Here is a 112,973-nt window from a genome sequence, read left to right as displayed (position 1 = left end):
AAATTGTCGCCGGCGACGATGATCTGGGCATGGCGATAGGCCGGCTGGTTCAGGACGAAATCGGCGATCTCGTTGCCATCCTGGTCGAAGCGCATCTCGTCGAACAGGTTCTTGCCAAGGCCCGAGCGCTTGATGGTCTTCAGGAACTGCTTGGGAATGATCATGTCCGTGTCGATATTGACGAGCGGCATGGGCGCGGCGATTCCGGTAAGGGTGGTGAACTTTTCCATGGCTGGCTTTCTGGATTAGGTTAGGACTGGTGCTGCGGCAGGGGTGCCGCGGCGCGGGAATGTGGGTTGCAGACGGTGAGGGTGACGTGGGTGTGATGATCGGCTGCCTTGGCGGGGACTGGACGCCGGCTTTCGGCGACCGGGGTGTGCTGGCCTGGATCACGGTGCTGGCCTACCTGGCCTGTGCCGCGCTGTCCGTGGCGGTTTGGCGCGGCGTGGATCAGCGGGCCTTGCGCCGGTTCTGGGGCGCCATGGCGATCGTGATGCTGTTTCTGGCCGTGAACAAACAACTGGACCTGCAAACCGCCCTGAACGAGACCGGCCGTTGCATCTCGATGGCGCAGGGCTGGCATGACTATCGCCGCTATGCGCAGATGCTGTTCATCATCCTTGTCGTCGTAGCGGTGGCGCTGGTCTTCAAACGTGGCAGTCAGATGATGCGCGGCCATATGCAGTCCCATTGGCTGGCGCTGGCCGGGGCTGCACTGGTCTGTGGATATGTACTGATCCGTGCCAGCAGCCTGCATTCGGTCGACGCGATCGGCAATCTCAGCGTCCTGGGCCTCAGCGTGAACTTCCTGCTCGAGAATGCCGGGCTGGTGCTGATCGCGCTGAATGCCACCCGTTTGCTCAGGCTGCGCTCCGCCCGGCGCGCGGCAGAGCGGGCTGCCGAGGACGAACGCCGCCAAGCCGAAGAGACCATGAGCCAGACCACTGGCATGACTTCGCCTCGCCGAACAGTCGGCCCGACGGCGGGCGCGAGCAAGGGCGAGGCTGCCGAAGCGCCGCGCCCGTTCAGGCCGCTGAAGCCGCGCGGGCACTGAACCTTCCCGGTCCTTCGGATTGCCGAAACCGGCTGCGATTGCCATGACCTGACCCCGTCAGGCCGGCTGCGTCTCGCCGGTCAGCGTGCGCACATCGGTCAGATGCCCGGTCACGCCCGCCGCCGCCGCCATGGCGGGCGACATCAGGTGGGTGCGGCCCTTGTAGCCCTGACGGCCCTCGAAATTGCGGTTCGAGGTGGCGGCGCAGCGTTCGCCCGGGGCCAGTTGGTCGGGATTCATGCCCAGGCACATCGAGCATCCGGCCTGACGCCATTCGAAGCCCGCCTCCTTGAAGATGGCATCCAGCCCCTCTTCCTCGGCCTGCAGCCGCACCAGACCCGAGCCCGGCACCACCATGCCGCGCACGCCTTGCGCCAGCTTGCGGCCCTTGAGGATGTCGGCGGCGGCGCGCAGATCCTCGATCCGGCCATTGGTGCAGGAGCCGATGAAGACCGCGTCGATCTTGATCTCGTCGAGCGGCATCCCGGCGGTCAGGCCCATATAGTCGAGGCTGCGCTTTGCCGCCTCGACCTTGCCGCCGGTGAAGTCTTCGGGCGCCGGCACCTTGCCGGTGATCGGCAGCACATCCTCGGGCGAGGTGCCCCAAGTGACGACCGGGGCGATATCCTCGCCGCGGATGGTGACGACCTTGTCGTAATGCGCGCCCTCGTCGGATGTCAGCGTCTTCCACCAGGTCAGCGCGGCCTCCCATGCGGCACCCTTGGGCGCATGGGGGCGGCCCTTCACATAGGCGAAGGTGGTCTCGTCCGGGGCGATCAGGCCAGCGCGGGCGCCGCCCTCGATCGCCATGTTGCAGACGGTCATGCGGCCTTCCATCGACAGGCCGCGGATCGCCTCGCCGGTATATTCGATCACATATCCGGTGCCGCCGGCGGTGCCGGTCTTGCCGATGATCGACAGGGTGATGTCCTTGGCGGTCACGCCGGGCATCAGCTTGCCGGTGATCTCGACCTTCATGTTCTTCGATTTCGACTGGATCAGCGTCTGCGTCGCCAGCACATGCTCGACCTCCGAGGTGCCGATGCCGTGGGCCAGCGCGCCGAAGGCGCCATGGGTCGAGGTGTGGCTGTCGCCGCAGACCACGGTCATGCCGGGCAGGGTCCAGCCCTGTTCCGGGCCGATGATATGAACGATGCCCTGACGGATGTCGTCGACCGGGTAGTAGGTCACGCCGAATTCGCGGGCGTTCTTGTCCAGCGCCTCGACCTGGATGCGGGATTCCTCGTTGTCGATATGGGTGAAGCGGTCATCGGTCGTCGGCACGTTGTGATCGGGTACGGCGATGGTCCGCTCGGGCGCGTGAACCTTGCGGCCCGACATGCGTAGCCCCTCGAAGGCCTGCGGGCTGGTCACCTCATGGACCAGGTGGCGGTCGATATAGATCAGGCTGCTGCCGTCGGCGGACTGGTCGACCAGATGGGCGTCCCAGATCTTGTCATAGAGGGTGCGGGGTTTGCCGGCGGCGGCGGTGGAGGCAGAATCGGTCATGGCTTTCTCTCGAATGGTTTTCGAATGGGCTGTGAATCGGGGAATGATGGGCAAAAGCCCTCAGACCCGCGCGGTTACGCCCAGGATCTCGCCATAGAAACGGCCCGGCAGGCGGGCGCGGTCATGGATGTCGAAATAGATAAAGCCGCTCATGCAGGGCAATCTAGGGTGGTTCTGCCGCTGGGGCAAGCATTCCGTCGGACAGATCGCACAGGCTTGCCGCAGGCCCTCGCCCCGGTATTTACTGGCGGAAGGGAGGGAGACAGATGACTGAGAGGACATGGAGCAACTGACCCCGGACATGGTCGATGCCGCCGAGGGCCTATGGGCCCATGTGCGGCTGTTCATGCAGACCATGCTGCTGCCCTGGCGCCTCTATCAGATCGCCGGGATCGTCGGGCTGGCCGCCGTCGCCTGGCTGGCCGCGCGGATCGTCTCGCCCTATTTCACCGCCTGGCTGCGCTCGCGCGAGGGCTGGCCCAAGGGGCGGCTGCGGCTAGGGCTGGTGATCGACCGGCGGCTGTGGCTGCTGTTCTTCGCGCTTTTCGCCTGGATTACGGTGCTGGTCATGCGCGAGGTGACCTGGCCCTCCCGCAGCCAACTGATCGCGCTGGCGGCGGTGGTGACGACGGCCTGGTTCTTCATCGGGCTTCTGGTCCGCGTCATCTCGAACCGCTTCCTGCGCCGCATCGTGACCTGGGGCGCCTGGATCTGGGTGACGCTCTATTTCATCGGCTTCACCCAGCCCGTCGCCCAGTTTCTGGACAGCATCGCGCTGACCTTTGGCGATATCCGCATCTCGCTGTTGACGGTGGTCAAGGCAGCGGCGGTCAGCGGGCTGCTGATCGCCGGCGCGCGGCTGCTGTCGCGCTTCGTCACCGGGCGGCTGGCGACGAACGAGGATATCTCGCCCTCGATGCGGGTGCTGACGGCGAAGCTGCTGCAGGTGGTGCTGTTCACCGTGGCCATCGTCGTCGGGCTGAAGGCGGTGGGGCTGGACCTGACCGGGCTCGCGGTGTTCTCCGGCGCGGTCGGCATCGGCCTTGGCTTCGGCCTGCAGAAGGTGGTCTCGAACCTCGTCTCGGGGGTCATCATCCTTCTGGACAAGTCGATCAAGCCCGGCGACGTCATCTCGATCGGCGACACCTTCGGCTGGATCGAGGAACTGGGCGCGCGCTATGTCAGCGTGGTCACGCGCGACGGCAAGGAATACCTGATCCCGAACGAGGACCTGGTGACCGGGCAGGTGGTCAACTGGTCCCATACCAACAATTTCGTCCGGCTCGACCTGAAATTCGGCACCTCCTATGACGACGATCCCCACGAGGTCAGCAAGATCGCCATCAATGCCGCCATGACGGTCAAGCGGGTGATGGCGCAGCGCACCCCGGTCTGCTGGATCACCGGCTTCGGCGACAGCTCGGTCGATTATGTGCTGCGCTTCTGGATCACCGATGCCGAGGGCGGGCTGACCAATGTACGCGGGCAGGTGTTTCTGGCGCTCTGGGATGCGTTCAAGAAGAACGGGATTTCCATTCCCTTCCCGCAGCGCGAGGTGCGGCTGCTGAACGAGCAGATTGCCGTCAGCGAAGGCAAATCCGCACCACCCCGTCCCGAATTCGTGAGCGGCGATTGAGATGGGGGGAAAAGATGCTATCTTTAAGGCATCCCCTGCGCCGGGGGCGATCGGCGCGTTGACCGGAGGATTAAACCCTGTCCCAACACGTCACGCCGGCAGATCAGCCGGCCGCGACCGCCGCGGTTCCAGACCTGACGAGCGATGAGGTTCTGGCCCGCGTCCTGTCCTCGCTTGATGATGACAAGGCCGAGGATGTCGTTCAGATCGACCTGCGTGGCCGCTCGGCCATGGCCGATTACATGGTGATCGCCTCGGGCCGCAACGCCCGGCAAGTCACGACCATCGCCGAAAAGCTCGCCGAACGTTACAAGCAGGCCACTGGCCGTTCTGCCCGGATCGAGGGCAAGGATGCCGGCGACTGGGTGCTGGTCGATACGGATGATGTCGTCATCCATGTCTTCCGTCCCGAGGTGCGCGAGTTCTACCAACTGGAAAAGATGTGGATGCCCGCAGATGCGCTGACGCGCCTGCGCCATGAACCGCAGCTTGCCGGACATTAAGCCCGCCCGCCAGCACAGGACGGGCTGATGAAGATCACGATTGCCGCCGTCGGGCGGCTGCGGAAGGGGCCGGAATCGGCGCTGATCGCCGATTATCTGGACCGCTTCGCCAAGACCGGCCGAGGCCTCGGGCTGCCGCCGGCACAGGTCGTTGAGATCGAGGACAAGCGCGGCGGTGGCATGGCCGCCGAGGCCGAGCTGTTGTCGCGCGTCCTGCCCGACGGCGCCGCCATTGTGGCGCTGGACGAGCGCGGCGAACAGCCTACCTCGCCGGATTTCGCGGCGCGGCTTGCCGGCTGGCGCGATCAGGCGCGGGATGTCTGCTTCGTCATCGGCGGGGCCGATGGCATCGATCCGGCCCTGCGCGCCCGCGCCGACTGGCAGATCAGCTTCAGCCGCATGGTCTGGCCGCATATGCTGGCCCGGGTGATGCTGACCGAACAGCTTTACCGCGCCGCCACCATTCTGGCCGGCGGCCCTTACCATCGCGAGTGACTGGCGGGGCGGTTGCCCATGGGCGCGGCGCGGCGTATTGAGGCGAAAACCCGCGAGGCAGCGATGACGAAACCTGTGGTCCTGTGCATTCTGGATGGCTGGGGCATTTCCGACCGGCCCGAGCAAAGCGCCCCCGACCAGGCGCGGACGCCGAATTTCGACCGGCTGATGAGTGACTGCCCCCATGCGACGCTGACCACCTTCGGCCCCGATGTAGGCCTGCCCACCGGCCAGATGGGCAATTCCGAGGTCGGCCACACCAATATCGGTGCCGGCCGGGTGGTGGCGATGGACCTGGGCCAGATCGATCTGGCGATCGAGGATCGCAGCTTCTTCGGCAATGAAACCCTTGGCAGCTTCATCGCGGCGCTCAAGGCCAGCGGTGGCACCGCCCATCTGATGGGCGTCGTCTCGGATGGCGGGGTGCATGGCCATATCGCCCATGTGCAGGCGGCGGCGCAGGCCGTGGCCGAGGCCGGCGTGCCGGTGGTCATCCATGCCATCACCGATGGCCGCGACGTGCCGCCAAAATCGGCGCTTGGCTTTGTCACCGAATTGCAGGGCAACCTGCCCGAGGGCGCGCGCATCGGCACGGTCATCGGCCGCTATTACGCCATGGACCGCGACAACCGGTGGGATCGGGTCAGCCGCGCCTATGCCGCCATCGTGCAGGGCAAGGGCGAGGATGCGCCCGCTGCCGACGAGGCGGTTAGCATCGCCTACCAGCGCGGCGAGACCGACGAGTTCATCCAGCCCTTCGTCATCGACGGCTATAACGGCGCGATGGACGGCGACGGCTTCTTCTGCCTCAACTTCCGCGCCGACCGCGCGCGCGAGATCCTGATGGCCATCGGTGGCACCGGTTTCGACGCCTTCGATACCGGCGAGCGGCCGCATTGGGCGGCGCTGCTGGGCATGGTCGATTATTCCGAGGCGCATAACGCCTTCATGACCGCCGCCTATCCCAAGCGGCAGGTGGTGAACACGCTTGGCGCCTGGGTGGCGGGCAAGGGTCTCAGGCAGTTCCGGCTGGCCGAGACCGAGAAATACCCCCATGTCACTTTCTTCCTGAACGGCGGCAAGGAAGCGCCCGAACCGGGCGAGGACCGCTTCATGCCCTCCAGCCCCAAGGTCGCGACCTATGATCTCGCGCCGGAAATGGCCTCGGTCGAGGTGGCCGACAAGCTGGTCGAGGTGATCGGCGCGGGTTACGACCTGATCGTGGTGAACTTCGCCAATCCCGACATGGTCGGCCACACCGGCAGCCTGCCCGCCGCGATCCGCGCCTGCGAGGCGGTAGACCAGGGCTTGGGCCGGATGCTGGCGGCGCTCGAGGCCGTTGGCGGTTCCGCCGTCATCTGCGCCGATCATGGCAATTGCGAGACCATGATCGACCCGGTCAGCGGCGGGCCTCATACCGCCCATACCATCAACCCGGTGCCGGTGATCGTGGTCAACGGCCCCGCAGGTGCCACGCTGCACAAGGGCCGGCTGGCCGATCTGGCGCCGACCGTGCTGGAGCTGATGGGGCTGGACAAGCCGGCCGAGATGACCGGCGAAAGCCTGATCGGTCGCGCATGATCCGCCTGATTCCTTCGGCAATTCTGGCGCTGGCGCTGGCCATGCCCGGCGCCGGCATCGCCGCCGCCCAGACCGCCAGCGAGGCCCGCGCCATGGCCGAGGCCGCCGCCGCGCAGTTGCGCGCCTCGATGGACAAGCTCAGCTCTGCCCTGACCGCCGACGATCAGGTGACGGCGCTGAGCGAGGTGATCCGGGGCTACGAACAGGGGCAGGCGGCCTTGCGCGAGGGGCTGCGGCAGGCGGCCCTGCGCGAGACGGAATTGCGCGACCGCTTCGAATCGCAGCGCGAAAGCCTGTCGGATGTGTTGGGCGTGATGATGTCGATGGAGCGCGCGCCCGAGGCGACGCTGCTGCTGCACCCCTCGGGCGCCACGGCGACCGCGAGGGCGGGAATGATCCTGTCGGCGGTGACGCCGGGACTTCGGGCCGAGGCCGACCGGCTGCAGACCGATCTGGACGAGATCGCCGCCGTGCGCGAGTTGCAGGAAAACGCCGCCGGGATGCTGAGCGACGGGCTCGCCTCGGTGCAGGAGGCGCGGCGGCTGCTGACCAGCGCCGTCACCGACCGCTCGACCATGCCGGTGCGCTTTGCCGAGAACCCGGAGGAATTGCAGCAATTGCAGGTCTCTGCGGCCAGTCTCGACGAATTCGCCAAGGGCATTGCCGAACTCGAGGATGATGTCGGCCCGCCGATGGAGGATTTCGAGGGCGCACAGGGCAGTCTGCCCCTGCCGGTGACCGGCGAGGTGGTGCGCTATTACAACGAGGCCGATGCGGCGGGCGTCAAGCGGCCGGGCATCGTGGTCGCCACCGCCCCGGCGGCGCTGGTCTCGACCCCCTGGCCTGCGACCATCCGCTATCGCGGTCCGCTCTTGGATTACGGCAATGTGATGATCGTGGAACCCGCGCGCGGGTATCTTCTGATCCTGGCCGGTCTCGATCAGGTCTTCGGCGAGGTTGGCGACGTGCTGTCGACGGGCGAGCCGGTTGGCCTGATGGGCGGCTCCGAGGCGCGTGCGGCGGAATTCGGGACGCAATTTGTGGCCGACGCCGCGCGCGGCGGGGGTGCAGGGCGCACGGAAACCCTGTATGTCGAGCTGAGACAGGGTGGAGAGACCGTTGATCCGACGGAATGGTTCGTGATGAATCCGGTCGTTGAGCCGCAGGAATAGAGGCGAGTAGGCAAATGAAACACTATCTGATGGCAGGGATCGGCGGCGTGCTGGCGGGCGCCCTGGTGACGACGCAGATCGCCGGTCCGCTGATCGCGCAAGAGGCCGAAAGCAATGCCTCGATCTACGAGCAGCTTGAACTCTTCGGCAACGTGTTCGAGCGGGTGCGTGCCGATTATGTCGAGGCACCCGACGAGAAGAAGCTGATCGAGGCCGCGATCAATGGCATGTTGACCTCGCTTGACCCGCATTCCAGCTTCCTCTCGGCCAATGACTACGAGGACATGCAGACCCAGACGCGGGGCAGCTTTGGCGGCCTCGGCATCGAGGTCAGCCAGGAGGACGGCATCGTCAAGGTCGTCTCGCCGATCGATGACACCCCGGCCAGCGAGGCGGGCGTGCAGCCGGGCGATTTCATCACCCATGTCGATGGCGAATCGTTGATGGGGCTGACGCTGGACGAGGCGGTCGACAAGATGCGCGGGCCGGTCGGCTCCGAGATCACTGTGACCATCCTGCGCGAAGGCACGCCCGAGCCCTTCGACCTGACCATGACCCGCGACACCATCAAGCTGACCGTGGTCAAGACCCGGATCGAGGGCCATTCGGTGGTGCTGCGCGTCTCGACCTTCAATGACGAGACCTATGACACGCTGGAAACCGAGCTGACCAAGGCGGTCGAGGAAGCCGGCGGCATCGACAAGGTCACCGGCTTCGTGCTGGACCTGCGCAACAACCCGGGCGGCTTGCTGAACCAGGCGATCAGCGTCTCGGATGCCTTCCTCGATGCCGGCGAGATCGTCAGCACCCGGGGCCGCAAGCCCGAGGAAAGCGAGCGCTGGAATGCCGAGATGGGCGATCTGGCACAGGGCAAACCGATGGTCGTACTGATCAATGGCGGCTCGGCCAGCGCCTCGGAAATCGTCACCGGCGCGCTGCAGGATCACCGCCGTGCCATCGTCGTGGGCGAGAAATCCTTTGGCAAGGGGTCTGTCCAGACCGTCATGCCGGTCACCTCGGACAGCGCCATCCGGCTGACCACGGCGCGCTACTACACGCCGTCGGGCCGCTCGATCCAGGCTTTGGGGATCAATCCCGACATCATCGTGGCCCAGCCCGCACCGAAGCCGGTTGACGAGGAAAACTCCGACGAGCCGCTGAGCCAGTCGAGCTTCTCGCGCTCCGAGGCGGAACTGCGCGGCGCGCTGAACAACGATTCGATCAGCGACGAGGAACGCAAGCAGATCGAGGACGAGGCCGCCGAGGTCGAGGCCACCGCCAAGCTGCGCGACGAGGATTACCAGCTGGCCTATGCGGTCGACATCCTCAAGGGTCTGTCGGCGGTGAACTTCACCGCCAGCGACGTGATCTCGGCCGATACCCCCGCCGTCACCGGCGAGGGTTCGGGCACGACCGAGGGCGAAGGCGCCGCGACCGAATGAGCAAGGCCGAGGGTCAGCCGGGGCCGGGCGGTCTGCCCTATCGCGCGGGTGCCGGGGTGGTGCTGGTCAATGCCGAGGGGCTGGTCTTTGCCGGCCGCCGCATCGACAGCCCCACCGACCGGCCCGCCGCATGGCAGATGCCGCAGGGCGGGATCGACAAGGGCGAGACCCCGCGCGAGGCCGCGCTGCGCGAACTGGTCGAGGAGACCGGGGTCGCCGCCGATCTGGTGACGGTTGAGGCCGAAACCGCGGATTGGGTGACCTATGACCTGCCGCCCGAACTTCTGGGCAAGGTCTGGAAGGGCAAGTATTGCGGGCAGAAGCAGAAATGGTTCCTGCTGCGCTTTCACGGCACCGATGCCGATGTACAGATCGAGACTGAGCATCCGGAATTTGCCGAATGGCGCTGGATGCCGGCGGGGGATCTGGCCGCAGGGATCGTGCCCTTCAAGCGGGCGATCTACGATCAGGTTCTGGGCGAGTTTGCGGCGCGGCTGACCGCCGGCTGACGCTGACCCGCCGCGCGAAGGGAGAGACCGGGATGCAGGCGGAGTTTTCGATCGGGATCATCGGCGGCTCGGGTATGCTGGGCCGGGCCATCGCGCTGGCCCTGCTGCGAAGCGGCTGGCCGGAAACGCGCCTTTGGATCGCCAATCGCAGCGGCAGCCGCGCGGGCTTCGAGGATCATACTGAAGTTACCCTGACCGCCGACACCCAGGCGCTGGCAGATGCCTGCGATCTGGTGCTGCTGTCGGTGCCGCCGGCGCTGGTGGGGGATCTGGGCATCCACGCGCCCGACCGGCTGATCGTCTCGGTCATGGCCGGCGTCCCGGCCGCGCGCCTTTCCGAACTGACTGGGGCAAGACGGGTGGTTCGGGCGATGAGCAGCCCGGCGGCGGAACTGGGCCTTGCCTATTCGCCATGGTTCACCACGCCCGAGGTGACGGACGCGGATCGGGCCCGGGTCACCGCGCTTTTCACCGCCTGCGGTCTGACCGACCGGGTCGAGACCGAGGCGCAGGTCGAGATCTTCACCGCGATGACCGGGCCGGTGCCGGGCTTCGTCGCCTATTTCGCCGAATGCATGGCCGATTACGCGATGGGGCAGGGCGTGGCACCGGACGTGGCCGACCGCGCCACGAGACAGCTTTTCCTTGCCGCCGGGCAGATGATGGCCACGGGCGCAGATCGTCCGGGCGATCATGTTCAGGCCATGGTTGATTATGACGGCACGACAGCGGCGGGTCTGCGGGTGATGCGCAACTCGGGCATCGCCGCCGGGGTTGTCGCCGGACTGGACGCCGCCATCGCCAAGACCCGCAGCATCGGCAGCTGAAACGACCGAGGGCGGCCCTTTCGGACCGCCCCCGTCATCGTGTCAGGTCGCCCTGTCTCAGCTTGCGAAGCGGCGGGCGGCGGGCAGGTATTGCATCAGCAGGTAGTAGCTGAGACCGGCCGGGATCAGGCTCGCATACCAGCTGATGCCCGAGAAGGTCAGCGCCGAGATCACGCCGATCACCGTGGCGATCACGGCAGCCGGGTTGATGCCGGCATAAGGCCCGGTTTCGTCGTAAAGCTTGTCCAGGTCCAGCTTCTGGCGGCGGATGGCGTAGAAATCGACGACCAGGATGGCGAAGATCGGACCGAGGAAGGCGCTGTAGGTCTGGATGAACAGGTTCAGGCCAGCGGCGCTTTCGTCGCGGACCAGCATCCAGGGGAAGGTTGCGAAGGCCAGAAGGCCGACCAGCACCGCCGAGGTTTTGAACTTCAGCTTGAAGATATCCATCAGCGCATAGGCAGGCGGGACGACGTTGTTCAGGATGTTGGTCGTGACCTGCGCGAAGACGATGAACAGCAGCGTGATGATCAGCAGGAACTTGTTGTCGACGGCGCTGGAGAAGACCTTGATCGGATCAACCTCGCCGGTGGCACCGGAGACCATCAGACCGATCAGCCCCATGAACAGCGTCGCCGGCAGGATCGAGTTGGCATAGATCGCCACCTGCCGCAGCGGGCCGACGCGCTTCTGCAACTCGCGGGAATAGTCCGACACGTTCAGCATCATGGTCGAATAGACACCGAGGAACAGCATGGTGGCTCCCCAGAAGGGCGCGCCCCAGGTGCCTTCGACATTGATCAGGTTGGCGCTGATCTCAGCGCCATACTTGTTGATCACGCTGATGAACATGTAGACCAGCGCGCCGATGATGAAGACCGAGCCGATGTTCTCGAGCCACTTGATGCCGTGGAAGCCGAGGACAGACAGGCCGATCTGCAGGAACTGGAAGCCGATGAAGAACAGCCAGATGTTGGAGTAGCCGAACAGTGTCTCGGCCACCAGGTTCAGCGCCCCCGCGCCGATCCAGCTTTGAAACCCGTACCAGACGATCGCCGGGACCGAACGCACCAGTGCCGGCAGGCGGGTTCCGGCAAAGCCGAACGAGGACCGCGCCTGTACCATGAACGGGATGCCATAGATGTGCCCGGCGCGGCCGTTGATCATCAGGGCCAGTCCGATGACGGTGCAGCCGATGGCGATGGCGACGAAGGTTTGCAGCAGGTTCAGCGTGCCGACGAGGCCCGAGCCGACGGTGAAGGTGCCGATGGACACGCAGCCGCCGAGCCAGGCGAAGAGATAGGACCAGGGGTCCATGATCCGGGTCTGCTGCGGGGCCAGCGATTCCTCGCCGATGGCCTTGTCATGGCTGGTTGCGGTTGTGGCAGTTACGCCGTTGGGCGGGGCGGTGGTTGTGGCGGTTTGGGTCATGATCTCTCCTCCCAAAGTGATCCGTGAGTGGCGGAATTACTTGCTGTTCGGCTTGGCGTAGGCACCGATCTTGCTGGTCTTCAGTCCGGCGCCGACCAGCGCCTCGGCGAACTTGGTGGCCACGGTCACGCCGTCGATCACCGGGATGCCGGTCTCCACGCTCAGCCATTCGGTCAGGTCAGACATGCCGGCGCAGCCCAGCACCACCGCCTCGCAATTGTCCTCTTCGATGGCGCGCAGGATCTCGTCGCGCACCAGTTGCCGGGCGTTCGAGCCGGGCTCCTCCAGCGCCAGCACCGGGATGGCGGCCGAACGGACCTTGCGGCATTGGTGGTCGAGGCCATAGCGGCGGACCAGTTCCTCGATCACCGGGACAGAGCGGGGCAGCGTGGTCACGATGCTGAAGGACGTGGCGATCATGCTGGCGGCCTTGATGCCAGCCTCGCAGATGCCGATGACCGGGCCGGTGGCGATCTCGCGGCAGGCACCGATGGCCGGATCGTCGAAACAGGCGACAACGATGGCATCGGCGGCCTCGGCCTCGGCCTGCTGAACCTCGCGCAGCAGGTGGGCGGCGGCCATTACCTCGTCATAGTGGCCCTCGATGCTGGCCGGCGCGCCATGGGCGGTGCGGCCCTCGACGACAACACCGTCAGCGGCGGCGGCGCGGGCGGATTCCAGGATCTTGTCGGTCATGGATTGGGTGGAATTCGGGTTGATCACGACGAGCTTCATCAGGTCCTCCAGCTGAGTCGCATTTTTTGTAACATAAATTGTTAACAATTTTAAGAACTATTTTTGCCGAGGCAATTGTGCGAAAGATTGTTGCTGAGACGGGGGCCAGATGCCATTTATCGGCATATGGACAAGCCGATCGACCTCGTCATTGTGGACAGCGTGCTGGACGCGATCGCGGATCAGCGATTGCGGGCCGGCACCAAGCTGGGCGAGCAGGCGCTGAGCGATCTGTTCGGCGCCAATCGCGCGCTGGTGCGCCGGGCGCTGGCGCAACTGACCGCCTACCAGGTGGTCGATCACCTGCCGAACCGGGGCGCCTTCGTCGCCACGCCTACGCCCGATGACGCCCGCAACGTTTTCCAGGCACGCCGCGCCATCGAGGCGACGATCTGCCGGAATGCCGTGCGGCAGGCGGATGAGGCGGATCTGGCCGACCTGCGCGCCCATCTGGCGGCCGAGGCGGCAGCGCATGGCGACAACCGCCCGTCGGCCGTGCGCCTGTCGCGGCAGTTCCACCTGCTGCTGGCACGGGTGGGGCGCAACCCGGTGCTGAGCCGCTATCTGGAAGAGCTGGTGATGCGCAGTTCGCTGATCATCGGCCTCTACGCCGCGCGGCAGGGGGTGCTGTGCGCCGAGGACGACCACAGCCGCATCGTTGACGCCATCGCCGCGCGTGACGAGGCACTGGCCTTACGTCTGCTGGACCAGCACCTGCGCCAGATCGAGGCCGGCGTGCGCTTTGGCGATGTGCCGCCCGTCACCGGGGCGCTGTCGGCAATGCTGCAGCGGCCGGGAGAGTGAGCCCTAGGACGGCTTGAAGGTGAGACGGGCAGCGGTCACCGATGGGCGCCCGCTGCCGTTCTAACGGTCTTACCCGCGCAACTGCCCCAGCAGCCGCGCATCGGCATAGCCGTCGGGCGTCGCGCCGATGGATTGCTGGAAGGCGCGGATCGCCTCGGTCGACTTGGCGCCCAGCTTGCCGTCCACCTCGTCACGATAGAAGCCGCGCTGGGTCAGCAGGCGCTGGATCTCGGCCTTTTCGCTGTTCGACAGCGGCCGGTCGCCGCGCGGCCAGCTGCCCTGCACGCCCGCGCGCCCCGCGATGCGGTCGCCCAGGATGCTGACACCAAGCGCATAGCTGTCCGAGGTGTTGTAATCGAGGATGGCGCGGAAATTGTCCGAGATCAGGAAGGCCGGGCCACGCGCGCCTGCGGGAACAAGGATCGAGCCCGCCCAACGCGGCATGGCCGTGCCATTGGCGGTGCGTACGCCCATGCCCGACCAGCTGGCCCCCGACTGGCGGTTGTTCTTGCCCGACAGCGCATAGTTGAAATTCGCCGGCAGCACGACCTCGACACCCCAGGGCGTCCCCGGCTGCCAGCCCGCCTGACGCAGGTAGGCGGCGGTCGAGGCCAGCGAGTCGGTCGGGTCGTTCGACCAGATGTCACGGCGGCTGTCGCCGGTGAAATCGACCGCGTGGGCGAGGTAGGAGGACGGCATGAACTGCGTATGGCCCATCGCGCCGGCCCAGCTGCCGACCAGTCCCTCGGGCGTGGTGTCGCCCGACTGGACGATGCGCATGGCCGCGATCAACTCGTTGCCGAAGAACTGCCCGCGCCGCCCGTCATAGGCCAAGGTCGCCAGCGCCGGTATGATCCGGGTCGAGCCGCGATTGGCGCCGAAATTCGATTCCATCCCCCAGACCGCCAGCACGATCTCGCGCGGGACGCCATAACGGCTTTCGATGGCGCCAAGCGTGCCCGACAGCTGCGCTGCCTTCTCGCGGCCGATCGAGACCCGGCTGCCCGAGGCGGCATCGTCCAGGTAGGCCCAGACCGGGCGCGAGAACTCGCTCTGCCGGCCATCCAGCGCGACGATGCTGCTGTCGTAATGCGCCAGCGCCATCGAACGGTCGAAGGTGGCGGGGGTGATCCCGGCGGACATGGCGGCGGGGCGGAAGGCCTGCACCCATTGCTGCAAGCCGGCCTCGCTGGCAGCCGAACCCGCGGGGCGCTGCGGGATGGTCACCTGCGCGCCGGCGCTGCCGGGGCTGCGGCTCATTGGCACGCCACCGCAGGCCGCGAGGGTGAAGACAAGGGTGGTCGCCAAAAGCGTGCGGATCGTCAAACGTGCCATGGAATGCGCCTGTCGGTTACTGCTGTGATTGTTCGTTGACCGGCAGTCTAGCGAATGTGATTCGGGTTGAATAGGGCGCGAGGACGGGTGGCGCGGCGCGTTCAGTCCTCGCCGTCCTCGGCACCCTTGCAGCCTTCAAAGAAGGGGTCCATCTGCGCGATGATGACCGAGTTTTCCGCCAGCGCGCGATCCATCAGCGCGCGCTCCTCGTCGGGGATCTCGTGCCCTTCGGCCAGCCGGTCCTCGATCGAGCCATAGCCGGTCACCTCCAAGGGTGCCAGATCGGCCTGCTTCAGGATCGCCACCGTCTCGCGCACCGCCTCGGCCTGATCCTTGCCCGAGGCATAGCAGACCAGCGCCGCGCCCGTCGCGCCATCGGGCAGCCCGTCGCCCGTCTTGCGGCCGACCTCGACCAGCAGGGTGTAAACCTTCATCGCATGTCCTTTCCGGCGGCAGATCACCCTTGCCTCACCATGCCGCGACCCGCTTCGCAAGGGGTTTTCGTCCCCGGCGCGGAAGGCTAGCCTCGGCGCTGGACAGAAGGAGAGCGGGGCATGAGCAAGAGCTTGGCACGGGTCAAGGCAGCACTTGAGGCGGCGGGTGCGCCGGTCGAGGTGCTGGAAATGACCGAGAGCACGCGCACCGCCGAAGAGGCGGCGCGGGCGGCGGGATGCACGGTCGACCAGATCGCCAAGTCGATCATCTTCCGCGGCGAGGAGACCGGCCATGTCGTGCTGTTCCTGACCGCCGGCGGCAACCGCGTCGATCCGGCCAAGGCGACAGTGGTCGCCGGCCAGCCGCTTGGCAAGGCCGATGCGGACCTGATTCGTGCCGAGACCGGCTTTGCCATCGGCGGCGTCGCGCCGGTCGGGCACCTGAACCCGGTCAGCGCCTATTTCGACCCGCGCCTTTCCTCCTTCGACCGGGTCTGGGCGGCCGCCGGGACGCCGCGCCATATCTTTGCCATCGACCCCGGGACGCTGCTGTCCATCACCGGCGCAGAGATCGCCGATTTCACCGATTAAGCATCAGTCCTTTGGCAGGTGACAAGCCGTGATGATCCTGTGCTAACCTGAATTCGTTCATTGCGGAGAATCCGATGATTCAACCCAGAATGACCCTGAACGACGGCAACTTCATGCCGCAGCTTGGCTTTGGCGTCTGGCAGGTGCCCGAGGCCGATACCGCCCGCGTGGTCCGCGACGCCCTTGCCATCGGCTATCGGCTGTTCGACGGCGCTGCCGCCTACCAGAACGAGACCGGGCTGGGCGAGGGGCTGCGCCAAGCCGATGTCCTGCGTGATCAGCTGTTCGTCACCTCGAAACTGTGGAACAGCGATCACGGCCATGACGCGGCGCTGCGGGCCTGCGAGGCGAGTCTTGACCGGCTGGGGCTGGATTACCTGGATCTCTACCTGATCCATTGGCCGGTGCCAGCGGCGGATCTTTATGTCGACAGCTGGCGGGCGCTGATCCGGCTGAAGGAAGAAGGCCGTGTCCGCTCGATCGGCGTGGCGAATTTTCACGAGGCGCATCTGCGCCGGCTGATCGATGAAACCGGCGTCACCCCGGCGGTGAACCAGATTGAACTGCACCCGACCCTGACGCAAGCCGCGCTGCGCCAGACCGACCGCTCGCTGGGTATCGTCACGCAAAGCTGGTCGCCCCTGGGGCGCGGCGATCTGGACCTGCCCGAGCTGCGCGCCATCGCCGAGCAACATGGCTGCACCCCGGCGCAGGTGGTGCTGCGCTGGCATCTGCAAAACGATTTGTCGGTGATCCCGAAGTCGGTCAGCGCCGAGCGGCTGGCCGAGAATTTCCACGCGCTGGATGTCGAACTGTCAAACGCGGACATGGCGATTCTAGACGGGCTGGACCGCGGTCATCGCACCGGCCCCGATCCCGACACCTTCGACATGCGCTGAGCCTCAACGCCCCAGCAGCGCGCGAGTCAGCGGGCTGTCCGGATCACTCAGCCCCTCGATCACGTCGAAATGGTGGCGTCCGGGATCGATGACCCAGTCGGTCGCCGCGCCAAGCCCGGCCCAGATATCTGCCAGAAGCCGCGACTGGCGCAGGAACTCGGGGCGCTCGGCCCCGCCGACCCATGCGGTGACCGGAATGCTGGGGCGGGGCGTCAGCAGCGCGGGGCTTTCCGCCATGGCCTCGGCCAGGTCCAGATGCAGCGTCGCGTTCATCGCCGTGCGCATCAGCGGGCGCAGATCGAAGAGGCCCGAGATCGGCACACAGCGCGCCACCCGCGCGGCAACCTCGTCGGGTAGGGTGCCATCGTCACAGATCATCCGCGCCGCCAGATGCCCGCCCGCCGAATGGCCGGTGAGCGCGATGGGGCCCGGAATGCGGGCGGCGGCCTCGGTCAGATCGCGGGCGACATGGGCGGTGATCTCGGCAATGCGGACCGTGGGCGTCAGCGGATAGCCGGGCAGGGCGACGGCCCAGCCCCGGGCCAGCGGACCGGCGGCAAGATGCGACCAGAAGCTGGGGTTGGAATGCAGCCAGTAGCCGCCATGAATGAAGACGGCGAGGCCCTGAGGCTCGCCTTCGGGCAGGAAAATTTGGCCCAGACCCAACGGCTCGATCCGCGCGCTGTCGCGAAAGGCCGCCGCCGCCGCCGCGAAGCGGTCGGGATAGGACTCACCCTGCGGGATATGGATCGTATTGGCATAGGCGTCGTCCCAGTCAGTGACCTGATACAGCATGATTTCTTCCCCTTTCACCCAGCAGACCCGGCTGATAGCGTCGGGTCAAGGGGGACCAGCCATGACCGACTTCAACCGCACCCGAGCGGCCTTTCACCTGCCCGAAGGGGTGACCTACCTGGATGGCAATTCGCTGGGTCCGATGCCCCTGGCCGCGCGGGATCGCGTGGCGCGGATGATGCAGGACGAATGGGCGGAAGAACTGATCCGGGGCTGGAACAGCGCCGGCTGGTATGAACAGCCCCGCCGCGTCGGTGACCGGGTGGCACGGCTGATCGGCGCGGGGCCGGGGCAGGTGGTCATGGGCGACACGCTGTCGATCAAGGTGTTTCAGGCGGTCAGCGCCGCCCGCGCGCTGCGCCCCGAGCGCCGGGTGATCCTGTCCGACAGCGGCAATTTCCCCTCGGATCTTTACGTCGCCGAAGGGCTGGCCCGCGCCGTCGGGGCCGAATTGCGGGTGGTCGAGCCCGAGGCCGTGGCCGATGCCATCGGCCCCGATCTCGCGGTGCTGATGATTACCGAGGTCGATTACCGCACCGGCCGCCGTCACGACATGGCCGGTCTGACCGCCCGCGCGCATGAGGCCGGCGCGCTGACGGTCTGGGATCTGGCGCATTCGGCGGGGGCAGTGGACGTGGACCTTTTGGGTGCAGATGCCGATTTCGCCGTCGGCTGCACCTATAAATACCTGAACGGCGGGCCGGGGGCGCCGGCCTTCATCTGGACCCATCCCCGCCATGCCGAGGCGGCCGAGCCGATCCTGCAGGGCTGGATGGGACATGCCGCGCCCTTTGCCTTTGACCTGGGCTATCGCCCCGCGTCGGGGATCGAGCGGATGCGGGTCGGCACGCCGCCGGTCATCGCCATGACCGCGCTCGACGCGGCGCTGGATGTCTGGGAGGGCGTCGCGCTGGCCGATCTGCGCGCCCGCTCGATCGAGTTGACCGAGGCCTTCATCGCCGGGGTCGAGGCGAATTGTCCGGGTGTCACGCTGAACTCGCCGCGCGATCCGGCGCTGCGCGGCTCGCAGGTGGGCTTCCGCCACCCGCAGGCCTATGCGGTGATGCAGGCGCTGATTGCCGAGGGGGTGATCGGCGATTTCCGCGCGCCCGACGTGCTGCGCTTCGGCTTCGCGCCGCTTTATAACGGGCTGGATGATGTGGCCCGCGCGGTCGATGTTCTGGCGCGGCTTCTGCGTGACGGATCATGGGACAAGCCCGAGTTTCACCGCAAGGCCGCCGTCACCTGAGCCCGTGACCTGACGTCAGTGCACCTTTCTTTTGGCGATTGAATCCGGCAAGCTGTCGGATGGTTGTTTCATGAGGCCGGCAATGACGCGCAAACTCTTGTCGACGCTACTCTTTTCCACAACGATTGCCGCTTCAGCCGGGCTGGCCGAAGAGCCCCTTGCGGTGGAATTCGTGCCGGTGCGCGGCACCGAGTTGACCTTTGACTCCTCGCTGACCGGAACGCTGGAGGCCAAGGACACGGTGGATCTCGGCTTCCGTCAGGGTGGCCGCGTCATTGAAATCATGGTGGACGAGGGCGACCGGGTCAGTGCCGGGCAGGCGCTGGCGCGGACCGATCCGGTGCAGCAGGACCAGGCGCTGTCGGTGGCCGAGGCCAGCCTTTCCGCCGCCGAGGCGACACGTGCGCAGGCCAGTCAGGCCTTTGACCGGGCGCAGGCGATGCTGGATCGCGGCGTCGGCACCCGCGCTGCCCGCGATCAGGCACAGCAGGCGTTGTCGCAGGCCGATGGCGGGGTGACCCGCTCGCAGTCGCAGGCCGATCAGGCCCGCCGCGCGGTCGAGGATACGGTGATCCGCGCACCCGAGGATTCGATCGTGACTAGGCGCAATGCCGATCCCGGCCAGATCGTCGGGGCGGCGCAGGTGGTGCTGTCGCTTGCGGTTCTGGGCGGCTTCGAGGCGGTGTTCCAGACCCCGGACATGCCCAATCTGGACAAGGCCATGGGCGCTCAGGTGGAGCTGGAACCGCTCGACGTGGATGCGCCAGACATGGTTGGCCATGTGACCGAGATCGCACCGCTCGTCGATCCGCAGACCGGCACTGTCACCGTGCGCGCCCGCGTCGATGGCGCGCCGACCGATACGCGGCTGCTCGGTGCGGCGGTGCGCGGCACTGTCAGCTTCCCCGCCGGCGCGGCGATCACCGTGCCCTGGACGGCGCTGACCCGCGACGGCGCCGCACCGGCGGTCTGGCTGATCGGCGAGGACGGGCGCGTTGCCATTCAGCCGGTCGAGATCGAACGTTTCACCAATGGCGATGTCTATCTGAAAAGCGGCATCGAGCAGGGGCAGACCGTGGTCGGCGCCGGCTCGCAGATGCTCTATCCCGGCCGAGCGGTCGTCGATGCGACGGCGGCGGTGGAAGCGGAAGCCGAAGCGGAGGCCGGTGAATGAACCCCGTTGGAACTCTGGGGCTTGCCGCCCTCTGCCTCGCGCTGGCGCCCCCTGTCCATGCGTTTGAACTGCCCTGGCAGAAGGCCGAGGAGCCGGTGGTCGAGGGGCCGCCGCGCCCGGTGGTCAGCGTCATCGTTTCGGACAGCGACATCAAGGCCCGCTCGGTCCCCGGCGTGGTGACGGCGCGCAATCAGGTGACGCTGGCCTTCCAGACGCTGGGGCGGCTGGTGCTGCGCAATGTCGAACTGGGCGATGACGTGGCCGCAGGCGATGTGCTGGCCGAACTGGACCCTGACGATCTGGCCGCCAATGTCAGCGCCGCCGGCGCCGCCGCCGAGGCGGCAGAGGTTCAGCTGTCAACGGCGCAAGCCACGGCCGAGCGGACCCGGGCGCTGGCCGATCGAAACGTTGCCTCGACCGCGCAGCTGGAACAGGCCGAACAGGCGCTGGCTGCGGCCGAGGCGGCGGTGGAACAGACCCGGTCGGAACTGATCCGGGCGCGGGATGCCGAGGGCTTCGCCCAGATGACTGCGCCCTTTGACGGTGTCATCAGCGATGTCTTTGCCAATCCCGGCGCGGTGCTGAACGCCGGCGAGCCGGTGGTGCAGCTGTCGGCCGAGGACAGCCGCGAGGCGGTGATCGACCTGCCCGAAGCGGCTTTGTCGGAACTGGATGACAGCGCCGTCTTTACCGTCTGGCAGGACGATGACCCCGACACCGAGACCCGCGCCACCGTCGACCGGATTGAGCCCTTGGCCGACAGCGCCACCCGCACCCGCCGGGTGCATCTGTCGCTGGACTCGGGTCACCATCTGCGGCTCGGCTCGCTGATCCGGGCGCGGCTGGCCGGCGAGACGGATATCGCCATGACCCTGTCCGAGCGGGCAGTCTTTGATCACGAGGGCAAGCCCCATGTCTGGCGCGTAACCCGCGAGGGCGACAGCGCCACGGTGTCCCTGACCCCGGTTGTCACCGGGGCGGCGCTGCTGGGCGAGGTCTTCATCAACGAGGGGCTGGATCAGGGCGACGAGGTTGTCGTGCGTGGCGTCCATTCGCTGAGCGAGGGTCAGCAGGTCGGCCGGAGGATCGCGCCATGAACCGCTTCAACCTGTCGGACTGGGCGCTGAGCCATCGCAGCTTTGTCTGGTTCCTGCTGATCATCTCGATGATCGCGGGCACGATCAGCTATCTCAATCTCGGCCGCGAGGAAGACCCGAACTTCACCATCAAGACGATGATCATCGGCGCGGCGCTGCCCGGCGCCACCATCGACGAGACGTTGAAGCAGGTGACCACCCGGATCGAGACCAAGCTGGAGGAGCTGGACGAGCTGAAATTCACCCGTTCGGTCACTTCGCCCGGTCAGTCGGTGGTCTATGTCGAGCTGCTGCCGACGATCCGCGGCCCGCAGGTGCCCGAGGTCTGGAAGCGGGTGCGGCAGATGATGGCGGATATCCGGCCCGAATTCCCGCAGGAATTTGCCGGCTTCCAGTTCAACGACAATTTCGGCGATGTCTACGGCAACATCTACGCCTTCACCACGGACGGGTTCAGCCAGCGCGAGCTGCGCGACCGCGTCGAGACCATCCGCAAGCAGGTGGCGGCGCTGCCGGCGGCGGGCAAGACCGAGCTTCTGGGCGTGCAGAAAGAGGAAATCTATCTCGAATTCTCGACCACGCGGCTGGCGGCGCTGGGGCTGAACCAGCAGCAGGTGATGGCGACCTTGGCCAGCCAGAACGCCATCGCGCCCTCGGGCGTGATCCAGGCCGGGCCCGAGCGGGTGCTGGTTCGCGTGGGCGGGCAGTTCGTCGATGCCGACACCATCGCGGCGGTGAACCTGCGGGTGGGCGACCGCTTCTTCAACCTGGCCGATGTCGCCACCGTGCGGCGCGGCTATCAGGACCCGCCGGAATCGCTGTTCCGCTATAACGGTCAGCCGGCCATCGGCCTGCAGATCGGCATGCGCGGCGGCGAGAACATCCAGAAATTCGGCGAGGAACTGGACGCGCTGATGCAGGGCATCGCCGCCGATCTGCCCATCGGCATCGAGATGGCGAAATTCGCCGACCAGCCGCATGTGGTGAAAGACGCGGTGGGCCATTTCATTAAGGCGCTGGCCGAGGCCGTCGGTATCGTCCTGATCGTCAGCTTCATCAGCCTTGGCGTCAGGGCCGGGCTGGTGGTGACGTTGACCATTCCGCTGGTACTGGCGATCACCTTCGTTGTCCTCGATCTTTACGGCATCACCCTGCAGCGCATCTCGCTTGGCGCGCTGATCATCGCGCTTGGACTGCTGGTCGATGACGCGATGATCGCCATCGAGACGATGATCTCGCGGCTGGAACTGGGCGAGAACCGGCGGCAGGCCGCCAGCTATGCCTGGACCTCGATTGCCTTCCCGATGCTTTCGGGCACGCTGGTCACGGTCGCGGGGTTCATTCCCATCGGGCTGAACAGCTCGGCCGCCGGCGAGTTCACCTTCTCGCTGTTCGTGGTCATCGCGGTCTCGCTGCTGGTCTCGTGGATCGTCGCGGTGCTGTTCGCGCCGATCCTCGGCGTCACCTTCCTGCCCAAGACGCTCCATCACGACACCGCCCGCGCGGGCCTGCTCAGGCGCGGCTTCCGCCGGCTGCTGCTTCTGGCGATGCGCTTCAAATGGCTGACCATTGCCCTGACCTTCGCCCTTTTCGCTTTCTCGGTCTGGAGCATGCGTTTTGTCGAGCAGCAGTTCTTCCCGACCTCGGACCGGACCGAGGTGATCGTCGATATCGGCGAGCGGCAGAACGCCTCGATCGCCAAGACCCGCGCCGATATGGACCTCTTGGAATCGCATCTGCAGGGCGACGAGGACGCGCTGTTCTGGACCTCCTATGTCGGGCGCGGCGCGCCGCGTTTCGTGCTGTCGATGGACGTACCGACCGCCGGGCCGCATATGGGCCAGATCGTCATCCAGACCCCGAACCTCGAGGCGCGAGACCGGCTGAAGGCCAAGCTGAACAGGATCGCGTCCAGCGATCTGGTCGGCACCGATGTCTATGTGAAGAATCTCGAGATCGGACCGCCGGTCGGCAAGCCGGTGCAGTATCGCGTCAGCTCGCCCGATATCGACGAGGCGCGCGATGCCGCGCGTGGGCTGGCTGCCGTTCTGGCGACCGAGCCGCGGCTGCAGGGGATCGCGCTCGACTGGAACGAGCCGGCGCGGGTGGTGCGGCTGATCGTCAATCAGGACAAGGCCCGGCAATTGGGCGTGACCAGTCAGGACATTGCCGGCGCGCTGCAGGCGCTGTTCTCGGGCCAGACCGTCACCCAGCTGCGCGACGATATCTTCCTGATCGACATCATCGCGCGGGGCGACGAAGAGGACCGCGGTTCGCTCGATTCGATCCGCAACCTGCAACTGGCGACGGGGGCGGGGGCGCATATCCCGCTGGCGACACTGGCGACGCTCGAATACGAAACCGAACAGCCGCTGATCATGCAGCGCGACGGGATGCCCACGGTCACGGTGAAGGCCGCGATCTCGACCAAGGACCAGCCCGCCACGCTGGTCGACGCACTGGCGGGACGGGTGGCCGAATATCAGGCCGGGCTGCCGGCTCAGGTCAAGGTGGTGGTCGGCGGCACAGTCGAGACCTCGGGTGAAAGCCAGGAACCGATTGCCGCCGTCGTGCCGGTGATGATCCTGATCATGGCGCTGCTGGTCATGGCGCAGATGCAGAGCTTCCGCCTGTCGCTGATCGTCTTTGCCGCTGCACCCTTGGGCCTGATCGGCGTGGTGGCGGTGCTGGTGCCCTTCGGTGTGCCGATGGGCTTCGTGGCGATCCTGGGGATCCTGGCGCTGATCGGCATCCTGATCCGCAACTCGATCATCCTTGTCCACGAGGTTCAGGCGCTCTTGGCCAAGGGGATGACCGCGTGGGAAGCTGTCTACGAGGGGGCCGACAGCCGCGCCCGGCCGATCCTTCTGACGGCGGCGGCGGCCTCGCTGGCGCTCATCCCGATCTCGCGTCAGGTCTTCTGGGGGCCGATGGCCTTCTCGATGATGGGCGGGATCATTGCCGGCACGCTGGTCACGCTGGTCTTCGTCCCGGCGCTTTACTGCGCGGTCTTTGGGGTGAAGCCGCCGAAGGGCGAACCTGCGACCACTGACGTCTGATCCGCAGACCCGGCCCGGGAGCAAGGGCGAAGCCCGCCCGGGCCAGCGCCTGCCCGTCCCGGCGGGCTGGCGCTTTGGTCACGCTGGTCCCGCGTTCAGGCAAAAGAGGGGCTTGGCACCATAAAGCGCCTCGGCGCAGCGTGGCGGCGCCATCCCACGGTCCGGCGCTGGCCCTCCGCCGCGCTTGGCCTCACCCCATCTCGGGGAAGAACTTGTTGCCGGGCGAGAGGGTGAAGATCTCGAACCCCGTCGCGGTCACGCCGATCGAATGCTCGAACTGCGCCGACAGCGACTTGTCGCGGGTGACGGCGGTCCAGTCATCGGCGAGGATCTTGGTGTCGGGGCGGCCCAGGTTGATCATCGGCTCGATGGTGAAGAACATGCCCTCTTCCAGCGTCGGGCCTTTGCCGGCACGTCCGAAATGCAGCACGTTCGGCGGCGCGTGGAACACCCGGCCAAGTCCGTGACCGCAGAAATCGCGCACCACCGACATGCGGTGCTTCTCGGCATGGGCCTGGATCGCGGCGCCGATATCGCCGAAGGTATTGCCGGGCTTCACCGCCTCGATCCCGTACATCAGCGAATCATGCGTGACCTGGATCAGCCGCTGTGCCTTGATCGGCGCGCGGCCGGCCACATACATGCGGCTCGAATCGCCATACCAGCCATCGATGATGACCGTCACGTCGATGTTCAGGATATCGCCATCCGCCAGCACCTTCTCGCCGGGGATGCCGTGGCAGACGACATGGTTCACGCTGATGCAGCTGGCGTGCTGATAGCCGCGATAGCCGATTGTGGCGCTGACCGCGCCTTCCGCTTCCACCCGGTTGCGGATGAAATCGTCCAGCACGCCGGTGGTCACCCCCGGCTCGACCAATGCGCCGACCTCGTCAAGGATCTGCGCCGCCAGCCGGCCTGCCTTGTGCATGCCGGCGAAATCCTCGGCAAGGTGGATGCGGATACCCTCGCGGGTGATGCGTCCTTCGTTCATCGCTCAAACCTTTCGCTTCATGCCTAGATAGCGATGCAAGGCGGGTTGTTCCAGCCCTGCGGCCCGGCGTAAAAGACCCCAGAGCCATGCCAAGGAGCCGAGGATGCAATCCGACAATCCCACAGCCGCAATTCTGGTCATCGGCGACGAGATCCTGTCGGGCCGCACGCGCGAGGGCAATGCCCATCATCTGGCGCAGGTCTTGAACGCCACCGGCTTCGATCTGCGCGAGATCCGGGTGGTCTCGGACAATCAGGACCAGATCGTGGCGGCGGTGCGCGCCTTGGACAGCAGCCTTGGCGGCACCTATGATCTTCTGTTCACATCGGGAGGCATCGGCCCGACCCATGATGACATCACCGCCGATGCGGTGGCCGCCGCCCATGGCACCACGGTCGAGGTCAGCCCGGATGCCCGGGCGCTGTTGCAGGCCCGTTGCGACCGCATGGGGGTAGAGCTGACCCCGAACCGCCTGCGCATGGCCCGCATCCCGGTCGGTGCCACGCTGATCGACAATGCCGTCTCTGCCGCGCCGGGCTTTTCCATCGGGCATACGCATGTCATGGCCGGCGTGCCGGAAGTGTTCCGCGCCATGGTCGACTGGCTGATCCCGCGCCTTGCCGGTGGCCGGCCGGTGCAATCGCTTTCGGTCGAGGTGCGTCGCGGGGAAAGCGACGTGGCCGAAGGGCTGACCGAGATCGCGGCGGCCTTCCCCGATCTCTCGCTCGGCTCCTATCCGTTCCGCGACCATGATGTCTGGGGCACGCATCTGGTGGTGCGCGGCCTCGATGGCGCGCGGGTGGCCGAGGCCATGGGGGCGCTGAAACAGCGGCTGTCGCTGTGATGGACGCCGGTCTGTCCGAGGCTTTCGAGGCCACCTGGCCCGCCGAGGATTATGCCGATGCCGGCGGTTTCCGTATCGGTCGCGCGCCGGGGGCCGGCGGGCGGGTGAACTCGGCCCGTGCGGCGGGCGTGTGGTCCGACGCCGATGTCGACGCCGCCATTGCCGTCATGCGCGGCTGGGGCCAGCCGCTGGTTTTTCGCGTGCTCGATGGCGATGAGCGTCTGCAAGACGCGCTGACGGCGCGCGGTTTCCGGCGCGAGAACCCTACGGCGATCATGGCCGCGCCGATCGCCCGGCTGACCGATCGCGAGCTGCCGCCGGTCACCGCCTTCGCCATCTGGCCGCCCATGGCGATCCAGCGCGACATCTGGGCGGCGGGCAATATCAAGGCCGCGCGTCAGCAGGTAATGCTGCGCGTGCCCGAGCCCCGGACATCGATCCTCGGCCGGATCAAGGACCGGGCGGCGGGGGCGGGCTTCGCGGCGATCCATGGCGATGTGGCGATGGTCCATGCGCTCGAGGTGCTGCCCGACTGGCGGCGGCTGGGGCTCGCCGGCTGGATGATGCGGCAGGCGGCCTTCTGGGCGGCCGAACACGGCGCGGCCCGGATCGGGCTGGCGGTCAGCCGGGCGAATGCGGGCGCCGTGGCGCTATACCGCGCGATGGGTTTCGACGAGATCGCGGGCTATGCCTATTACGAAGCCTGAGCCCGCCCTGTTCGCGCTGGCCCTCGATGGCGGCGGCTCGGGCTGCCGGGCGCTGCTGGTCGATCCGGCGGGGCAGGTCATCGGACGCGGCGAGGGCGGGCCGGCCAATGTGAATTCCGACCGGCAAGGGGCGCTGACGGCGATCCTCGCGGCCTGCGATCAGGCGCTGGCGGGTCGTGCCGAACCGGGTCAGGTCGCCGCCGTGCTGGGTCTGGCGGGCGCGGAAGTTTCGGGCGCGCGCGACTGGCTGACTCCGCATTTGCCCTTCGCCCGGGTCAGGGTGGTGCAGGATGCGGTGACGGCGACCATGGGGGCGCTTGGCGGAGCGGACGGGATCGTCGCGGCCATCGGAACCGGCTCGGTCTTTTCGCGGCAGATCGGCGGCGAGACCACCGTGATTGGCGGGCGCGGGCCGATCCTTGGCGATCAGGCCAGCGGCAACTGGTTGGGGCGGCAACTGCTGGCCCATGCGCTCGAGGCGGCCGACGGGTTGCATCCGGTCACGCCGCTTGTCGCCGATCTGCTTGCACAGATGGGCGGCATCAGTGGCATCATCACCTTCGCCGCCAGTGCCCGCGCCGCCGATTTCGCCACCCATGCGCCGATGCTGATGGAACGCGCCGACGATCCCGCCGCGCTGACGGTTCTGAGCCGGGCCGATGCGGGCATCGCCGCTTTCATCGACCGGTTGCAGCCCGAAGTGCCGCTGCCCGTCGCCTTCAGCGGTGGCCTTGGCGCGGGTTTCGCCAGACGGCTGGCCGGGCGCTGGACGATCCTCGATCCCAAGGGCAGCCCGCTCGATGGCGCGCTCAGAATGGCGCGGGATCTGGCCGGTCACTAGACCCCTGCCTGTCCGGCCTCACAGGTCCGTCCGCAATTCCCAAAGATCGGGGAACAGCACCACATCCAGCATCCGCCGCAGATAGCTGACCCCCGAGGTGCCGCCCGAGCCGCGCTTGAAGCCGATGATGCGCTCGACCGTGGTGACATGGTTGAAGCGCCAGCGGCGGAAGTAATCCTCGAAATCCACCAGCTTCTCGGCCAGCTCGTAAAGCTCCCAATATGTGCCGGGATTGCGATAGACCTCGGCCCAAGCTGCGCGGGCCCTGGGGTCGGGCTGGTGCGGCTGGTCCAGCCTCTCGCGCGGCGGCACGTCGAAGCCCGCCGCCGCCAGCCGCGCCAGAACGGTGTCGTAGAGGGATGGCCGCGCCACTTCCGCCAGCAACGGCGCGACCAGCTCGGGCCGATGCTCGTGCGGGCGGACCATCGCCATGTTGCGGTTGCCGGCGACGAATTCGATCATCCGGTATTGCTGCGACTGGAAGCCGCTGCTTTCGCCAAGGGATTGCCGGAACTCGGTATATTCGCTGGGGGTCATGGTGCGCAGCACATCCCATGCGGAATTCAGCTGCTCCATGATCCGGGCCACGCGGGTCAGCATCTTGAAGGCCGGTTGCAGGTCGCCCGCCGCGATCCGGCTGCGCGCCGCGCCCATCTCGTGCAGCGCCAGCTTCATCCAGAGCTCGCTGGTCTGGTGCTGGACGATGAACAGCATCTCGTCATGGGCCTGCGACAGCGGGTGCTGCGCAGTCAGGATGGCATCAAGCCCCAGGTAATCGCCATAGGACATGCGGTCCCTGAAGGACATGCGGGCGCCTTCGCCCTCGGGGTCATAGCTCATGATTTCAACCTGAATCGCTGGATCTTGCCGGTCTGGGTCTTGGGCAGGGCGTCGGTAAAGAGCAGGCTGCGCGGATATTTGTAGGGCGCGATCACGGCCTTGCAATGCGCCTGCAGCCGCTGCCGCGTGGCCTCGTCGGGCGCGACCCCTTGCGCCAGCACCACATGCGCCTGAACGATCTGGCCGCGATCCTCGTCCGCCACGCCGATGACCGCGCATTCCAGCACGTCGTCATGCGCCAGAAGCGCGGCCTCGACATCCGGCCCGGCGATGTTGTAGCCGCCCGACAGGATGATGTCGTCCGAGCGCGCGGCGAAATGGAAACGCCCGTCCTCGTCCTGCCAGAAGGTGTCGCCGGTGATGTTCCAGCCGTTCTGAACATACTCGCCCTGCCGCGCGTCGTTCAGATAGCGGCAGCCGGTCGGCCCTATCACCGCCAGCCGCCCCGGCTCGCCCTGCGGCAGGTCGCGGCCCGCCTCGTCGACGATCTTGGCGCGATAGCCGCCGACCGGGCGGCCGGTGCAGCCGGGATAGCTGTCATCGAAGCGGTTGGTGATGAAGATATGCAGCAGTTCGGTCGAGCCGATCCCGTCCAGCATCGGCTTGCCGGTCTTCTGCCGCCACTCCTCCCAGACCGGGGCCGGCAGGGTCTCGCCGGCGCTGACTGCGGCGCGCAGGCTGCTGAGGTCCGCGCCTTCCTCCATCGCCCTGAGCATCACCCGGTAAGCGGTCGGCGCGGTGAAGCAGATGGTTGCCCGGTGGTTCTGGATGATCTCGATCATGTTCGGCGGCGAGGCGTTTTCCAACAGCACCGCCGAGGCCCCGAAGCGCAGCGGAAACACCGCCATGCCGCCCAGCCCGAAGGTGAAGGCCAGGGGCGGGCTGCCCACAAAGACATCATCGGGCCGGACCGCCAGCACCTCCTTGGCATAGCCATCGGCGATGATCAGCAGGTCACGGTGGAAATGCATCGTGGCCTTGGGCTCACCCGTGGTGCCGCTGGTGAACCCCAGCAGCGCCACATCGTCGCGCCCGGTCCTGACCGCGTCAAAGCGCACCGACTTGGTCAGTGCCGCCCGGTCCAGTTCAGCATCGTGATTGGCGGTGCCATCGAAGCCCACCACGGTCTTGAGGAAGGCTGAATCCTTGGCCGCCGCCACCAGCTCGTCCATCAGCCGCGTGTCGCACAACGCATGGGTCACCTCGGCCTTGTCGATGATCTTGCCCAGCTCGCCCGCGCGCAGCATCGGCATGGTATTGACCACCACCGCCCCCGCCTTGGTCGCCGCCAGCCAGCAGGCCACCATCGCCGGGTTGTTGGCGGAACGGATCAGCACCCGGTTGCCGGGTTTCACCCCGTAATCCTCGACAAGCGCATGAGCCAGCCGGTTGGTCCAGTCGGTCAGTTCCTTGTAGGTGCGCGCCCGGCCATTGCCGATCAGCGCGTTGCGGTCGCCAAAGCCGTGATCGACCATGCGATCGGTCAGTTCGGCGCCGATGTTCAGCCAGTCGGGATAGTCAAAGCCCGACAAATCGATTTGCGGCCAGTCGGCGGCGGGCGGCAGGTTGTCGCGCGCGAAGCTGTCCTGATGCCCGCTTGGTCCCAGATGTTGCATCTCTTGCTCCTCCCAAAGCGGTCAGTCGGGGATGACGGCGGTGGCCTCGATCTCGACCTTGGCGCGGTCCTCGACCAATGCTGCCACCTGAACCAGCGCCATGGCCGGATAATGCCGCCCGATTACCTCGCGATAGGCCGCGCCCACCTCGCGCAGCGCACCGAGATAGTCGCGCTTGTCCGTGACATACCAGGTCAGCCGCACCAGATGCTGCGGCCCGGCCCCGCCCTCGGCCAGCACGGCCACGATGTTCTCCAGCACCTGCCGCACCTGCAGGGCGAAATCATCGGTCAGGAATTGCTGGTCGGCATCCCATCCGACCAGCCCGCCGGTAAAGATCATCCGCCCACGGGCCGAAATGCCATTGGCATAGCCCACGGCGCGCTTCCAGTTGGCGGGGTGCAGGGCATCATGCATGATAGGCCTCCAGTTTCGCCCGGAACGCCTCGGGCCAGGGCGAGGGGGTGAAGTCGCGTTCCATCCACACGACTGTGCTGCGCGCCTCGATCCGGTCTTCGGCCCGGACCAGAAAGCGCGCGCTGCTGCGACCCAGATGCTCGACCGCCAGCGTCCAGTTGAGCCGGTCGCCAAGCCGCGAGGGCTTGCGGAAATCGACCTCCAGCCGGGCGGTGGGCATCCCCTGACCTGCCGCCATCATCTCGGCAAAGGAATAGCCGAGCACATCGATGAAATAATTTTCTACCATGTGATTCACCATCTCGGCATAGCGCGGATAGAAGACGATCCCCGCCGGGTCGCAATGGCAGAATTCGATTGGGATGGTGCGGGTATAGATCATCAGTCTCCCCCTAATACGGAACGGGCGATGACCAGCCTCTGCACGTCACTGGCCCCTTCATAGATGCGCAAGGCCCGGATCTCGCGGTAGAGGCTTTCAACTGCCATGCCGACCCGGACGCCATCGCCACCGAACAGCTGCAGCGCCTGATCGATCACCTCTTGTGCGGCTTCGGTGGCATAAAGCTTGGCCATCGCCGCCTCGCGGGTGATGCGCGGCGCGCCCTGATCCTTGGCCCATGCGGCGCGATAGACCAAGAGCGCCGCGGCATCGACCTTCAGCGCCATCTCGGCGATATGGCCCTGAACCATCTGCAGCTCGGCCATCGGCGCGCCGAAAAGCTGTCTCTCGCGTACCCGCGCCAGCGCCTCGTCGAGCGCGCGACGGGCAAAGCCCAGGGCGGCGGCGCCGACGGTCGGGCGGAAATGATCCAGAACCGTCATGGCGACGCGGAAGCCGCCCCCTGCCGTGCCGATCAGCGCGGTTTCGGGAAGGCGCAGATTGGTCAGCCGCAGATGCGCCAAGGGATGCGGTGCCATGACCTCGATGCGGCCCACCACTTCCAGCCCCGGCGTGTCGGCGGGCAGCAGGAAGGCCGACAGGCCCTTGGCCCCCGGCGCCTCGCCGGTGCGGGCGAAGATCACGTAGAGATCGGCGATGCCGCCGTTGGAGATATAGGTCTTTTCGCCGTTCAACACCCAGTCGCCACCGTCGCGGACAGCCGTGGTTGCAGTCCGCGCCACGTCCGAGCCCGATCCCGGCTCGGTCAGCGCGAAGGCCGAGATCGCCTCGCCCGCCCGGGTCCGGTCGAGCCATTGCCGTTGCCCGGGCGTGCCGAACAACGTCACTGCCCCCATGCCCAGCCCCTGCATGGCAAAGGCGAAATCCGCCAGCCCGTCATGGCGCGCCAGCGTCTCGCGGATCAGGCAGAGGCTGCGGATGTCCAGCGCCTCACCGCCCGAGTGCTTCAGCCAGCCGCCCGCGCCAAGCGCCTGCACCAGCCCGCGGCAGGCCGCATCGACATCGCCATGGTCGACCGGCAGATTGGCCGAGGCCCACGCCTCCAGCCCCGCCGCCAATTCGCGATGGCGGTCCTCGAAAAATGGCCAGTCCAGAAAGCTTCTATCCATTCACCTGGTCCAAATATCCTCTGGGGGTGCGGGGGGCGAAGCGCCCCCGCTCTGTCAGTTACCCTCGAAAACCGGCGTCTCCTTGGCGACGAAGGCGCGATAGGCGCGTTCGAAATCGCGGGTCTGCATGCAGATGGCCTGCGCCTGCGCCTCGGATTCGATCGCCTGGTCCAGCCCCATGTTCCATTCCTGGTTCAGCTGGGTCTTGGTGATGCCATGCGCCCAGACAGGCCCCGCCGCTATGGCCCGCGCCAGATCCATCGCCGCTGCCTCGACATCCTCGTGCAGGCTGTTCCAGAAGCCCCAGCGCTCGCCCTCTTCGGCGCGTAGCACCCGGCCGGTATAGAGCAGCTCTGCCGCCCGCCCCTGACCGACGATGCGCGGCAGCATGGCGCAGGCGCCCATGTCGCAGCCTGCCAGCCCGACCTTGGTGAACAGGAACGCCGCCTTGGCCGAGGGCGCGGCCAGCCGCAGGTCGCTGGCCATGGCCATGATCGCCCCGGCGCCGACGCAGATGCCCTCGACCGCTGCGATCACCGGCTTCCCGCAATGGATCATCGCCTTGACCAGTTCCCCTGTCATGCGGGTGAAGGCCAGCAGTTCCGGCATCTCCATCCCGACCAGCGGGCCGATGATCTCGTGCACATCACCGCCCGAGCTGAAATTGCCGCCATTGCTGGCCAGCACCACCACATCGACATCGCTGGCATGGGCCAGATCGCGGAAGGTGCGGCCGAGTTCGGCATAGCTGTCGAAGGTCAGCGGGTTCTTGCGCTCGGGCCGGTTCAGCCGGATCACGGCGATGCGGTCGCTGACGCTCCACAGGAAATGCTGGGGGCAGAGGCCCGCCATCTGGATCGGTTTCATGTTGCCTTTCCTGCGCGGGTCAGAATCTCGCGCATCGTGTCTAGATCGTTGTCGCTCAGCCGGTCGAAGATCGCATCCACCTCGGCCTCGTGGCCGGTGGCCATCGCCTCGAAGCTGGTCAGCCCTGCCGGGGTCAGGCGCACGCGGATGCGGCGGCGGTCGCCATCCTCGGCCTCGCGCCGGGCGAGGCCATCGGCTTCCAGCCGGTCGACGACGGCGGTGGCATTGCCGTTCGACACCAGCAACATCCGCGACAGTTCCGACATGGTCACGCCGTCGCGCCGCCTCCACAAAGCCGCCATGACATCGAACCGGGGCAGGGTGGTGGCATGTTCGCGGCGAAGGTAGTCGCGCAGGTGGTTTTCCGCCCCGCGGGTCACGCCCAAGAGGCGGATCCACAGCTTCAGCCGGCGCTTCGACAGATCGCTCATGCGCTTTCGCCCCCATCGAGGGTGATCGCCTGACCGTTGACGCAGGCCGCCGCGGGCGAGGCCAGCCACAGGGCCGCCGCCGTCACCTCTGCGGGCGGGATCAGCCGGCCCTGCGGGTTCTTCCCGGCCAGCGCGGCAATGGCCTCGTCGCGCGAGCGCCCCGTCTTCTCCATGATATTGGCGATGCTGCGGCCGGTCATCTCGGTATCGAGATAGCCCGGGCAGATGGCATTGACTGTGATGCCCTTCTTCGCCACCTCCAGCGCCAGCGAGCGCACGAGCCCCATCACGCCGTGCTTGCTGGCGGCATAGGGCGCGGCATAGGCGGCTCCGCGCAGTCCCGTGATCGAGCAGATGGCGATCAGCCGCCCGCCTTCACCCATCTGCGCCAGTCCTTGTTGGAAGGTCAGGAAAACCCCGGTCAGGTTCGTGGCGATCATCCGTTGCCAATGCTCCAGCGTCACCTTGCCGAAGGGCGCGGCCTCGGCCACGCCGGCATTGGCGATGACGATCGGACAGGGCCCGGCCTCGCGGAACATCGCGGCCACGCTGTCCGCGTCGGTGACATCGCCCTGAACCGCGCGGATCGGCCCCTCTGCCACGTCGGTCAGCCGGTCGAGGCGGCGCCCGGTGATCACCACCTCATGCCCGGCTTCGGCAAAGGCGCGGGCCATGTCGGCGCCGGTGCCCGATCCGCCTCCGGTGATGAGGACGCGGCTCATGCCCGGATCGCCTCGGCTTCACGCTCGGCCAGCCGCCGCGCCTGATCGCGCCCGGCGAGGTAGGGCAGGGGCCAGCTCGTCGCCTTGTCCCCGAGCGCGGTGGCGGCGTGCAGCGTCCAGTAGGGGTCGTTCAGATGCGGCCGGGCGAGGCAGACCAGATCAGCGCGGCCCGCCATGAGGATGCCGTTCACATGGTCGGGCTCGTAGATATTGCCGACCGCCATGGTGGCGATGCCGGCCTCGTTCCTGATGCGGTCGGAAAACGGCGTCTGGAACATCCGGCCATAGACCGGCCGCCCCTCCACGCTGGTCTGACCAGCGGAAACATCGATGATATCGGCCCCGGCCTCGCGGAACATCCGGGCGATGCTGACCGCCTCTTCCGGGGTGACGCCATGATCGCCGACCCAGTCGCAGGCACTGATCCGGACCGAGATGGGTTTCTCAGCGGGCCAGGCCGCGCGCATGGCCGCAAACACCTCGAGCGGGTAGCGCATCCGGTTTTCCAGCGAGCCGCCAAACTCGTCCGTCCGCTGGTTCGAGAGGGGCGAGATGAAGCTGGAGATCAGGTAGCCATGGGCCGCGTGCAGCTCCACCATGTCGAAGCCCGCCCGCGCCGCCATCCGGGTCGCCGCGACAAACTGATCGCGGACCTCCTCCATCTGCGCGCGCGTCATCGCCTCGGGGACGGCATTGCGATCCGACCACGGGATCGCCGAGGCCGAGAGAAGCGGCCAGTTATCGTCCGCAAGCGGCTGGTCCATCCCCTCCCACCCGATCCGGGTCGAGCCCTTGCGGCCCGAGTGACCGATCTGGCAGCAGATCTTGGCGTCGGTTTCCTGATGCACGAAATCGACGATCTCGCGCCACGCCGCCTCGTGCTCGGGCGCATAGAGGCCGGGGCAGCCCGGCGTGATCCGGCCCTCGGGCGAGACGCAGGTCATCTCGGTATAGACTAGACCCGCGCCGCCCTTGGCGCGCTCGCCGTAATGCACCAGATGCCAGTTGGTCGGCTTGCCGTCGATGGCCTTGTATTGCGCCATGGGCGAGACAACGATGCGGTTCTTCAGCCGCATCCCGCCCAGCTGATAGGGCGCGAACATCGGCGCGCGGCCGGGCTGGCCGCCGACCTGTTGCTGAAACCAGTCCTCGGCGCGGCGCACCCAGTCGGGATCGCGCAGGCGCAGGTTCTCATGGCTGATCCGCTGGCTGCGGGTCAGCAGCGAATAGGTGAACTGGACCGGGTCGAGATCGAAATAGCGTTCGACCTGCTCGAACCATTCAAGGCTGTTGCGCGCCGCCGATTGCAGGCGCAGCACCTCGAGCCGGCGTTCCTCTTGGTAACGTTCGAAGGCGGCTTCCATTGTCGGTTCCGAATGCAGGTACTCAGCCAGCGCGATGGCGCTGTCAAAGGCCAGCCGCGTGCCAGAGCCGATCGAGAAATGCCCGGTCGCCGCCGCATCGCCCATCAGCACGACATTGCCTTCATACCAACGCTCGCAGATCACCCGTGGAAAATTCATCCACACCGCCGAGCCGCGCAGATGGGCGGCGTTGGACATCAGGGGATGACCGCCCAAATGACCCGCGAAGACCTCGCGACAGGTCTCGACGATCTCCTCCTTGCTCATGCCCTCGAAGCCGAAATTCTCCCATGTCTGCTGGCTGCATTCGACGATGAAGGTCGCGGTCTCGTCGTCGAACTGATAGACATGCGCCCAGACCCAGCCATGCCGGGTCTTCTCGAAGATGAAGGTGAAGGCGTCGTTGAATTTCTGGTTGGTGCCCAGCCAGACGAACTTCGCCAGCCGCATGTCGATATCCGGCTTGAACACCTCCGCATATTCGCGCCGCACGGTGCTGTTCAGCCCGTCCGAGGCGACCACCAGATCATAGTCGCGGCGATAGTCCTCGGCAGCCTTGAACTCGGTCTCGAAGCGCATCTCGACGCCCAGCTCGGTCGCGCGGGCCTGCAGGATGGTCAGCATCTTCTTGCGGCCGATGCCGGCGAACCCATGCCCGCCCGAAACGGCGCGATGGCCGTCGCGGATCACCGCGATATCGTCCCAGTAGATGAAGTTCTCGCGGATCGCATCGGTGGATTGCGGGTCGTTCCGCTGCATCCGATCCAGCGCGTCATCCGACAGCACGACGCCCCAGCCGAAGGTGTCATTGGCGCGGTTGCGCTCGATCACCGTCACCTGATGCGACGGGTCGCGCAGCTTCATCGAGATGGCGAAATAAAGACCCGCAGGCCCGCCGCCGAGGCAGAGAATCTTCATGCCGGTGCTCCCCCTTGCCGGGCCAAGCTGGCATGGAGGAAAATTTATTTCAAGTTTAAAATTTCTGCCCGGATCGCGGCGGCGATGAGGCTGGGAACCTCGGGTGCCAGCCCGATCGGATCGAGGCGCGGGCCGGTGAAGCCTGCACCGTCCAGCGCCGCCGGAAGGTCATCGGTCACATGCTCGGCCCGCAGCGCGAACAGCGGCAGGTGAACCGCGCGATCGAGCCCCCGCGCGGCATCCGCGATGAAGGGCTCCTGCTCGACAAAGCCAGTGACGACGCGGGCAAATTGCGGGGCGATCTGACCGGCGATGGCCGTCGTGATGGTGAAACTGGCTTGGCTCACCTGCGAGCCATGGGCAGAAAGCAGCAGGGTGGTCTCGGCGGGCGCCCAGCCTTCGGTTGCCGCAGCCGCATGGGCCTTGGTCACGATCAGTCCGGGTAGCGCCGGATCGGTGCCGAAGGGCAGCAGGATGCGGGCCTCGGTCGCGCCGGCCTCGGCCAGCTTCTTCGGCAATTGTTTCCGCGTGAACCAGCCCTCGGCCATGAACATCGGATAGATCAGGCTGTCCGCGTCAACCACCGCCGCCAGCGCGCCGGGCATGGCGAGCGTGGCACCCGTGACCGTGCAACCGGGATCATGCTTCGCAACCTGCGCCGCCAGATCGCGGATGGCCTGTTCCTGCGGCCCGGGATCGCCGGGCTGGCCATGGGCAACGATGACGGCTTTCATCGCCGGATCACTCGGCGCGGAAGAACTGCGCGAACTCATCAGGCATGGGGAATTCCGCCAGCACCCGGGCGCGTCCATCGGCGGACATCTTGCGGGCGGTCAACTCGATGATGCGGGGCATCTTCTCGTCGGGCTGATCGGCCATGAAATCGCCCAGATACCAGCGGATGAAGGTAAAGCAGATCACGTCTTCCAGCGCCTGCACCTCGGGATCGCGCTTGATCCCCTGCTTGGTCAGCATCTTGCGGGCGCGGTCGATCTCGTCACCGTGATAGCCGGCTTCCTCCATGATGCCGCCGACGCGGTTGGCATGGCGGCGGCCCTGCTCGGTCCGCCATTGCAGATAGCCGGCGCGGTCCATCGGGTAATCCTGGCGCGGCAGCTTCCAGCGCTCGATATGCTGGCCACGGCAAGCGATGCACAAGACGTCCGAGGCTTCGGGGAACAGCCGCACCTGCTCGGCCGTCATCCGCTCGCCATAAAGCAGCGCGGCGGGGTGGCCGTGCTCCAGCGTCGGATCGGCGGCATTGGCCTTGTCGATGGCGGCAAAGACGGTTTCGAGCGGGGTCATGGCGGCTGTCCTTTTCCCGCAAGTGTCGCGCGGGTAGGGGCGTGGCGCAAGCGTGATGTGGCCGTTACGCGGCGGGCAGGCGGAAGCCGTCGGGGATGCTATCGCGGCCCTCAAGGATCAGGTCAGCCATCAAGCGGGCAATCTTCGGGGCCATGCCGAAGCCGATCTTGAAGCCGCCATTGGCGATGAAATGCCCGGGCCGACCGGGGAAGGGCCCGAGGATCGGCGCGCGGCTTTGCGCGCGGGGACGGATGCCGGCCCAGGTCTCGATCAGCGCCGCGCCCTCCAGCCCCGGGCAAAGGTCGCGGGCGCGGGTCAGCAGCGCGTCGATCTGGTTGTCGGGGCGGTCATGGTCGAACCTGTTCTCGCTGGTCGAACCGATGGCGGTGGTGCCATCCGCATGGGGCACGATGTAAAGCCCGTCGGCAAAGACCTGCGGGCTGTCTGGCAAAGCGAGATCCAGCAGCGCCGACTGACCCTTGACCCCCTGACCGATCTTGCGCCCGGTGGCGGCGTTCAGCGCCAGAAGCCCCTCGGTGCCAGTGGCCCAGATCACCGGGCCGGGCAGGTCGTTGGGCGCGGCCTTTCCCTCGATCACCTCGCCGCCCTTGGCGCGGATGGCACCGGCGAGCGCCTGTAACGCGGCGCGCGGGTTCAGCCGGGCGGTCAGGTCGTCCTCGAGCCAGAGGCCGGCTGTGGCCAGCGGGCTGGCCGGGTTCTCGACAATCCGCATCCCGATCCCCTCGGGCCAATGCCGCGCCGCGCCGTCGAGCCGGGGTTGCAGGGCGGCGGGATCAGTGACCGGCTGCAACCGGCCCATGCGGGCATATCCGCTGGACAGCCCCGATACGGCCTCGACCTCGGCCCAGAAGTCCGGGGCCATCAGCAGGCTGTCCAGCTGAAACGCCTTCTTGTCGTTCCATGTGTCGGGGGTATGCGGGGCCAGCGCGCCGACATGACCGCCCGAGGAGCCGGCGCAGATCTGTCGGGCCTCGTGGACGCGCACCCGCGCCCCGCGCCGTGCCATTTCCCAGGCACAAGCGAGGCCGAAGATGCCGCCGCCGATCACGCTCACGCTTGCCAAACCCTGCGCCTTTCCCCTAGCTGCCGGCATGAGCGAGTTACCCGAGAACGGCAGCGGCAACCAGCCGCATCTGGAATGGCGCGAGGGCGGCATCCCGGTCTCGACCCGCTTTGACGACCCCTATTTCAGCCTCGCGGGCGGGCTGGCCGAGACGGCCCATGTGTTCCTTGCCGGCAATGACCTGCCGGAACGACTGCGGCCGGGGTTCCATGTCGCGGAACTGGGCTTCGGCACCGGGCTGAACCTGCTGGCATTGGCGCGGCTGGCGACGGTGCCGCTGCGGTTTACCAGCTTCGAGGGCTTCCCGATGAGCGTCGAACAGATGGAACAGGCCCATGCGGCCTTCCCCGATCTGGCGGACCTCTCGGCGCAGCTGCGCGCCGGCTGGCCTGCCCGGCGGATGCAAGTGGGATTGGTCGAAGCCGAGGTGATAACCGGTGACGTGCGCGCCACGCTGCCCGATTGGCAGGGGCGGGCGGATGCCTGGTTTCTCGACGGCTTCTCGCCGGCCAAGAACCCCGAGATGTGGGGCGAGGGGTTGATGGGTGAGGTGGGCCGTCACACCGCGCCGGGCGGCAGTTTCGCCACCTATACTGCCGCCGGCCACGTGCGGCGCGCGCTGGCGGCGGCGGGCTTTGTGGTCGAGCGCCGCCCCGGTTTCGCCGGCAAGCGACACATGTCGGCGGGGCGGTATCCCTAGCGTCGCACCGTGGGGATGCGGCTCTGCGGATAGTCGATCGCCGGATGCGGCGGATGGCCGTGGGTGCGCTGCCAGAAACCCGGCCCGCCACGCCGCAGGAACAGCGGCAAGGCCAGCACGATCCCCGCGACGAAACCGCCGGCATGGGCCCAATAGGCCACGCCCTCCTCGGCGCCAAGGGTCGAGAAGCCGCCAAAGACCTGCAGTGCGAACCAGAAGGCCAGCATTACCCAGGCCGGGATGGTAAAGATCTTGATGATAATGATGATGATGACCAGCACGTCCACCTTGGCGCGCGGGAACAGCAGCAGATAGGCGCCCATCACCCCGGCAATCGCCCCCGAGGCCCCGACCATCGGCACGCCGGAATTCGGGTCGGGGATGATCTGCGCGAAGGCCGCCGCCAGCCCGCAGGCGAGGTAGAACAGGAGGAACCCCAGATGCCCCATCTGGTCCTCGAGATTGTCGCCGAAAATCCACAGGAACAAGAGATTGCCGCCGATATGCAGGAAACCCGCATGCAGGAACATGTGGCTGACCAGCCCCCACAGCATCTCTCCATGCGTCACGGCGACGGGATAAAGCGCAAGCTGTGCCCAAAGCGCGTTGAACTGGTCGCTCCAGCCCTGAGTCAGCACGAACATCAGAAGGTTCAGCGCGATCAGCGCCATGGTGACATAGGGCCGCCGCGTCGACGGGTTGTGGTCGCGGATCGGGAACATCGGGGGGCCTTTCGTGGTCGTCTGCTACAACCTGCCCCTTCGCGCGCCATCTGGCAAGCGGGGCGCGGCCAGAGTAGAAATGGCGCCAGACCATGGGTGAGGAGCCTTGCCATGAGCACGATGACCGACCGCAAGAATGCCGCCATTTCCCGCGGTGTCGGCATGACGACGCAGATCTATGCCGACCGCGCCGAGAATGCCGAGATCTGGGACAAGGCGGGCAACCGCTATATCGACTTCGCCGCCGGGATCGCCGTGGTGAATACCGGCCACCGGCACCCCAAGGTGATGGCCGCGGTCAGGGACCAGCTCGACCGCTTCACCCATACCTGCCACCAGGTCGTTCCCTACGAGAATTACGTCGAACTGGCCGAGCGGCTGAACAACCTCGTGCCCGGCGATTTCCCGAAAAAGACCATCTTCGCCACCACCGGCGCCGAGGCGGTCGAGAACGCGGTGAAGATCGCGCGCCATTACACTGGCCGCCCGGGCATCGTCGCCTTTGCCGGTGGCTTCCATGGCCGCACCTTCATGGGCATGGCGCTGACCGGCAAGGTCCAGCCCTACAAGGCCGGGTTCGGACCGATGATGAACGATGTCTGGCACCTGCCTTTCCCAAATCCGCTGCATGGCGTCAGCGAGGCGGACGCGCTGGCGGCGCTGGACCGGCTGTTCAAGGCCGATCTGGAACCGGGCCGGGTCGCGGCCTTCATCATCGAGCCGGTTCAGGGCGAGGGCGGTTTCTACGAGGTGCCGACGAGCTTCGTGCAGAAGCTGCGCGAGATCGCCGACGCTTACGGCATCCTCCTGATCGCCGACGAGGTGCAGACCGGCTTTGCCCGGACCGGCAAGCTTTTCGCGATGGAGCATCACGGCGTTGCCGCCGATCTGACCACCATGGCCAAGGGGCTGGGCGGCGGTCTGCCGATCAGCGCCGTCACCGGCCGGGCCGAGGTGATGGACAGCCCCAATCCGGGCGGTCTGGGCGGCACCTATGCCGGCAACCCCCTGGGCGTGGCGGCGGCCCATGCGGTCTTGGACGTGATCGAGGAAGAGGGGCTGAACGACCGCGCCACCCGTCTGGGCCAGCGGCTGAAGCAGCGTCTGGCTGCCCTGCGCGACGAGGTGCCCGAGATCATCGACATCCGTGGCCCCGGCTTCATGAACGCGGTCGAGTTCAACGTCGCGGGCAGCGACAAGCCTAACCCCGACCTTGCCAACCGGGTCAGGGAAGAGGCGCTGAAGCGCAACCTGATCCTTCTGACCTGCGGCGTTTATGGTAACGTCATCCGCTTCCTCGCGCCGCTGACCATCCCCGATGCGGTCTTCGACGAGGCGCTGGATATTCTGGAAGACAGCATCAAGGCCGCGCGGGGCTGAGACCTGCCCGCCGGGCTTGTGCGAATTTGAACAGGCGCGGTGAGTGGACAAGCCATTCACCGCGTTCTAGCTTGCGCGTCTTGCAAACCGAGGAGCCGCGGCATGGGCGCGATCATCGAGGTCGATCATCTTTCGAAACAATATGCCAGCGGCACCAAGGCGCTGGACGATGTCAGCCTGACCATCGAGGAGGGCGAGATTCTGGCGCTGCTGGGGCCGAACGGCGCCGGCAAGACCACGCTGATCTCGATCATCTGCGGGCTGGTGGTGCCGACCGGCGGCACCGTCCGCGTCGGCGGCCATGACATCCGCACCGACTGGCGCGCCGCGCGCGAGCTGATCGGGCTGGTGCCGCAGGAAATCTCGCTCGACCTCTTCGAGACGGTCGAGAACAGCGTGAAATTCTCGCGCGGGCTTTACGGCAAACCGGCCGATCCGGCCTATGTCGAGCAGGTGCTGCGCAGCCTGACGCTGTGGGACAAGCGCAAGGCGCAGGTGCGGGAACTGTCGGGCGGGATGAAGCGCCGGGTCCTGATCGCCAAGGCGCTGGCGCACAAGCCGCGCGTCCTGTTCCTCGACGAGCCGACCGCCGGGGTCGATGTCACCCTGCGCCGCGAGATGTGGCAGGTGGTGCGGCAGCTCAGGGCCGATGGCGTGACCATCATCCTGACCACGCATTATCTGGAAGAGGCCGAGGAGATGGCCGACCGGATCGGCGTCATCGACAAGGGCCAGCTGCAACTGGTCCGGCCCAAGGCCGAACTGATGGGCGAGTTCGGCTGCAAGACCCTGACGATCGAGCTGGACCAGCCGCTGACGGCGCTGCCCGAGACCCTGCAGGGTCGCAGCCTGACGCTGTCAGATGACCGCCAGTCGATCAGCTATGACTATGAATCGCGCGCCGGCCGCTCGGGCATCGGCCGCCTGCTGGCTGACCTGTCGGCGGCGGGGGTCAGCGTCCGCGACGTCTCGACCCGGCAATCCAGCCTTGAGGATGTGTTCCTCAACCTGTTGGAGGACAAGGCATGAACTGGCAATCCGTCCGCGCCATCTACCGCAAGGAGATGATGCGCTTCTTCCGCACGCTGACCCAGTCCATCGCCTCGCCGGTGATCTCGACCACGCTTTACTTCGTGGTCTTCGGTGCCGCACTCGGCAATCGCATCCAGTCGGTCGAGGGCATCGATTACGGCGCCTTCATCGTGCCGGGGCTGATGATGCTGACGGTGCTGCAGCAGTCGGTCGCCAATGCCAGCTTCGGCATCTATTTCCCGAAATTCTCGGGCACGATCTATGAATTGCTGGTAGCCCCCACGGGTTGGGCCGAGGTGGTGCTGGGCTTTGTCGGCGCGGCGGCGACCAAGGCGATCTTCGTCGCGCTGCTGATCCTTGCGACCAGTTTCTTCTTCGTCGACATGCACGTCGCCCATCCGATCTGGATGATGGCCTTTCTGATCCTCTCGGCCATCGGCTTCTCGCTCTTGGGCTTCATCATCGGTCTCTGGGCGAAGAATTTCGAACAGCTACAGATCATCCCGATGATGGTCATCACGCCACTCGTCTTCCTTGGCGGCGCCTTCTACTCGGCCAGCATGTTGCCGCCCTTCTGGGAGGGCGTGGCCAAGCTGAACCCGGTGCTCTACCTGATCTCGGGCTTCCGTTGGGCCTTTTTCGGGCTGGCCGATGTGCCGGTTGGCGTGTCGCTGGTGGCGGTGGCCATCATGATCGGCCTCTGCATGGCGCTGATCCGCTGGATCTTCTACACCGGCTGGCGGCTGCGCGAGTAATCGTCGCACCCTGCAACCTGCCGTGGACAAGCCCGGGAGCCTGTGAGAGATTTTTCCAGCGAAACCAATGTTGGAGAGACTATTATGGGTTCTCGAGTTCTCTGGATCGTTGTCGGCGCAATCTCGGTTCTGGCCGGGATCTTCGCCCTCGCCAATCCGCTGGCGGCTACGCTGGCCGCCGAGACACTGGCCGGCTGGGGCTTCCTGATCGTCGGCATTTTGCAGGTCGTCTTCGCCTTCCGCGATATCGGCTGGGGCGCGCGCATCTGGGCGATCCTGATCGGCCTCGCCTTCGTGCTGACCGGCATCTCGCTTCTGGGCAATCCGCTGGCGGGGATCATCTCGCTGACGGTGCTGGTGGCGGTGATGTTCCTTGTCGCCGGGCTGGGCAAGGTCATCATCTCCTTCTCGCTGCCGCGTGGACCGGGCTTCTGGCTGATGCTGCTCAGCGGCGCGCTGTCGGTGGTGCTGGCGGTGATGATCTTCTCGAACTTCCCGCAATCCGCCGCGGTGATCCTTGGCGTTCTGCTGGCGATCGAACTGATCTCGAACGGGGTGGCGATGATCACCCTCGGCTCGATGCGGCGCGAGGCCTAGCTGCCCTGCCGGGCCCCCAGGTTGCAGATCTTGATCTGGGGGTCCAGCCGACGGTACTCGGCGGCGGACATCACGTGCATGTCCAGTGAATACTGCCAGCTTGCGTACCAGCGACGACGAATCTCGCCGCGATAGAACTGGCCCATGATGTCGCCCACCATCGGCGGGATGATCTTGGTGCCGGGAATGCGCGGCGCGTGGAACCCGACCCGCGCCTTGGGGCCAAGGCAGGCATTCGGCAGGGTCAGGTAGATGGTGCAGGCCGAACGGCAATAGCCGCGGATGCGCACCAGCCGGCCCGAGCGCTGCAGCTCGTTCCGCCGCTGGATCGTTTCCAGCACGTTCCCGCCGGAATCGTTCGAGATGTCGATGGGACGCTGTGTCTGCGCCGCGACCGGCGTCGCGGTGGGCAGGCTCAGCAGGAGGGACAGGGCGATCAGGACAGGTTTCAACATTCGGTCACTTTGCGTCAGTCGCGCGCCGGGGGAAAGCCACATTGCCGCGAGCGAGAGGCCCGCCGGCGTGAGCCTGCCCTTGCCCGGTGACGGGCGGGGCCGTATATGCCGGCAATGACCCAGAACCCGCCCAACCTGCGCCCGGATCTTGCCCGCGCCCATATCCCCGAGCTGCGCCGCCCCGGCCAGCCGACCATCGGCATGGTCAGCCTCGGCTGTCCCAAGGCGCTGGTCGACAGCGAGCGCATCCTGACCCGCCTCAGGGCCGAGGGCTATGCCATCAGCGCCGATTACAACGGCGCGGATGCGGTGATCGTCAACACCTGCGGCTTTCTGGACAGCGCCAAGGCCGAAAGCCTCGAGGCCATCGGCGAGGCGTTGCAGGAAAACGGACGGGTGATCGTCACCGGCTGCCTCGGGGCGGAGCCCGAATACATCACCGGCGCGCATCCCAAGGTTCTGGCCGTCACCGGTCCGCATCAATATGAATCGGTGCTGGATGCCGTGCATGGCGCGGTGCCGCCCGCGCCCGATCCCTTCGTCGATCTGCTGCCGGCCTCCAGCGTCAGCCTGACGCCGCGCCATTACAGCTATCTGAAGATCTCCGAGGGCTGCAATCACAAGTGCAAGTTCTGCATCATCCCCGACATGCGCGGCCGTCTGGTCAGCCGCCCGGCCCATGCCATCGTCCGCGAGGCCGAGAAGCTGGTCGCTGCCGGGGTCAAGGAACTGCTGGTGATCTCGCAGGATACCAGCGCCTATGGGCTTGACCGCAAGCACGAGACCGAACGCGGCCACCGCGCCCATATCGTGGACCTCGCCCGCGACCTTGGCTCGCTTGGGGCCTGGGTGCGGCTGCATTACGTCTATCCCTATCCCTTCGTGCGCGACCTGATCCCGCTGATGGCGGCCCATTCGGAATCTGGCGGGCTGGTGTTGCCCTATCTGGATATCCCGTTCCAGCACGCCCATCCCGATACGCTGAGGCGCATGGCCCGGCCCGCTGCCGCCGCGAAGACGCTGGACGAGATCGCGGCCTGGCGCGCGGTCTGCCCCGAGATCACCCTTCGCTCGACCTTCATCGTGGGCTATCCCGGCGAGACCGAGGCCGAGTTCCAGACGCTTCTGGACTGGCTGGACGAGGCGCAGCTGGATCGCGTCGGGGCGTTTCAATACGAGAACGTCAAGGGCGCGCGGGCCAATGATCTGCCCGACCATGTCGCGCCCGAGGTGAAGCAGGATCGTTTCGACCGCTTCATGGAAAAAGCGCAGGCCATCAGCGAGGCCAAGCTGGCCGCCAAGGTCGGCCAGCGCCTTCATGTCATCGTGGACGAGGTCGATGACGAGGGTGCCACCTGCCGCACCAAGGCCGACGCACCCGAGATCGACGGCAACCTGTTCATCGACGAGGGGTTCGAGGGCCTGCATCCCGGCGATATCGTCGAGGTGACGGTGGACGAGGCCGGCGAATACGACCTCTGGGGGCACCGTTAGGGCAAAGGGTCCGGCCCTTCACCGGGGCCGGCCCAGCCTTACATGCAGCTTTGCACCAGCCGCTCGATCTCGGCGGCATCGCGACGATAACGGGTCATGGTGCGTTCCATCACCGCCTTGAAATTCGAGCGGCTGGCGTTCAGCCCGCCCGAGATCTCCAGCCGGCGGTTGAAAGCTCCTTCCAGCTCGCGGTTATAGGTGACCATGGCCCGCGCGATCTGCGCCATGGCGCTGACCTGCTTGGCGGTGCGGGTCTTGTTGCTGGGGTCGGCATCGGCGACATCGGCGACCCGCTGGACCAGACCCGCCAGCCCGTCCACCCCGCCTTCGATGGTGCGCGTGCCCCGGCTGGCGGCATCCGCCTTGGCGATCTCGCCGAGGTTTTCAGCCCCCGACAGCGCCAGATCGGCCGATCCCTTGGCAAAGACACCGCCCGCCGAGGTTGGCTTGATGCGGCCCATGGCCCGGCCAAGAACCGTGCGGCCGAACTCGTTCCAGCTGGCCTGACCCGAGACAAGATCGGTCAGCGCGCCGTTCAGATCCGAAATCTCGCGCGTCTGGTCCGACAGCTCCCGGACCGCCTCGCCGCCCTTCAGCCCGCCCACTTCCATCAGACTCGCGCCAAGGTCCAGCGTCGCCAGCGAGGTCTTGTGGATCAGGTCGACGATCAGCCAGACCCGGCCCTCGCGATCCAGCCGGTCCAACTCGGCCATCATGCTGCGGTATTCCTGGTCGGTCGCCGCGATCAGCCGCTTCAGGTTGGCCAGCTTGGCGCGGTTGTCGACGCATTGGCTCGAGGCAAGGATGCGATGGCGGCGCATGGCATCGCTGACGCTGTGATGGGACTTGATCGGCCGCATCGGACGCGCGGCAAGGGGCAACTGGCTGGACATGACGAAACCGGATCGCTGATGACGGACACTATGCCGCAGAGGCTAGGGCGCGTGCGGCCTGCTGTCCAGCGCAACGGCGCGATGGCCGGGCTTGGGCTTGCCCGCGTCTTGTGGCAAGAGGGGCGCGGTGTCACCAGCAGACAGGACGGCATGACCACCGAACGCGAAATCGACTGGAACGCACCCGGCAAGCCCCGCAAGCCCACCATCATCGGCATCGGCGCGCAGAAGGCCGGGACCACCTGGCTGTCGCAGATGCTGGCCCAGCACCCCAAGATCTGGACCCCGCCTTTCAAAGAGGTGCAGTTCTTCAGCCATCGCTTTGTCGAGGAGCACCGGCAATGGCTGCCCTGGCATTTCCGCCGCTCGCGCCAGACCATCGAACGTCGCTGGGGCCTGCGCGGCGATCCGATGCCGCAGGGGCTGATCGACTATCTCGACGGCATCACCGCCGACCCGATGTTCACCAATGACTGGTATCGCCGCGTCTTCGCCCCGGCGCCGCCGGGCAGCCAGACCATGGATGTCAGCCCGGAATACTCGACCGTGCCCGAGGAAGGTGTCGCCTTCATCCGCGATTTCCTCCCGCGCGCGCGGTTCATCTATATCCTGCGCGACCCGGTCGACCGGGTGGTCTCGCAGATGAAGATGCACATGACGCGGAAGAAGAAGAACCCGCGCGAGGCCGGGCCGTGGCTGGAGCTGCTGGAGAGCGAGCCGGCCCTGTTCAACCGGGGCGACTACGCCGCCTACGTGCCGCGCTGGCAGGCGGCCTTTGGCCCCGAGAAGCTGATGATCCTGCCCTTCGGCCGCATCAGTGCCGATCCTGCCGGGCTGCTGTCCGAGATCGAGGATTTCCTCGGCCTGCCGCATCACGCCTATGAGAATGCCGAGCGCAAGGTCTTCGCTGCCCCGGATGACCTTCTCGCCCCGCCGGAACTGCGCGCGATCCTGGCCGACCGTCTGCAGGACCAGACGGATTTCCTGCAAAGTGCCTTCCCGCCGGAATTCACCGCGCAACTGCGCTGACCTTTCCTAAAGCCGCGCGATCCCCTAAATAGCCTGCAACATTTGCAGGAGATTCCCATGGCGTCCTATCAGTATGTCTATCACATGGACGGCGTGTCCAAGACCTATCCCGGTGGCAAGAAGGTCTTTGAGAACATCCGGCTGAACTTCCTGCCGGGGGTCAAGATCGGCGTCGTTGGCGTGAACGGCGCCGGTAAGTCGACGCTGCTCAAGGTGATGGCCGGGCTCGACAAGGATTTCTCGGGCGAGGCCTGGGCCGCCAAGGGCGCGACCGTCGGCTATCTGCCGCAGGAACCGCATCTGGATCCGAACCTCGACGTGCGCGGCAATGTCATGCTGGGCGTGGCGGCGAAGAAGGCCAAGCTCGACCGCTATAACGAGCTGGCGATGAACTACTCGGACGAGACCGCCGAGGAAATGGCTACGCTGCAGGACGAGATCGACGCCGAGAACCTCTGGGACCTGGACAGCCAGATCGACGTGGCGATGGAGGCCCTGCGCTGCCCGCCCGACGATGCCAATGTCGAAACCCTGTCGGGCGGTGAACGCCGCCGGGTGGCTTTGTGCAAGCTGCTTCTGGAAGCGCCCGACATGCTGCTGCTGGACGAACCGACCAACCACCTCGACGCGGAAACCATCGCCTGGCTGCAGAAGCACCTGATCGAATATCCGGGCACGATCCTGATCGTGACCCATGACCGCTATTTCCTCGACGACATCACCGGCTGGATCCTCGAACTGGATCGCGGCCGCGGCATTCCCTACGAGGGCAACTATTCCGCCTGGCTCGACCAGAAGGCCAAGCGGCTGGCGCAGGAGGCGCGCGAGGACAAGGCCAAGCAGAAGACGCTGGAGCGCGAGTTGGAATGGATCCGCGCCGGTGCCAAGGCCCGCCAGGCCAAGCAGAAGGCCCGGATCAACGCCTATAACGAGTTGGCCGGCCAGTCCGAGCGCGACAAGCTGACCCGCGCCCAGATCATCGTCCCGAATGGCGAGCGTCTTGGCGGCAAGGTGATCGAGGTCGCCGGGCTTAAGAAGGCCATGGGCGACAAGCTTCTGATCGAGAATCTGGATTTCACAATTCCGCCCGGCGCCATCGTCGGCGTGATCGGCCCGAACGGCGCCGGTAAATCCACGCTGTTCCGCATGCTGACCGGCCAGGACCAGCCCGACGAGGGCCAGATCACGCTCGGCGATACAGTGCAGCTCTCCTATGTCGACCAGTCGCGCGACGCGCTCGACGGCAACAAGACGGTCTGGGAGGAAATCTCGGGCGGGGCCGAGCAGATCGAGCTGGGCGATGCGACGATGAACAGCCGCGCCTATGCCAGCGCCTTCAACTTCAAGGGCGGAGACCAGCAGAAGAAGGTGGGCCAACTGTCCGGCGGTGAACGCAACCGCGTCCACATGGCGAAACTGCTGAAATCCGGTGGCAACGTGCTGCTGCTGGACGAACCGACCAACGACCTCGACGTGGAAACCCTGCAGGCGCTGGAAGCCGCGCTGGAAGATTTCGCCGGGTGCGCGGTGATCATCTCGCACGACCGTTTCTTCCTCGACCGCCTTTGCACGCATATTCTTGCGTTCGAGGGTGATGCCCATGTGGAATGGTTCGAGGGCAACTTTGAGGCCTATGAAGAGGACAAGGTGCGGCGGCTGGGGCCGGACAGCATCGAGCCGAAGCGGGTGAAGTACAAGAAGTTCACGAGGTAGAAAAAGGGCGCCGAGAGGCGCCCTTTACGGTTGCTCGATCAAGTGTTTCATCCGTGCCCGCGGACTGACGCTGCACTGCCGTTGCACAGCAAGCGTAGGGTGGGGTTAGACCCCACCATCGCGGTGGATCGTGGTGGGTTGGAAAAACCACCCTACACCGAGTCCAGATCAGCCGCGCCGATGGCCCGGGCGGCCGCTGCAACCCCGCGCATACCGTGTACGCCCTGTGCACCCCTAGGTGCACGCTCTTTGCAGCAATCGTAGGGTGGGGTTCCACCCCACCGATTGCCCGTTTCCCTGTTCGCATGGTGGGGTGAAACCCCACCCTACGCCCAGACCCGTCGTGAACGGCCGCACGCACCATTCCGCTCAACCCCGTGCACGCCCGGTGCACCACCTGTGTATCCCCGGTGCACGCCCTGCGCAGCCAAAACCCCAGCATTTGCTGACGAAACCCGTTCCCCGGCCCCGCTGTTGCGCCACCCACCGCACGCAGCCGTTGCACCCCCGCAAACGAAAAGAGCGACCCCGAGGGGTCGCCCTTCCGTCTCACGCGGATCAGCTTCGATCAGAAGCGGAACGAGGCGCGGACCTGCACCATGTCGCTGTCCAGGTCCAGACCATCGACGTTCTGCACGTCGCTGAAGTCCTGCTTGGTGTACTCGGCGCCGACGGTGAAGCGGTCGGTGACCATGTATTCACCACCGATGCCATAGGTCACGTCGGTTTCCGACAGGTCGTTGTCGCCCGAGATATGGGCGGCGCCCAGGGTGACGTAGGGCAGGAATTTGCCCATGTCATAGCCGGCGCGGCCACGCAGGCGCCACAGGTCGGCATCGCCATCGGCGTCGTCGAGGTCGACCTTGTTATAGTCGAGTTCGCCGCCCAGGACGTAGTTGCCGAAGTCGTGGTTATAGCCGCCATGGACACCGTAGGCGTCGAAATCGGACTCGACGTTGTCGCCGCCAAGCGAGGCCTCGGCGTTGCCCTGGCCGTACTGCAGACCGGCGTAGAAGCCCGTCCAGTCGGTGCCGGCATCAACGGCAACCGGGGCGACCGGGGCGATGACCGGGGTCTCGACGACCGGCGAGGTATAGCCGCCAGCGAAGGCCGAACCGGCGGTGAGGGTGGCTGCAACAGCCGCAATTGCGAGTTTCATCTGAAACATCCTTCTTCTGTGTTTCGCCAGCCGATCTAGGTCTGGCTCTGACAGGGTTGAAGGGCCGATGACGGGCATCTGCGGGCTGCGTGTCGCTGCCGCAACCAACGAAACGTGATCGAAAGTGACAGGAAGTCCAGCATTTGCTGGTGTTCTCGTCTCGCAGACGGTTACCTCTGTGCGGCGTGGCACAGGGTCTGCGCATCCGCGCATAGGTCAATCCGGGCGGAGCGGCCCGGTGTTACGAGGTCACGGCCTTGCTCATCCCGCAGCGCGAGCCGCTGGCGGGTTTGATCGTCTCGGGCGTGGTTTGCAGATTGGCGTCGGTTTCCTGCGGTGCCGGCAGGATGACCACGGGCTTTGTCGTCTCGGTGCCGGTCGTGGCCTGCTGCGCAAGGGCCGGCGCGGCCAGAAAGGCGGCGGCAAGCGCCAGGGTCAGGGCATGGCGGGGCATGGGTGATCCTTTCGATTGCGGGTTAAGAACCTTCATCCTGCGCCCGAATCGCCAGATCACAAAATCACGCTTTCCCGATGCCGCGAAAGCGAGCAGGCTTGGCCCACCCGATCGTGACTGTCTCGCCGCCCGTTTCACGTCTAGGGTTCCGTCGCGACCGCCCTTGACCGAAAGGACCGCCACATGCCGAGCCGCCGCCACCTTCTCATCGGTGCCACCGCCCTTGGCGCCAGCGCCGCTCTGCCGGCTTTCGCCCAGGGCGCCGACCGCCCGAACCCGATGCCCGAGGATCTGCGCAAGGCGATCGAGCGTGACCCGAATGCGCCGGTCCTCGGCAATCCCGAGGGCAACCTGACGCTGACCGAGTTCTTCGACTATAACTGCCCGTTCTGCCGCCAGATGGTCGGGGTCGTGCAGCAGCTGATCTCGTCGGACCCGCAGTTGCGCGTGGTCTACCGCGAATGGCCGGTCTTCGGCGAGGGCTCGGAATTCGCGGCGCGGGCCTCGCTGGCCTCCCTGCGACAGGGCAAATACTGGCAGTTCCACGCCGCGCTGATGGCGATGAAGGACCGCGCGGCCGAGGCGAGCGTCATGCGCATCGCCCGGCAGATCGGGCTGGACGTGACCAAGCTGCGCGCCGACATGGAGCGGCCCGAGATCGACGAGCATATCACCACCTCGTTCCAGCTGGCCGATCACATGGGGCTGATGGGCACACCGACCTTCATCGCGGGCGACGAGGCCGTCTTTGGTCGCATGTCGCTGAAAGAGGCGCAGGACCTGGTGGCGCGGGGGCGCAAGACGCTGGGGGTCTAGCGCACCTTGCCCTTCCAGCCGGGTGGCCTTCGCGCCACCCAGGCGAAGAAGCGGGCAAGGTCGGGATGCCCACGCAGCGCCTCGACGCTGTTGAACTGCCGGGCAAGCTCGGTCTCGCTCAGGGTCTTGTGGATGGTCGAATGGCAGACCTGGTGCAGCAGCACTGTCTCGCCGCCCTTGCCGCCGCGCAGTTTCGGGATCAGGTGATGGCGGCTCTGCGGCGCACCGGGCGGGATCGGCCGCCCGCAAAGCGGGCAGACCGGATGTTCGGGGTCAGGATCGGTCAGACCCATTCCCAGGGGCGGGTGAATTCCCCCAGCTTGGCCTTGATCGCGGCCTCGTCCACCTCGCCGTCGCGGGCCAGACGCGCGACCAGACCGCGCTTCTTGTCCTCGACCACCTCGGCCACATGGGCGCCGGTGCCGTTCAGCGCGGCGTCGTAGACGCGGGTGATGGCCATGCGGCGCAGGTCGGGCTTGAAGATCTTGCCCACCGCCGTCTTCGGCAGCTCGGCCATGATCTCGATATGCTTGGGCAGGGCGGCGCGCTCGTGGATATGGGTCTTGGCGTGTTCCATCAACTCTTCGACGGTGACGGTCGCGCCCTCGGTCAGTTCGACATAGGCCGTGGGCAGTTCACCGGCAAAGGCATCGGGCTGGCCGATGGCGCCGGCAAAGGCGACCTGCGGGTGGCTCAGCAACCCGTCCTCGATCTCGGCCGGGTCGATGTTATGGCCGCCGCGAATGATCAGGTCCTTGGCGCGGCCGGTGATCCACAGGTAGCCATCGGCATCGATGCGTCCCAGATCGCCGGTGCGCAGATAGATGCCTTCGGCAAACAGGTCCTTGTTCTTGTCGGCCTCGGTATAGGTCGAGCCGGCATAGACGCCCGGATTGGCCACGCAGATCTCGCCCACCTCGTCGGCACCGCATTCCTGCACGCCGCCGGGGATGTGCTTGAGGATGCGCACATGGGTATGGGGCAGGGGAATGCCGACCGAGCCCACTTTCTTGGCACCGTCAACCGGGTTGCAGCTGACCAGACAGGTCGCCTCGGTCAGGCCATAGCCCTCGGCGATCTCGACGCCGGTGGCGGCCTTGAAGCGGTTGTAAAGTTCCAGCGGCAGCGGCGCCGAGCCCGAGATGGCGGTTTTCAGCGACGAGACATCGGCATTCACCGGGCGCTGCATCAGCGCCGAGATGGCCGTGGGCACGGTGATCAGGAAGGTGACCTGCCAGCGCTCGATCAGCTTCCAGAAATTGTCGAAGACGCCGTCGCCGCGATAGCCGGCGGGGGTCGGCATGACCACATGCGCGCCCGAGGCGATGCAGGACATCAGAATCGGGTAGGCGGCAAAGACGTGGAACATCGGCAAGGGGCAGATCAGCACGTCGGTTTCATCAAACAGCAGCCGCCCGCCCAGCCAGCCATTGTAGATCATGCCCGAGTAAAGATGCTGCGCCACCTTGGGCGTGCCGGTGGTGCCGCCGGTGTGGAAATAGGCGGCGACGCGGTCTTCCTGCGGATCGTTGAAATCCAGCCTTGTATGCTTGCTGCCGCTGGTCGCGGCCTCGAAATCCAGCACCTTGGCGTGATGCTTGACCGGAACCTTGGGGCGCACCAGCGGCACGATGAATTTCTTCAGCCCGGTCAGGTGGCGGTTCAGGTCGATCTCGACCACATGGGTCACGTTCGGAGCTTTGCTGACCGCCTCGGCGGCTTTCTGCGCCACGTCCGTCTTGGGAAAGGCCTTCAGCGTGACCAGCACCTTGGCCTTGGTCTCGCGCAGGATGCCGGCGATCTGCTCGGCGTCCAGAAGCGGATTGATCGGGTTCACGATGCCGGCGGTGGCCCCGGCCAAGAGCACGATCGGTGTCTCGATGCTGTTCGGCAGCAGGTAGGCGACGGTATCCTTGGGCCCGACGCCGAGGCTGCGGAACAGGTTCGCGGTCTCGGTCACCCGGGCGTGGAATTCACGCCATGTCAGGGTGGTGGCATGGTCGCGCTCGCCCGAGAGCAGCTGGAACGAGAGGGCAGGGCGGTCCGGAAAACGCTCGGCCGTGGCGGACAGAAAGCCGTAGATTGTCTTCGGTAGCTGCCGGCTTCCATAGTCCATCTCGGACTCGATCCGGTTGCGATCTTCCATGCTGCCAAAGCGGCTCATCAACGCCTCCCCCCGATTACGCGTCTTGTCCAGCCGGCCTCCTGCCATGCCGGGTGGCGCAAAGAATGAGGCAAAATTACCAATGAGGGCAAGGGTCTTGCCCCTGCCCTCGGGCGCTGCAACGCAGCGTCAGAATGGGTCACGCAGGGTCAATTTGCCTGCGGAATGCGCAATGTCTGGCCCGGATAGATCTTGTCGGGGTCGCTGAGCATCGGGCGGTTGGCCTCGAAGATGGCGTTATACTTGTTGGCATTGCCCAAGTACTTCTTGGCGATGGCCGACAGGGTTTCGCCCTTGGCAACGGTGTGGAACACCGGTGCGGCCGCGGCGGGCTGGGGCGCGGCTTTCGGCGCGGCGGGTTTTTCGGCGGCGGGTTTTGCTGCACCTGCCTCGGCCTTAGGCGCCTCGGCCTTCGCAGCCGGTGCGGCGGGCGCGCCGGGCAGATCGGCCTCGACATGGGCGATGCCCTTGATGTTGCCGACGGCCAGGATCAGCTTCTCCATGGTCTCACGGTCGGCACCCTTGGATTCCACTATCACCGTGTCTCCGCGCAAGCGCAGGTGCACATCGCCGCTGTCCAGCCCCAGACGCTTCACTTCGGCTTCCAGCGCGGCGACCTTGGCCTTGGTTGCCTCGTCCAGCGCTGGACCGCTTGGCTTCGCCTCGGCGGCTTCGGCTTCCGACCCGAAGATCGATTTGCCGGCGTCCTTCACGAAATCCCACAATGCCATGGACTGTCCTTTCAGGTTCATGTCTCGATCGTCAAAACGCCAGCCGGATGACGAAGTTCCGCAGCACGGTCGGCATTGCCAAACTGCACCGAAATGTTCGATTCGTTGAAGCCTTGAAAAATGCGGGCTATACAACCTTAGCGAGAGCGGGAGGGATGCGGCGAATGAGCAGGTACTTTCTTGCGTCACTGATGGCGCTGATGCTCGCCGGATGCGCGGGGGACAGGGGTGGGCTGCACGCCTCGGCCAGCAGCAAATACCCCGATGTCCAGGCAAGCCCGCCGGGTGCGGCGCAATGCCATGCGACCAGCGCGGCCGAGAACGCGACAGCGGCGGCGGCAACCAATGCGGCGCGCCGGGCCGCAGGTCTGCCGGATGTACAGCCGAACGCGGTGCTGGCGCGCGCCGCCGCCGCCCATGCCTGCGACATGGCCGAGCGCGGGATGATGGCGCATCGCGGGCGGTCCAGCAGCGGCCCGGCGGCACGGGTCAAGTCGCTTGGCTATGCCCCGCGCCTGACCGCCGAGAACATCGCTGCCGGTCCCTATTCGCTGAACCGGGTGCTGGCCGAGTGGAACGCCTCGGGCGGGCATCTGGAGAATATCCGCATCCCGCAGGTGCGCGAGGTGGGCATCGGCCGCGCCGTCGGTTCGGATGGGCGGACGGTGTTCTGGTCGGCGGTCTATGGCGCGCCGAAATAGCGTCAGGCGGTCGCCTGAACCTCGTCCCCGGCCATGTCATCCTGAAGCTGCCCGGCGGTGAACTGCAGCCGCGCCAGCCGGGCGTAAAGCCCGCCCTGCGCCACCAGCTCGTCATGGCGACCCTCGGCCACGATCCGGCCATGATCGAAGACCACCGTGCGGTCTGCCGTCTTTACCGTCGCCAGCCGGTGGGCGATGACGATGGTGGTGCGGCCCTTGGACAGACGGTTGATCGCCTCCTGCACCGAGGCCTCGGATTGCGCGTCCAGCGCGCTGGTCGCCTCGTCCAGCAACAGGATCGGCGCATCGCGCAGGATGGCGCGGGCGATGGCGATGCGCTGGCGCTGGCCACCCGACAGCATCACCCCGCGCTCGCCCAGCTGGCTGTCAAAGCCCTGCGGCAGGGCCGTGATGAAGTCATAGGCATTGGCGGCGCGGGCGGCAGCCTCGACCTCGGCATTGCTGGCCTCGGGGCGGCCGAAGCGGATATTGTCGCGCGCGGTAGCAGCGAAAATCACCGGGTCCTGCGGCACCAGCGCCATCGCCTTGCGGAAATCGGCCCGGGCCATGTCCTTGAGATCGATCCCGTCCAGCGTGACCTGGCCCAGATCGGGGTCCCAGAAGCGCTGGATCAGCTGGATCACCGTGGTCTTGCCGGCGCCCGAAGGCCCGACCAGCGCCACGGTCTCGCCGGGGCGGATGGTCAGGCTGACATCTTCCAGCGCGGACATGTCGGGACGCGAGGGATAGTGGAAGGTGACGCCCTCCAGCGCGATGGCACCCCGGACGGGGCGGGGCAGGGCGACGGGATGGAGGGGGTCGTGGATGTTGTCCTCGGCGGTCAGCAGCTCGGTCAGTCGCTCGGTCGCGCCGGCGGCGCGCTGCAACTCGCCCCAGATCTCGGACAGCGCCCCGGTCGAGCTGGCGACGAGGATGGCATAGATGACGAATTGTACCAACTCGCCCGCCGTCATGGTGCCAAGCCGCACGTCGCGCGCGCCAATCCACAACACGCCGATCACCCCGGCGAAGATCAGGAAGATGACGATACTGGTCATCACCGCGCGGGTGCGCACGCGCGACAGCGCGGTGTCGAAGGATTTCTCGGTCACCCGGTCAAAGGCCGCGCTGCTGGCGGCCTCGTGGGTATAGGACTGCACCGTCTGCGCGGCCAGCAGGCTTTCCGAGGCCGAACCCGAGGAGGCCGCGATCCAGTCCTGGTTCTCGCGCGAGAGCTTGCGCAGGCGCCGGCCCAGCACCACGATCGGCACGATGATCGCCGGCACGATCAGCAGGACAAGGCCGGTCAGCTTGGCCGAAGTTACGGCCAGCATCACCAGCCCCCCGACGAGGATCAGCATGTTCCTGAGCGCGATCGAGACCGAGGAGCCGACGACGGACTGGATCAGCGTGGTGTCGGTGGTGATGCGCGACAGCACCTCGCCGGTCATCAGCCGTTCATAGAAGCGCGGGCTCAGCGTGATGACCCGGCCGAAAACCGCCTTGCGGATATCGGCCACCACCCGCTCCCCGAGGCGCGTGACGAGGAAATAGCGCAGGCCGGTGCCCACGGCCAGCAGCGCCACGATCATCAGCGCGGCGCCGAAATACTCGTCCAGCAACTGCGCGCCCTGACCGAAGCCATCGACGACCCGGCGCACCGCCAGAGGCAGGACCAGGCTGATCCCGGCAGTCACCGACAGCGCGATCAGCGCCAGCACCACCTGAATGCGATAGGGCCAGATGAACGGGCTGAGCGCCCCCAGCGCCCCGACGCGGCGGGTGGTGGGGCGGTCTTCGATCACGGACGGGCTGCGTGCCATCTGGTTTCCTTCGCACGTGGCTCAGGACCGTTTAGGGGGCCGGGGCGGCAGGGGCAAGCGGGCCTAAAGGCGCAGCTCGTCCCTCGACAGCGCCCCGGCCAGCAGATCGACGGCCTGCGCCAGCTTTTCGTCGATGATGTGCAGATACTGGGTCCAGTCGGTCAGGGTTTGCAGCTCTTCCTTGCCATCCGAAATGCCCCTGAGCCCGATCAGCGGAATGTCAAAGCGCATGGCGGCGCGCAGATGGGCGAAGGTTTCCATGTCCACCATGTCCTCGGCAATGCCGTCATAGCCCGCGCCGCTGACGATATTCGCGCCGGTCGAGAGGCTGGCCTCGGGGATGCCGGGGATGCGATGGGGCAGCGCCACCTGTCGCGGCAGATCCAACAGCGGTGTGCGACCCTTGTCGAAGCCGAGGGGCGAGGCATCCATGTCACGATAGGCCAGATGGGTGGCCTGATAGACATCGGCCTGCGCCAGATGGCGCGAGCCGGCCGAGCCGAGCGAGACGATCAGCGCCGGTTTCTCGGCCATCGCCGTCAGGGTCGAGGCCAGCACCACCGCCGCCTCGACCGGGCCGATGCCGGTCATCAGGGGGGTGATCCGCTGGCGCAAGTGCGGGCCGTATTCGGGTTCCGCCGCCATGACGAACAGTACCCGCTGTCCAGCGATGCTGTCACAACTGGTCAAGTCCATTTCTGCCATCCGTCCTCGAACTCCACCCGCTCGCATTGCGCGAAGCCGGCCAGTCGCTGCAATTGCGCCTCGATCTTCGCCAGCCGCCCCTTGGCCGGGCGGATACCCGGTTCCAGCCAGAGGCCCGCGACCGTCAGCGCGCCCTCGGCCCGCCGCGCGCGGGCATCGACGCGGCCGATCAGGCGGTCATCCTCCATGATTGGAAAGACGTAATAGCCGAACTGGCGCTTGGCCTCGGGGACGAAGACTTCAATGCGATAGCAATAACCGAACAAGCGTTCGGTCCGCTTGCGGTCGCGCAGCGCCGGGTCGAAGGGCGAGAGGATGCGCAACCCGCGCACCTCGGGGGCGGCGTCGGTATCCAGATCGGCACGGGCCAGCGCGCGGCGATGGCTGCCATCGGCGGATTCAATGCGCACCGGCACCACCTCGCCCCGGTGCAGCGCGGCATCGGCCCATCGCGCGGCCTCCTCGGGTCGGATGCGGCCCCAGAAGGCCGCCAGTTCCCCGGTGGTCGCAAAGCCGAGCCGGTCCAGCGCGGCTTGCATCGCCCAGTCTATCGCGTCGTCATCGCTCATCTCGGGGCCGGGCGGATGCACCCGCTCGGCCAGGTCATAGAGTTTCGCGAAGCCCTCGCGCCGGGTGACGGCGATACGCCCGCTTTGCCACAGGAATTCCAGCGCCGCCTTGGAGGGATGCCATTCCCACCAGCCGCCCTTGCTGCGGGCCTCGTCCTGCCCGACATCGCCGGTGCCAGCGGGGCCGTTCTCGCGGATATGGGCGATCACCTCGTCCAGCCGGTCGACAAAGCCATCCCCTTGCCACTTGCGATAGCGCGCGAGAATGCCCGGCGCGTCGCGCCGCATCCGCCAGCGCCAATGCGGCAGGAAGGCCGAGGGGATGACGGCGGCGTCATGGGTCCAATGCTCGAACAGGGTCCGGTCGCGGTCCACCATGCGCCGCAGCAGCTCGGGCCGATAGGCGCGGCGGCGCGACCACAGGATCATGTCATGGGCGCGGGCGACGGTGTTGATGCTGTCGACCTGCACGAAGCCCAAACGCTCGATCAGCGCCAAGAGATCGGCGCGCGTCGCCGTGCCGGTCGCCGGCTCGCAAAGGGCATGGCGATCCAGAAAGATGCGCCGCGCGGTCGGGTTGTCGATCAGCCGCATCAACCTGTCCGTTCATGGTGCGGGCCGCGGGACTCGAACCCGCACGGGCTTGCGCCCCAGGGATTTTAAGTCCCATGCGTCTACCATTCCGCCACGCCCGCGGATGGCTTTGGCTATCCGCTGGCGGGGGTGGTGGCAAGGGGCGAGCGGGCGCCCTTGCCGGTCAGTAGCTGCGGGTCGGGCGGTCGAAGACCTTGCGGCCCATCAGGCTGCCGACCAGATCGACCATCAGCTTGGCGGTGCGACCGCGATCGTCGAGGAACGGGTTCAGCTCGACCAGATCCAGCGAGGTGACAAGGCCGGATTCGTGCAGAAGCTCCATCACCAGATGCGCCTCGCGGAAGGTGGTGCCACCGGGAACGGTGGTGCCGACGGCGGGCGCGATCGAGGGATCGAGGAAATCCACGTCGAGGCTGACATGTAGCAGTCCGTTCGCCTCGCGTACCCGGTTCAGGAAGGCGCGCAGCGGCGCGACGATGCCCTGCTCGTCCAGCACCCGCATGTCATTCACCGCGATCTCGGTTTCCTGCATCGCGGCATGCTCGGCTGGATCGACGCTGCGGATGCCGAACATGCAGATATTCTCGCCGGGGATCGGGGCGGGGAAGGGCGGGAAGGGATCGAAGCCCGGACGACCGGCGGCATAGGCCATCGGCGTGCCGTGCAGGTTGCCCGAAGTCGTGGTCTCGACGGTGTGGAAATCGCTATGCGCGTCCAGCCAGATGACGAATTGCGGGCGACCGAGCTTAGCGGCGTGCTGGGCCACGCCAGCCACCGTGCCGAGCGCCAGCGAGTGATCGCCGCCCATGATGATCGGCATGCCGTCGGGCAGCGCATTGGCCATGGCGCTGCGCAGCGCCTCGGTCCAGGCCAGCATTTCGGGCAGGTGATGGACGGCGGGGTTGGCGCAGGTCTCGTTGCCGGGCGCGCGCGGGGTCACGTCGCCGCGATCCTCGACCGTGTGGCCAAGGTCGCCAAGCGTGCGCGACAGGCCCGCCACGCGATAGGCGGCGGGGCCCATCAGGCAGCCGAGGCGGCGCTGACCTTCGTCGACGGGGGCGCCGATCAGGATGCAATGGGTCATGGTAGGCCTCCTACTTGCGCACGCCCTTGAAGCGGTCTTCCCACTCGGCGCGCTGGTCGTCGGTGATCTTGGCGAAAAGATTGTCGGGCGTGGTGAAAACATGGCCGGGCTGAAGCGCCATCATGGCCTGTTCCACATCATCGGGCCAGCCCGCATCCGCAGTCCCCATTGCCTCGGCCATGGCCTTGGCGGTGAAGGGGATGAAGGGGGCAGAGAGCACGGCATAGAGACGGATCAGGTTCAGACCCAGACGCACCTGCATGGCGGCCTTTTCCGGGGCGGTCTTGAAGCTGGACCAGGGCGCGGCGCTTTGCAGGTATTCATTGCCCAGAACCCAGATGGCGCGCAATTCGGCGGCGGATTTGCGCACTTCCATGTCCGCCATGAAGCCTTCATAGGCACGTATGCGGGTGGTCAGCGCCTCGATCAGCGCGCGTTCCTCGGCACCGTATGCGCCGCCCTCGGGGACGGTCTCGCCGAACTTGCTGCGGCAGAACTTGGTGATGCGGCTGACGAAATTCCCCAGCACATCGGCGAGGTCCTTGTTCACCGATTGCTGGAAATTCTCCCAGGTGAACTCGCTGTCGCCGGATTCCGGCGCATGGCTCAACAGCCACCAGCGCCAGTAATCGGCGGGCAGGATCTCCAGCGCGTGATCCATGAAAACGCCACGGCCTTGGCTGGTCGAGAATTGCCCGCCGGCATAGGTCAGGTAGTTGAAGGACTTGATGTAATCGACCATGCGCCACGGCTCGTCCGAGCCGATCAGCGTGGCCGGGAAGCTGAGCGTGTGGAAGGGCACGTTATCCTTGCCCATGAACTGGGTATAGGTGACATCCTCGGCGCCTTCATCCTTGCGCCACCAGCGGCGCCAGTCGGCGTCGGTCTTGCCATTGGCATCGGCCCATTCGGCGGTCGCGGCGATATATTCGATGGGCGCGTCGAACCAGACATAGAAGACCTTGCCCTCCATCCCCGGCCAGTCCCTGTCGCCGCGCTTGACCGGCACGCCCCATTGCACGTCGCGGGTGATGCCGCGATCCTGCAAGCCGTCGCCGTCGTTCAGCCATTTGCGGGCGATCGAGGTGGTCAGGATCGGCCAGTCGGTCTTGCTATCGATCCAGGCTGCGATCTCGTCTTTCAGTGCTGACTGGCGCAGGTAAAGATGCTTGGTCTCGCGCACCTCCAGATTGGTGCTGCCCGAGATGGCGCTGCGCGGGTCGATCAGGTCGGTCGGGTCCAGAAGCTTGGTGCAATTCTCGCACTGGTCGCCGCGCGCCTTGTCATAGCCGCAATTCGGGCAGGTGCCCTCGATATAGCGGTCGGGCAGGAAGCGGGCGTCGTCGATGGAATAGACCTGCTTTTCCGAGACCTCGCTGATATACCCGTTATCCGCCAGCTTGCCGGCGAAATGCTGGGTCAGGGCGCGATTGCGGTCGCTGGACGAGCGGCCGTAATGATCGAAGCTGAGGCCAAAGCCGCGCGCCAGCGCCGCCTGTTCGCCATGCATCCGGGCGCAATAATCGGCCACTGCCTCGCCGGTCTTGGCCGCCGCCAGTTCGGCGGGCGTGCCATGTTCGTCGGTGGCGCATATGAACATCACCTCATGGCCGCGACCCCTGAGATAGCGCGCATAGAGGTCGGCGGGCAGCTGGCTGCCGACGAGATTGCCCAGATGCTTGATGCCATTGATATAGGGCAGGGCAGAGGTGATGAGGTGGCGGGCCATGCGCGTGCGTCCTTGGGTCGATCGGCGCCGTATGTAGCCGCGATGGACCGCGAATGAAAGAGAGCGGGCGGGGCGACAGCGGCGAGCGCCGGGCTAGCACTGTTTGGTGCGATCGAGAGGGGCGACAGCAGTTCTCTGGCGGCGGCGCTGCGGCTGCTGCGACAGATCGCCACGCCGGCCCGTTTCAATGCTGCAAGATCGGCATTGTTCTCCGGTTTGTTAATGAGCCGCTGGTGCCAGCCACCGCATGGCCCGATCGACAAGGGCGGCGACGAGAACAGGAATGAACCCGCAAATTCATTCGCTTTTTGCCCGGCGATCATCGCTGCGGCCGAGGTCAATTCACCGCTTTAAACAGGAAATCTGCAAGCGAATTAACCGTTTAACCAGTTAACCCGGCGGCCGCTGGCTTGGTCGCGGGGGTTGGTGTTCAGGATGGCACATTCAATCGAGGATCCAATCTCTGGGAGAGACCTTTCGTGCCGACCTATACCGTCAACCAGTTCTATCTTGGCCAATTCGCGGACATGGACACTGTCGAGTCGACCAGCCTGTTGAACATCAACACGACGATCGAGAACCTTGCCGTCGCCAATCAAGGTGCCGGCACCAATTGGGCCGTCGGCTCGGTCTTCGGCGGTGACGAGCTGCAGTTGACAACGATCACCCAGAACGACGTTGTTCGGGATCGCGAGGCGGGCCGTCTTGAAGAAGATGACCGTGCCAACCTCAAGAGCCCGATCTTCCAGCGCGATGCTGACAGCTACAGCTATGACATCGGCAACGGGCCGGTGACCTCGGCCATCGATTCGGTCTCGACCTGGGAGGTCGAGGTCCTGCTGGGCGACGGCACGGCGGTGACCAGGACGCTGGAGATCGTCCAGCTGCAGAACGGCGCGATCTTCACCAATGCCGACACCGCATTCGACGGTCTGCACATGCAGTCGTTCAAGATCGTCAAGTTCATCACGAGCGATTACTACGGAACGACGCACAGCCGGACGATCGATGCCGTCGATATCGTCTGCTTCGCGGCGGGCACGCAGATTCTGACCGAGCGCGGCGAGGTTGCCATCGAGGACATCACCATTGGTGACATGGTGCAGACGCTGGATCACGGGCTCCAGCAGGTGCGCTGGATCGGTTGCAAGCGGCTGGACAGCATCGATCTGGCCGCCAATCCCAAGCTGAAGCCGATCCGCATCGCCGCCGGCTGCCTGGGCGGCGCCCTGCCGTATCGTGACCTGCTGGTCTCGCCGCAGCACCGCATCCTGGTCCGGTCGAAGATCGCGCAGCGCATGTTCGGCACGCAGGAGGTTCTGGGCGCGGCCAAGCAGTTCCTGCGGCTCGAGGGCTTTGACATCGTACAGGATGCTGAGGAAGTGACCTATCATCACATGCTCTTTGACCAGCATGAGATCATCTTCGCCGAGGGCGCGCCGAGCGAAAGCCTGTTCACCGGCCCGGTCGCGCTGGATAGCGTCGCTGCCGAGGCGCGCGACGAGATCCTGGCGATCATGCCCGGGATCGCCGAGGCCGGCCGCGAGATCGAAGGTGCCCGGATGCTGCTCAGCGGACGGCCGGCGCGCAAGCTGGCAAGCCGCCACCTGCAGAACCGGAAACTGCTGCTGGCTGACGCCTGATCGCAGGGACTGAACCGCCCGGCTGGCCGGCCCCGTCTCAGGCGGTGGCTTGCCAGCCGGCACGCGACGGGGCAGGTTGCCGCCATGATCCCCGAATCCGATGTCACCTTCGCTGGCAGCTTCCTCGACCGCGCCGACCGGCTGCGCAGCGATGCCGCTTGGCAGGACCAGCAGCTCGCCGATCCCGCCAGCCGCGTCTCGCCCTTCTGGCGTGGCAAACCGCTGTTCGACCTGACGCCCGAAGGCCCGCGCCTCGCCTGGCTGTCGGCCACCGATCCACTGATCGTGGACGGCCCCGAGCCGGTCGTGTTCATGGGCCTCGACGAGACCGGCACGGCGCATTTCGCCGCCGATGTCTCCTATATCGCCCCGCCCGACGTGGCTCCGGCCGAATTCGTCGATCGCCGCACGCTGGACCTGTCCGAGACGCGCAAGTTCATCGACCTGCGCGCGATCATGGGCGATATCGACCATCGCGATGCCGGCATCGCGGCGGCGGCCAAGGGCATTTTCGAATGGCGGCTGACCCATGGCTTTTGCGCCAATTGTGGCACGCGGAACGTGGTCAGCCATGCCGGCTGGCGCTTTGATTGCCCCGGCTGCGGGCGGCAGCATTTCCCGCGCACCGATCCGGTGGTCATCATGCTGATCCTCGATGGCGACCGGGTGCTCTTGGGCCGGCAATCGAACTGGGACCCGCGCATGTATTCGCTGCTCGCGGGCTTCATGGAGCCGGGCGAGACGGTCGAGGAGGCGGTGCGCCGCGAGGTGATGGAAGAGGCGGGGATCACCGTGGGCGAGGTGCGCTATGTCACCTCGCAGCCCTGGCCCTTCCCGGCCTCGCTGATGATCGGTTGCGCCGGGCGGGCCGAGACCACCCGGATCGCCATGGACCCGAACGAGCTGGAAGATGCGCTCTGGGCCAGCAAGGCCGAGATCGCCCTGGCGCTGGAAGGGCGGCACGAGAAGATCGCCCCGGCACGCAAGGGGGCCGTGGCGCAGGTGATCCTGCGGGCTTGGGTGAACGGGCAAGTGAGGGGCTTCGACTGAGGCTCAGGCGTAGCGCGGCCCGAAGAGGATGATGCCCGCAGCAAAGACGCCGCTCTCAACGAAAAAGGCCGCCCGAAGGCGGCCCTGTCTCGTTTGCCGAACCCTCAGCGCCGGCGGTCGCGGCGCGAGGACATCGGCTGGAAGGCCACGCCGACATGGGCCTCGCAATAGGGTTTGCCGGGCTGGCTGGGCAGACCACAGAACCAGAACTTCTCGGTCGCCGGGTCGCCGATCGGCCATTTGCAGGTGCGCTCGGTCAGTTCCATCAGGCTCAGCTTTCGCGCCTTCTTCTCGACCTCGCGGACCGAGGCCAGCGCCTCGGGGCTGATCTCGTTGGCCGAGGGCTGCGGCGGCAGCGGCTGGCCGGCGGGCACGATCATCCGGCGGTTGGCCGGGTTGAAGGCCGGCTGGGTCGAGGGCTCGGCCTCGTCGTCTTCTTCCGGCGCGGCGGCTTCGGGTTCCTCGAGCTTCTCGGGCTTGGCGTCGACCTTGACCTCGGGCTTCTTGGCAGGCTTCTTCGCCGGCTCGGGCGCAGGGGCCTCGGCCACGGGCGCGGCAGGTTTGCCGGCCTCGGGCTCGTCATTGCGGTTCGACAGGCCAAGGCGATGCACCTTGCCGATCACCGCGTTGCGGGTGACGCCGCCCAGTTCCTTCGCGATGGCGCTGGCCGACTGGCCCTCGCTCCACATGCGCTTCAGCGTCTCGACGCGCTCATCCGTCCAGGACATGATTGCCTTTCCGGCAGGGCGTATCCCCGCCACATCTTGAAACCCGTGATTGACCCCGCCAGAAACGGGATGCCGAGAGATATCCCCGCAAAGCGGGAAATTCAAGGACGGGAAATGGCCGATCACATGACAAACGCCGCGAAAACACTGGGCGTGCGCCGCTTTGGCCGGGTCAACTGGCTGGGGATGCGAACCTTGGCCCGGCGCGAGATCATGCGCTTCATGGCGGTCTGGCAGCAGACGGTCTTTGCGCCGCTGATGACCGCGGGCCTCTTCGTCACGGTCTTTGCCCTCGCCATGGGGCGCGAGGGGCAGGTGGTGATGGGGGTGCCTTATCTCGCCTTCATCGGGCCGGGCATCCTGATGATGACGGTGATCCAGAACGCCTTCGCCAATACCTCCTCGTCGATCATCTCGGCCAAGATGCAGGGAAATATTGTCGACACGCTGATGCCGCCGCTGTCGGCGGGCGAGTTGCTGACGGGCTATCTGGCAGGCGCCGTGGCGCGGGCCGGGCTGGTTGCGGTGGTCATCGCCACCGGCATGGCGCTGGTCATCGGGCAGGGCGTGGCGCATCCGCTCTGGGCGATCACCTTCATCCTTCTGGGCGCGCTGCTGATGGGGGGGCTTGGCATCCTTGCCGCGATCATGGCGCAGAAGTTCGACCAGATGGCGGCGATCAACAATTTTGTCGTGACGCCGCTCAGCTTTCTCTCGGGTACCTTCTACTCGGTCGAGCAACTGCCCGAGCCGTTCCGCACGCTGTCGCACTGGAACCCGATCTTCTACCTGATCGACGGCGCGCGCTATGGCTTTGCCGGGGTCAGCGATGCGCCGCCAATGCTGGGGCTGATGGTCTGCGTGCCGGTCGTGGCCCTGGTTCTCTTCACCGGCTGGCGCTGGCTGAAAACCGGATACCGGATGAAACCGTGATTGCGCGAGCGCGGATTAGCCGCTATGGCGGATGCCATGATCAGCCGGACCGCCAGCTTCGCCCGTCCCCGACGTTGATTTTCAACGTCCGATCCCGTCTGCCATTCACATCCCTGTACTGCTGAAGGAATCTGCCATGATTTCGCATGTCCTGCCGACCTATAACCGTGCACCCGTCGCCTTCGAGCGCGGCGAGGGCAGCTGGGCCATTGCCACGGACGGGACGCGATATCTGGACCTTGGCGCGGGCATCGCGGTCAATGTGCTGGGCCATGCCAATCCCGATCTGGTTGCCACGCTGACCGGGCAGGCTGGGCGGATCTGGCATGTCTCGAACCTCTACCGCATCCCCGAGCAGGAGCGGCTGGCGGATCTGCTGGTCGAGAATACCTTTGCCGATACCGTCTTCTTCACCAATTCCGGCACCGAGGCCGCCGAGCTGGCGATCAAGATGGCGCGGAAATACTGGGACAGCGAGGGCGATCCCGAGCGCGTCGAGATCCTGACCTTCGACGGCGCCTTTCACGGCCGCTCGACCGGCGCAATTGCCGCAGCCGGCTCCGAGAAGATGGTCAAGGGCTTCGGCCCGCTGATGCCGGGCTTCCGGCAATTGCCCTTCGGCGACATGGCAGCGCTGCACGCGGCGATCAGCGACACGACCTGCGCGGTGATGATCGAACCGATCCAGGGCGAGGGCGGCATCCGCACGCTGGCCGATGACGACCTGCGCGAGATCCGTGCGCTTTGCGACAAGACCGGCACGCTGCTGATCCTCGACGAGGTGCAATCGGGCATGGGCCGCACCGGGCGTCTGTTTGCCCATGAATTCGCCGGCGTTGCCCCCGATATCATGATGGTCGCCAAGGGTATCGGCGGAGGCTTCCCCCTCGGTGCGGTGCTGGCAACCGAGAAGGCGGCGGCGGGCATGGTGGCGGGCACGCATGGCTCGACCTATGGCGGCAACCCCTTGGGTTGCGCGGTCGGTTCGAAGGTCATGGAGATCGTGGCCGATCCGGCCTTCCTCGCCGAGGTCGGACGCAAGGCGGGCCTCTTCCGGCAGAAGCTCGAGGGTCTGGTCGCCGCCCATCCGAACCTGTTCGAGGCGGTGCGCGGGCAGGGGCTGATGCTGGGGCTGAAATGCAAGATCGCGCCGGGCGATCTGGTCAAGGCCGGCTATGATCAGCAGATCCTGACCGTCGCCGCCGCCGACAATACGCTGAGGCTCTTGCCGCCGCTGAACATCTCGGATGAAGATATTTCCGAGGCGGTGGTGCGGCTGGACAGGGCCGCCAGTGCCGTCGAACAGGGATAGGGACCATGCACGACCACGCCGATCATCAGCACGGGCACAGCCACGACCATGGCAGCGAGCTGGACGAGATGACGGCGCGGGTGCGCGCGCTGGAGACGATCCTGACCCGGAAGGGCCTGATCGATCCGGCGGCGGTCGACCGGATCATCGACACCTATCAGAACAGGGTCGGCCGCCGGAACGGCGCCGCCGTCGTCGCCCGCGCCTGGACCGATCCGGCATACGCCGAGCGGCTGCGCGCGGATACAACCGCCGCCATTTCCGAGCTGGGCTTCACCGGCCGCCAGGGTGAGCATATGCGGGCGCTGTTCAATGCGCCCGGCACGCATCACATGGTCGTCTGCACGCTCTGCTCCTGCTATCCGTGGTCGGTCCTCGGACTGCCGCCGGTCTGGTACAAATCCCCTGCCTATCGGTCCCGCGCGGTGCGCGAGCCGCGGGCGGTTCTGGCCGAGTTCGGGGTGACCCTGCCGCCCGAGACACAGGTGCAGGTCTGGGATTCCACCGCCGAGCTGCGTTATCTGGTGATCCCCCAGCGCCCCGAGGGCACCGAGGGCTGGGCGGCCGAACGGCTGGCGACGCTGGTCACGCGCGATTCGATGATCGGCACCGGGCTTGCCCTGACACCCGGGGCGGCGTCGTGAACGGCCCGCATGATCTGGGCGGAATGATGGGGCATGGCGCGATCGCGCCGGAAGCCGATGAACCGCTGTTTCATGCAGGCTGGGAGGCCCGCGCCCTCGGCGTGACGCTGGCCTGCGGCGCCTTGGGTCACTGGAACATCGACGAAAGCCGCCATGCCCGCGAAAGCCTGCCCTGGCCGATCTATCTCGACACCTCCTATTACGAGATCTGGACCCGCGCGCTGGAGACCCTGCTGACCCGACACGGTCTGGTCAGCGCGGATGAGCTGGCGACAGGCGAGGCCGAGCCCGCACCCGTCCACCCCCGCCGCCTTGCCGCTTCTGCGGTCGATGCCGTGCTGGCGCGCGGTGGCCCGACCGATCGCCCGGTAACCGCCGCGCCGCGCTTTGCCATTGGCGATCTTGTGCGGACGCGGAACCTGCAACCCAAGGGCCATACCCGCCTGCCGGGCTATGTCCGGGGGCATGTGGGCACGATCATCGCCGCGCATGGTGGCTTCATCCTGCCCGACGCCAACGCCCATGGCCGGGGCGAGGCGCCAGAACATCTCTATACCGTCCGCTTCGAGGGGGCCGATCTCTGGGGCGACGAGGCCGAACCCGGCAGCGAGGTGATGATCGATGCCTGGGAGAGCTATCTTGAGCGCGCCTGACCAGCCCTTTGACGAGCCCTGGCAGGCGCAGGCCTTTGCGCTGACCGTGGCGCTGAACGAGGCCGGCTGGCTCGACTGGCCGGACTGGGCCGTGGCCTTCGGGCAGGCGCGGGCTGGCGAGGGGGATTATTACGCCGACTGGCTCGACACGCTTCAACGCCTGCTGGCCGAGCGCGGTGTCGCCGATGCCGACACCATCGCCGCGCTGGCCGCGTCCTGGCAGCGCGCCGCCCGCGCCACCCCGCATGGCCAGCCCATCGAGTTGGACAATGACCCGCATCGGGACACCCGTCTGCGATGAGGCTTTCAGCTTGGTGAAAATATCCCGGGGAGTCGCGCCGCAGGCGTGACGGGGCAGCGCCCCCTTGACCCCGCAGCCCAAGATCGGCTTGCTGGCCGAAACGACGAAAGCCTATGTGATGAAGAACTTCCTCGATATCCACAAGACCGACGCGACCGAACTCAGAACGATCATCGACAATGCCCGCGCGATGAAACTCGCGCGCAATGGCCGGCCCAAGGGGACGCCCGACGATGACCAGCCGCTGGCCGGGCGCATGGTCGCGCTGATCTTCGAGAAACCCTCGACCCGCACCCGTGTCAGCTTCGACGTGGGCGTGCGGCAGTTGGGCGGGCAGACCATGGTGCTGTCGGGCTCGGAAATGCAGCTGGGTCATGGCGAGACCATTGCCGACACGGCGCGGGTGCTGTCGCGCTATGTCGACCTGATCATGATCCGCACCTTCGAGGAACAGACGCTCCTCGACATGGCCGAACATGCCACGGTGCCGGTCATCAACGGGCTGACCAACCGCACCCATCCCTGCCAGATCATGGCCGATGTGATGACCTTCGAGGAACATCGCGGGCCGATCACCGACAAGAAGGTGGTCTGGTCGGGCGATGGCAACAATGTCTTTGCCAGCTTCGCCCATGCCGCCGGGCAATTCGGTTTTGACCTGACCTTCACCGGCCCCGAGACGCTGGACCCGGAAAAGACATGGCTCGACTATGCCGCCGGCAAGGGCCGCCCGATCACGATCGAGCGCGATCCGGCCAAGGCGGTCGAGGGGGCCGATCTGGTGGTTACCGATACCTGGGTCAGCATGCACGACCCGCAATCGGCGCGCGAGCGGCGGCACAACCAGCTGCGCGGCTACCAGGTGAACGAGGCGCTGATGGCGCTGGCCAAGCCCGATGCGCTGTTCATGCATTGCCTGCCGGCCCATCGCGATGACGAGGCGACCAGCGCGGTGATGGACGGCCCGCATTCGGTGATCTTCGACGAGGCCGAGAACCGTCTGCACGCGCAAAAGGCGATCATGCGCTATTGCCTCGGCCTGTGAGGGGCGGTTTCGCCCCTTACCTCGCCGAGTGGCAGCTGACGCCGGACGGAGAGCCGATCCGCACGCTCAATGCCGAGTTGCTGCCGGTGCAGCGGGACGGCCGGCCCTTTATGTTGAAACTGCTGCATGCCCCCGAGGAGCGGCGGGGCGCGCTGCTGCTTGACTGGTGGGCGGGCGAGGGCGCCGCGTGCGTGATCGAGCACCGCGAGGAGGCACTGCTGATGGAGCGGGCGACCGGCTCGGCCTCGCTGTCCGACATGGCGCGGGAGGGGCGGGACGATGAGGCGACGCATATCCTCTGCGCCACGGCCGCGCGGCTGCACGCGCCGCGATCCCGCCCGCTGCCGGTGATGAAACCGCTGGCCGAACAGTTTCGCGAGCTTTGGCCGATGGCGGTCGAGCGTGGCGGTATCCTTGCCCGTTCGGCCGAAGCCGCCGCCGCCCTGCTGGCCGATCCGCAGCAGGTGGTGCCGCTGCATGGCGATCTGCACCATGACAACGTGCTGGATTTCGGGCCGCGCGGCTGGCTGGCGATCGATCCGCAGGGGCTGATTGGCGAGCGTGGGTTCGACTATGCCAATATCTTCACCAATCCCGACCTTTCGGACCCGAGCCGCCCTGTCGCCACCGTTCCGGGCGTGTTCGAGCGGCGGCTTGATGTCGTGGTCTCCGCGTCAGGTCTGGACCGCACCCGCCTGCTGCACTGGATCCTTGCGTGGTGTGGGCTGTCGGCCAGCTGGTTTCTGGAAGACGAAGACCCGCTGACCGAGATCGATCTGGCCATTGCCGAGAAGGCGGCGGCGCTGATCGGCTGAAAAGCCAGATGTCACAAAGGCTTCACCGGCCTGTCGTCCACCTGTCACCCCGCTGGCCTAACTCCGCTGCAACCGCGCCATCTTCGGCGCGTGACGCACAGGAGCAGCCGATGAACGACGAGTCGTCCCGCCACGTTTTCCGCACCAGCCAGCTTGAGAATGCTGAAGGTCCGGGCCTGAACCCCACCAACAACCGGACCATGGGCGAGATCATCGCCGCGCGCTTCTCGCGCCGTGGTTTCCTGCGCGGCTCGCTGGCGACCGTGGCGATCAGTGCCACGGTCAGCCCGTTGGCGCTGCTGGCCGCCGATGGCGCCCATGCCGCGACCGGCGCCTCGGCCTTCGATTTCCCCGAGGTGACGGCGGGCATCGATCCCGATCATCACGTGGCCGAGGGCTACGACGCCGATGTGCTGCTGCGTTGGGGCGACAAGGTCTTTGCTGACGCGCCGGAGTTCGATCCGACCGCCCAGAGCGAGGCGACGCAGGAACGCCAGTTCGGCTATAACAACGATTTCGTCGGCGTCATCCCGCTGGACGGTGCTGCCGATCACGGGCTTTTGGTGGTGAACCACGAATATACCGACCCGCACCTGATGTTCCCCGGCATCGTCACCATCGTCGATGGCGAGGTGCAGATTGCCGAGGCGACCGAGGAGCGGGTGAATATCGAGATGGCCGCGCATGGCGGCACCGTCATCGAGATCCGCAAGGTCGATGGCAAATGGCAGCCGGTGCTGGACGGCGAGCTGAACCGCCGCATCACCGCCAAGACCGAAATGGCGATCAGCGGCCCCGCCGCCGGTCACCCGCGCTTGCAGACCGTCGCCGATACCAGCGGCCGCAAGGTCTTCGGCACGATCAACAATTGCGCCGGCGGGGTGACGCCCTGGGGCACCTACATCATGGCCGAGGAAAACATCCACGGCTATTTCATCGGCGAGCTGCCCGAGGGTCATCCCGAGGCCGCGAATTACGACCGCATGGGCATCCCCGAGAGCGCCTATGACTGGGGCAAGTATCACGACCGCTTCGATGTCTCGAAAGACCCGAACGAGCCGAACCGCTTTGGCTGGGTGGTCGAGGTCGATGTGATGGACCCGAATTCGGTGCCGAAAAAGCGCACCGCCCTTGGTCGCTTCAAGCATGAGGGGGCGGAAAGCGTGCTGAACAAGGACGGGCGCGTGGTCTTTTATCTCGGCGATGACGAGCGGTTCGATTATGTCTACAAGTTCGTGACCAAAGGGATCTACAACCCCGAGGACCGTGCGGCGAACCTTGATCTGCTGGATGACGGCACGCTCTACGTCGCCCGCTTCCATGACGATGGCCGGGTCGAGTGGCTGCCGCTGGTGCAGGGCGAAGGTCCGCTGACCGAGCCGAACGGCTTTGCCAGTCAGGCCGATGTGCTGATCGAAACCCGCCGCGCCGCCGATCTTCTGGAAGCCACGCCGATGGACCGGCCCGAGGATATCCAGCCGAACCCGGCGACGGGCCGCGCCTATGTCATGCTGACCAACAACACCAAGCGCGAAGAGGCCAATGCCGCCAATCCGCGCGTCGAGAATGCCTTTGGCCATATCATCGAGATCGCCGAGGAGGGCGGGGACTTCGCCGCAACGACCGGCACATGGGAAATCCTGCTGAAATGCGGCGATCCCGCCATTGCCGAGGTCGGCGCCACCTTCTCGACCGAGACCACGGTGAACGGCTGGTTCGGGATGCCCGACAATTGCGCCGTGGATGCCGAGGGGCGGCTCTGGGTTTCGACCGATGGCAACTCGCCCTCGAAGACCGGCCGCACCGATGGGCTCTGGGCGGTGGATACCCAAGGCGCGGCACGCGGCACCTCGCGGCTTTTCTACCGCGTGCCGGTGGGGGCCGAGATGTGCGGTCCTTGCGTGACCGATGACATGGAGACCTTCTTCGTCGCGGTCCAGCATCCGGGCGATGGCGGCGATGACTGGGAGGGCTTCGGTCGCCCGTCCTATTACGAGGACCTGTCGACCCGCTGGCCGGATTTCAACGAGGCGATGCCGGTTCGTCCCGCCGTGGTGGCGATCACCCGGCAGGGCGGCGGCAAGATCGGCATGGCCAAGGATCAGGCCTGAGCCGCAAGATGCGGTGTCCCCGGGGTTCCGGGGGCACTGCGTTCCCTTATGGCTCAGGCGACCAGCAGCTCATCGCGACCAAGGCTGTCCACATCGACCCCGTCCAGCACGATGGTCAGCCGGCCATGGGTGATGATGGTGTCTTCGCCGAACTGGCGGGCCGAGGCCAGCGCCGCCTCGGCCACGCCGTTCAGGAAGTACAGCAGATCGGCATCGCCCGCCGCAGCATTGAAATCCTCGACATGGACGGTGCCGCGGGTCGCCGCGTCAAAGACGAAGACATCATTGCCATGGCCGCCGTTCAACCGGTCGCCATGGCTGTCGGCGACCAGCCGGTCGGCATCGTCGCCACCATAGAGCCGGTCGGCGCCCGCGCCGCCCTTGATGTGGTCCGCGCCCGCGCCGCCATGCAGCAGATCGGTGCTGCCGGTGCCGGTGATCACGTTGGCCCCGCCCTGACCAAAGACCGCGCGCCCGGTCAGCGTATCCACGCCATTCGTGCCCTCCACTCCGGCTTGGAAGGCAAGGTCCTGCCGACCCCAGAGCAGCCACCAATGCGAATCCACCAGACCCTTCTCGGCAATTTCATAGGCGCGGATCGTCTCGAGCCCCAGGGGGCCGCCGGCGAATTCCACATCCTCGATATTGCTGGCTAGCGTCAGCCCGCTGGCCGAGGCAAAGGCGAGGCTGCCATCGGACAGCGCGAAGACGGTGTAATCCGAGGGGGTGCCGGTCAGGCGCAGCGTGTCATGACCCGCGCCGCCATCGACGACGTTCAGCCCCGAGGACACCCGGATCGTGTCGTCGCCGCCCAGACCCTCCAGCCAGTCATTGGCCGCGCTATCGGCCAGCCGGTCGCCAGCCTCGCTGCCGATGACGAAACCCGCAGAGCCGAAATGGTCCGAGGTCGGGGCGGCCTTGTCACGCACCCAGACATGCTCGCGCAGATCGGCACCCAGCCCCGACACGATGACGGTGCTGTCCTGATCCATCAGGTGATAGAAGCGCGAGGCCCCTGCGCGCTCGATCGCATCTCCGCTGGCGCCCTCGATATGCGCCAGCCAGGCAAGCGGGTTCAGCAGCGAATCCACCCCGAGCGTGATCTCCGCTGCGGCATAGGTATCGTCGAACAGCACGAAATTGTCGGTCGAGGTACTGAACTCGCGGTCGGGGTTCGACAGCGCGGGATCGGCCTGCGCAACCGCCTGCCAGAACGAGTGGGAATCGCCGGTGGCGCGATGGACCACGTCATTCTCGAAGCCGACATTCAGGATGCGATCGCTTTCATGGATGACCGGCGAGGCGAAGCCGTAATAGTCGGAGTCCGCAAAGAAGCCGTCGATCAGCGTATCGGCATGGCGCGACATGATATTGGTCATGCCGCCGCCAAGGCTGTAGCCGGTGATGGTCACGTCCTGCCCGTCAAGCCCGTTGGCCAGCGCCAGATCGCGCACGGCTTCCAGCACCGGAGCCATGCTGGGGACCAGCGCATCGGCGTTCATCTGCAGGTAATCCAACACATCCAGCATCGAATTGGTGCCTGAAAAGCAGACCGCGAGGCCGATGATCTGGCCGCTGGCATCGGTCTGGGCCAGAACCTTCAGTTGCGGCCCAGTCTCGGCCCATCCGGTCAGCGGGCTCATGAACTTGATGAATCCCTGCGAATCCACCAACGCCGGGTCAAGCCCCAGCTCGGTCGCGCTGACATTGCGCCAGCCGGCGGGCAGGGCAGTCTCGGAACCGCTGCTGCCTTCCGCGGTCGACGGCACCGAGGCCGAAACCGCCAGATTCTTGGCCAGCGCCAACCGTTCGACGGCCTCGGAATCCGAATAGTTCTTGTAGTCGTAAAGCCCCATGGGCGTCTCTCCTCCCTGATTATCGCTTTGCGCGATTCTTCTTTCGGGGGATCAAAGCAGTTTATTTTCAACCTATTGGGGTGACCTAAGGGCAGGCTGATCCGTGACGTTGCGTCCGAAACGCAAAAGGCCGCCCGAAGGCGGCCTTTCGGATGTCGGGCGGTCAGCCTCAGCCGATGGCGGCGGCGCGCACGTCGTCGTCGATGGCCGGCAGGTACTGGGCAAAGTTGTCGCTGAACATCTGCACCAGTTTCGCCGCCTGCTTGTCATAGGCGGCCCCATCGGCCCAGGTCCGGCGCGGGTCCAGCAGCACGTCCGAGACGCCCGGCACCGAGACCGGAACCTCGAAGCCGAAATTCGGATCGCGGCGGAACTGCACGTCGTTCAGGCTGCCATCCAGCGCTGCGGCCAGAAGCGCGCGGGTCGCCACGATCGGCATCCGCGAGCCGGTGCCATAGGCGCCGCCGGTCCAGCCGGTGTTCACCAGCCAGCAGGTGGCGCCGGTCTCGGCGATCTTTTCCTGCAGCAGCTTGCCATAGACCTCGGGACGGCGCGGCATGAAGGGCGCGCCAAAGCAGGTCGAGAAGGTCGGAACCGGCTCGACCACGCCGACCTCGGTGCCCGGGGTCTTCGAGGTGAAGCCCGAGAGGAAGTGATACATCGCCTGCGCCGGGGTCAGCCGCGCGATCGGCGGCAACACGCCATAGGCGTCGCAGGTCAGCATGATGATGTTCTTGGGCTTGCCGCCAACGCTGGTGGGCGAGGCGTTAGAGATCGCCTCGAGCGGATAGGCCGCACGCATGTTGTCGGTGATCGAGTTATCCTCGAAATCCAGTTCCAGCGTGTCGGGGTCATGGACCATGTTCTCGATCACGGTGCCGAAACGCGAGGTGGTCGCATAGATTTCCGGCTCGGCCTTGGGCGAGAGGTTGATGGTCTTGGCGTAGCAGCCGCCTTCGAAGTTGAAGATACCGCGCTCGGACCAGCCATGCTCGTCATCGCCGATCAGCACGCGCGAGGGTTCGGCCGACAGCGTGGTCTTGCCGGTGCCCGACAGGCCGAAGAAGATCGCCACGTCATCGGCATCGCCCGGCGCGTGATTGGCGCTGCAATGCATCGGCATCACGCCCTTGGCCGGCAGGATGTAGTTCAACAGGGTGAAGACCGATTTCTTGTTCTCGCCGGCATAGGCGGTATTGCCGATCAGGATCAGCTTCTTCTCGAAGTTGAGCGCGATCACGGTCTCGCTGCGGGTGCCGTGGCGGGCCGGATCGGCCTTGAAGCCGGGGCAGTTGATGATGGTGAATTCCGGCACGAAGGTCGCCAGCTCGGCCGCGTCGGGGCGGCGCAGCAGGTGGCGGATGAACAGGTTGTGCCAGGCAAGCTCGGTCACCAGCCGCACGTCAAGGCGCAGCTCGGGATCGGCGCCGCCGAACAGGTCCTGCACGAAATAGTCGCGACCTTTCATATGGGCCAGCATGTCCTGATGCAGCAGGTCGAACTGCTCGGGCGCCATCGGCTTGTTGTTTTCCCACCAGATGCTGTCCTCAACGCCGGGCGTGCGGACCACGAACTTGTCCTTGGGCGAGCGGCCGGTATGGGCGCCGGTATGGACGAGGAAGGTGCCACCCAGACCCAGCTGACCTTCGCCACGGGCGATCGCCTCGTTCATCAGGGCGGGTTCCAGCAGGTTGTAATAGACCCGGCCGAGTCCCTCGATTCCCTGATCCTCCAGTCGGCAATTCGGGTTCACGCGCGTGGTCATCGGTGTTTGGCTCCGTGCAGATGTGATAGGGCGGTCCAAGGGGCCGCTGGGGTCGCTATAACATGGAGTGTATATGAAGAAAGTCTTACCCCGGCATGGGTTAGCGCAAACACCTTATGTTATCGCCATCAATTCATTTTTCGGTCATGATGCGGAGGACAGGGGCGGCAATCGGGGCCTCCAGAGGGGGCGGAATGGCGGGTGATTCGGGTCTGCGACTGCGCGGCAGCAGCGTCGCGCTGGACGGGCGGGGCGTTCTGCTCACCGGAGATTCGGGGGCGGGCAAGTCGTCGCTGGCGCTTGACCTGATGGCGCTTGGCGCCGGGCTGATCAGCGATGACTGGACCCTGATCCAACGCGAGGGCGGGCGGCTTCTTGCGGACGCACCGGCCAGCATTCGCGGGCAGATCGAGGCGCGGGGAGTCGGCATCCTTGCGGCCGATCCGGTCGGGCCACTTCCACTGACGCTGGTGGTCGAACTGGGCAACGACCGGGGCGAGCGTCTGCCGCCGCTGCGACAGGTTGAAATCGCAGGAATTTCGCTGCCCCTTGTCAAAACGGCCTACCAGCCTCATCTTGGTGCTGCGCTGCGGCAATTGTTGATCGGCGGTCGCCTTGCCTGACCGCCCACCCCTGCCGCCGACAGGAGAAACATGGCTGAGGACAGCCCGATGATCAGACCGGCCGTAGGTACCCCTCGGGACGAGGGTGTACAGCGGCTGGTGCTTGTCACCGGACCTTCAGGCGCCGGCCGGTCGACCGCGATCAACGTGCTGGAAGATCTGGGCTTCGAGGCCATCGATAACCTGCCGCTCACGCTGATCCCGCGTCTGCTGGACGGCCCGGCGCGACCCGTGCCGCTGGCCCTCGGACTGGATGTGCGCAACCGCGATTTCTCGGCCTCGAATGTCATCGAACTGATCGATGCGCTGACCCGCAACCCGGCCTATGCGCCCGAGATCCTCTATCTTGACTGCGCGCCCGCCACGCTGGTCCGCCGCTTCAACGAGACCCGACGCCGCCATCCGCTGTCGGTCGATGGCGCGCCGCTGGACGGCGTTGCGGTCGAGATCGACCTGCTGGCGCCGATCCGGGTGCGCGCCGATGTGCTGCTCGACACCAGCGAGATGTCGCCCCACGACCTCAAGGAAGAACTGAACCGCTGGTTCGGCTCGGCCGAGACGGCAGGGCTGACCGTTTCGGTGCAGTCCTTTTCGTACAAGCGGGGCGTGCCGCGCGGGGTCGACGTGATGTTCGACTGCCGTTTCCTGGCGAACCCGCATTGGCAGCCCGAGTTGCGTGCGCAGGACGGCCGCGACTCGGCGGTGCAGGCCTTTGTGATGGCCGATCCGCGCTATACCGAATTCTTCGACCGGATTCGCGCTCTGGTTGAATTTACCCTTCCGGCACACCTGCAAGAGGGGAAAACCCACCTTGCCATCGGATTCGGGTGTACCGGAGGGCAACACCGTTCCGTCACATTGGCTGAAAAAATGGCAGACGCGCTTGCAGATGCCGGGTGGCGGGTGTCAAAAAGGCACAGGGAACTTGAACGCCGTGGTTCGGCGCCGGCACCTGCAAACGATTCGGCCTCGGCCGGGCAGGGCACGGCATGACCCGGATCGATTGCACTGGTAGGTCGGATTGATCGGAATCGTCATCGTGGCTCATGGTGGACTGGCGCGGGAATATCTCGCTGCCGTCGAACATGTGGTGGGGCCGCAAAAGGGTATCGTGGCTGTGGCGATCGAGGACGATCATGACCGCGCCGCCAAACAGGCCGAGATCATGGCGGCTGCTCAATCGGTTGATCAGGGGCAGGGCGTGGTGGTGGTGACCGACATTTTCGGCGGCTCACCCTCGAACCTGTCGATGCCGGCCTGCGCGCTGCGCGACCGTACCATCCTTTACGGCGCCAACCTGCCCATGCTGGTCAAGCTGGCCAAGTCCCGCAATCTGCCCGTGCGCGAGGCGGTCAGCATCGCCAAGGATGCGGGGCGGAAATACATCAATTCCTATACCGTTCCCGAACAGATGTGCGAACGCGGCAACCGGGCGGCCGGATGAGTTCGGCGCCGATTACCCGCGACCTGACGATCATCAACGTCAAGGGGTTGCACGCCCGTGCCAGCGCCAAGTTCGTCGAATGTGTCGAGCGTCATGACGCGCAGGCGCAGGTGACGTTGGACGGCATGACCGTCTCGGGCGATTCGATCATGGGCCTCTTGATGCTGACCGCCGAGCGCGGCAAGACCATCAGCGTCACCACATCGGGGGCCGAGGCCGCCCTGCTTGCCGACGCGCTGCAGGCGCTGATCGCCGACTGTTTCGGCGAAGGCATGTAGGGCCACCGCGTGGCCGACCGTAAATCCTATCACCATGGCAACCTGCGTCAGGCGCTGGTCGATGCCACTGCCGCGCTGGTCGAGGAATCCGGCCCGCAATCTTTCACCCTGACCGAGGCCGCCCGCCGCGCCGGTGTCTCGCCCGCCGCGCCCTATCGCCATTTCAAGGGTCGCGACGACCTGCTGGAAGAGGTCGCCCGACAGGGCTTTCTGGAATTTGCCGACCGGCTCGAGGCGGCCTTCGATGACGGTCGGCCCAACCCGATGACGGCCTTCCTGCGCATGGGACAGGCCTACCTGGATTTCGCCCGCGAGCGGCCCGGCTTCTACATGGCGATGTTCGAATCGGGTATCTCGATCACCGGCAATGCCGAACTGGCGCGCGCCTCGGACCGGGCTTTCGGGATGCTGGTCCGTGCTGCCGAGAACCTGTTTGCCGAGATGCCGCCGGACCGGCGCCCGCCCGCGCGCATGGTCGCCAATCACATCTGGGCGCTGAGCCATGGCGTGGTCGAGTTGTTCTCGCGCGGCAAACCCGGCGGACGCACGCCCATCGCTCCGGCGGACATGCTGGAAAGCGGGGTGCTGATCTATCTGCGGGGTCTGGGCGTCCTGCCGGGCTGACCGCCGGATGCACGAAGGCGCCGCCACGCGAAGCGGGCGACGCCTGTCTTCCCTGATCGTCGTGTTGTCCCTGCACGCCACCCGTCCCCACGGGCGGCGGATCGATCAGGGATAGATCACCACCGGCACGCCGGTTTGCAGCATGGCATAGACTTCCTCGATCTCGGTATCGGTCACCGCGATGCAGCCCGCCGTCCAGTCCTTGCGCTTGGGCGCCAGGGCATTGCCCTCGCGGCCGCGGCCGTGGATGAAGATGTCGCCGCCCGGCTGGCGGCCATACATCAGCGCGCGCGCCACATCCTCGGGATCGGGATAGGAGATCCCGACCGAGAGGTGATAGGAACTGCGCGGGTTGAACCGGTCGATGAAATACATGCCCTCGGGGGTCTTGCCATCGCCCTCGAACATCTTGTGCCCGACCGGCTGGTTGCCAAGACCCACGTCATAGGACCGCACCACCTTCTGCCCGCTCAACAGGAACATCCGACGGTTGTCCTTGTTGATAACGACCTGGGTGACCGGGGGGCCACTATAGGATTTGAACTTGCTGGTTTTGGAGCCGCCGCAGGCTGCCAAACCCGCAACCCCCGCCAGCGCCATCGCTGAACGCCTCGTCAGAATCATCACTGCCCTTTAGTCGCTGTTTTCGCGTTGTTGATTATGTTTGAAATACCATATGGCCGGTCACCGCGCTAGCGTCGGCGGAATTCCGCGACCGTTTCGACATGTGGCGACCAGCGGAATTGATCTATCAGCAACAGTCGGACCAGATCGAAGCCGCTTTCGGTCAGAATCCGGGCGTCCCGGGCGAAATTCACCGGATCGCAGGCGACGAAGGCGACCCGATCCACCCGCGACTCCGCGATCTGGCGTGCCTGTTCCACCGCCCCGGCACGCGGCGGATCGATCACGATCGCGTCAAAGGGTGTGAGTTCCTCGGCCAGAAGCGGGTTCCGGGCGAGGTCGCGAGTCGCCACGGTCAGCCGCTGCAACCCGCTGGTACGCCGCCAGCCGGCCATCAGCGAATCGAGCGGCGCGGCCAAACCCTCGACCGCGTGAACCTCGGCGCGTTCCAGCAGCGGCAAGGTGAAGGTGCCGATCCCGGCATAAAGATCGACGATCTTTCGCGCCCCGGTTGTCATCTCCAGCACCGCCCGACGCAGCGCCGCCTCGCCCTCAACGGTGGCCTGCAGGAAAGCCCCGGCGGGCGGCACCACCAGCGCCCTGCCGAGCGGAAGCGCCGGCGGGCGGCGGGTGATCGCCTCGCCGTCCCAATCGAGCCGGGCCAGATCGCCTTCTTCGGCCAGCGCGGCCAGTGCCTGCAGCAGGTCCGGAATCATCGGCTTGCCGCCGGTAACGGCCACATCCAGCCCGGCAGGCCCGTGGATGACGCTGATCGACAGTTCGGCGCTGCGCGAGGCCCCGGCAATCACGATCCGGCGCAGCAGCGGCAATGCCGCCTGTATTTCGGGGCGGATAACGCGGCAGTCGGTGATGTCGGCGATCACGTCCGAGGCCCGGGCATGAAAGCCCAGCAGCGCGCCCTTCTTGGTCCGCCGGCCCGAAAACACCGCCCGCCGTCGCGAACGGGGTGGCGAGGTCAGCACCGCCTCGACCTCGGCGGTGATCCCCTGCGCGGACAGGGCCGTCTCGACCACCTGCCGCTTCCAGCCGCTGGTGAACTCGTCCGAGGCGTGCATCAGTGAGCACCCCCCGCAGGCGCGGTAATGACCGCAGACCGGTCGCACCCGATCGGGCGAGGGCGTCAGGATGCGCGGGGCGGCGATACGGCCCTCGAGTGCCTCACCCTCGATCTCCTCGCCGGGCAGGGTGAGGGGCGCCAGCGCGCGGCCCACCGGCCCCAAGGCAACGCCATCGCCGCGCCGGCCCAGTCTTTCGACGGTCCAGCGGCTCATCGGGCAGGGCGGGGCTGAAGGCAGGAATTCATGTGCAGGGCCAGTGTTCGGAATGATTGTGTGTAGGTCGGCGAGTTTGCCGCGTGGTTCAAGCCCCCGCCGCCGGGTCTGAGGGCTTGATCACTGATTTTCGGGACCAATCTGCCAACGCTCTTGCCGAACGGAGGCAATCTTGCCACCATCGGCCCGACCGGGAGGTGGTTCACATGCATGATTTCGGCCTGCTGATCGCCCGCTTGCTGCTGGGCGTTCCCTTTGTCATCTGGGGTTTCCTGAAGCTGCGCGGCGGCGAGGCCAAGCTGGTGCCGGTACTGGCCGGGCTGGGCCTGCCGGATGCGACCGCGCTGGCCTATCTCGTGGGCCTCTGCGAACTCGTCGGCGGGATCGGCGTGGTCCTGGGCTACCCGGTGCGGACCTTCGGCGTGCTGCTGGGCCTCTGGTGCCTCGTCACCGGCTATGCCGCGCATCGCAAGGACCTGAACGCGATGCTGTCCCATATCGCCATGGCGGGTGGCTTCTTCGCGCTGGCCGCTGCCGGGGCCGGTGCGCTGGCGCTGTTCGGCGGCGATCCGACCGGGGTGCTGGCCGACGTGCAATAAGGCGCCCGCTATTCCGCCGCCTCCTCTGCCGCCTCGTCGAGACCCAGGAAACCGCCGGATTGCCGGTTCCAGTAGCGCGCGTAAAGCCCGTTCTCGGCCAGCAAGTCCTCATGCGTTCCCGCCTCGACGATCCGGCCCCGGTCCAGCACGATGATCCGGTCCAACTCGGCGATGGTCGACAGCCGGTGGGCAATGGCCAGCACGGTCTTGCCCTGCATGGCGCGGGCCAACGCCTCCTGCACCTGCGCCTCGACCTCGCTGTCGAGCGCGCTGGTGGCCTCGTCCAGCACGAGGATCGGGGCGTCCTTCAGAATGGCGCGGGCTAGGGCGATACGCTGGCGCTGTCCGCCCGACAGCTTCACCCCGCGCTCGCCCAGATGCGCCTCGTAGCCTTTGCGCCCGGCATAATCCTCGAGCCCCAAAATGAACTCATGCGCCTCGGCCGCCTTCGCCGCCGTCTCGATCTCGGCCATGCTGGCATCGGGTCGGCCATAGAGGATATTGTCGCGGGCCGAGCGGTTGAACATTGCCGTTTCCTGCGTGACCATGGCGATCTGCTGGCGCAGGCTTTCCTGCGTCACCTCGCGGATGTCATGCCCGTCAAGGGTGATCTTGCCCTTCTCCACGTCGTAGAGCCGCAACAGAAGCGCCACCAGCGTCGATTTCCCCGCGCCCGAGGCGCCGACAATGCCGATCCGCTGTCCCGGCAGGATGTGCAGCGACAGATCGTCCAGCCCCCCGGTCTCGCGACCATAGGCAAAGCTCACATGGTCATAGTCGATCCGGCCCTTGACGCGATTCAGCGTGATGGCCCCCGGCGCATCGCTCAGCGCATGGGGCGGGGCGAGGGTCTTCATTCCGTCCTCGACCTCGCCGATGCTGCCCCACATGCCCATCAGCGCCATGCTGACCCAGCCGGTCATCTGGCTCAGCCGCATCGAGATCGCCCCGGCGGCGGCCACATCGCCGGGCGTCGCCAGCCCGTCGCGCCACAACATGACAGAACCGCCGATCAGGATCACCGGCAGGACGCCCGCGATGAACATCAGCGACAGGCGGAACCAGCTGGAGACGACACCGAAATCCAGCGCGCGTTCGCGGAAACCGGCCATCGCGCCCAGTGCCGCGCGATCCTCGTGATCGGTATGCGCGAACAGCTTCACCGTCTTGATATTGGTGATGGTGTCCACGACCTGCCCGGTGACCATTGCCCGGGCCGAGGCGCGCGCGCCCGAGCGTTCGCGTACCAGCGGCAGGAAGAAGCGGATCAGCGCGAAATAGCTGGCCAGCCATACCAGCAGCGCCAGCGCCCCCCAGCCATCGACCGCGACCAGGAAGGCTGCCGAGCCCAGTACCGAGGCGAGCGCGAAGGCCACAACGTTGACCATCTCGGTCGCCACATCGGTCACTGCCCGCGCGGTCTGCATCTGCTTCTGCGCCAGTCGCCCGGCGAAATCATTGTCAAAGAAGGTGACCGACTGCCCCATGGTCCAGCGATGCAGCCGCGACAGAACCAGCGGCAAGATGTTCGGGCCGACGATAACGCTGGAACTGGCGGTGGAGAGGCCGAAGATGACCGGCCGGATCAGCAGGAAGAACCCCAGGAACAGCGCGATCAGCGCCGCCTGCTCCGACCACGGATCGGTCGGGTTGCCCGTCGCCACAGCATCGACCGCCATGCCCAAAAGGATCGCCGTCAGCACGTCGCAGACCCCGGCCAGCGCCGAGGCGATCCCGGCCAGCGTCAGCCCGCCCCAGGCCCCCGAGAGGCACCAGCGAAAGAAGGCCAGAAGGGTCCGCGGCGGCGGGCCATCAGCGGGACGAAAGGCGTCGACCATATTGCCCATGCGGCGATGCAGGCTCATGCGCCCTCCTTTGCCGCCAACCGGGCGGTCTCGATCAGGTTTGCGGCGGGGGTGGCAAAACCCTCGGCGATCCAGCGGGCTTCGGCGGCCTTCAGACCTTGGCCGAGGGCTGGCCCCTGCAACTCGGGCATCAGGTCAGCGGCGGCGATGGGCAGCCGGGCGCGCGCAGCGGCGGCAATCTGATCGCGCCACCCCTCAGGCAGCCGCAGGCCGCGTGCCGCCCGGACCAGCGCGATATCGGTCGCCAGCGCCGCACCAAGGCGATAACCGGCCTCATTGAGCGACCAGTTCGCCGCCAGCGCCCCCGCCAGTTGCGCCTGCTCCCCGGCCTCGGCGCGCGACAGGCGAAGGGCGTCCGCTGCGTCGTCTGCGCCCAGCAGCGCCAGTCGGCGCGGCCATGCGGGCGCGGCATCCCCTTCAGCCGCGATCAACGCGGGCATCTGCGCCGGGTCCGCACCGGGTAGAACCCGCGCCAGAATTCCGGTCTCGGTCATCAGCGCCAGCGCATCGGAGGGGTCGGGCGCAGCCAACAGCTTGCGCATCTCGGCCCCGATCCGCTCTTTCGAGATGCCCGCGAGGCCACCCGCCAGCGCCGCGCAGGCAGCCAGCGCCTGCGGCTCGGCTTCGCGGCCATACCAGGCGTGAAAGCGGAAGAAGCGCAGGATGCGCAGGTAATCCTCGTGGATACGCTCCTCGGGATCACCGACAAAGCGCAACCGCCGCGCCGCCAAGTCATCCAGCCCGCCGACCGGATCAATCACCTCGCCCGCGCGGGTCGCGTAAAGCGCGTTCATGGTGAAATCGCGCCGCTCGGCATCCTCCTCGATGCTGTCCGAGAAGGCGACGATCGCGCGGCGCCCGTCGGTCTCGACATCGCGGCGGAAGGTGGTGACTTCGAAGCCGGTCCCGCCCGAGACCACGGTGATCGTGCCATGTTCGATCCCCGTCGGCACCGGCTTCAGTCCCGCCGCCTGCGCCAGCTCCACAACCCGCTCGGGTCGGGCGTCGGTGGACAGGTCCACATCCCCGATTGGCTCGCCCAGAAGCGCATTGCGCACCGCGCCGCCGACTAGAAACACCCGATGCCCGCCCGCCTCGATCGCATCGAGGACGGCCAGCAGTGCCGGATCGGTGAGGAAGGGGCCGGAGATCCGCATCAGGCCGCGAACCTGTTGGCCAGCGACCAGAGGATGCGCGCGGTGGCACCCCAGAGGTAATATGGACCGTAGGGCGCGGCGTGATAGCTGCGCCAGCTGCCGCGCCAGTATCGCCCCTCGACCCGGTAGCAGGCAGGATCTGCGATATGGTCGAAGGGCAGGTCAAAGACCTCGGCCACCTCGCCCGGCTCGGGAATCGGGTCGAAGCGGCCGCGAATGACGGCCAGGACCGGGGTGATGGCAAAGCCGGTGACGGTGCGGTGCGCGGGTAGCGTGCCGATCACCTCGACCTGTTCCGTGGGCAATGCAATCTCCTCGCGCGCCTCGCGCAGGGCGGCGGCAATCACGTCGGCATCACCCGGATCGACCTTGCCGCCGGGCAGGGCGATCTGGCCGGGATGGTGGCGCATCGTGGCGGCGCGCTTGGTCAGCACCAGGCGACCGTCATCCTCGTGAAAGGCGGCGAGCACGCCGGCCGGGCGCAATTGCCCGGCCGGCGGCGCGACCTCGGGGTTCAGATCGAAATCCGAGGTCGGCCCTGCCGGAGCTGCCAGGGCCTGTCTCAGCAGGTCTTCCGACCAGCCGGTTCTCACTCGGCCGCCCGGTCTTGCGGTTCGATCGGATTGCCCTCGGCATCGACGGTCGCCTCGAAGCCGAGGCTTTTCGGGTCGAACTCGTAATGCGCGCCGCAGAACTGGCAATCTGCGGTGACGATGCCCTCGGGCGTGGTCATGTGGCCGATATCCTTCGCCGAGTAGATCGACAGCGTGTCGCGCACGCGGTCCGCGGTGCAGGAACAGCCGAACTCCACCCGCTGCGGGTCAAAGACCCGCGGGGCTTCCTCGTGGAACAGTCGCACCAGAAGGTCGGTCGGCGCGAGCGAGGGGCCGATCAGCTCCAGCGGCTCGACCGTGTCCAGCAGGATATTCGCCCGGTTCCAATCCTCGGATTCCGCGCCCTGGAGGATGTCGGCTGCCTCGATCAGCCCGCCTTCACCACTGCCGCCCTCGGACCCGCTCATCGGCGTCGCCGGCAGGGTCTGCAGCATGACGCCGCCCGCGCGCCAATGCTCGGCCTCGCCGGCCATCTGCGAGCGGCCATGGGTCAGCGCAAAGCGCGTGGGCAGCTGTTCGGATTGCGCGAAATAGGTCTGGGCGCAGGCCGAAAGCGAGCCGCCGGCCAAGGGCGTGATACCCTGATAGGGAGTGGTCCCCTGGCCCTGATCGATCAGGATGGCGAAATAGCCCTCGCCGATCTGCTCGAAGGGCGGGCGACCGTCCAGCCGCGCCTCGTCGAAACTGGCCCAGGCCCGGATGCGCGCCGGTTCGCCCTCGGTTGCGGGGGCGTAGTAGTCGGCGGCGATGGTGCGGATGGCGCCGCTGCCCCGCACCTGCAGGCTCAGCTTCCAGCGCAAGCTGATGGTCGGGCCGATCAGCGCCGCCAGCAGCGCCACCTCGGCCACCAGCGCGCTGACCGGGGCCGGATAGTTGTGGCGCGACAGGATATGCTCCAGCACCCCGTCCAGCCGGGCCACCCGGCCACGGATGTCGGAACGGTCAAGCTGGAAGGGAAGGACCGTATCGTCCCAGGCGATCTGGTTGATCTTGTTCATCATAATTCCTTGCAATCGGGGCAGCGCCGGCACGGGCACGGCAATATGGCTCGACCCCAATATAGGCAATTGCGGCCCGATCCCAAGGGTGGGCTTTCCACTCGCGCAGCGGGCGGCTAATCCATGCCGGATGACCCAGAAGGACGACGGTCGATGATCCCCCGCTATGGCCAGCCGCCCGAGTCCGGCCACCGCTATCGCGCCCGGCCCGGCGCCTATGCCTTGCTCGTTCGGGACGGGCAGGCGCTGCTGACCCTGCAAACCCGGCCCGAGCCCGAGCTGCAACTGCCGGGCGGTGGCATCGATCCGGGCGAGTCCCCCGTTGCGGCCCTGCACCGCGAAGTATTCGAGGAGACCGGCTGGTCCATCGCCGCACCGCGTCGGCTCGGCATTTATCGCCGCTTCGCCTGGCTGCCCGAATACGGCTACCATGCTGAGAAGATCTGTTCGATCTGGCTGGCCCGTCCCCTGCGACGACTCGGCCCGCCAAGCGAGCCGGATCACCTGCCGCTGTGGTTGCCACTGGACGATCTGCCCGATGCGCTGGCCGATCCGGGGTCCAGGGCGCTGGTGACCCGATGGCTTCGGGCGGGCCGGCCCTGGCGCTGATCGCCGCCCCTCCGTCATGGCGGCAAGTTGCCCCTGCGGTCTGGCCCGGACCGCAGCGGGTCAGCGTCGCGATCTCCCCATTCACGATGCTCGATCAGCACCGCCGAGATGTCGTCGCGCCTTTCGCCATGGGTGAATTGCGAGACGCAGAAGGACATGGCGTCGAGGAAGTTGTGACCACTCAGTCCCCTGTGGCCACGGGCAATGTTCATGACCCCCTCGTCGCCGAGAAGATTGCCATCGGGATCGGTCGCCTCGGTGATCCCGTCCGAGGCGATCAGCAGGCGGTCACCGGGGTTCAGCCTCAGGCGAAATTCGTCGAACCGCGGTCGGGCAAGCACCCCGATGGGCATGCCGCCATCCCCCACGGGCTCGATTTCGCCGGTCCGGCGCTGGACCAGCGGATGGGGATGCCCGGCCTGCACGCCGCGCAATTCGCCGCTGTGGAAATCCAGATCGGCATAGACCATGGTGAAATAGGTGTCGGTCTGGGTCTCCTCCAGCAGCATGGTGTTGAAGAACTGCGCCAGCGCCAGCGGTGAGACCGCCTCGGTTCCGGCTTGCGCGGCGCGCAGCGCCACGTTCTGCTCGGTCGAGCCGGACAGATGTGCCGCCAGCCGCGCGGTCAGCAATGCGGCGGTGACGCCATGGCCGGACACGTCGATCGAGAAGATTCCGGCCCGGTCCTGATTGATGGGAAAGAAGCCGACCAGGTCCCCGCCGATATGGCCCGCAGGGCGCAGCAGCAGAGACAGCTCAAAGTGCTGGAACCGGCCCGAGCGTTCGCGCACCAGGCCCTGCTGCAGCTTGCGCGCCTCGCGCAGGTCGCGATCCATCGCCTCCTGCGCCAGGTTCAGCCGGTCCAGCGTCTTCTGCAGCTGGGCATTGCTGGCCCGCAGCTTCTCCTCGAATCGCAGGATCCGGTCGCCGGCGCGCAATCGCGCCCGCAGCTCAGCCCCCGAGATCGGCTTGGTCAGGAAGTCGTCGGCCCCGGCCTCCAGCCCGTAGGCGATGTCCGAGGCCTCGGTCTTCGAAGTCAGCAGGATGAAATAGCCATAGCCTTCGCGGCTGAGCCCGCGGAACTCGCGGCAAAGCTCGGGGCCGGTCATCCCCGGCATGATCCAATCCGAAAGCACGATATCGGGTTCGTATCGCCGGCAGACCTGCAGTGCTTCGGGCCCGGATTCCGCCTCGATCACCTGGTAACCGGCGCGCTGCAGCTGGATCGACAGCATCCGCCGTTGCGCCCGGCTGTCATCCACGAGCAGGACCAGACGGCCCGGAGCGGGCGTCAGCGCCCCCGGCGGCAGCGGGTCGTCAAGGCGAATCGGGTCACTCACCCGCCTTGGATAGGGCAGGGGCGGTAAAGATCAGGTAAACCGGGAAAACCGCCGAACCTGCCCGAGGTTTAAGCATTCCGTAAGTCGCTGCTGCTAGACAGGTCGGGAAGGATTCGCGACCGGATGGGGCGTTGGGCATGATCGACTGGACGAGGGTGTTGGAACTGCGCGAGGAGGTCGGACAGTCCGAATTCGCCCCGGTGCTGGAACTGTTCATGGACGAGGTCGAAGAGATCGTCATGCGCCTGTCCAGGGACGATCCCGCCAAGCTGGCGCGCGACCTGCATTTTCTCAAAGGCAGCGCGTGGAATCTTGGTTTTGCGGAATTCGGTGCCCTGTGCCAGAGCAGCGAGACGCAAACCCTGCGCGGCCAGTTGGCCGAGATCAGCATCAAGCAGATCATCAGCTGTTATTCGCGATCGAAACAGCTGTTCATGCGCGATCTCGCCCGCATGGTCGATGACCGCGAGGGCGGCCAGGCCGGGGTGGCCTGAACCCTTGCCGGCTCAGATCAGGAATTCGGCCAGCACCGCGTCCTTGGTGATGTCGCGATAGGTGAATCCGGCCTGGTCCAGACGCCGCAGCATGGTGGTCAGGTTCTCGGGCCGGCTGCTTTCGATGCCGATCAGGATCGAGCCGAAGTTCCGCGCCGATTTCTTCAGGTATTCAAAGCGGGCGATGTCGTCATCCGGCCCCAGAAGCTGCAGGAAATCGCGCAGCGCGCCGGGCCGCTGCGGCATCCGCAGCACCAGGTATTTCTTCTTGCCGGCAAAGCGCTGCGCCCGTTCCTTCACATCGGGCAGGCGCTCGAAGTCGAAATTCCCGCCCGAACAGACGCAGACCACGGTCTTGCCGGTCAAATCGCCCAGATCGCCCAGCACGTCCACCGCCAGCGCGCCCGCCGGTTCCAGCACCATGCCCTCGGTGTTCAGCATCTCCAGCATGGTGATGCAGATCCGGTCCTCGGGGGCCAGGTGCACGTCGGTCATCGCGTAGCGCTGCAATTCCTCGAAGGGCAGGGCACCGATTCGCGCCACCGCGGCACCATCGACGAAACCGTCCACCGCCGGCAGGGCCACCGGCGCACCGTTCTGCAGCGCCGCCTGCAGGCTGGCACCCCCCAGCGGCTCGGCAAAGGCCAGCCGCGTCCCGGTCGCATTCTCGCGCAGATAGCGCGACACACCCGAGGACAAGCCGCCGCCGCCCACCGGCAGCACCACCAGATCGGGCGCGCGGCCGAGCTGTTCCAGCATCTCCAGCGCCACTGTCGCCTGACCCTCGATCACATCGGCCGAATCGAAGGGTGCCAGGAACACCGCCTCCTGCTCGGCCGAGAACTGCTGCGCGGCGGCCAGCGTCTGGTCGAAATAATCGCCGGTCAGCACGATCTCGACGGAATCGCCGCCGAAGGTCCGGGTCTTGTCGATCTTCTGCTGCGGCGTCGTCACCGGCATGAAGATGGTGCCCTTGGCGCCGAAATGGCGGCAGGCGAAGGCCACGCCCTGCGCGTGGTTGCCGGCGCTGGCGCAGACGAAATGCGCGTTCCCGCCGCGCCCGTCGACCATGATCTTGCGCATGGCGTTGTAGGCCCCGCGCAGCTTGTAGCTGCGCACCGGCGTCAGGTCCTCGCGCTTCAGCCAGATATCGGCGCCGTATTTCGCCGACAGGTGGTCGTTGCGCTGGAGGGGCGTCGGCTCGAACAGATCGCGGATCGCGTCTTCGGCCGCGCGCACGGCTTGGGTAAAGTTTTCCATGGTTTCGCCCATGCCGCGAAAGCGCGGATTTGGCAAGGGGCGCAGGGGGCAAGGCCTTGTGAGACGGCGCGATTCCCCCTATTCCCGGCCGCAACATCGCGAATAAGAGGGCCGATCACCATGACCGACGCGCCGAAGAAAGTCGTCCTTGCCTATTCCGGAGGCTTGGACACCTCGATCATCCTGAAATGGCTGCAGACCGAATATGGCTGCGAGGTCATCACCTTCACCGCCGATCTGGGCCAGGGCGAGGAGCTCGAGCCCGCGCGCCAGAAGGCCGAGCTGCTGGGCATCGCCCCCGAGAACATCCATATCGAGGATCTGCGCGAGGAATTCGTGCGCGATTTCGTCTTCCCGATGTTCCGCGCCAATGCGCTTTACGAGGGGCTTTACCTTCTGGGCACCTCGATCGCCCGGCCGCTGATCTCGAAGCGTCTGGTGGAGCTTGCCCATCAGCACGGCGCCGATGCTGTCGCCCATGGCGCCACCGGCAAAGGCAACGACCAGGTGCGGTTCGAGCTTTCGGCCTATGCGCTCGACCCCTCGATCAAGGTCATCGCGCCCTGGCGGCTCTGGGATCTGACCTCGCGCACCAAGCTGATCGAGTTTGCTGAGAAGAACCAGATCCCCATCGCCAAGGACAAACGCGGCGAGGCGCCGTTCAGCGTCGATGCAAACCTCTTGCACACCTCGAGCGAGGGCAAGGCGCTGGAGAACCCGGCGGAAGAGGCGCCCGATTACGTCTACCAGCGCACGGTCAATCCCGAGGATGCGCCCGATACGCCCGAATATATCGAAGTGACTTTTGAGGCGGGTGATGCGGTGGCGATCAACGGCCAGAAACTGTCGCCCGCGACCATCCTAACCGACCTGAACGAATATGGCCGCAAGCACGGCATCGGCCGGCTGGATTTCGTCGAGAACCGCTTCGTCGGCATGAAGTCCCGCGGCATCTATGAAACGCCGGGCGGCACCATCCTTCTGGAAGCCCATCGCGGCATCGAGCAGATCACGCTGGACAGCGGCGCCGGGCATCTGAAGGACTGCCTGATGCCGCGCTATGCAGAGCTGATCTATAACGGCTTCTGGTTCAGCCCCGAGCGCGAGATGCTGCAGGCCGCCATCGACAAATCGCAGGAACATGTCACCGGCACCGTGCGGCTGAAGCTCTACAAGGGCAATGTCAGCACCGTTGGCCGCTGGTCGGACCATTCGCTTTACAGCGAGGCGCATGTGACCTTCGAAGATGATGCCGGCGCCTATGACCAGAAGGATGCGGCGGGCTTCATCAAGCTGAACGCGCTGCGGCTGAAACTGGTCGCGAACCGCAACGCCAAGTTCAAGTAAGCCCCTCTCCGCCCGCGCCTTCGGGTGCGGGCGGATAAGTGATCCCGGCACCGGGCGTGACCACCGCGCCCGGCGTCATCACCGCCGGCTCCAGCCGATCCGGCGCCATGATGTGAAACACCGGCTGGCCGTCGCCGATCAGGTAATCGGCGACAATCCGGCGATGGCAGCGCCACCAGACGGCTTCCGAGCACATGACGGTCACACGCCGCTCGGCGCCAAGCTGCAGCAGATGCGCCAGCCCGTCGCGAAATTCCGGTGACAGCGCGTAATCGGCGTAATTGTGAAAGCTGCGGTTCCGCCACAGCGCATTCACCGCGAAGGGCACCCCGCGGTCCCGGCCGCGCAAGCCGCCAAGGCTGGCGACATGCTCGTAGCCGATCCCGGCCTCGGCCAGCACCCCGGCCAGCGGCCCGCCGTTGAACTGCGGATTGGCCCGCGACATCGGCATTTTTCGAATATCGGCAACAAAACCGACCCCGGCGCTCGCCAGCAGGTCCAGAAAATCCGGCAGGCTGCGGTCGGAATGGCCGACGGTATAAAAGGGCGCGGTCACGCGGGCCGGTCAGATCAGCGTCAGCGCGCTGCCCCTGTGGGCGGCGATATGGTCGGTCTTGTCGCTTTGGATCTCGTATTGAGGATCGCTGTCCGAGGCGTGATGCGTATAGCCCTTGTAGTCGAAATCGCTGACATGCACGGCGATGATCCGTCCCGAGACACGGCCAGCCTCGGAATTCCAGCTGACATGATCGCCGACCTTGAATCTGGGGGCCATGGAACCTTCCCTCGTTTTCCGTTCGCGATGGGCACAGGGTAGGCCAGGAACGCTCGAAACACCAATCATCGTGGCGCCCTCTTTCCTTCCCGGTGACACCTGACCAGAATGGGTCAGGTTCATAGAAAAGGCCCCGCCATGACCGACCAGCGTCTGACCGCCCGCATTGCCATCGTCACCGTCAGTGACCGCGCTGCCAGCGGTGAATACGAGGACAAGGGCGGGCCGGGCGCCGAGGCCTGGCTGCGCGAGGTCGTCACCTCGCCGATGGAGATCGCCCGCCACATCATCCCCGACGGGCGCGAGGGGGTGGCCGCCAAGCTGCGCGAACTGGCCGAACTGGGCAGCGACCTGATCCTTGTGACCGGCGGCACCGGCCCCTCACCGCGCGACCAGACGCCCGAGGCGGTGATCGACGTGATGGACAAGGAACTGGCCGGTTTCGGCGAGGAAATGCGCCGCGCCTCGCTGCTCGAGGTGCCGACCGCGATCCTGTCGCGCCAGACCGCCGCGATCCGCGATGCCTCGCTGATCATCACCCTGCCGGGCAATCCCTCGGCCATCGCCACCTGCCTCAACGCCGTCTTCGCCGCCGTGCCCTATTGCCTCGACCTGATGGGGGCGGGACGGATCGAAACCGACCCGGCGAAGATCAAGGCGTTCAGGCCGCAGGGGAAATAGGGCGGTTGCAGCCCGGGGTGAGGGCGGGCCGTTCATCCTTCGCCATCAAGGCCGGGTAGATCGCGGCGCAGTGCGTTGGTCAGCTGACGGCGGCCGCAGGCGTGGCGCCCGCATATCCCCGATCAGGACATTTGCTTTCAGCAGCTTCAGCGCAAGCGCATGGGCCAGTACCTTGTAAAGCAGGGCCGAAAGCTCGGGGTCGTCGCGCAGGATCGCGCTTACAGCCTGCTCGTCAAGGCGATGGACCACGCAGGCCGTCGCCGCCATCACTTCGGTGCTGCGCGGCAGGTCGAGGATATGCGCCATCTCGCCGACCACCGCCCCGGGTCCGAGCGACCGGACGCGAAGGCTCGCGCCGGCCGGCGATGTGATCGAAACCGAAAGCCGGCCGTATTCGACGAAAAAGATGTCCGTGGTCGGGTCGCCCTGACGGATGAGCCGATCACCCGGCGCAAGGTCCATGCGCGTCATCCGCTGCAGCAGGTCGCCCCGGCGGGGATGGCTGTCGCTCAACTCGGCCAGCAGGTCATCCAGGGATCTGCCGGCCATGGGTTCCCTGTGATCCAGCAACTCGTTCTCGCATGCCTCGAGCGCTTCATCCAGAGTCGCGGCCGTGCGGATGCCAAGCACCCGATCCGGACTGTCCTGAACCTGCACCGCCCATTGCTCCAATGCGCGGCGATTGGCCTCGCTCAGCCCCGCGAGCAACGGTATGACCCCACGGCGCGCCAGCAATTGGCGCAGCTTGGCCAGTCCGGCGCAGGCAGATGAGTCGATCAGGTCAAGCTCTTCGCAGTCGAGGATGACGAAAGCCGACTGGGGCTCCCTCAGAAGAAGCCGATGGGTGATCGTGATCATGTTCTCGACCGAGCCGAAGAACAGCGCGCCCTGCAGGTGCAGGATCTGGATGCGGTTGCCGTGCTGGCTCAAGCGCCCGTCTTCCTCGAGCGAGCGATCGACCACGCTGCGCCGGGCCCGGCCATCGGTGATGAAATCGACCACCGGCAGCCGCGCGCTGGTGATGGCAAAGCTGAGCACGGCGAGGAACAGCCCGACCAGAACCGCGGGCAGGATGCCCAGAACCAGCGTCACCGCGACAATGCCGCAGATGATCGTCCAGTCTCCCGCCCGCAGTCGGCGGCGGGTCTGGAACAGCCAGCTCTCGATCATGGTGATGCCGATGAAGATCAGAAGGCCGGTCGCCACGAAGATCGGCACGGCCCCGGCCAGCGTGGTGGCAAAGAAGCAGGCCGGCCCAAGGACGAGAAGAAACCCCGCGCTGAGCGCGCCACGCTGCGCACCCATCCGCCCGGCAAAGATATTCGCGCCGCCCTGTGCAAATGCGGCAACGCAGCCGAAAGCGCCGACCAGCAGGTTCGTCGCCCCGACGATCTTCAGTTCATGATCGACCTTGACCTCTGATTCCAGCGCAAGCTCGATCCCGGTTATGTTCAGCAGGACCGCGACCAGATTGATCAGCGCCACGCTGGCAATGATTGGCGTGGCATAGGCGACGGCGTTCCAGTCCACCTCGCCGAGAGACAGCCGGGCGATCCCCAGTGGACCATCGCCGCCGAAGTTGGGGAGAAGATGCAGGTCTCGCGCCTCTGTGGAATCGATCCCCAGCCAGGAAAGACAGGCGTAGAAGCCAAGAAGTGCAAAGGCAAAGGCGGCAAGCATGCCGACGATGCCGTGGAACCATCGGATGGCGAGGAAGAGGGCGGCGACGAAGGCGAGGGCAGGGACCAGGTTGCTCCAGACGACCGGGTCCATCAACGCGGCGGAAATCTGACCGTGCGGGGAACCGGCCAGCAGGATCGACAGGGCGGCCATCACCAGCAGGCAGCCCGAACTGGCTAGGAAACCCGCGGCCACGGGATAGGGGAAGGCCCTGACGATGCGCCCGAGGCGAAACCGACCGACCGCCCAGAAAAGCAGGCCCGAGACCACCGCCGAGAGGCCGAGCACGGCAAAGGTGGTGATGACATTGGCCTCGACCGGGCCGTTGGCCATCAGCCCCGCCGCGATCGCGGCCGGGGCCAGCAGCGAGATACTGGTGTCCTGCGAGATCGCAAGAGACAGCGGCAGCTTTCCGATCATGGTCTGGCTGATGGTCACGATGACGCTGCCGAGAACGAAGGCGGTCGCGCCCAGTCCAAGCCCGCCAACCAGTCCACCGGCGAAGCAGAGTGTGGCCAGTGCAATGCAATGGCCAACGGCGTCGATGCCAAGAACGGCCCCTAATGCCGCGGATCGGAAAACGGTTGCGTGATGGACCACGGCAATCGCGGCGGATGGACCCGCGATCCCCGCCGGATCGTCACTGTCGCTGTCGGAGTTCATCAATCCTACCGTCGCCCTGTCCTCGAACGGTAGCCAGAGATACCCGGCCGCGCAACAATTCCGCGATGGCCTGATTGAAAGCCAGTGCATTTTTCTGACGCCATTGCCGGTGGAGTGGGTGATTTCAACCGGTCGCATTCCAGGCGGAGAAGCAGGAAAAATAACCTATTCCGTCAAATAATTTACCTAGTAAATTCGGTAAATCCGGGGGTCAGTTTTATGACATGGATGGGGATCGGTTATTGGTTCAATATGACCATGTCCGCCGCGCGTATTTGATGTCCAATTCGGCATCCGCCTTGACTCATGGGCAATTTGCTGGCGTGATTGGGTGGGGAGTGCTTGTTGGGTAACAATTCCCTCGACCGCAAGGTCTTTTCGCACCTTGCGACGGCAGTTGACGCCTGCTCGGTCTTCATCATTGCGCACGTCCCACATGCTTCTGAGCCAATGGGAGACTGCGCATGACCATGAGCGATTTGCCCGACCAGTTCCTCTATGCGCGCAAGGGGCCATGGCCACAGCCCTCGCCGTCGCATCCGCTGATCTGCGCCGACGAGGTGCTGAACATCCCGCCGATGGAGGCCTTGCTGTTCAACGAAGCCATTGGCGCGCGCTATCTGCAGGCACGGATCGGCTATCCGGCCTACGCGGCGCAGTATTCCGCGGCGGTGTCATCCTGGAAGGGCGTTACACTGGCACGGTTCAACGAGATCATGACCACGACGCTGTTCACCCGGTTCCGGGTCCGGATGCAGGACGAGGAAATCGCGGCCTGCCGCAAGGCCTTTGCGGATGAACAGGATATCATCGATGACCTGAACAGCGGCCTCTGGACCAAGTATGATTTCACCGCGATGAAGCTGATCGACCCGCTGGAGGGCATGTATGTCGCGCCCACCAAGGTCTTCTTCCGCGAGGATGCGCAGGGCAGGAACTGCTGTCGCATCATCGAGGTCGATGGGCTGTTGATGCGCGATACCGACAGCTCCTTCGGCATCGCCATGGTCTATGGTCTGCAGGGGGCCTCCTATCACGTGCTCTTTGTGGTGCATCCGGCGCTGCATTTCCCGATGAACTCGGTGAACGCCATCACCAAGACCGCATTGCCGATGAACCATCCGATCTTCCAGATGTTCGCCCCGCACAGCGCCTATTCGCTGGCGCTGGACAACGCGGTTCTGGAAAGCGCGGAATCGGTGGTGAACAACAATGCCCAGGGAACGCGCTTCGATCCGCTGACTGGAAATGCCTATAATCTGAAGCTGCTTTTCGGCGCGGGCTATTCGGGTCTGACGGCGGAAAAGGGATATGATCCGGTCGCCTATCCCGAATATGATTACATGAACCCGCAATATTCCAACGCGCAGCATCCGCTGTTCGATACATTCTACGGCAATTGGCTGGCGCGCTATTTCGAGGATGCCTTTCTGCCCTTCTGCACGGTTGTCGCGGATTACATCAAGCAAAATGGCGATATGCTGGCCTATACCCGGCTTTGGGCGCGCTATCTGAATACCCATGTGCGCGGCTTTCCGGGGGCCGAGCAGATTGCCGAGGGTGATACGCTGGCGCGGGTCATGGCCATCTACATGTGGAACGGCTCGGTCTCGCATGGTGGCGATCACTGGAGCTTCTCGAACCAGATCACCGCGGTCGAGAAATGCCTGCGCATTCGCCGCGCACCGCCGGAGACACGGAACGAAGCGCCGGTCGACAACGAGAAGGACCCAATCTTCAGCCCCAATGACATGCAGCGGGCGGCCCTGTGCCAGTACATGTTCTTCCAAGCCTGGGCGATCCAGCCCAACCTGGTCGACACGAAATATGCCCTGCCGATTCCCGGGCTGCTGCAGGCGGCGGCCGAGTTCAACCAGAACCTCAAGAAGGTCAACCAGGCTCTGCTGAAGACGGTGCCGGCCAGCGATGATCCACTGGGCCCCACTGCCGTCACGAATTGCCAGCCGCTGGAGCCGATCGAGTCAACGCCGCGGCAAAGCGTCCCCTATGAACGGACGATCCCGCAGAGCATCCAGTACTAGGCCGGGAGCGAAGGACACCGGCCATGGATACCGCGATACGGGCCGGAGCGGCAGACCAGCACCTCGACCGTCTCGTCACCCGGGATGCGACAGGGGCGGTCTGGCATGGCCGGTTGCAGGATGGGACGGCGGCGTGGTTTCTGGCACCTGATCGAGGACCAGCGGGGGCCGAGCGGCTTCTCGCCGCACGCCTTGGGCTGGCGGCAAAATTGGCGCTTCGGGTCGATCAAGGACTTTGCGCGCGTCCGCTCGTGGCGTGCGGCGCAGAAACTCCGGGCGTTCTGGCTGTCGCTGACGAGGGCCAGACGCTGCTGGCGGAGATGATCCCGGAGCAGGGGATGCGGGTCGCGGTTCTGCTCGGTACAATGCTGGAACTGGCGCGACTGACCGTAGGGCTGCACGCGGCCGGCATCCTGCACCGGGACCTGCGCCCGGCACGGTTGCTGATCCGCGCCGGCGGTGCGGGTGCGCAATGTCTCGGCCTCGATTGCGCCACGACCCATTGGGGCCAGTCGGGCCTCGCCGCCGGCGAAATCGGTGCATCGCCACATTACGCTGCACCGGAACTGAGCGGCAGGATCGAGGTCCCCGTCGACAACCTGGCCGATCTTTATGCCCTCGGGGCGACCTTCGCCGAAATGATCAGCGGCAGGACGCTCTATCCCGACACCGATCCGCTGGAGCAGGGCTATGCCCATGTCGCACGCGAGATTCCGGCCTTTGAGCAGGGGCGCGATGACCTGCCGGTGATGCTGATGCGCATCACCCGCCAGCTGCTGCAGAAAGACCCCGATGACCGCTATGCCAGCGCCTTCGGGCTGCAATGCGACCTGGATCATTGTGCCGAACAGTTCGCCCGGACCGGCGTCATTCGTGAGTTCGACCTCGCGGGGCGCGGGATTTCGACCCGCTTCCGGCTTGCAGACCGGCTTTATGGCCGCGCGGTCGAGCAGGAACGGCTGCGGGCCGCCGTGGAGGACGGGTTGCTGCGGGGCAAGCGGACCGTGGTTTCCGTCTCTGGCCCCAGCGGTATCGGCAAGACCGCCTTCGTCATGCAGATGCGCTGGCATCACATGGGTGATGGCGTCCGGTTGCTTGCCGGAAAGTTCGACCGCTTCAAGCGCGACCAGCCCTATCTGGCCTTTTTGCAAGCAGCGCGCGGTCTGCTGCGCCCGATCCTTGGCGCCGAGGAGGCCGTTCTGGCCGGGTATCGGGTCGAGTTGCAAAACAGGCTGGGCCGTTTCGCCGGGCTTTTGACCGAATTGATCCCGGAACTCGCCATCCTGATCGGCCCGCAGCCGACGCCCGAGGACATCCCGCCAGCCGAGGCGAACCGGCGCTTCATCGGGGTCGTCGGTCGCTTCATCGAGGTCTTCGCAACCCGGAAGACGCCGATGATCCTGTTTCTGGATGATGTCCAATGGGCAGATCATGCCTCGCTGCATCTTTTGCAGGCCATAGCCGCGATGCCGGGCCTCAGCCATTTCATCCTGATCCTCGGCTATCGCTCGAACGAGGTGGATCCCGCGCATCCGGCCTGGCGGGTGATCCAGGACTGCCACGGCGCGGCGGACCGGTCGGAAATGATCGCTCTGGGTCCGCTGACAACGGGCGATGTCGAGCAGCTGCTGGAAGCGAGTCTCGCGCGCCCCCGGAGCGTGCTGCGCGCACTCGCCCGGCATGTGCATGAGGCGTCGCAGGGGAATGCCTTCTTCCTCAGGGAATACCTCACCTCGCTTGCCGCCCAGGGCGCGCTGTCTTTTGACCTTCGGCTGCCGGGTTGGCAGGTTGACATGGCCGCGCTGACCGGTGCCGAGGTGCCCGCCTCGGTCGCGGCGTTGCTGACCGGACGTCTGCAGACGCTACCGCGCGCCACGCTGGACCTGCTCGAAAGCGCGTCCTGCATCGGTGGGACCTTCGATCTCGAAACCTTGGGCTGGGTCACCAGCCTGCCCCTGCCCAAGGTTGCTGCGCTGCTGATCCCCGCCATCGATGCGACCGTCATCCGTGCGCTGGACAAGAATCATGCCTATTTTGCGGCGCAGCTGGCAGATGGCGATGCGAGTCCCCGACAGGGGCCGGCATGGTACAGGTTTCGCCACGACCAGATCCGCCAGGGCGTGCATGACCGGCTAGGCGACGCAGCAAGGGCCGAGCGTCATCTGCGGATCGCCCGGCTGATGCTGCAATCCGTGCGCGATCAGGACCTGCCGCGCCGCGCCGTGGAGATCTTCGGCCATGTCGCGGTTGCCGGCGTCGGCGGGCTGGAGCCGGGAGAGATCGAGCGCTTTGCGAAGCTGGGTCTTGTCGCCGCCGAGCAGGCGCAGCTCGGGCTGGCCTTCGATACTGCCCGGCACTATCTCGGCACGGTCCAGGAGATGATGGGCGGGGGCTGGAACGAGGCCCATGCGGCGCTGTGCCTCGGGCTCTACCGGTCGAAGACAAAATGCGCCTTCGCGCTCAATGATCGTGACGAAATGGAGGCGAGCGCGCTGGTGGCGCTGGCCCGTACAGATGATCCTTATGACATCGCCGATATCCAGGGGATGCGCATCCGCTATCTCTCGACCGGCAATCAGGGTCAGAAGGCCGCCGATCTCTGCATCGATGTCGCCGCCGAACTCGGGGTGCCTCTGCCGCGCCACCCGAGTCATGTAAAGGTGCTGTCCGAGGTTCTTCGCACGGTCTTGCCGCTGCGCGGACCCGATCTGGACCGGTTTGCCAATCTGCCCGAGGCCTGCGACGCCCAGGTACGCGCAGCGGTGCAGCTGATGGCCCAATCCGCCCCCGCCGCCTATTTCGCCGAACCGAACCTCTTCCCGGTCCTTGCCGCCTCGGCCACGCGCCTGTCGCTGAAACACGGTCTCAACCCGCAGGCGCCCTATTGCTTTGCCATGCTGGGGCTGGTGCTTTGCGGCGGGCTTGGGATGATCGATCGCGGCTATGGCTTCGGCGAGCTGGCGATCAGGAGCGCCGCCCGCTATGACGGCACCCCGCAATCCAAGCCGAAATTCGTCTTCGACACCTTCATCCGGCACTGGAAAGAGCCGCTCGACCAAGTGGTCGAACACCTGACGGACAGCTGGGTCAGGAACCGGGAGGCGGGCGATCAGGAAGATGCCACCTATTGCGCCGGCGTGGCGCTTTATGCCGATTTCCTTTCGGGTCGCCATGTCGACACCCCCGGACGCCATCCGGAACTGCTCGACTATCTGCGCCGCACGGAAATGCCGCATGTAAGGGATTGTTTCCTCGCCTGGGGCCAGTTGCTGCACCTGCTGGGCAAGCCCGATCTGCCCCCAGAGCTAAGCGGCGATGATTTCGACTACCCGACGAAGATCGCCGAGTTCCGGCGGCTCGAGAACGGTGTCCAGACCGCCATCAGTTCCATCGCCGCCGGGGTTCTTGATCACCTGGCCGGTCGCTATCAACGGGCGGAAGAGCGCTTTGCCCTCGCGGCGAGGAACGAGGTCCACATCATTGCGCAGGTTCTGGTGCCGGGACTGGCCTTCTTGCGGGCGCTGAACGCCTATTGGCTGGCCGAAGCCGATCCGGCGCAATCAGTGAAGATGCGCCGCATCGCGTGGAAGCAGACGTTGCGGCTGAAATTCTGGAACCGTAGCGGCCCGGCCAACCTGGCCCATCGGCTGGCGTTGCTGAAGGCAGAACGGCTGGCCGCGAAAGGCCGGCAGGCTGCGGCGCTGATGGCCCTGCATCAGTCCTGCACGCTGGCCGGACCACAGGCGCCCTTCTTTGCCTACCTTGCCCATCGCCGCCGCTTCCATATCCTGCGCCGCGCAGGCCACCCGGAGGCCGCGCGCGAGGCTGCCCGCGAGGCTGCCGCTGCTGCCCGGAACTGGGGCGCGCCGGGGCTTGCCAATGCCATTTGTGGCGAAGCGGGCATTCCCGATGGTCAGTTCGATCATGCCAGCAGTTCCGGGATGGCCGCGGCCGACCTGCAGGGCTTCATCGACCTTGTCGGTAGCCTCAGCGAGAATACCACGCCCGAAGACCTGCTGGCGCGGATTGCTACGTTGGCGATGCGGATCGGTCACGCGGATTCCTGCACGCTGGCGCTGGTCGACGAGATGGGTGGGACGAGTCTGTCCAGCTATTCCGCCGATGGTGGTGACGCGGAGCCAGCGAAGGGTCCGCCGGAAATCCCTGCCGCCGTATTGCGGCCTGCAATCGACCTTTGCCTGCGCACGCGGACGACCCAGCATTCGGACGCCCCCGAGACCGAACCCTTTGCGGCAGGCTTGCGGGGTGACCTGCCCAAGGCGATGCTTTGCGTGCCCATCCAGCACGGGGACAGACTGCTGGGTGCGCTCTACCTCTCGAGCCAGCAGAGCCGGCACGTCTTCGCGCCGTCACGCCGCAACCTGATCGAGACCCTCGCCAGGCAAGCGGCCATCGGGCTGCAGAATCTGCGTCTTCTGGGCGATGTGCAGGCGGCGCTCAACTCGCAGAAGCGCCAGACCCTGGCGAACCAACGATTCGTGCCCGATCACCTGATGCAGGTTCTGGGCCAGGCCAGCATCACCGAGGTCGAGCTGAGCCAATTTGCCGAGACCGAGATGACGGTGGTCTTCGTCGACATCCGCGGCTCGACCGGCATCGCCGAGGAAATCGGGGCGCGGCGCACGATCCAGATGATCAACCGCTATCTCGAACATGTGCAGCCGGCGATCGCGGCGCATGGCGGGTTCGTCGGGAATTACATGGGGGACGGGCTTCTGGCACTGTTTCCCGGCGGCCCTGACAGGGCACTGTTCGGGGTGACGGCGATGGCGCGCGGGCTGTCGGGTTACAATGCCAACCGCGGCGATCTGCCCCGCCTTGCCTTCGGCGCGGGTCTGGACCTGGGGCCCCTGACCCTCGGGATGATCGGCGATCCAGACCATATGCAGGTCGGCGTTCTGGGCACGCCTGTCAATGTCGCCGCTCGGTTGGAGGACCTGAACAAGGAACTGGGCAGCCGGGCACTCGTCTCCGGGGCCTGCGTGGCTGGGCTGGAGCATCCCGAACGGCATGCCCTGCGGTTCCTCGGACAGGTCCGTTTGCGCGGGCTCAGCACATCGCTGCCTGTCCACGAAATGCTGGACGTCTATGACGAGGCGCAGCGCCTTGCCCTGATTGCCGCGCGTGACAGGTTCGACCGGGCGGTGGAGGCAATGGAGGCGGGCGAACCCGACCTGGCAGCGCGTTTCTTTGCCGAAGCCGAGGCTGCCGCGGAGCATGACCCGGTCGCGGCGCGGATGGCGAGGCGATGTCGGGAAAGCCTGCCGATGCGCAACTGACGCGAGGAAAAGGCCCGAGCGGACTGGCGCGGGCGAGCCCGAGCCAGCAATGGACCGGCGGCAAAGGCGCCGATTCGGCAGAGCGCCGCAATCAATTGATCCAAAGAGTGTCAGGGGACAGACAATTTGGCCGCTGCGACTTAGCTAACCCACTGATATCAAATATTCTGATTCCATTCTGGCGACATGAATTTGGCCATTCGCGACAGAATTCCTGTCCATCTCGGGGGATGCTGGTCGGTCGGAAGACCTTCCGCCACAAAAAAAGCTTCCTATTGAGGCGCTTATCCAGAGGTGAATTTTTAGGTCGTGATATGGTTTCGATCAGCGCCACCGAGAACGCAAATAAAAGCAGAACAAGCAGTGGAATTTCTATCGGCTGCTCCTTAAGCATGGTCCTGAAATCCAGGCCGACGAACAGTTCATGCTTTGGGCCACGTGATCTATTGTTCGATGAAGCTCACCATCTTCGCGATATGGCTTTGCATATAATAGTTTGCGCTCGAGTCACCAACCGCCGCTATGAAGTCGCGGCCCGCCGCCCGCGCGTCGCCGGGGTCGATCTGGTCCGACCAACTATAAGCTGTGGCTCGTCCATAATCGATTACTGCGGCGTCGACCATTGAATCGCCGATATTGCAGCCGGACATTGCCTCAGCGATCTCCTGCGCACGATCATCCCACGCTAGGCGGTCATTATCGGAAAGTTGATCGTTTAGCGCGGACTGGATTATCCGGTTGTAGAAGTAGAAGGATGCAGCGTAGACTCGCCAGCCTGTCGCTGGGTTCGAACAGTCGGCTTGAGCAGCGTTGAGTGCGTCCTCGAAAGGCCCAAGCAGCGAGTCGAAAGGAAAGCTCTGCACGAAGCGCCGCGCCTGTTTCCGCACGGATGCGTCCGGGTGGCCAGTATACTCGACAATCTGCACGAGTTGATCTTGATTTAGGCGGACCAGCGGTTCGTCTAGCCGACGGCCCGGCTGAGGTCTGAGGTCTGGCGCTTCATTGCGCAGGCCTTCGTTCAGCGCGCTGAGCAGACTGGCTAAAATTTGAGGGTTGCTTGTCGAGGACTGCTGACCAAAGAGATCTGCGAGAATGGCGCCAGCGTAATCCGCGAAGTGCTTGCCGAGAAAGCGGCGCATATCAGCTTTTTCCTGATCTGTTCCGTTAGCTAACACCGCCCGTAAACTAGGATACGCCTGATTAACGTCTTGCGCAAAGGCGGGTGAGACTAATCCGAATCTGTACTGGGATGGCGCAATTGCACCGAAATCCAAGTCGTCCTGCAGTTCTGTCGGCGTCGGCTTATCGCTTACTAAAAGCTTCGGAATGCGCACTTGGCGTTTTGCACCAATTTTTTTTAACTGGGCCTCAATTATACCGGGAATGATCTGCCCGTTCTTCTCGAAACAGTCCGTGATTGTTTGGTTGCTATCATCCGGATCTGGACCGCGAAATCCTACCCGAAACGGCGAGTCCGACGGTATGTCATAGTAGATCCACCTATCCGCACCTTCATTGTTGATTTCCACCCAGAACTGACCCGGGTTTTCCATCGAGAATTGACCCACCTTGAGATTATGTTGGTCGGGTCATGACCGGGTCAAGACATCAGAGGTCTCCTTCTTTTTTCTGGTCGCAGCAGCCGAGCTTGCCTTGAAGCGGAAGCTGTCATTGCCGGTTTCCAGGATGTGACAGCGGTGGGTCAGGCGATCGAGTAGCGCGGTGGTCATCTTGGCATCGCCAAAGACCGTCGCCCATTCGCTGAAGCTGAGATTGGTGGTGATGATGACGCTTGTGCGTTCGTAAAGCTTGCTCAGCAGGTGAAAGAGCAATGCGCCGCCTGATGCGCTGAACGGCAGGTATCCCAACTCGTCCAGGATCACGAGATCCAGCCGCATCAGGGTTTCAGCCAGTTGGCCGGTCCTGCCTCTCGCTTTCTCCTGCTCGAGCGTGTTGACCAGTTCTATGGTCGAGAAGAACCGGACCTTACGGCGATGATGCTCGATGGCCTGAATGCCAATGGCGGTTGCGACATGGGTCTTCCCGGTGCCTGGGCCGCCGATCAGGACAATGTTCTCGGCGCCGCCCATGAACTCGCAGCGATGCAGCTGGCGCACAGTCGCCTCATTGACTTCGCTGGCCGAGAAGTCGAAGCCTGACAGGTCCTTATAGGCGGGAAAGCGGGCGATCTTCATGTGATAGGCGACTGAGCGAACTTCTCGCTCGGCCATTTCGGCCTTCAGCAGTTGGGTGAGGATCGGCACGGCGCTTTCGAAGGCTGGTGCGCCTTGCTCGATCAGATCGGTGACGGCTTGCGACATGCCATGCATCTTGAGGCTGCGGAGCATGATCACGATGGCGCCGCTGGCAGGATCATGACGCATGGCGGCCTCCGGTCATGTGCGCGCGCAAGCCATCATAGCGTTCGACATTGGCCTTGGGCTCTCGGCGCAGATGCAGAGCCTGGGGCGTGTCGATGGGTGGTCCGTCGGTCTTTCCGTCGATCAGGCGGTGCAAAATGTTCAGCACATGGGTCTTGGTCGCGACGCCCTCGGACAGGGCAAGTTCGACCGCGGTCAGCACCGCTTGCTCGTCGTGATGCAGGACCAAGGCCAGGATATCGACCATCTCGCGATCACCGCCAATCCGCCGTAGCATCTGCTCCTGCAGCCGTTTGAAGGCAGCGGGCAACTCGGCAAACGGGGCTCCGTTGCGCAGGGCACCGGGTTTGCGCTGGATGACGGCGAGGTAATGCCGCCAGTCGTAGATGGTGCGCGGCGGCAGGTGGTGCGAGCGCTCGATCACCCGCTCATGCTCGCACAAAATCTGCCCTTCGGCGGCAATGACCAGGCGCTCGGGATAGATCCTGAGGCTCACAGGGCGATTGGCAAAAGACGCCGGCACGCTGTAGCGATTGCGCTCGAAGCTGATCAGGCAGGTCGGTGAGACGCGCTTGCTTTGCTCGACAAAGCCATCGAAGGCAGGCGGCAGGGCCATCAGCGCGGCCTGCTCCTCGGTCCAGGCATCGGCGATGCTGCCGGCACGGGTTCCATGTGGGATCTCCCGCCACAGTTCCATGCAGCGCTGCTCCAGCCAGGCGTTCAGGGCTGCCAGGTCCGGGAAGTTGGGCATTGGCTGCCACAGCCGCGGGCGCGCATCCTGGACGTTCTTCTCGACCTGTCCCTTCTCCCAGCCCGACGCCGGATTGCAGAATTCCGGCTCGAAGACATAGTGATTGGCCATGGCGAGGAAGCGCATATTGACCTGACGCTCCTTGCCGCGGCCAACGCGATCCACAGCGGTCCTCATGTTGTCGTAGATTCCCCGCCCAGGAACGCCGCCGAAGACGCGAAAGCCATGCCAATGGGCGTCGAACAGCATCTCGTGGGTTTGCAGCAGATAGGCGCGAACCAGGAAAGCCCGGCTGTGTGACAGCTTGATATGGGCGACTTGCAGCTTGGTGCGTTCTCCGCCCAACACCGCGTAATCCTCGCTCCAGTCGAACTGGAAGGCCTCCCCCGGGCGGAAGGCCAGCGGCACGAAGGTACCGCGTCCCGTGGTCTGCTGCTCGCGTTGCCGGTCGGCGCGCCAGTCACGAGCAAAGGCGGCGACGCGATTGTAGGAACCGGTATAGCCGAGCGCGACCAGATCGGCGTAGAGTTGCTTCAATGTCCGGCGCTGCTTGCGCGACTTCGTCGTCTCAGTCTTCAGCCAAGCCGCGAGCTTCTCGGCGAACGGATCGATCTTGCTCGGGCGCTCAGGCACCGAGAACTTCGGCTCGATCGTGCCCGCGTTCAGATACTTCTTGATGGTGTTCCGAGATAGCCCGGTCCGGCGGGCTATCTCGCGGATCGGCAGCTTCTCACGCAGCGCCATCCGCCGGATGATATTCAAAAGTCCCATGTGGATCACTCCGTTGCTCCCCGCCGCTGATCGCGTTGGGGAAGGGTCACATGGGTCAAATCTCAATGGAAATTACGCGCCAACCCGGGTCAGTTCTGGGTGGAAATCAACAATAATTGCGATGCGCGAAGAATCTTGCCCTGAGTTGCGCGAGCGTGCGGTCGATGTCATCCAGACCAGCGGCAGTTGCCGCGATACTATATTCACTCATCGTCAAACCCCCACGCGCTGTCATCAGTTGCGTCGGGTGGCGGCTGATGATTGTCGCCCGCGCTCGGGTCGGTTGGGCTGGACGCCTCTGGGCTGTCTTCGGGCGGTAAAGTAATCCTCTGACCAATGAACCCCTCGGCGGGCGTTTCGATGATGGCTGACCCGGTCCTGAAACTTGTGCCGTGGAACAGGTTCTTCTGGATGGCTTTGATTTGCTCGTTTGACGGCTCACCCGGCAGCACACCCGCACGAATGCGTGCGGCCTTGTTGATGGCGCGAATTTCCTCGATGGCACGGGTGCGGATCGATTCCGTCAGTTCTGCCTCATGCGCATAGCGCTGTTTGATCTCGCGGAACTTTTCGGTCCATTCGGCAAGAGATATCCCGAACAGCGGTGTTACCGTGACAGCTTCGGCGGTCTCCCATTTTCCGTCGATTTCGATGGAGATCGCACCGATGTCAGCCGGATCGGCCTTGACACGAAGGCGGGAACGCTTGCCGGTTTCCCACAGCCGACGCAATGCGTCGCAGGAATAGTGGTTCGAAAAAAGTTCTATCCCCTTCTTTGACGGCTTGCGGGTGAACTCCACGCCCAAGGCTGCGCGCAGGGTGTGAAGATCGGCGGGTTCGGTTACGGCGAACTGATCTTCCAAATCCCGCCATCGCTGCGCCGGCGTCTGACCGTTGAGGCTGCGATGTGGCCTATTGTGATAATAGTCAATGACGTAGAGCGACAGAATGCGCGTCAGGTCTTCATCATCAAGCGCGGTAAGCTGTTCTGTCGGATAGTCGCCACGGGCAATAGGGTTGTGATATGTTCGACCCGAAAGATACGGCATCAGGTTCTGGCTCAGATTGCCAAACCAGCGTTCGATGTGGCCCCGAAGTTCTGGTATCTTAACTGGCGGAAAGAGCATGGTCGCCCCAAGGTCATTTACTGCGATGGGGAAGTCGCTGTTGTTGAATGCGGCCCCGGTATCTGCACAAACGACAGAAAACCCGGCGCAGAAAGACCAAGCGCTTTTCGCGCCAATTGCTCGGGCGTATTCTGTCTTGTCGACGGAGGCCATACGAAGCGCGCGCATCGCCGCCTCGGCACTCGGCTTTTGGACCACCAGCAGGGCTAGAATACAGCGGGTCGCGCAATCAATGATCGCATAAATCCAGCGGCGACCCTTTGGAAGCTTTTCAATTATCTCAGGTGAGAGCGCATTTGTCAGGCCGATCCGAGTGAAATAGGTCCAAAGATCGACCTCCCATTCATCAATTTCGATACGCTCGCCGGGGAATTGTGCCATTTGCTGAACACCAAGGCCGCTGGACGCGAATTTTCGGCGCGCAGCGTCAATGCCTTCGCGAAGCGCGGTCATTTCGAACGGATCGAGAGCAGCGATACGTCGTTCTATGGTTTTGATGCAGGGAATCGTGAGCGCGGAAAGGCCCTTTTCCAGCCTTGCGTTGCTCACACGCCTGATCATGCTTTGGGTGTTCTCGGCCACTGTTCTGGCATAGCAGCCGCCGCGCTTACCGAACTCCCTGATGCCCTGCTGCATCAGTTCTTCGACCTCCGGTTCGAAGTAGCTTTCGGCGTGACCTTGCCGGGGCGTCCTGCGCACGAGGACGCGGAGGTCAAAATTTGCGCGGATGAATTTTCGATAGACGCGCCGGATTGATCGGGTCGACGGAAGCTGCGCCAGCACAACCTGATCACCCATGCGCAATGCACGGCCCGGGAACTGCTGGTTGACCTCCGCCTTCGCAAGTTGCGGTGCGATTTTTCGAAGCGCTTCTGCCAAGCCACGGTCGGTAAATGTAACCTCGCCCTTGGTATGAAGCTCATGGATCGCGGATAAGACGCGGGCCATCAGGACGATCTTTGCCCGTGCTTTCGCGGACAGCAGTGCCAGATCGCATGTGTAGCTAGCAGACCCTGTGGCGATCCGTGGTGGAGGATCGTAGCGCCAGTTTCCACTGGCGCGCAGGATTGCAATGTCTTCCCATCTGAAAAATTCGACGATTTCTGGGGAATCCATGCGACGAAGCATGATGCCCTGCATGTCGGAGGACTCTGGCGCATATACGGTGTCTGCGATTTTCACAGTAGACCCCGGCGGCATAGACCGCATGATTGCGCGGGAGGCGGGAATGGAACTGAAGGTCATGCCGCATCCCCCATTTTGATAAATGAATGCTGTCCAATGATGCCCTCGGTCAGCACACGGAGTTGGCCACGAAAGGCGGCACGGAATGCCGCGCGGTAACCGCGACCTGCAAAACCGGTCATCGCGGCCAGATCGGCCATTTTCACGATGCCACGGAGTGACTTCATCGCATTGATCAGCGCGTTATCCGCGTCGGGATCAGGCTTCTTTGTGAATTCGATAAAGCGAAGGGCGTTCTGGGCCTGCGCGCGGGTGAAGTCGCTATCGGTGACAAGGACCAGATCATCGGCCAGATCACTCGACAGGTGCCGCTTCACGGCTGCCAGTTCCTCGCGAAACTGCAGTGTAATCTTGGCGGCAGGCTTCACCGTTGTCAACGGCGGAGCAAAAACCGGCCACGGGGCGGCGCAAAAGCAGGCCACTTTCTTGCGCGCTTGAGCCCGCCGGGAGGGCGTAGCCCGAGCGGCGGGCTCAAGCGCGCGTTGCGGTTTTCTATGGGGTCTGGCCGGCGTTTCGGGCCCGACTTTGCGCGAGCCTGTAGCTCTCGCCATTCATCTCGAGGATGTTGACGTGGTGGGTCAGGCGGTCGAGCAGAGCGCCGGTCAGCCGCTCTGTTCCGAAGGTCTCGGTCCATTCGTCGAACGGCAGGTTGCTGGTGATGAGCGTGGCGCCGCGCTCGTAGCGTTGCGAGATCATCTCGAAGAGTAGCTCGGCGCCGGTCTTTGACAGAGGCACGAAGCCCAGTTCATCGATGATGAGCAGTTTGACCGAAGCCAGCTGCTTCTGGAGCCGCAGGAGGCGGCGCTCGTCGCGGGCTTCCATCAACTCGTTGACCAGTGCCGCGGCCGTAGTGAAGCTGACCGACATTCCTTTCTGACAAGCGGCCAGTCCCAGCCCCAGAGCAACATGCGTCTTGCCCGTGCCACTCGGTCCGAGCGCAATGACGTTTTCGCGCCGCTCGATCCATTCGCAACGGGCAAGGTCCAGCACCTGCATCTTGTTGAGCTTCGGGATCGCCTTGAAGTCGAAGCTGTCCAGGCTCTTCTTGGCGGGGAACTTTGCAACCTTGATCCGGCGTTCGATCATCCGTCCCTCGCGGTCGATCAGTTCCAGTTCGACCAGTCGGGCGAGGAACTGGACGTGGTCCAGGCCCTCGGCTGCACATTGGCGCGCCAGCTTCTCGTGCTCCCGCAAGAAGGTCGGGAGCTTCAGCGTCTTCAGGTGATGAGCAAGCAGGATCTGCGGCGCACCGGTCATGCCGCGTCTCCCGACAGCAGAGACATGTAGCTTGCCGCCGAGGTGGTCCCCACGTTGGCCCGCGGCAGGTAGGGATAGACATCGAGGTCCAGCTTCGGCGGCCGTTTCTCAACATGGCAGAGAGCGAGGTGCTTCACGGCATCGAAGCCGACAGCGCCCAATTGCAGGGCCTTCTTCACGGCCGCGTGGAGATCATCGATGTCGAAGGTTTCCAGCAGGCGCAAAACCTGCACATATTCCCGGCGTCCCGCCTTGATCATCCGCGCCTCCATCAGGCGGCGCAGGGTTGCGAACTCCGGCGGCAGGTTCCATTCGGCAAGAGGCGCGGCCTGATCCAAAGCATTGATCTTCCTCTCGATGAGCGGGAGGTAATGCACCGGATCGAACACCATGTCCTCGCGGTCATAGCAGCGGGGGTGGCGTGCGATGAGCTCGCCACCGCAGCCGATCACAACCTCGTCGACATAGCCCCTGATCCAGACATCGCGGTGGCCGTAGGCGACCGGCACCGAGTAATCGTTGGTCTTGTAGCGCACCAGCGCTTGGGAACTGACTCGCCCGGTGGCTTGGTCGCAGGCATCGAACGGCGCGGGTGGCAGATCAGACATCACGACCAGATCTCGCACGAGGCGTTCCCCGATGGTCTCGGACTGGCCGCGCAGAACATCCGCCTGACGTTTGCGACACTGCTCCTCCAGATAGGCGTTGAACGAAGCCCAACTCACAAACCGCGGGACCGGGACCATGAAGTTGCGGCGGGAATAGCCGACCAATCCTTCCGCGTTGCCCTTGTCGTTCCCCTTGCCGGGGCGGCCATAGCGGTCTCGGAACAGGTAGTGGGACAGGAACCCGCTGAAGAGCGTGGCCCGCTGACGTGTGCCGTCCGCCAGGATCTTCGCAACAAGACAGCGATCGTTGTCGTAGAGGACCGATACCGGCACCCTGCCGAAGAAGGCGAAGGCGTGGACGTGGCCGTCTACCCAGGCTTCCGCTGTCGCCGCGGGATAGGCGCGCACGAAGCAGGCATCACTGTGCGGCAAGTCCATAACGAAGAAGTGCGCCTTCTGCTCGACGCCGCCGATGACGACCACAGCCTCGCCGAAGTCGGCCTGGGCATGTCCTGGCGGATGGGCTAGCGGCACGAAAATCTCTCGGCCGCGCCGCTCGCGCTCCCGCATATAGTCCTTGATGATCGTATAGCCGCCGGTGAAGCCATGCTCATCGCGAAGCCGCTCGAATACCCGCTTCGCCGTGTGCCGTTGCTTTCGATGGACCTCGCGATCCCCCTCCAGCCAGCCATCGATGATCTCGGTGAACCCATCCAGCTTCGGCCGCTTCACCGGCGCCGTCCGCCGGTATCCAGGCGGAACCGAGAACGCCAACATCTTCCGAACGCTGTCGCGGGAAACCCCAAACTGACGCGCAGCCTCGCGCTGGCTCATGCCTTCTGAACAAGCCAGGCGAACCTTCCGATACAAATCCACGGTGAAAATCCTCCCGCCCTCCCTGTCGCCAGAAAGGGTAAAGGTGGACGACTTTTACGCCGCCCGCAGCGGGCTCATCCCGCCGCTACCGTGGTCGACTTTCTCACCGCCGTTCTCAGCTGGGTCCGCAGGTGTTCGCGGATGCCATTGTGACCACCAGAAGCATTGGTCTTCGTCGTTTTGCTGGGCTCGATATCTTCGAGCAGCTCAGTGAATCGCGTTTGCGGAACCGGCATGATCTATCCCACTGTTCTCATTATGTTCAATATCTGTCGCAGCGCATCAAAAATCAAGGGTCGGCGCAATTTCTGGCACCATATGTTGTGCTTGGCTGCGCTCTTTTCTCTGGTTGTGACTACTGATTGGGTTTGCCGTAAAGGTCACTAGAACGAGGAATTTGGATCTTATAGGGCCGCTTCTAGCCGCATCCGAGGATTACACCGCCTGAGGTCCGACCCGACTCAGCGTCGGCCGACACTCAATTACGATGCATTGGATACGGGGGCGCTGCGCCTCGCATGAATGACCGGTCTACCCAGACGTGCCGCGACTGGTATGCCGCGCTGCCGCATGTCCTGCTTTCCTGAAGTTTTGTCTGCTGGTTCATACGTACAGAAGAAATTTGATGTTGTCGGTGAGCAAACGACGGCTGAAGGTCTGCTTGTGTTAAACCTGACCGACCAGCTCGCAGGTGCGGCGA

Annotated in this window: 106 protein-coding genes and 1 tRNA gene (2 of these 107 running past the window's edge); 52 read left to right on the top strand and 55 right to left on the bottom strand. The window is 65.6% G+C overall.

The annotated features are described in order from the left end of the window. Nucleotides 1-230: the 5' end (the start) of a 3-isopropylmalate dehydratase small subunit gene (gene leuD, locus CX676_RS10900; protein ID WP_101752638.1), read on the bottom strand. 376 nt of this gene lie to the left of the window's left edge; 230 of the gene's 606 nt are visible here — the first part of the coding sequence; its start codon is at nt 228-230; the stop codon falls past the left edge of the window. 59 nt (nt 231-289) lie between these two features. Between leuD and CX676_RS10895 the strand changes: the two genes are divergently transcribed. Continuing rightward, nucleotides 290-1,054: a hypothetical protein gene (locus CX676_RS10895; RefSeq protein WP_157935897.1), complete on the top strand. Its 765-nt coding sequence runs from the start codon at nt 290-292 to the stop codon at nt 1,052-1,054. A 57-nt stretch (nt 1,055-1,111) separates the two neighbouring features. Here the strand turns inward: CX676_RS10895 and leuC are convergent, their stop codons facing one another. After that, nucleotides 1,112-2,563 carry a 3-isopropylmalate dehydratase large subunit gene (gene leuC / locus CX676_RS10890; RefSeq protein WP_101752636.1) on the bottom strand — a complete coding sequence of 484 codons (1,452 nt, stop codon included), beginning with the start codon at nt 2,561-2,563 and terminating at the stop codon, nt 1,112-1,114. Between the two features lie 280 nt (nt 2,564-2,843). On the opposite strand from leuC, the gene CX676_RS10885 reads away from it, so the two are divergent. The 8 genes from CX676_RS10885 to CX676_RS10850 all read left to right on the top strand — a co-directional run bounded on the left by CX676_RS10885 (nt 2,844) and on the right by CX676_RS10850 (nt 10,728). After that, on the top strand, nt 2,844-4,199 hold the full coding sequence (locus CX676_RS10885) for a mechanosensitive ion channel family protein (RefSeq protein WP_101752635.1): 1,356 nt from the start codon (nt 2,844-2,846) through the stop codon (nt 4,197-4,199). Nucleotides 4,200-4,276: 77 nt separating this feature from the next. Further along, a complete protein-coding gene (gene rsfS, locus CX676_RS10880; RefSeq protein WP_101752634.1) occupies nt 4,277-4,702 on the top strand; it encodes a ribosome silencing factor in 426 nt (141 codons plus the stop codon). Nucleotides 4,703-4,729: 27 nt separating this feature from the next. Continuing rightward, nucleotides 4,730-5,197, top strand: a complete 468-nt coding sequence (gene rlmH, locus CX676_RS10875; RefSeq protein ID WP_101752633.1) for a 23S rRNA (pseudouridine(1915)-N(3))-methyltransferase RlmH — start codon at nt 4,730-4,732, stop codon at nt 5,195-5,197. Nucleotides 5,198-5,260: 63 nt separating this feature from the next. Further along, nucleotides 5,261-6,778, top strand: a complete 1,518-nt coding sequence (gpmI, locus tag CX676_RS10870; RefSeq protein ID WP_101754270.1) for a 2,3-bisphosphoglycerate-independent phosphoglycerate mutase — start codon at nt 5,261-5,263, stop codon at nt 6,776-6,778. Beyond that, the gene (locus tag CX676_RS10865) at nt 6,775-7,950 is read left to right on the top strand and encodes a murein hydrolase activator EnvC family protein (protein ID WP_101752632.1); all 1,176 of its coding nucleotides are present in this window, start codon (nt 6,775-6,777) and stop codon (nt 7,948-7,950) included. The genes gpmI and CX676_RS10865 overlap by 4 nt, the downstream gene beginning before the upstream one ends. A 14-nt stretch (nt 7,951-7,964) precedes the next feature. Next, entirely contained in the window at nt 7,965-9,392 is a 1,428-nt protein-coding gene (locus CX676_RS10860; protein ID WP_101752631.1) for a S41 family peptidase, read from the top strand. Further along, nucleotides 9,389-9,901, top strand: a complete 513-nt coding sequence (locus tag CX676_RS10855; protein ID WP_101752630.1) for an RNA pyrophosphohydrolase — start codon at nt 9,389-9,391, stop codon at nt 9,899-9,901. The genes CX676_RS10860 and CX676_RS10855 overlap by 4 nt, the downstream gene beginning before the upstream one ends. 32 nt (nt 9,902-9,933) lie before the next feature. Further along, entirely contained in the window at nt 9,934-10,728 is a 795-nt protein-coding gene (locus tag CX676_RS10850) for a pyrroline-5-carboxylate reductase family protein (protein ID WP_101752629.1), read from the top strand. Between the two features lie 57 nt (nt 10,729-10,785). Here CX676_RS10850 and CX676_RS10845 read toward each other — a convergent pair whose 3' ends face one another. Beyond that, a complete protein-coding gene (locus CX676_RS10845; protein WP_101752628.1) occupies nt 10,786-12,159 on the bottom strand; it encodes an NCS1 family transporter in 1,374 nt (457 codons plus the stop codon). A gap of 36 nt (nt 12,160-12,195) precedes the next feature. After that, the gene (locus CX676_RS10840; RefSeq protein ID WP_101752627.1) at nt 12,196-12,894 is read right to left on the bottom strand and encodes an aspartate/glutamate racemase family protein; all 699 of its coding nucleotides are present in this window, start codon (nt 12,892-12,894) and stop codon (nt 12,196-12,198) included. Between the two features lie 126 nt (nt 12,895-13,020). On the opposite strand from CX676_RS10840, the gene CX676_RS10835 reads away from it, so the two are divergent. Continuing rightward, nucleotides 13,021-13,698, top strand: coding sequence for a GntR family transcriptional regulator (locus tag CX676_RS10835; RefSeq protein ID WP_101752626.1), 678 nt, complete (start codon nt 13,021-13,023; stop codon nt 13,696-13,698). A 69-nt stretch (nt 13,699-13,767) separates the two neighbouring features. Here the strand turns inward: CX676_RS10835 and CX676_RS10830 are convergent, their stop codons facing one another. Together CX676_RS10830 and CX676_RS10825 are read right to left on the bottom strand one after the other, a co-directional pair. Next, a complete protein-coding gene (locus CX676_RS10830; protein WP_101752625.1) occupies nt 13,768-15,033 on the bottom strand; it encodes a lytic murein transglycosylase in 1,266 nt (421 codons plus the stop codon). A 101-nt stretch (nt 15,034-15,134) separates the two neighbouring features. Continuing rightward, nucleotides 15,135-15,467 carry a hypothetical protein gene (locus CX676_RS10825; protein ID WP_101752624.1) on the bottom strand — a complete coding sequence of 111 codons (333 nt, stop codon included), beginning with the start codon at nt 15,465-15,467 and terminating at the stop codon, nt 15,135-15,137. A 120-nt stretch (nt 15,468-15,587) separates the two neighbouring features. Here CX676_RS10825 and CX676_RS10820 point away from each other — a divergent pair, with 120 nt between their 5' ends. Together CX676_RS10820 and CX676_RS10815 are read left to right on the top strand one after the other, a co-directional pair. Next, a complete protein-coding gene (locus CX676_RS10820; protein ID WP_101752623.1) occupies nt 15,588-16,058 on the top strand; it encodes a YbaK/EbsC family protein in 471 nt (156 codons plus the stop codon). Between the two features lie 89 nt (nt 16,059-16,147). After that, complete coding sequence (locus CX676_RS10815; RefSeq protein ID WP_198590351.1) at nt 16,148-16,957, top strand: aldo/keto reductase; 810 nt, start codon at nt 16,148-16,150, stop codon at nt 16,955-16,957. A gap of 3 nt (nt 16,958-16,960) precedes the next feature. Here CX676_RS10815 and CX676_RS10810 read toward each other — a convergent pair whose 3' ends face one another. Next, complete coding sequence (locus CX676_RS10810; RefSeq protein WP_101752621.1) at nt 16,961-17,752, bottom strand: alpha/beta hydrolase; 792 nt, start codon at nt 17,750-17,752, stop codon at nt 16,961-16,963. A 61-nt stretch (nt 17,753-17,813) separates the two neighbouring features. Here CX676_RS10810 and kynU point away from each other — a divergent pair, with 61 nt between their 5' ends. From kynU to CX676_RS10790, 4 genes are all read left to right on the top strand, one after another. Beyond that, the gene (gene kynU, locus CX676_RS10805) at nt 17,814-19,001 is read left to right on the top strand and encodes a kynureninase (RefSeq protein WP_101752620.1); all 1,188 of its coding nucleotides are present in this window, start codon (nt 17,814-17,816) and stop codon (nt 18,999-19,001) included. Between the two features lie 82 nt (nt 19,002-19,083). Next, nucleotides 19,084-20,175, top strand: a complete 1,092-nt coding sequence (locus CX676_RS10800) for an efflux RND transporter periplasmic adaptor subunit (RefSeq protein WP_101752619.1) — start codon at nt 19,084-19,086, stop codon at nt 20,173-20,175. Further along, nucleotides 20,172-21,272 carry an efflux RND transporter periplasmic adaptor subunit gene (locus tag CX676_RS10795; RefSeq protein ID WP_101752618.1) on the top strand — a complete coding sequence of 367 codons (1,101 nt, stop codon included), beginning with the start codon at nt 20,172-20,174 and terminating at the stop codon, nt 21,270-21,272. Before CX676_RS10800 ends, CX676_RS10795 begins: the two co-directional genes overlap by 4 nt. Then, complete coding sequence (locus CX676_RS10790; protein WP_101752617.1) at nt 21,269-24,331, top strand: efflux RND transporter permease subunit; 3,063 nt, start codon at nt 21,269-21,271, stop codon at nt 24,329-24,331. Before CX676_RS10795 ends, CX676_RS10790 begins: the two co-directional genes overlap by 4 nt. 190 nt (nt 24,332-24,521) lie before the next feature. Here the strand turns inward: CX676_RS10790 and map are convergent, their stop codons facing one another. Further along, nucleotides 24,522-25,325, bottom strand: coding sequence for a type I methionyl aminopeptidase (map, locus tag CX676_RS10785; RefSeq protein WP_101752616.1), 804 nt, complete (start codon nt 25,323-25,325; stop codon nt 24,522-24,524). Between the two features lie 103 nt (nt 25,326-25,428). Here map and CX676_RS10780 point away from each other — a divergent pair, with 103 nt between their 5' ends. The 3 genes from CX676_RS10780 to CX676_RS10770 are packed head-to-tail and all read left to right on the top strand — an operon-like array spanning nt 25,429 to nt 27,717. Further along, on the top strand, nt 25,429-26,169 hold the full coding sequence (locus tag CX676_RS10780; protein WP_101752615.1) for a competence/damage-inducible protein A: 741 nt from the start codon (nt 25,429-25,431) through the stop codon (nt 26,167-26,169). Further along, on the top strand, nt 26,169-26,876 hold the full coding sequence (locus tag CX676_RS10775; protein WP_101752614.1) for a GNAT family N-acetyltransferase: 708 nt from the start codon (nt 26,169-26,171) through the stop codon (nt 26,874-26,876). Before CX676_RS10780 ends, CX676_RS10775 begins: the two co-directional genes overlap by 1 nt. Continuing rightward, entirely contained in the window at nt 26,857-27,717 is an 861-nt protein-coding gene (locus CX676_RS10770; RefSeq protein WP_101752613.1) for a BadF/BadG/BcrA/BcrD ATPase family protein, read from the top strand. The genes CX676_RS10775 and CX676_RS10770 overlap by 20 nt, the downstream gene beginning before the upstream one ends. 18 nt (nt 27,718-27,735) lie before the next feature. On the opposite strand, the gene kynA is transcribed toward CX676_RS10770, so the two are convergent. The 12 genes from kynA to CX676_RS10710 all read right to left on the bottom strand — a co-directional run bounded on the left by kynA (nt 27,736) and on the right by CX676_RS10710 (nt 38,784). Continuing rightward, a complete protein-coding gene (gene kynA / locus CX676_RS10765) occupies nt 27,736-28,557 on the bottom strand; it encodes a tryptophan 2,3-dioxygenase (RefSeq protein ID WP_101752612.1) in 822 nt (273 codons plus the stop codon). After that, nucleotides 28,554-30,173, bottom strand: coding sequence for an AMP-binding protein (locus tag CX676_RS10760; protein WP_101752611.1), 1,620 nt, complete (start codon nt 30,171-30,173; stop codon nt 28,554-28,556). Before CX676_RS10760 ends, kynA begins: the two co-directional genes overlap by 4 nt. Nucleotides 30,174-30,194: 21 nt before the next feature. Next, entirely contained in the window at nt 30,195-30,590 is a 396-nt protein-coding gene (locus tag CX676_RS10755) for a RidA family protein (RefSeq protein WP_101752610.1), read from the bottom strand. After that, nucleotides 30,583-30,972 (bottom strand): acyl-CoA thioesterase, encoded by a 390-nt coding sequence (locus CX676_RS10750; protein WP_101752609.1) that lies wholly within the window; start codon nt 30,970-30,972, stop codon nt 30,583-30,585. The genes CX676_RS10755 and CX676_RS10750 overlap by 8 nt, the downstream gene beginning before the upstream one ends. Further along, nucleotides 30,972-32,102, bottom strand: a complete 1,131-nt coding sequence (locus CX676_RS10745) for an acyl-CoA dehydrogenase family protein (RefSeq protein WP_101752608.1) — start codon at nt 32,100-32,102, stop codon at nt 30,972-30,974. The genes CX676_RS10750 and CX676_RS10745 overlap by 1 nt, the downstream gene beginning before the upstream one ends. A 54-nt stretch (nt 32,103-32,156) precedes the next feature. Beyond that, a complete protein-coding gene (locus tag CX676_RS10740; protein ID WP_101752607.1) occupies nt 32,157-32,969 on the bottom strand; it encodes an enoyl-CoA hydratase family protein in 813 nt (270 codons plus the stop codon). After that, the gene (locus tag CX676_RS10735) at nt 32,966-33,400 is read right to left on the bottom strand and encodes a MarR family winged helix-turn-helix transcriptional regulator (protein ID WP_101752606.1); all 435 of its coding nucleotides are present in this window, start codon (nt 33,398-33,400) and stop codon (nt 32,966-32,968) included. Before CX676_RS10735 ends, CX676_RS10740 begins: the two co-directional genes overlap by 4 nt. Beyond that, entirely contained in the window at nt 33,397-34,122 is a 726-nt protein-coding gene (locus CX676_RS10730) for an SDR family NAD(P)-dependent oxidoreductase (RefSeq protein ID WP_101752605.1), read from the bottom strand. Before CX676_RS10730 ends, CX676_RS10735 begins: the two co-directional genes overlap by 4 nt. After that, nucleotides 34,119-36,404 (bottom strand): bifunctional salicylyl-CoA 5-hydroxylase/oxidoreductase, encoded by a 2,286-nt coding sequence (locus CX676_RS10725; RefSeq protein WP_101752604.1) that lies wholly within the window; start codon nt 36,402-36,404, stop codon nt 34,119-34,121. Before CX676_RS10725 ends, CX676_RS10730 begins: the two co-directional genes overlap by 4 nt. Nucleotides 36,405-36,448: 44 nt before the next feature. Then, nucleotides 36,449-37,138, bottom strand: coding sequence for a sirohydrochlorin chelatase (locus CX676_RS10720; RefSeq protein WP_101752603.1), 690 nt, complete (start codon nt 37,136-37,138; stop codon nt 36,449-36,451). Nucleotides 37,139-37,145: 7 nt separating this feature from the next. Then, nucleotides 37,146-37,709 (bottom strand): DUF4202 domain-containing protein, encoded by a 564-nt coding sequence (locus CX676_RS10715; protein WP_101752602.1) that lies wholly within the window; start codon nt 37,707-37,709, stop codon nt 37,146-37,148. A gap of 64 nt (nt 37,710-37,773) precedes the next feature. After that, nucleotides 37,774-38,784 carry an NAD(P)/FAD-dependent oxidoreductase gene (locus tag CX676_RS10710; protein WP_332872956.1) on the bottom strand — a complete coding sequence of 337 codons (1,011 nt, stop codon included), beginning with the start codon at nt 38,782-38,784 and terminating at the stop codon, nt 37,774-37,776. Between the two features lie 37 nt (nt 38,785-38,821). Here CX676_RS10710 and mnmD point away from each other — a divergent pair, with 37 nt between their 5' ends. Next, on the top strand, nt 38,822-39,493 hold the full coding sequence (gene mnmD, locus CX676_RS10705; RefSeq protein WP_101754269.1) for a tRNA (5-methylaminomethyl-2-thiouridine)(34)-methyltransferase MnmD: 672 nt from the start codon (nt 38,822-38,824) through the stop codon (nt 39,491-39,493). Here the strand turns inward: mnmD and CX676_RS10700 are convergent. Beyond that, the gene (locus CX676_RS10700; protein WP_101752600.1) at nt 39,490-40,215 is read right to left on the bottom strand and encodes a rhomboid family intramembrane serine protease; all 726 of its coding nucleotides are present in this window, start codon (nt 40,213-40,215) and stop codon (nt 39,490-39,492) included. The genes mnmD and CX676_RS10700 overlap by 4 nt on opposite strands. 111 nt (nt 40,216-40,326) lie before the next feature. On the opposite strand from CX676_RS10700, the gene CX676_RS10695 reads away from it, so the two are divergent. From CX676_RS10695 to CX676_RS10680, 4 genes are all read left to right on the top strand, one after another. Then, nucleotides 40,327-41,595 (top strand): 4-aminobutyrate--2-oxoglutarate transaminase, encoded by a 1,269-nt coding sequence (locus tag CX676_RS10695; RefSeq protein WP_101752599.1) that lies wholly within the window; start codon nt 40,327-40,329, stop codon nt 41,593-41,595. A gap of 102 nt (nt 41,596-41,697) precedes the next feature. Next, nucleotides 41,698-42,624, top strand: a complete 927-nt coding sequence (locus CX676_RS10690; RefSeq protein ID WP_101752598.1) for an ABC transporter ATP-binding protein — start codon at nt 41,698-41,700, stop codon at nt 42,622-42,624. Continuing rightward, entirely contained in the window at nt 42,621-43,382 is a 762-nt protein-coding gene (locus CX676_RS10685) for an ABC transporter permease (RefSeq protein ID WP_101752597.1), read from the top strand. The genes CX676_RS10690 and CX676_RS10685 overlap by 4 nt, the downstream gene beginning before the upstream one ends. Nucleotides 43,383-43,466: 84 nt before the next feature. Then, on the top strand, nt 43,467-43,979 hold the full coding sequence (locus tag CX676_RS10680; protein WP_101752596.1) for an HdeD family acid-resistance protein: 513 nt from the start codon (nt 43,467-43,469) through the stop codon (nt 43,977-43,979). Here CX676_RS10680 and CX676_RS10675 read toward each other — a convergent pair. After that, entirely contained in the window at nt 43,976-44,434 is a 459-nt protein-coding gene (locus CX676_RS10675; RefSeq protein ID WP_101752595.1) for a hypothetical protein, read from the bottom strand. The genes CX676_RS10680 and CX676_RS10675 overlap by 4 nt on opposite strands. Before the next feature lie 114 nt (nt 44,435-44,548). Here CX676_RS10675 and rimO point away from each other — a divergent pair, with 114 nt between their 5' ends. After that, nucleotides 44,549-45,928, top strand: a complete 1,380-nt coding sequence (rimO, locus tag CX676_RS10670; protein ID WP_198590349.1) for a 30S ribosomal protein S12 methylthiotransferase RimO — start codon at nt 44,549-44,551, stop codon at nt 45,926-45,928. A gap of 38 nt (nt 45,929-45,966) precedes the next feature. On the opposite strand, the gene CX676_RS10665 is transcribed toward rimO, so the two are convergent. Further along, nucleotides 45,967-46,821 carry a hypothetical protein gene (locus tag CX676_RS10665; protein ID WP_157935896.1) on the bottom strand — a complete coding sequence of 285 codons (855 nt, stop codon included), beginning with the start codon at nt 46,819-46,821 and terminating at the stop codon, nt 45,967-45,969. A 51-nt stretch (nt 46,822-46,872) separates the two neighbouring features. Between CX676_RS10665 and CX676_RS10660 the strand changes: the two genes are divergently transcribed. After that, a complete protein-coding gene (locus tag CX676_RS10660; RefSeq protein WP_232816420.1) occupies nt 46,873-47,850 on the top strand; it encodes a sulfotransferase family protein in 978 nt (325 codons plus the stop codon). A gap of 57 nt (nt 47,851-47,907) precedes the next feature. Beyond that, nucleotides 47,908-49,563, top strand: a complete 1,656-nt coding sequence (gene ettA / locus CX676_RS10655; protein ID WP_101752592.1) for an energy-dependent translational throttle protein EttA — start codon at nt 47,908-47,910, stop codon at nt 49,561-49,563. 568 nt (nt 49,564-50,131) lie between these two features. Here ettA and CX676_RS10650 read toward each other — a convergent pair. Together CX676_RS10650 and CX676_RS10645 are read right to left on the bottom strand one after the other, a co-directional pair. Then, nucleotides 50,132-50,722 carry an outer membrane protein gene (locus tag CX676_RS10650; protein WP_101754267.1) on the bottom strand — a complete coding sequence of 197 codons (591 nt, stop codon included), beginning with the start codon at nt 50,720-50,722 and terminating at the stop codon, nt 50,132-50,134. Between the two features lie 241 nt (nt 50,723-50,963). After that, the gene (locus CX676_RS10645; protein ID WP_101752591.1) at nt 50,964-51,176 is read right to left on the bottom strand and encodes a hypothetical protein; all 213 of its coding nucleotides are present in this window, start codon (nt 51,174-51,176) and stop codon (nt 50,964-50,966) included. 183 nt (nt 51,177-51,359) lie between these two features. Here CX676_RS10645 and CX676_RS10640 point away from each other — a divergent pair, with 183 nt between their 5' ends. Continuing rightward, on the top strand, nt 51,360-51,992 hold the full coding sequence (locus CX676_RS10640) for a DsbA family protein (protein ID WP_101752590.1): 633 nt from the start codon (nt 51,360-51,362) through the stop codon (nt 51,990-51,992). On the opposite strand, the gene CX676_RS10635 is transcribed toward CX676_RS10640, so the two are convergent. The 3 genes from CX676_RS10635 to lysM all read right to left on the bottom strand — a co-directional run bounded on the left by CX676_RS10635 (nt 51,989) and on the right by lysM (nt 54,887). Further along, nucleotides 51,989-52,285, bottom strand: coding sequence for an HNH endonuclease (locus CX676_RS10635; RefSeq protein ID WP_101752589.1), 297 nt, complete (start codon nt 52,283-52,285; stop codon nt 51,989-51,991). The genes CX676_RS10640 and CX676_RS10635 overlap by 4 nt on opposite strands. Further along, complete coding sequence (locus CX676_RS10630) at nt 52,276-54,156, bottom strand: acyl-CoA synthetase (RefSeq protein ID WP_101752588.1); 1,881 nt, start codon at nt 54,154-54,156, stop codon at nt 52,276-52,278. Before CX676_RS10630 ends, CX676_RS10635 begins: the two co-directional genes overlap by 10 nt. Nucleotides 54,157-54,305: 149 nt before the next feature. After that, entirely contained in the window at nt 54,306-54,887 is a 582-nt protein-coding gene (lysM, locus tag CX676_RS10625; RefSeq protein ID WP_101754266.1) for a peptidoglycan-binding protein LysM, read from the bottom strand. Between the two features lie 164 nt (nt 54,888-55,051). Here lysM and CX676_RS10620 point away from each other — a divergent pair, with 164 nt between their 5' ends. Next, nucleotides 55,052-55,588 (top strand): CAP domain-containing protein, encoded by a 537-nt coding sequence (locus CX676_RS10620; RefSeq protein ID WP_232816419.1) that lies wholly within the window; start codon nt 55,052-55,054, stop codon nt 55,586-55,588. 2 nt (nt 55,589-55,590) lie between these two features. Here CX676_RS10620 and CX676_RS10615 read toward each other — a convergent pair whose 3' ends face one another. The 6 genes from CX676_RS10615 to metG form a co-directional block, all read right to left on the bottom strand. Continuing rightward, nucleotides 55,591-57,411, bottom strand: a complete 1,821-nt coding sequence (locus CX676_RS10615) for an ABC transporter transmembrane domain-containing protein (protein WP_101752586.1) — start codon at nt 57,409-57,411, stop codon at nt 55,591-55,593. A gap of 63 nt (nt 57,412-57,474) precedes the next feature. Next, nucleotides 57,475-58,107, bottom strand: coding sequence for a 5'-methylthioadenosine/S-adenosylhomocysteine nucleosidase (locus tag CX676_RS10610; protein WP_101752585.1), 633 nt, complete (start codon nt 58,105-58,107; stop codon nt 57,475-57,477). Then, nucleotides 58,098-59,279, bottom strand: a complete 1,182-nt coding sequence (locus CX676_RS10605) for a winged helix-turn-helix domain-containing protein (protein ID WP_101752584.1) — start codon at nt 59,277-59,279, stop codon at nt 58,098-58,100. The genes CX676_RS10610 and CX676_RS10605 overlap by 10 nt, the downstream gene beginning before the upstream one ends. A 15-nt stretch (nt 59,280-59,294) precedes the next feature. Beyond that, nucleotides 59,295-59,380 (bottom strand) — tRNA-Leu (locus tag CX676_RS10600). Nucleotides 59,381-59,442: 62 nt separating this feature from the next. Beyond that, nucleotides 59,443-60,363: an arginase gene (gene rocF, locus CX676_RS10595; protein ID WP_101752583.1), complete on the bottom strand. Its 921-nt coding sequence runs from the start codon at nt 60,361-60,363 to the stop codon at nt 59,443-59,445. A gap of 10 nt (nt 60,364-60,373) precedes the next feature. Beyond that, a complete protein-coding gene (metG, locus tag CX676_RS10590; RefSeq protein WP_101752582.1) occupies nt 60,374-62,092 on the bottom strand; it encodes a methionine--tRNA ligase in 1,719 nt (572 codons plus the stop codon). A 479-nt stretch (nt 62,093-62,571) separates the two neighbouring features. Here metG and CX676_RS22955 point away from each other — a divergent pair, with 479 nt between their 5' ends. Continuing rightward, the gene (locus CX676_RS22955) at nt 62,572-63,735 is read left to right on the top strand and encodes a Hint domain-containing protein (protein ID WP_232816418.1); all 1,164 of its coding nucleotides are present in this window, start codon (nt 62,572-62,574) and stop codon (nt 63,733-63,735) included. An 84-nt stretch (nt 63,736-63,819) separates the two neighbouring features. Beyond that, complete coding sequence (gene nudC, locus CX676_RS10580; RefSeq protein ID WP_101752581.1) at nt 63,820-64,785, top strand: NAD(+) diphosphatase; 966 nt, start codon at nt 63,820-63,822, stop codon at nt 64,783-64,785. A gap of 104 nt (nt 64,786-64,889) precedes the next feature. Here nudC and CX676_RS10575 read toward each other — a convergent pair whose 3' ends face one another. Further along, entirely contained in the window at nt 64,890-65,513 is a 624-nt protein-coding gene (locus tag CX676_RS10575; protein WP_101752580.1) for a GcrA family cell cycle regulator, read from the bottom strand. Nucleotides 65,514-65,627: 114 nt separating this feature from the next. Between CX676_RS10575 and CX676_RS10570 the strand changes: the two genes are divergently transcribed. The 8 genes from CX676_RS10570 to CX676_RS10535 all read left to right on the top strand — a co-directional run bounded on the left by CX676_RS10570 (nt 65,628) and on the right by CX676_RS10535 (nt 73,327). Further along, entirely contained in the window at nt 65,628-66,446 is an 819-nt protein-coding gene (locus CX676_RS10570) for an ABC transporter permease (protein WP_101752579.1), read from the top strand. Between the two features lie 136 nt (nt 66,447-66,582). Further along, nucleotides 66,583-67,758, top strand: coding sequence for an aspartate aminotransferase family protein (locus CX676_RS10565; protein ID WP_101752578.1), 1,176 nt, complete (start codon nt 66,583-66,585; stop codon nt 67,756-67,758). A gap of 5 nt (nt 67,759-67,763) precedes the next feature. Next, nucleotides 67,764-68,402, top strand: a complete 639-nt coding sequence (gene nthA / locus CX676_RS10560; protein ID WP_101752577.1) for a nitrile hydratase subunit alpha — start codon at nt 67,764-67,766, stop codon at nt 68,400-68,402. Then, a complete protein-coding gene (gene nthB, locus CX676_RS10555; RefSeq protein ID WP_101752576.1) occupies nt 68,399-69,055 on the top strand; it encodes a nitrile hydratase subunit beta in 657 nt (218 codons plus the stop codon). Before nthA ends, nthB begins: the two co-directional genes overlap by 4 nt. After that, complete coding sequence (locus tag CX676_RS10550; RefSeq protein WP_232816417.1) at nt 69,042-69,356, top strand: nitrile hydratase accessory protein; 315 nt, start codon at nt 69,042-69,044, stop codon at nt 69,354-69,356. The genes nthB and CX676_RS10550 overlap by 14 nt, the downstream gene beginning before the upstream one ends. A gap of 118 nt (nt 69,357-69,474) precedes the next feature. Continuing rightward, on the top strand, nt 69,475-70,401 hold the full coding sequence (argF, locus tag CX676_RS10545; protein WP_101754264.1) for an ornithine carbamoyltransferase: 927 nt from the start codon (nt 69,475-69,477) through the stop codon (nt 70,399-70,401). Continuing rightward, nucleotides 70,398-71,216 carry an aminoglycoside phosphotransferase family protein gene (locus CX676_RS10540; protein WP_101752574.1) on the top strand — a complete coding sequence of 273 codons (819 nt, stop codon included), beginning with the start codon at nt 70,398-70,400 and terminating at the stop codon, nt 71,214-71,216. The genes argF and CX676_RS10540 overlap by 4 nt, the downstream gene beginning before the upstream one ends. A gap of 110 nt (nt 71,217-71,326) precedes the next feature. Beyond that, complete coding sequence (locus CX676_RS10535) at nt 71,327-73,327, top strand: PhoX family protein (RefSeq protein WP_101752573.1); 2,001 nt, start codon at nt 71,327-71,329, stop codon at nt 73,325-73,327. A 53-nt stretch (nt 73,328-73,380) separates the two neighbouring features. Here the strand turns inward: CX676_RS10535 and CX676_RS10530 are convergent, their stop codons facing one another. Beyond that, nucleotides 73,381-75,183 (bottom strand): hypothetical protein, encoded by a 1,803-nt coding sequence (locus CX676_RS10530; RefSeq protein WP_101752572.1) that lies wholly within the window; start codon nt 75,181-75,183, stop codon nt 73,381-73,383. A 169-nt stretch (nt 75,184-75,352) separates the two neighbouring features. Then, nucleotides 75,353-76,948, bottom strand: coding sequence for a phosphoenolpyruvate carboxykinase (locus CX676_RS10525; protein ID WP_101752571.1), 1,596 nt, complete (start codon nt 76,946-76,948; stop codon nt 75,353-75,355). A gap of 194 nt (nt 76,949-77,142) precedes the next feature. On the opposite strand from CX676_RS10525, the gene CX676_RS10520 reads away from it, so the two are divergent. From CX676_RS10520 to CX676_RS10500, 5 genes are read left to right on the top strand one after another with little or no spacing between them, the layout of a single operon-like run. Continuing rightward, complete coding sequence (locus CX676_RS10520; RefSeq protein WP_101752570.1) at nt 77,143-77,571, top strand: HPr kinase/phosphorylase; 429 nt, start codon at nt 77,143-77,145, stop codon at nt 77,569-77,571. Nucleotides 77,572-77,619: 48 nt separating this feature from the next. Further along, on the top strand, nt 77,620-78,564 hold the full coding sequence (gene rapZ, locus CX676_RS10515) for an RNase adapter RapZ (RefSeq protein WP_101754263.1): 945 nt from the start codon (nt 77,620-77,622) through the stop codon (nt 78,562-78,564). Between the two features lie 28 nt (nt 78,565-78,592). Then, on the top strand, nt 78,593-79,015 hold the full coding sequence (locus CX676_RS10510) for a PTS sugar transporter subunit IIA (RefSeq protein ID WP_101752569.1): 423 nt from the start codon (nt 78,593-78,595) through the stop codon (nt 79,013-79,015). Continuing rightward, on the top strand, nt 79,012-79,293 hold the full coding sequence (locus tag CX676_RS10505; protein WP_101752568.1) for an HPr family phosphocarrier protein: 282 nt from the start codon (nt 79,012-79,014) through the stop codon (nt 79,291-79,293). Before CX676_RS10510 ends, CX676_RS10505 begins: the two co-directional genes overlap by 4 nt. Before the next feature lie 9 nt (nt 79,294-79,302). After that, a complete protein-coding gene (locus tag CX676_RS10500; protein WP_101752567.1) occupies nt 79,303-79,917 on the top strand; it encodes a TetR/AcrR family transcriptional regulator in 615 nt (204 codons plus the stop codon). Between the two features lie 105 nt (nt 79,918-80,022). Here the strand turns inward: CX676_RS10500 and CX676_RS10495 are convergent, their stop codons facing one another. Both CX676_RS10495 and CX676_RS10490 read right to left on the bottom strand, forming a co-directional pair. Then, nucleotides 80,023-80,541, bottom strand: a complete 519-nt coding sequence (locus CX676_RS10495; RefSeq protein WP_101752566.1) for a L,D-transpeptidase family protein — start codon at nt 80,539-80,541, stop codon at nt 80,023-80,025. A gap of 68 nt (nt 80,542-80,609) precedes the next feature. Continuing rightward, nucleotides 80,610-81,833, bottom strand: a complete 1,224-nt coding sequence (locus tag CX676_RS10490; RefSeq protein WP_101752565.1) for a class I SAM-dependent RNA methyltransferase — start codon at nt 81,831-81,833, stop codon at nt 80,610-80,612. Nucleotides 81,834-82,039: 206 nt separating this feature from the next. Here CX676_RS10490 and CX676_RS10485 point away from each other — a divergent pair, with 206 nt between their 5' ends. After that, on the top strand, nt 82,040-82,432 hold the full coding sequence (locus CX676_RS10485; protein ID WP_101752564.1) for a DoxX family protein: 393 nt from the start codon (nt 82,040-82,042) through the stop codon (nt 82,430-82,432). An 8-nt stretch (nt 82,433-82,440) separates the two neighbouring features. Here CX676_RS10485 and CX676_RS10480 read toward each other — a convergent pair whose 3' ends face one another. The 4 genes from CX676_RS10480 to hslO are packed head-to-tail and all read right to left on the bottom strand — an operon-like array spanning nt 82,441 to nt 87,066. Next, nucleotides 82,441-84,297: an ABC transporter ATP-binding protein gene (locus tag CX676_RS10480; protein WP_101752563.1), complete on the bottom strand. Its 1,857-nt coding sequence runs from the start codon at nt 84,295-84,297 to the stop codon at nt 82,441-82,443. Then, nucleotides 84,294-85,454 (bottom strand): CCA tRNA nucleotidyltransferase, encoded by a 1,161-nt coding sequence (locus CX676_RS10475; protein WP_101752562.1) that lies wholly within the window; start codon nt 85,452-85,454, stop codon nt 84,294-84,296. The genes CX676_RS10480 and CX676_RS10475 overlap by 4 nt, the downstream gene beginning before the upstream one ends. After that, entirely contained in the window at nt 85,454-86,047 is a 594-nt protein-coding gene (locus tag CX676_RS10470) for a CoA pyrophosphatase (protein ID WP_232816416.1), read from the bottom strand. Before CX676_RS10470 ends, CX676_RS10475 begins: the two co-directional genes overlap by 1 nt. Then, entirely contained in the window at nt 86,044-87,066 is a 1,023-nt protein-coding gene (gene hslO, locus CX676_RS10465) for an Hsp33 family molecular chaperone HslO (RefSeq protein ID WP_101754261.1), read from the bottom strand. Before hslO ends, CX676_RS10470 begins: the two co-directional genes overlap by 4 nt. Before the next feature lie 153 nt (nt 87,067-87,219). Here hslO and CX676_RS10460 point away from each other — a divergent pair, with 153 nt between their 5' ends. Then, nucleotides 87,220-87,675 carry an NUDIX domain-containing protein gene (locus CX676_RS10460; RefSeq protein WP_101752561.1) on the top strand — a complete coding sequence of 152 codons (456 nt, stop codon included), beginning with the start codon at nt 87,220-87,222 and terminating at the stop codon, nt 87,673-87,675. A 14-nt stretch (nt 87,676-87,689) separates the two neighbouring features. Here the strand turns inward: CX676_RS10460 and CX676_RS10455 are convergent, their stop codons facing one another. After that, nucleotides 87,690-89,015, bottom strand: coding sequence for a PP2C family protein-serine/threonine phosphatase (locus CX676_RS10455; RefSeq protein ID WP_232816415.1), 1,326 nt, complete (start codon nt 89,013-89,015; stop codon nt 87,690-87,692). Between the two features lie 137 nt (nt 89,016-89,152). On the opposite strand from CX676_RS10455, the gene CX676_RS10450 reads away from it, so the two are divergent. Next, the gene (locus CX676_RS10450) at nt 89,153-89,509 is read left to right on the top strand and encodes an Hpt domain-containing protein (RefSeq protein WP_101752560.1); all 357 of its coding nucleotides are present in this window, start codon (nt 89,153-89,155) and stop codon (nt 89,507-89,509) included. 12 nt (nt 89,510-89,521) lie between these two features. Here CX676_RS10450 and ilvA read toward each other — a convergent pair whose 3' ends face one another. After that, nucleotides 89,522-90,769 (bottom strand): threonine ammonia-lyase IlvA, encoded by a 1,248-nt coding sequence (gene ilvA, locus CX676_RS10445; RefSeq protein WP_101754259.1) that lies wholly within the window; start codon nt 90,767-90,769, stop codon nt 89,522-89,524. 120 nt (nt 90,770-90,889) lie between these two features. Here ilvA and CX676_RS10440 point away from each other — a divergent pair, with 120 nt between their 5' ends. Continuing rightward, nucleotides 90,890-92,116: an argininosuccinate synthase gene (locus CX676_RS10440; protein WP_101752559.1), complete on the top strand. Its 1,227-nt coding sequence runs from the start codon at nt 90,890-90,892 to the stop codon at nt 92,114-92,116. Here the strand turns inward: CX676_RS10440 and CX676_RS10435 are convergent. Then, nucleotides 92,109-92,672 (bottom strand): DUF488 domain-containing protein, encoded by a 564-nt coding sequence (locus CX676_RS10435; protein WP_101752558.1) that lies wholly within the window; start codon nt 92,670-92,672, stop codon nt 92,109-92,111. The genes CX676_RS10440 and CX676_RS10435 overlap by 8 nt on opposite strands. Before the next feature lie 9 nt (nt 92,673-92,681). Further along, nucleotides 92,682-92,891 carry a hypervirulence associated TUDOR domain-containing protein gene (locus CX676_RS10430; RefSeq protein ID WP_101752557.1) on the bottom strand — a complete coding sequence of 70 codons (210 nt, stop codon included), beginning with the start codon at nt 92,889-92,891 and terminating at the stop codon, nt 92,682-92,684. Between the two features lie 138 nt (nt 92,892-93,029). On the opposite strand from CX676_RS10430, the gene mog reads away from it, so the two are divergent. After that, entirely contained in the window at nt 93,030-93,572 is a 543-nt protein-coding gene (gene mog / locus CX676_RS10425; protein ID WP_101752556.1) for a molybdopterin adenylyltransferase, read from the top strand. A gap of 45 nt (nt 93,573-93,617) precedes the next feature. Here mog and CX676_RS10420 read toward each other — a convergent pair whose 3' ends face one another. Continuing rightward, entirely contained in the window at nt 93,618-95,915 is a 2,298-nt protein-coding gene (locus CX676_RS10420) for an SLC26A/SulP transporter family protein (RefSeq protein ID WP_198590174.1), read from the bottom strand. 464 nt (nt 95,916-96,379) lie between these two features. On the opposite strand from CX676_RS10420, the gene CX676_RS10415 reads away from it, so the two are divergent. Together CX676_RS10415 and CX676_RS10410 are read left to right on the top strand one after the other, a co-directional pair. Further along, nucleotides 96,380-97,957 carry a hypothetical protein gene (locus CX676_RS10415; protein ID WP_101752554.1) on the top strand — a complete coding sequence of 526 codons (1,578 nt, stop codon included), beginning with the start codon at nt 96,380-96,382 and terminating at the stop codon, nt 97,955-97,957. Between the two features lie 23 nt (nt 97,958-97,980). Further along, entirely contained in the window at nt 97,981-103,257 is a 5,277-nt protein-coding gene (locus CX676_RS10410; RefSeq protein ID WP_101752553.1) for an AAA family ATPase, read from the top strand. Nucleotides 103,258-103,700: 443 nt separating this feature from the next. Here the strand turns inward: CX676_RS10410 and CX676_RS22540 are convergent, their stop codons facing one another. The 7 genes from CX676_RS22540 to istA (CX676_RS10375) form a co-directional block, all read right to left on the bottom strand. Beyond that, a complete protein-coding gene (locus CX676_RS22540) occupies nt 103,701-104,810 on the bottom strand; it encodes a hypothetical protein (protein WP_232816414.1) in 1,110 nt (369 codons plus the stop codon). Between the two features lie 36 nt (nt 104,811-104,846). After that, nucleotides 104,847-105,641: an IS21-like element helper ATPase IstB gene (gene istB / locus CX676_RS10400; RefSeq protein WP_101751536.1), complete on the bottom strand. Its 795-nt coding sequence runs from the start codon at nt 105,639-105,641 to the stop codon at nt 104,847-104,849. Beyond that, nucleotides 105,631-107,160 (bottom strand): IS21 family transposase, encoded by a 1,530-nt coding sequence (istA, locus tag CX676_RS10395; protein ID WP_101752186.1) that lies wholly within the window; start codon nt 107,158-107,160, stop codon nt 105,631-105,633. The genes istB (CX676_RS10400) and istA (CX676_RS10395) overlap by 11 nt, the downstream gene beginning before the upstream one ends. 203 nt (nt 107,161-107,363) lie before the next feature. After that, nucleotides 107,364-109,532 (bottom strand): Mu transposase C-terminal domain-containing protein, encoded by a 2,169-nt coding sequence (locus CX676_RS10390; protein WP_101752551.1) that lies wholly within the window; start codon nt 109,530-109,532, stop codon nt 107,364-107,366. Beyond that, complete coding sequence (locus tag CX676_RS10385; RefSeq protein WP_232816413.1) at nt 109,529-109,900, bottom strand: hypothetical protein; 372 nt, start codon at nt 109,898-109,900, stop codon at nt 109,529-109,531. The genes CX676_RS10390 and CX676_RS10385 overlap by 4 nt, the downstream gene beginning before the upstream one ends. Nucleotides 109,901-110,024: 124 nt before the next feature. Continuing rightward, a complete protein-coding gene (gene istB, locus CX676_RS10380) occupies nt 110,025-110,789 on the bottom strand; it encodes an IS21-like element helper ATPase IstB (RefSeq protein ID WP_028095139.1) in 765 nt (254 codons plus the stop codon). Then, complete coding sequence (gene istA, locus CX676_RS10375) at nt 110,786-112,273, bottom strand: IS21 family transposase (protein WP_157935855.1); 1,488 nt, start codon at nt 112,271-112,273, stop codon at nt 110,786-110,788. The genes istB (CX676_RS10380) and istA (CX676_RS10375) overlap by 4 nt, the downstream gene beginning before the upstream one ends. Before the next feature lie 522 nt (nt 112,274-112,795). Between istA (CX676_RS10375) and CX676_RS22950 the strand changes: the two genes are divergently transcribed. Next, nucleotides 112,796-112,973, top strand: partial view of a hypothetical protein gene (locus CX676_RS22950; RefSeq protein WP_232816412.1) — the 5' portion only. Its footprint extends 122 nt past the window's final position; 178 of the gene's 300 nt are visible here — the first part of the coding sequence; the start codon lies at nt 112,796-112,798; its stop codon lies beyond the right edge, outside the window.

The sequence above is a fragment of the Paracoccus zhejiangensis genome (genome assembly GCF_002847445.1).
GTDB lineage: Bacteria > Pseudomonadota > Alphaproteobacteria > Rhodobacterales > Rhodobacteraceae > Paracoccus > Paracoccus zhejiangensis.
This window is presented reverse-complemented; position numbering and strand designations above follow the sequence as displayed.

What these genes read in the sequence shown, in the direction of transcription:
- CX676_RS10895 (WP_157935897.1), top strand. Translation starts at nt 290, where the DNA reads ATGTGGGTTGCAGACGGTGAGGGTGACGTGGGTGTGATGATCGGCTGC.
- leuC (WP_101752636.1), bottom strand. Translation starts at nt 2,563, where the DNA reads ATGACCGATTCTGCCTCCACCGCCGCCGCCGGCAAACCCCGCACCCTC.
- CX676_RS10885 (WP_101752635.1), top strand. Translation starts at nt 2,844, where the DNA reads ATGGAGCAACTGACCCCGGACATGGTCGATGCCGCCGAGGGCCTATGG.
- rlmH (WP_101752633.1), top strand. Translation starts at nt 4,730, where the DNA reads ATGAAGATCACGATTGCCGCCGTCGGGCGGCTGCGGAAGGGGCCGGAA.
- gpmI (WP_101754270.1), top strand. Translation starts at nt 5,261, where the DNA reads ATGACGAAACCTGTGGTCCTGTGCATTCTGGATGGCTGGGGCATTTCC.
- CX676_RS10865 (WP_101752632.1), top strand. Translation starts at nt 6,775, where the DNA reads ATGATCCGCCTGATTCCTTCGGCAATTCTGGCGCTGGCGCTGGCCATG.
- CX676_RS10860 (WP_101752631.1), top strand. Translation starts at nt 7,965, where the DNA reads ATGAAACACTATCTGATGGCAGGGATCGGCGGCGTGCTGGCGGGCGCC.
- CX676_RS10855 (WP_101752630.1), top strand. Translation starts at nt 9,389, where the DNA reads ATGAGCAAGGCCGAGGGTCAGCCGGGGCCGGGCGGTCTGCCCTATCGC.
- CX676_RS10850 (WP_101752629.1), top strand. Translation starts at nt 9,934, where the DNA reads ATGCAGGCGGAGTTTTCGATCGGGATCATCGGCGGCTCGGGTATGCTG.
- CX676_RS10845 (WP_101752628.1), bottom strand. Translation starts at nt 12,159, where the DNA reads ATGACCCAAACCGCCACAACCACCGCCCCGCCCAACGGCGTAACTGCC.
- CX676_RS10840 (WP_101752627.1), bottom strand. Translation starts at nt 12,894, where the DNA reads ATGAAGCTCGTCGTGATCAACCCGAATTCCACCCAATCCATGACCGAC.
- CX676_RS10835 (WP_101752626.1), top strand. Translation starts at nt 13,021, where the DNA reads ATGGACAAGCCGATCGACCTCGTCATTGTGGACAGCGTGCTGGACGCG.
- CX676_RS10830 (WP_101752625.1), bottom strand. Translation starts at nt 15,033, where the DNA reads ATGGCACGTTTGACGATCCGCACGCTTTTGGCGACCACCCTTGTCTTC.
- CX676_RS10825 (WP_101752624.1), bottom strand. Translation starts at nt 15,467, where the DNA reads ATGAAGGTTTACACCCTGCTGGTCGAGGTCGGCCGCAAGACGGGCGAC.
- CX676_RS10820 (WP_101752623.1), top strand. Translation starts at nt 15,588, where the DNA reads ATGAGCAAGAGCTTGGCACGGGTCAAGGCAGCACTTGAGGCGGCGGGT.
- CX676_RS10815 (WP_198590351.1), top strand. Translation starts at nt 16,148, where the DNA reads ATGACCCTGAACGACGGCAACTTCATGCCGCAGCTTGGCTTTGGCGTC.
- CX676_RS10810 (WP_101752621.1), bottom strand. Translation starts at nt 17,752, where the DNA reads ATGCTGTATCAGGTCACTGACTGGGACGACGCCTATGCCAATACGATC.
- kynU (WP_101752620.1), top strand. Translation starts at nt 17,814, where the DNA reads ATGACCGACTTCAACCGCACCCGAGCGGCCTTTCACCTGCCCGAAGGG.
- CX676_RS10800 (WP_101752619.1), top strand. Translation starts at nt 19,084, where the DNA reads ATGACGCGCAAACTCTTGTCGACGCTACTCTTTTCCACAACGATTGCC.
- CX676_RS10795 (WP_101752618.1), top strand. Translation starts at nt 20,172, where the DNA reads ATGAACCCCGTTGGAACTCTGGGGCTTGCCGCCCTCTGCCTCGCGCTG.
- CX676_RS10790 (WP_101752617.1), top strand. Translation starts at nt 21,269, where the DNA reads ATGAACCGCTTCAACCTGTCGGACTGGGCGCTGAGCCATCGCAGCTTT.
- map (WP_101752616.1), bottom strand. Translation starts at nt 25,325, where the DNA reads ATGAACGAAGGACGCATCACCCGCGAGGGTATCCGCATCCACCTTGCC.
- CX676_RS10780 (WP_101752615.1), top strand. Translation starts at nt 25,429, where the DNA reads ATGCAATCCGACAATCCCACAGCCGCAATTCTGGTCATCGGCGACGAG.
- CX676_RS10775 (WP_101752614.1), top strand. Translation starts at nt 26,169, where the DNA reads ATGGACGCCGGTCTGTCCGAGGCTTTCGAGGCCACCTGGCCCGCCGAG.
- CX676_RS10770 (WP_101752613.1), top strand. Translation starts at nt 26,857, where the DNA reads ATGCCTATTACGAAGCCTGAGCCCGCCCTGTTCGCGCTGGCCCTCGAT.
- kynA (WP_101752612.1), bottom strand. Translation starts at nt 28,557, where the DNA reads ATGAGCTATGACCCCGAGGGCGAAGGCGCCCGCATGTCCTTCAGGGAC.
- CX676_RS10760 (WP_101752611.1), bottom strand. Translation starts at nt 30,173, where the DNA reads ATGCAACATCTGGGACCAAGCGGGCATCAGGACAGCTTCGCGCGCGAC.
- CX676_RS10755 (WP_101752610.1), bottom strand. Translation starts at nt 30,590, where the DNA reads ATGCATGATGCCCTGCACCCCGCCAACTGGAAGCGCGCCGTGGGCTAT.
- CX676_RS10750 (WP_101752609.1), bottom strand. Translation starts at nt 30,972, where the DNA reads ATGATCTATACCCGCACCATCCCAATCGAATTCTGCCATTGCGACCCG.
- CX676_RS10745 (WP_101752608.1), bottom strand. Translation starts at nt 32,102, where the DNA reads ATGGATAGAAGCTTTCTGGACTGGCCATTTTTCGAGGACCGCCATCGC.
- CX676_RS10740 (WP_101752607.1), bottom strand. Translation starts at nt 32,969, where the DNA reads ATGAAACCGATCCAGATGGCGGGCCTCTGCCCCCAGCATTTCCTGTGG.
- CX676_RS10735 (WP_101752606.1), bottom strand. Translation starts at nt 33,400, where the DNA reads ATGAGCGATCTGTCGAAGCGCCGGCTGAAGCTGTGGATCCGCCTCTTG.
- CX676_RS10730 (WP_101752605.1), bottom strand. Translation starts at nt 34,122, where the DNA reads ATGAGCCGCGTCCTCATCACCGGAGGCGGATCGGGCACCGGCGCCGAC.
- CX676_RS10725 (WP_101752604.1), bottom strand. Translation starts at nt 36,404, where the DNA reads ATGAAGATTCTCTGCCTCGGCGGCGGGCCTGCGGGTCTTTATTTCGCC.
- CX676_RS10720 (WP_101752603.1), bottom strand. Translation starts at nt 37,138, where the DNA reads ATGAAAGCCGTCATCGTTGCCCATGGCCAGCCCGGCGATCCCGGGCCG.
- CX676_RS10715 (WP_101752602.1), bottom strand. Translation starts at nt 37,709, where the DNA reads ATGACCCCGCTCGAAACCGTCTTTGCCGCCATCGACAAGGCCAATGCC.
- mnmD (WP_101754269.1), top strand. Translation starts at nt 38,822, where the DNA reads ATGAGCGAGTTACCCGAGAACGGCAGCGGCAACCAGCCGCATCTGGAA.
- CX676_RS10700 (WP_101752600.1), bottom strand. Translation starts at nt 40,215, where the DNA reads ATGTTCCCGATCCGCGACCACAACCCGTCGACGCGGCGGCCCTATGTC.
- CX676_RS10695 (WP_101752599.1), top strand. Translation starts at nt 40,327, where the DNA reads ATGAGCACGATGACCGACCGCAAGAATGCCGCCATTTCCCGCGGTGTC.
- CX676_RS10690 (WP_101752598.1), top strand. Translation starts at nt 41,698, where the DNA reads ATGGGCGCGATCATCGAGGTCGATCATCTTTCGAAACAATATGCCAGC.
- CX676_RS10685 (WP_101752597.1), top strand. Translation starts at nt 42,621, where the DNA reads ATGAACTGGCAATCCGTCCGCGCCATCTACCGCAAGGAGATGATGCGC.
- CX676_RS10680 (WP_101752596.1), top strand. Translation starts at nt 43,467, where the DNA reads ATGGGTTCTCGAGTTCTCTGGATCGTTGTCGGCGCAATCTCGGTTCTG.
- CX676_RS10675 (WP_101752595.1), bottom strand. Translation starts at nt 44,434, where the DNA reads ATGTTGAAACCTGTCCTGATCGCCCTGTCCCTCCTGCTGAGCCTGCCC.
- rimO (WP_198590349.1), top strand. Translation starts at nt 44,549, where the DNA reads ATGACCCAGAACCCGCCCAACCTGCGCCCGGATCTTGCCCGCGCCCAT.
- CX676_RS10665 (WP_157935896.1), bottom strand. Translation starts at nt 46,821, where the DNA reads ATGTCCAGCCAGTTGCCCCTTGCCGCGCGTCCGATGCGGCCGATCAAG.
- ettA (WP_101752592.1), top strand. Translation starts at nt 47,908, where the DNA reads ATGGCGTCCTATCAGTATGTCTATCACATGGACGGCGTGTCCAAGACC.
- CX676_RS10650 (WP_101754267.1), bottom strand. Translation starts at nt 50,722, where the DNA reads ATGAAACTCGCAATTGCGGCTGTTGCAGCCACCCTCACCGCCGGTTCG.
- CX676_RS10645 (WP_101752591.1), bottom strand. Translation starts at nt 51,176, where the DNA reads ATGCCCCGCCATGCCCTGACCCTGGCGCTTGCCGCCGCCTTTCTGGCC.
- CX676_RS10640 (WP_101752590.1), top strand. Translation starts at nt 51,360, where the DNA reads ATGCCGAGCCGCCGCCACCTTCTCATCGGTGCCACCGCCCTTGGCGCC.
- CX676_RS10635 (WP_101752589.1), bottom strand. Translation starts at nt 52,285, where the DNA reads ATGGGTCTGACCGATCCTGACCCCGAACATCCGGTCTGCCCGCTTTGC.
- CX676_RS10630 (WP_101752588.1), bottom strand. Translation starts at nt 54,156, where the DNA reads ATGAGCCGCTTTGGCAGCATGGAAGATCGCAACCGGATCGAGTCCGAG.
- lysM (WP_101754266.1), bottom strand. Translation starts at nt 54,887, where the DNA reads ATGGCATTGTGGGATTTCGTGAAGGACGCCGGCAAATCGATCTTCGGG.
- CX676_RS10620 (WP_232816419.1), top strand. Translation starts at nt 55,052, where the DNA reads ATGAGCAGGTACTTTCTTGCGTCACTGATGGCGCTGATGCTCGCCGGA.
- CX676_RS10615 (WP_101752586.1), bottom strand. Translation starts at nt 57,411, where the DNA reads ATGGCACGCAGCCCGTCCGTGATCGAAGACCGCCCCACCACCCGCCGC.
- CX676_RS10610 (WP_101752585.1), bottom strand. Translation starts at nt 58,107, where the DNA reads ATGGACTTGACCAGTTGTGACAGCATCGCTGGACAGCGGGTACTGTTC.
- CX676_RS10605 (WP_101752584.1), bottom strand. Translation starts at nt 59,279, where the DNA reads ATGCGGCTGATCGACAACCCGACCGCGCGGCGCATCTTTCTGGATCGC.
- rocF (WP_101752583.1), bottom strand. Translation starts at nt 60,363, where the DNA reads ATGACCCATTGCATCCTGATCGGCGCCCCCGTCGACGAAGGTCAGCGC.
- metG (WP_101752582.1), bottom strand. Translation starts at nt 62,092, where the DNA reads ATGGCCCGCCACCTCATCACCTCTGCCCTGCCCTATATCAATGGCATC.
- nudC (WP_101752581.1), top strand. Translation starts at nt 63,820, where the DNA reads ATGATCCCCGAATCCGATGTCACCTTCGCTGGCAGCTTCCTCGACCGC.
- CX676_RS10575 (WP_101752580.1), bottom strand. Translation starts at nt 65,513, where the DNA reads ATGTCCTGGACGGATGAGCGCGTCGAGACGCTGAAGCGCATGTGGAGC.
- CX676_RS10570 (WP_101752579.1), top strand. Translation starts at nt 65,628, where the DNA reads ATGGCCGATCACATGACAAACGCCGCGAAAACACTGGGCGTGCGCCGC.
- CX676_RS10565 (WP_101752578.1), top strand. Translation starts at nt 66,583, where the DNA reads ATGATTTCGCATGTCCTGCCGACCTATAACCGTGCACCCGTCGCCTTC.
- nthA (WP_101752577.1), top strand. Translation starts at nt 67,764, where the DNA reads ATGCACGACCACGCCGATCATCAGCACGGGCACAGCCACGACCATGGC.
- argF (WP_101754264.1), top strand. Translation starts at nt 69,475, where the DNA reads ATGAAGAACTTCCTCGATATCCACAAGACCGACGCGACCGAACTCAGA.
- CX676_RS10535 (WP_101752573.1), top strand. Translation starts at nt 71,327, where the DNA reads ATGAACGACGAGTCGTCCCGCCACGTTTTCCGCACCAGCCAGCTTGAG.
- CX676_RS10530 (WP_101752572.1), bottom strand. Translation starts at nt 75,183, where the DNA reads ATGGGGCTTTACGACTACAAGAACTATTCGGATTCCGAGGCCGTCGAA.
- CX676_RS10525 (WP_101752571.1), bottom strand. Translation starts at nt 76,948, where the DNA reads ATGACCACGCGCGTGAACCCGAATTGCCGACTGGAGGATCAGGGAATC.
- CX676_RS10520 (WP_101752570.1), top strand. Translation starts at nt 77,143, where the DNA reads ATGGCGGGTGATTCGGGTCTGCGACTGCGCGGCAGCAGCGTCGCGCTG.
- rapZ (WP_101754263.1), top strand. Translation starts at nt 77,620, where the DNA reads ATGATCAGACCGGCCGTAGGTACCCCTCGGGACGAGGGTGTACAGCGG.
- CX676_RS10505 (WP_101752568.1), top strand. Translation starts at nt 79,012, where the DNA reads ATGAGTTCGGCGCCGATTACCCGCGACCTGACGATCATCAACGTCAAG.
- CX676_RS10495 (WP_101752566.1), bottom strand. Translation starts at nt 80,541, where the DNA reads ATGATTCTGACGAGGCGTTCAGCGATGGCGCTGGCGGGGGTTGCGGGT.
- CX676_RS10490 (WP_101752565.1), bottom strand. Translation starts at nt 81,833, where the DNA reads ATGAGCCGCTGGACCGTCGAAAGACTGGGCCGGCGCGGCGATGGCGTT.
- CX676_RS10485 (WP_101752564.1), top strand. Translation starts at nt 82,040, where the DNA reads ATGCATGATTTCGGCCTGCTGATCGCCCGCTTGCTGCTGGGCGTTCCC.
- CX676_RS10480 (WP_101752563.1), bottom strand. Translation starts at nt 84,297, where the DNA reads ATGAGCCTGCATCGCCGCATGGGCAATATGGTCGACGCCTTTCGTCCC.
- CX676_RS10475 (WP_101752562.1), bottom strand. Translation starts at nt 85,454, where the DNA reads ATGCGGATCTCCGGCCCCTTCCTCACCGATCCGGCACTGCTGGCCGTC.
- hslO (WP_101754261.1), bottom strand. Translation starts at nt 87,066, where the DNA reads ATGAACAAGATCAACCAGATCGCCTGGGACGATACGGTCCTTCCCTTC.
- CX676_RS10460 (WP_101752561.1), top strand. Translation starts at nt 87,220, where the DNA reads ATGATCCCCCGCTATGGCCAGCCGCCCGAGTCCGGCCACCGCTATCGC.
- CX676_RS10450 (WP_101752560.1), top strand. Translation starts at nt 89,153, where the DNA reads ATGATCGACTGGACGAGGGTGTTGGAACTGCGCGAGGAGGTCGGACAG.
- ilvA (WP_101754259.1), bottom strand. Translation starts at nt 90,769, where the DNA reads ATGGAAAACTTTACCCAAGCCGTGCGCGCGGCCGAAGACGCGATCCGC.
- CX676_RS10440 (WP_101752559.1), top strand. Translation starts at nt 90,890, where the DNA reads ATGACCGACGCGCCGAAGAAAGTCGTCCTTGCCTATTCCGGAGGCTTG.
- CX676_RS10430 (WP_101752557.1), bottom strand. Translation starts at nt 92,891, where the DNA reads ATGGCCCCCAGATTCAAGGTCGGCGATCATGTCAGCTGGAATTCCGAG.
- mog (WP_101752556.1), top strand. Translation starts at nt 93,030, where the DNA reads ATGACCGACCAGCGTCTGACCGCCCGCATTGCCATCGTCACCGTCAGT.
- CX676_RS10420 (WP_198590174.1), bottom strand. Translation starts at nt 95,915, where the DNA reads ATGAACTCCGACAGCGACAGTGACGATCCGGCGGGGATCGCGGGTCCA.
- CX676_RS10415 (WP_101752554.1), top strand. Translation starts at nt 96,380, where the DNA reads ATGACCATGAGCGATTTGCCCGACCAGTTCCTCTATGCGCGCAAGGGG.
- CX676_RS10410 (WP_101752553.1), top strand. Translation starts at nt 97,981, where the DNA reads ATGGATACCGCGATACGGGCCGGAGCGGCAGACCAGCACCTCGACCGT.
- CX676_RS22540 (WP_232816414.1), bottom strand. Translation starts at nt 104,810, where the DNA reads ATGGAAAACCCGGGTCAGTTCTGGGTGGAAATCAACAATGAAGGTGCG.
- istB (WP_101751536.1), bottom strand. Translation starts at nt 105,641, where the DNA reads ATGCGTCATGATCCTGCCAGCGGCGCCATCGTGATCATGCTCCGCAGC.
- istA (WP_101752186.1), bottom strand. Translation starts at nt 107,160, where the DNA reads ATGGGACTTTTGAATATCATCCGGCGGATGGCGCTGCGTGAGAAGCTG.
- CX676_RS10390 (WP_101752551.1), bottom strand. Translation starts at nt 109,532, where the DNA reads ATGACCTTCAGTTCCATTCCCGCCTCCCGCGCAATCATGCGGTCTATG.
- istB (WP_028095139.1), bottom strand. Translation starts at nt 110,789, where the DNA reads ATGACCGGTGCGCCGCAGATCCTGCTTGCTCATCACCTGAAGACGCTG.